103 protein-coding genes, 2 tRNA genes, 1 other RNA gene and 1 riboswitch (1 of these 107 running past the window's edge) are annotated in these 115,343 nt (G+C 40.7%); of the genes, 97 read left to right on the forward strand and 9 right to left on the reverse strand.

Going from position 1 to position 115,343, the window contains the following annotated elements:
• Positions 1-49 precede the first annotated feature (49 nt).
• Entirely contained in the window at positions 50-961 is a 912-nt protein-coding gene (locus tag LI164_RS01130) for a LysR family transcriptional regulator (protein ID WP_029730788.1), read from the reverse strand.
• A gap of 182 nt (positions 962-1,143) precedes the next feature.
• Between LI164_RS01130 and LI164_RS01135 the strand changes: the two genes are divergently transcribed.
• The 7 genes from LI164_RS01135 to LI164_RS01165 all read left to right on the forward strand — a co-directional run bounded on the left by LI164_RS01135 (position 1,144) and on the right by LI164_RS01165 (position 11,091).
• Positions 1,144-2,916 (forward strand): ABC transporter ATP-binding protein, encoded by a 1,773-nt coding sequence (locus tag LI164_RS01135; RefSeq protein WP_227086617.1) that lies wholly within the window; start codon positions 1,144-1,146, stop codon positions 2,914-2,916.
• A 3-nt stretch (positions 2,917-2,919) separates the two neighbouring features.
• Positions 2,920-4,629 carry an ABC transporter ATP-binding protein gene (locus LI164_RS01140; protein ID WP_227086618.1) on the forward strand — a complete coding sequence of 570 codons (1,710 nt, stop codon included), beginning with the start codon at positions 2,920-2,922 and terminating at the stop codon, positions 4,627-4,629.
• A 236-nt stretch (positions 4,630-4,865) separates the two neighbouring features.
• Positions 4,866-6,797 (forward strand): DUF5107 domain-containing protein, encoded by a 1,932-nt coding sequence (locus tag LI164_RS01145; protein WP_227086619.1) that lies wholly within the window; start codon positions 4,866-4,868, stop codon positions 6,795-6,797.
• A 31-nt stretch (positions 6,798-6,828) separates the two neighbouring features.
• Positions 6,829-7,554, forward strand: coding sequence for a glucosamine-6-phosphate deaminase (gene nagB, locus LI164_RS01150; RefSeq protein ID WP_005336862.1), 726 nt, complete (start codon positions 6,829-6,831; stop codon positions 7,552-7,554).
• Positions 7,555-7,837: 283 nt separating this feature from the next.
• Positions 7,838-9,130 (forward strand): ABC transporter substrate-binding protein, encoded by a 1,293-nt coding sequence (locus tag LI164_RS01155; protein ID WP_117658667.1) that lies wholly within the window; start codon positions 7,838-7,840, stop codon positions 9,128-9,130.
• Between the two features lie 153 nt (positions 9,131-9,283).
• Positions 9,284-10,189, forward strand: a complete 906-nt coding sequence (locus tag LI164_RS01160; protein WP_022279409.1) for a carbohydrate ABC transporter permease — start codon at positions 9,284-9,286, stop codon at positions 10,187-10,189.
• 17 nt (positions 10,190-10,206) lie between these two features.
• Positions 10,207-11,091 (forward strand): carbohydrate ABC transporter permease, encoded by an 885-nt coding sequence (locus tag LI164_RS01165; protein ID WP_227086620.1) that lies wholly within the window; start codon positions 10,207-10,209, stop codon positions 11,089-11,091.
• Positions 11,092-11,212: 121 nt separating this feature from the next.
• Here the strand turns inward: LI164_RS01165 and LI164_RS01170 are convergent, their stop codons facing one another.
• Positions 11,213-12,142: an AraC family transcriptional regulator gene (locus tag LI164_RS01170; RefSeq protein WP_227086621.1), complete on the reverse strand. Its 930-nt coding sequence runs from the start codon at positions 12,140-12,142 to the stop codon at positions 11,213-11,215.
• A gap of 215 nt (positions 12,143-12,357) precedes the next feature.
• Between LI164_RS01170 and LI164_RS01175 the strand changes: the two genes are divergently transcribed.
• The 4 genes from LI164_RS01175 (at position 12,358) to LI164_RS01190 (ending at position 15,177) form a co-directional block, all read left to right on the forward strand.
• Positions 12,358-13,470, forward strand: coding sequence for a phosphotransferase enzyme family protein (locus LI164_RS01175; protein ID WP_227086622.1), 1,113 nt, complete (start codon positions 12,358-12,360; stop codon positions 13,468-13,470).
• 157 nt (positions 13,471-13,627) lie between these two features.
• Entirely contained in the window at positions 13,628-13,795 is a 168-nt protein-coding gene (locus LI164_RS01180) for a hypothetical protein (RefSeq protein ID WP_227086623.1), read from the forward strand.
• A gap of 124 nt (positions 13,796-13,919) precedes the next feature.
• Entirely contained in the window at positions 13,920-14,501 is a 582-nt protein-coding gene (locus LI164_RS01185; protein ID WP_227086624.1) for a xanthine phosphoribosyltransferase, read from the forward strand.
• A gap of 406 nt (positions 14,502-14,907) precedes the next feature.
• Entirely contained in the window at positions 14,908-15,177 is a 270-nt protein-coding gene (locus LI164_RS01190; RefSeq protein WP_005336875.1) for a type II toxin-antitoxin system RelB/DinJ family antitoxin, read from the forward strand.
• A 137-nt stretch (positions 15,178-15,314) separates the two neighbouring features.
• Here the strand turns inward: LI164_RS01190 and LI164_RS01195 are convergent.
• Together LI164_RS01195 and LI164_RS01200 are read right to left on the reverse strand one after the other, a co-directional pair.
• Positions 15,315-15,400 (reverse strand) — tRNA-Ser (locus LI164_RS01195).
• Between the two features lie 127 nt (positions 15,401-15,527).
• Complete coding sequence (locus tag LI164_RS01200) at positions 15,528-16,427, reverse strand: bifunctional hydroxymethylpyrimidine kinase/phosphomethylpyrimidine kinase (protein ID WP_022279404.1); 900 nt, start codon at positions 16,425-16,427, stop codon at positions 15,528-15,530.
• Positions 16,428-16,613: 186 nt separating this feature from the next.
• On the opposite strand from LI164_RS01200, the gene LI164_RS01205 reads away from it, so the two are divergent.
• From LI164_RS01205 to LI164_RS01215, 3 genes are all read left to right on the forward strand, one after another.
• Positions 16,614-18,203 (forward strand): PTS sugar transporter, encoded by a 1,590-nt coding sequence (locus tag LI164_RS01205; protein WP_117606792.1) that lies wholly within the window; start codon positions 16,614-16,616, stop codon positions 18,201-18,203.
• Positions 18,204-18,293: 90 nt separating this feature from the next.
• A tRNA-Arg gene (locus LI164_RS01210) sits at positions 18,294-18,367 on the forward strand.
• 205 nt (positions 18,368-18,572) lie between these two features.
• Entirely contained in the window at positions 18,573-19,763 is a 1,191-nt protein-coding gene (locus LI164_RS01215; protein WP_005334607.1) for a dicarboxylate/amino acid:cation symporter, read from the forward strand.
• Between the two features lie 114 nt (positions 19,764-19,877).
• On the opposite strand, the gene LI164_RS01220 is transcribed toward LI164_RS01215, so the two are convergent.
• Positions 19,878-20,396 (reverse strand): nitroreductase, encoded by a 519-nt coding sequence (locus LI164_RS01220; protein WP_022279402.1) that lies wholly within the window; start codon positions 20,394-20,396, stop codon positions 19,878-19,880.
• A gap of 273 nt (positions 20,397-20,669) precedes the next feature.
• Here LI164_RS01220 and LI164_RS01225 point away from each other — a divergent pair, with 273 nt between their 5' ends.
• The 18 genes from LI164_RS01225 to htpG all read left to right on the forward strand — a co-directional run bounded on the left by LI164_RS01225 (position 20,670) and on the right by htpG (position 39,631).
• Complete coding sequence (locus tag LI164_RS01225) at positions 20,670-20,837, forward strand: hypothetical protein (RefSeq protein WP_005336888.1); 168 nt, start codon at positions 20,670-20,672, stop codon at positions 20,835-20,837.
• A 1-nt stretch (position 20,838) separates the two neighbouring features.
• The gene (locus tag LI164_RS01230) at positions 20,839-21,537 is read left to right on the forward strand and encodes a PolC-type DNA polymerase III (protein WP_005336890.1); all 699 of its coding nucleotides are present in this window, start codon (positions 20,839-20,841) and stop codon (positions 21,535-21,537) included.
• Positions 21,538-21,638: 101 nt separating this feature from the next.
• Positions 21,639-21,852, forward strand: a riboswitch (cobalamin riboswitch).
• 206 nt (positions 21,853-22,058) lie between these two features.
• Positions 22,059-23,264 (forward strand): sirohydrochlorin cobaltochelatase, encoded by a 1,206-nt coding sequence (locus LI164_RS01235; RefSeq protein WP_227086625.1) that lies wholly within the window; start codon positions 22,059-22,061, stop codon positions 23,262-23,264.
• A gap of 63 nt (positions 23,265-23,327) precedes the next feature.
• Positions 23,328-23,873, forward strand: a complete 546-nt coding sequence (locus tag LI164_RS01240; protein ID WP_215684011.1) for a hypothetical protein — start codon at positions 23,328-23,330, stop codon at positions 23,871-23,873.
• Between the two features lie 340 nt (positions 23,874-24,213).
• On the forward strand, positions 24,214-24,924 hold the full coding sequence (locus tag LI164_RS01245; protein WP_005336906.1) for a TVP38/TMEM64 family protein: 711 nt from the start codon (positions 24,214-24,216) through the stop codon (positions 24,922-24,924).
• Position 24,925: 1 nt separating this feature from the next.
• Positions 24,926-25,258 (forward strand): arsenosugar biosynthesis-associated peroxidase-like protein, encoded by a 333-nt coding sequence (locus LI164_RS01250; RefSeq protein ID WP_005334581.1) that lies wholly within the window; start codon positions 24,926-24,928, stop codon positions 25,256-25,258.
• A 34-nt stretch (positions 25,259-25,292) separates the two neighbouring features.
• Entirely contained in the window at positions 25,293-26,159 is an 867-nt protein-coding gene (locus tag LI164_RS01255) for a rhodanese-like domain-containing protein (protein ID WP_005334579.1), read from the forward strand.
• 127 nt (positions 26,160-26,286) lie between these two features.
• Complete coding sequence (locus LI164_RS01260; protein ID WP_227086626.1) at positions 26,287-27,393, forward strand: sulfurtransferase; 1,107 nt, start codon at positions 26,287-26,289, stop codon at positions 27,391-27,393.
• A gap of 107 nt (positions 27,394-27,500) precedes the next feature.
• Positions 27,501-27,926, forward strand: coding sequence for a hypothetical protein (locus LI164_RS01265; RefSeq protein ID WP_227086627.1), 426 nt, complete (start codon positions 27,501-27,503; stop codon positions 27,924-27,926).
• Positions 27,916-28,596 carry a TVP38/TMEM64 family protein gene (locus LI164_RS01270; protein ID WP_005334578.1) on the forward strand — a complete coding sequence of 227 codons (681 nt, stop codon included), beginning with the start codon at positions 27,916-27,918 and terminating at the stop codon, positions 28,594-28,596. The genes LI164_RS01265 and LI164_RS01270 overlap by 11 nt, the downstream gene beginning before the upstream one ends.
• The gene (locus LI164_RS01275) at positions 28,568-29,551 is read left to right on the forward strand and encodes a (Fe-S)-binding protein (RefSeq protein ID WP_227086628.1); all 984 of its coding nucleotides are present in this window, start codon (positions 28,568-28,570) and stop codon (positions 29,549-29,551) included. The genes LI164_RS01270 and LI164_RS01275 overlap by 29 nt, the downstream gene beginning before the upstream one ends.
• Before the next feature lie 144 nt (positions 29,552-29,695).
• Positions 29,696-31,027, forward strand: coding sequence for a TIGR04283 family arsenosugar biosynthesis glycosyltransferase (locus LI164_RS01280; RefSeq protein ID WP_227086629.1), 1,332 nt, complete (start codon positions 29,696-29,698; stop codon positions 31,025-31,027).
• Positions 31,028-31,080: 53 nt separating this feature from the next.
• Positions 31,081-32,094 carry a phosphotransferase family protein gene (locus LI164_RS01285; RefSeq protein ID WP_173793589.1) on the forward strand — a complete coding sequence of 338 codons (1,014 nt, stop codon included), beginning with the start codon at positions 31,081-31,083 and terminating at the stop codon, positions 32,092-32,094.
• Positions 32,095-32,128: 34 nt separating this feature from the next.
• Positions 32,129-32,557 (forward strand): C-GCAxxG-C-C family protein, encoded by a 429-nt coding sequence (locus tag LI164_RS01290; RefSeq protein ID WP_227086630.1) that lies wholly within the window; start codon positions 32,129-32,131, stop codon positions 32,555-32,557.
• Between the two features lie 21 nt (positions 32,558-32,578).
• The gene (gene arsS, locus LI164_RS01295) at positions 32,579-33,541 is read left to right on the forward strand and encodes an arsenosugar biosynthesis radical SAM (seleno)protein ArsS (protein WP_117613017.1); all 963 of its coding nucleotides are present in this window, start codon (positions 32,579-32,581) and stop codon (positions 33,539-33,541) included.
• Between the two features lie 225 nt (positions 33,542-33,766).
• The gene (locus tag LI164_RS01300; RefSeq protein ID WP_227086631.1) at positions 33,767-35,278 is read left to right on the forward strand and encodes a hypothetical protein; all 1,512 of its coding nucleotides are present in this window, start codon (positions 33,767-33,769) and stop codon (positions 35,276-35,278) included.
• Entirely contained in the window at positions 35,263-37,149 is a 1,887-nt protein-coding gene (locus LI164_RS01305) for a hypothetical protein (protein WP_227086632.1), read from the forward strand. The genes LI164_RS01300 and LI164_RS01305 overlap by 16 nt, the downstream gene beginning before the upstream one ends.
• A 427-nt stretch (positions 37,150-37,576) precedes the next feature.
• Positions 37,577-39,631, forward strand: a complete 2,055-nt coding sequence (htpG, locus tag LI164_RS01310; protein ID WP_173793594.1) for a molecular chaperone HtpG — start codon at positions 37,577-37,579, stop codon at positions 39,629-39,631.
• A gap of 92 nt (positions 39,632-39,723) precedes the next feature.
• On the opposite strand, the gene LI164_RS01315 is transcribed toward htpG, so the two are convergent.
• Complete coding sequence (locus LI164_RS01315; protein WP_227086633.1) at positions 39,724-40,812, reverse strand: hypothetical protein; 1,089 nt, start codon at positions 40,810-40,812, stop codon at positions 39,724-39,726.
• 219 nt (positions 40,813-41,031) lie between these two features.
• Between LI164_RS01315 and LI164_RS01320 the strand changes: the two genes are divergently transcribed.
• From LI164_RS01320 to LI164_RS01505, 38 genes are all read left to right on the forward strand, one after another.
• On the forward strand, positions 41,032-41,745 hold the full coding sequence (locus LI164_RS01320) for an IMP cyclohydrolase (protein WP_005334561.1): 714 nt from the start codon (positions 41,032-41,034) through the stop codon (positions 41,743-41,745).
• Between the two features lie 10 nt (positions 41,746-41,755).
• Positions 41,756-42,934 carry a phosphoribosylaminoimidazolecarboxamide formyltransferase gene (locus tag LI164_RS01325; RefSeq protein ID WP_005334560.1) on the forward strand — a complete coding sequence of 393 codons (1,179 nt, stop codon included), beginning with the start codon at positions 41,756-41,758 and terminating at the stop codon, positions 42,932-42,934.
• A gap of 333 nt (positions 42,935-43,267) precedes the next feature.
• Complete coding sequence (locus LI164_RS01330) at positions 43,268-43,861, forward strand: manganese efflux pump (protein WP_005336938.1); 594 nt, start codon at positions 43,268-43,270, stop codon at positions 43,859-43,861.
• A 63-nt stretch (positions 43,862-43,924) separates the two neighbouring features.
• A complete protein-coding gene (locus LI164_RS01335; protein ID WP_227086634.1) occupies positions 43,925-45,322 on the forward strand; it encodes a radical SAM protein in 1,398 nt (465 codons plus the stop codon).
• A gap of 131 nt (positions 45,323-45,453) precedes the next feature.
• Positions 45,454-46,038: a TetR/AcrR family transcriptional regulator C-terminal domain-containing protein gene (locus LI164_RS01340; RefSeq protein WP_005334553.1), complete on the forward strand. Its 585-nt coding sequence runs from the start codon at positions 45,454-45,456 to the stop codon at positions 46,036-46,038.
• 65 nt (positions 46,039-46,103) lie between these two features.
• On the forward strand, positions 46,104-47,543 hold the full coding sequence (locus LI164_RS01345; protein WP_117495123.1) for an NAD(P)/FAD-dependent oxidoreductase: 1,440 nt from the start codon (positions 46,104-46,106) through the stop codon (positions 47,541-47,543).
• A gap of 186 nt (positions 47,544-47,729) precedes the next feature.
• A complete protein-coding gene (gene glmM, locus LI164_RS01350; RefSeq protein WP_029730756.1) occupies positions 47,730-49,076 on the forward strand; it encodes a phosphoglucosamine mutase in 1,347 nt (448 codons plus the stop codon).
• A 144-nt stretch (positions 49,077-49,220) separates the two neighbouring features.
• Positions 49,221-50,894 (forward strand): AAA family ATPase, encoded by a 1,674-nt coding sequence (locus LI164_RS01355; RefSeq protein WP_005334543.1) that lies wholly within the window; start codon positions 49,221-49,223, stop codon positions 50,892-50,894.
• A 91-nt stretch (positions 50,895-50,985) separates the two neighbouring features.
• A complete protein-coding gene (eno, locus tag LI164_RS01360; protein WP_005334541.1) occupies positions 50,986-52,284 on the forward strand; it encodes a phosphopyruvate hydratase in 1,299 nt (432 codons plus the stop codon).
• 65 nt (positions 52,285-52,349) lie between these two features.
• Positions 52,350-52,592, forward strand: a complete 243-nt coding sequence (gene secG / locus LI164_RS01365; protein ID WP_005336987.1) for a preprotein translocase subunit SecG — start codon at positions 52,350-52,352, stop codon at positions 52,590-52,592.
• A 55-nt stretch (positions 52,593-52,647) separates the two neighbouring features.
• Positions 52,648-54,816, forward strand: a complete 2,169-nt coding sequence (gene rnr / locus LI164_RS01370) for a ribonuclease R (protein WP_227086635.1) — start codon at positions 52,648-52,650, stop codon at positions 54,814-54,816.
• The gene (gene smpB, locus LI164_RS01375; RefSeq protein ID WP_005334535.1) at positions 54,797-55,264 is read left to right on the forward strand and encodes an SsrA-binding protein SmpB; all 468 of its coding nucleotides are present in this window, start codon (positions 54,797-54,799) and stop codon (positions 55,262-55,264) included. Before rnr ends, smpB begins: the two co-directional genes overlap by 20 nt.
• Before the next feature lie 66 nt (positions 55,265-55,330).
• Positions 55,331-55,579, forward strand: coding sequence for a hypothetical protein (locus tag LI164_RS01380; RefSeq protein ID WP_005334533.1), 249 nt, complete (start codon positions 55,331-55,333; stop codon positions 55,577-55,579).
• A 220-nt stretch (positions 55,580-55,799) separates the two neighbouring features.
• Positions 55,800-56,149, forward strand: a transfer-messenger RNA (tmRNA) gene (gene ssrA, locus LI164_RS01385).
• A gap of 176 nt (positions 56,150-56,325) precedes the next feature.
• Entirely contained in the window at positions 56,326-57,213 is an 888-nt protein-coding gene (locus tag LI164_RS01390) for a radical SAM protein (protein WP_173793598.1), read from the forward strand.
• A gap of 131 nt (positions 57,214-57,344) precedes the next feature.
• Positions 57,345-58,022, forward strand: a complete 678-nt coding sequence (locus LI164_RS01395; RefSeq protein WP_005337005.1) for a response regulator transcription factor — start codon at positions 57,345-57,347, stop codon at positions 58,020-58,022.
• A gap of 1 nt (position 58,023) precedes the next feature.
• Entirely contained in the window at positions 58,024-59,517 is a 1,494-nt protein-coding gene (locus LI164_RS01400) for a cell wall metabolism sensor histidine kinase WalK (protein ID WP_117657697.1), read from the forward strand.
• A gap of 72 nt (positions 59,518-59,589) precedes the next feature.
• On the forward strand, positions 59,590-60,195 hold the full coding sequence (gene hisH / locus LI164_RS01405; protein WP_227086679.1) for an imidazole glycerol phosphate synthase subunit HisH: 606 nt from the start codon (positions 59,590-59,592) through the stop codon (positions 60,193-60,195).
• Between the two features lie 16 nt (positions 60,196-60,211).
• Positions 60,212-60,973, forward strand: a complete 762-nt coding sequence (hisF, locus tag LI164_RS01410; RefSeq protein ID WP_173793600.1) for an imidazole glycerol phosphate synthase subunit HisF — start codon at positions 60,212-60,214, stop codon at positions 60,971-60,973.
• A gap of 81 nt (positions 60,974-61,054) precedes the next feature.
• Positions 61,055-61,723 carry a uracil-DNA glycosylase gene (locus LI164_RS01415; RefSeq protein WP_005334523.1) on the forward strand — a complete coding sequence of 223 codons (669 nt, stop codon included), beginning with the start codon at positions 61,055-61,057 and terminating at the stop codon, positions 61,721-61,723.
• Positions 61,724-61,842: 119 nt separating this feature from the next.
• Positions 61,843-64,278 carry a heavy metal translocating P-type ATPase gene (locus LI164_RS01420; RefSeq protein ID WP_227086636.1) on the forward strand — a complete coding sequence of 812 codons (2,436 nt, stop codon included), beginning with the start codon at positions 61,843-61,845 and terminating at the stop codon, positions 64,276-64,278.
• Positions 64,279-64,473: 195 nt separating this feature from the next.
• Entirely contained in the window at positions 64,474-64,833 is a 360-nt protein-coding gene (locus LI164_RS01425) for a metalloregulator ArsR/SmtB family transcription factor (RefSeq protein ID WP_005337017.1), read from the forward strand.
• A 98-nt stretch (positions 64,834-64,931) separates the two neighbouring features.
• The gene (locus LI164_RS01430) at positions 64,932-66,794 is read left to right on the forward strand and encodes a heavy metal translocating P-type ATPase (RefSeq protein WP_117980907.1); all 1,863 of its coding nucleotides are present in this window, start codon (positions 64,932-64,934) and stop codon (positions 66,792-66,794) included.
• 24 nt (positions 66,795-66,818) lie between these two features.
• Entirely contained in the window at positions 66,819-67,343 is a 525-nt protein-coding gene (locus LI164_RS01435; protein WP_227086637.1) for a tetratricopeptide repeat protein, read from the forward strand.
• An 11-nt stretch (positions 67,344-67,354) separates the two neighbouring features.
• Complete coding sequence (hflX, locus tag LI164_RS01440) at positions 67,355-68,602, forward strand: GTPase HflX (RefSeq protein WP_117657694.1); 1,248 nt, start codon at positions 67,355-67,357, stop codon at positions 68,600-68,602.
• A gap of 140 nt (positions 68,603-68,742) precedes the next feature.
• Positions 68,743-69,600: a diaminopimelate epimerase gene (dapF, locus tag LI164_RS01445; RefSeq protein ID WP_005334513.1), complete on the forward strand. Its 858-nt coding sequence runs from the start codon at positions 68,743-68,745 to the stop codon at positions 69,598-69,600.
• Between the two features lie 11 nt (positions 69,601-69,611).
• On the forward strand, positions 69,612-73,016 hold the full coding sequence (addB, locus tag LI164_RS01450) for a helicase-exonuclease AddAB subunit AddB (protein ID WP_227086638.1): 3,405 nt from the start codon (positions 69,612-69,614) through the stop codon (positions 73,014-73,016).
• On the forward strand, positions 73,007-76,588 hold the full coding sequence (gene addA, locus LI164_RS01455) for a helicase-exonuclease AddAB subunit AddA (RefSeq protein ID WP_227086639.1): 3,582 nt from the start codon (positions 73,007-73,009) through the stop codon (positions 76,586-76,588). The genes addB and addA overlap by 10 nt, the downstream gene beginning before the upstream one ends.
• Before the next feature lie 561 nt (positions 76,589-77,149).
• The gene (locus LI164_RS01460; protein ID WP_117495082.1) at positions 77,150-77,470 is read left to right on the forward strand and encodes a PadR family transcriptional regulator; all 321 of its coding nucleotides are present in this window, start codon (positions 77,150-77,152) and stop codon (positions 77,468-77,470) included.
• Positions 77,470-78,171 carry a DUF1700 domain-containing protein gene (locus tag LI164_RS01465; RefSeq protein WP_227086640.1) on the forward strand — a complete coding sequence of 234 codons (702 nt, stop codon included), beginning with the start codon at positions 77,470-77,472 and terminating at the stop codon, positions 78,169-78,171. Before LI164_RS01460 ends, LI164_RS01465 begins: the two co-directional genes overlap by 1 nt.
• 2 nt (positions 78,172-78,173) lie before the next feature.
• A complete protein-coding gene (locus LI164_RS01470) occupies positions 78,174-78,983 on the forward strand; it encodes a DUF4097 family beta strand repeat-containing protein (RefSeq protein ID WP_022279129.1) in 810 nt (269 codons plus the stop codon).
• Between the two features lie 115 nt (positions 78,984-79,098).
• Complete coding sequence (locus LI164_RS01475; RefSeq protein WP_005337026.1) at positions 79,099-79,293, forward strand: small, acid-soluble spore protein, alpha/beta type; 195 nt, start codon at positions 79,099-79,101, stop codon at positions 79,291-79,293.
• A 126-nt stretch (positions 79,294-79,419) separates the two neighbouring features.
• Positions 79,420-80,097 carry a WecB/TagA/CpsF family glycosyltransferase gene (locus tag LI164_RS01480; RefSeq protein ID WP_005337028.1) on the forward strand — a complete coding sequence of 226 codons (678 nt, stop codon included), beginning with the start codon at positions 79,420-79,422 and terminating at the stop codon, positions 80,095-80,097.
• Between the two features lie 134 nt (positions 80,098-80,231).
• Positions 80,232-81,320 (forward strand): CdaR family transcriptional regulator, encoded by a 1,089-nt coding sequence (locus LI164_RS01485; protein ID WP_227086641.1) that lies wholly within the window; start codon positions 80,232-80,234, stop codon positions 81,318-81,320.
• A gap of 17 nt (positions 81,321-81,337) precedes the next feature.
• Positions 81,338-82,024 carry a cell division ATP-binding protein FtsE gene (ftsE, locus tag LI164_RS01490; RefSeq protein ID WP_005334486.1) on the forward strand — a complete coding sequence of 229 codons (687 nt, stop codon included), beginning with the start codon at positions 81,338-81,340 and terminating at the stop codon, positions 82,022-82,024.
• Positions 82,014-82,922: a permease-like cell division protein FtsX gene (gene ftsX, locus LI164_RS01495; RefSeq protein WP_005334484.1), complete on the forward strand. Its 909-nt coding sequence runs from the start codon at positions 82,014-82,016 to the stop codon at positions 82,920-82,922. Before ftsE ends, ftsX begins: the two co-directional genes overlap by 11 nt.
• Positions 82,923-82,955: 33 nt before the next feature.
• Positions 82,956-84,089, forward strand: a complete 1,134-nt coding sequence (locus tag LI164_RS01500; RefSeq protein ID WP_022279131.1) for a murein hydrolase activator EnvC — start codon at positions 82,956-82,958, stop codon at positions 84,087-84,089.
• A gap of 74 nt (positions 84,090-84,163) precedes the next feature.
• Entirely contained in the window at positions 84,164-85,360 is a 1,197-nt protein-coding gene (locus tag LI164_RS01505) for a S41 family peptidase (RefSeq protein WP_227086642.1), read from the forward strand.
• A 244-nt stretch (positions 85,361-85,604) separates the two neighbouring features.
• On the opposite strand, the gene LI164_RS01510 is transcribed toward LI164_RS01505, so the two are convergent.
• The 3 genes from LI164_RS01510 to LI164_RS01520 form a co-directional block, all read right to left on the reverse strand.
• Entirely contained in the window at positions 85,605-86,105 is a 501-nt protein-coding gene (locus tag LI164_RS01510) for a hypothetical protein (protein ID WP_005334477.1), read from the reverse strand.
• Entirely contained in the window at positions 86,098-87,024 is a 927-nt protein-coding gene (locus LI164_RS01515; RefSeq protein WP_227086643.1) for a CdaR family transcriptional regulator, read from the reverse strand. The genes LI164_RS01510 and LI164_RS01515 overlap by 8 nt, the downstream gene beginning before the upstream one ends.
• Positions 87,025-87,127: 103 nt before the next feature.
• On the reverse strand, positions 87,128-88,237 hold the full coding sequence (locus tag LI164_RS01520) for an ABC transporter ATP-binding protein (RefSeq protein WP_005337043.1): 1,110 nt from the start codon (positions 88,235-88,237) through the stop codon (positions 87,128-87,130).
• Positions 88,238-88,536: 299 nt separating this feature from the next.
• On the opposite strand from LI164_RS01520, the gene pyrF reads away from it, so the two are divergent.
• The 27 genes from pyrF to lepA form a co-directional block, all read left to right on the forward strand.
• Positions 88,537-89,463 carry an orotidine-5'-phosphate decarboxylase gene (gene pyrF / locus LI164_RS01525; RefSeq protein ID WP_005334472.1) on the forward strand — a complete coding sequence of 309 codons (927 nt, stop codon included), beginning with the start codon at positions 88,537-88,539 and terminating at the stop codon, positions 89,461-89,463.
• 1 nt (position 89,464) lies between these two features.
• Positions 89,465-90,250, forward strand: a complete 786-nt coding sequence (locus LI164_RS01530) for a dihydroorotate dehydrogenase electron transfer subunit (protein ID WP_117495089.1) — start codon at positions 89,465-89,467, stop codon at positions 90,248-90,250.
• Positions 90,250-91,152 (forward strand): dihydroorotate dehydrogenase, encoded by a 903-nt coding sequence (locus tag LI164_RS01535; RefSeq protein WP_227086644.1) that lies wholly within the window; start codon positions 90,250-90,252, stop codon positions 91,150-91,152. Before LI164_RS01530 ends, LI164_RS01535 begins: the two co-directional genes overlap by 1 nt.
• Positions 91,153-91,240: 88 nt before the next feature.
• Positions 91,241-91,600 (forward strand): fluoride efflux transporter CrcB, encoded by a 360-nt coding sequence (gene crcB / locus LI164_RS01540; RefSeq protein ID WP_227086645.1) that lies wholly within the window; start codon positions 91,241-91,243, stop codon positions 91,598-91,600.
• A gap of 124 nt (positions 91,601-91,724) precedes the next feature.
• On the forward strand, positions 91,725-92,405 hold the full coding sequence (gene pyrE / locus LI164_RS01545) for an orotate phosphoribosyltransferase (RefSeq protein WP_005337048.1): 681 nt from the start codon (positions 91,725-91,727) through the stop codon (positions 92,403-92,405).
• 76 nt (positions 92,406-92,481) lie between these two features.
• Complete coding sequence (locus LI164_RS01550) at positions 92,482-92,634, forward strand: hypothetical protein (protein ID WP_005334464.1); 153 nt, start codon at positions 92,482-92,484, stop codon at positions 92,632-92,634.
• A gap of 56 nt (positions 92,635-92,690) precedes the next feature.
• The gene (locus tag LI164_RS01555) at positions 92,691-93,155 is read left to right on the forward strand and encodes a VanZ family protein (protein ID WP_117495091.1); all 465 of its coding nucleotides are present in this window, start codon (positions 92,691-92,693) and stop codon (positions 93,153-93,155) included.
• Positions 93,139-93,486 carry a DUF6142 family protein gene (locus LI164_RS01560; RefSeq protein WP_005334460.1) on the forward strand — a complete coding sequence of 116 codons (348 nt, stop codon included), beginning with the start codon at positions 93,139-93,141 and terminating at the stop codon, positions 93,484-93,486. Before LI164_RS01555 ends, LI164_RS01560 begins: the two co-directional genes overlap by 17 nt.
• Entirely contained in the window at positions 93,487-95,535 is a 2,049-nt protein-coding gene (locus tag LI164_RS01565; protein WP_227086646.1) for an aminopeptidase, read from the forward strand.
• A 42-nt stretch (positions 95,536-95,577) separates the two neighbouring features.
• A complete protein-coding gene (gene purE / locus LI164_RS01570; protein WP_005334457.1) occupies positions 95,578-96,090 on the forward strand; it encodes a 5-(carboxyamino)imidazole ribonucleotide mutase in 513 nt (170 codons plus the stop codon).
• A gap of 48 nt (positions 96,091-96,138) precedes the next feature.
• Positions 96,139-97,164, forward strand: coding sequence for a phosphoribosylformylglycinamidine cyclo-ligase (gene purM, locus LI164_RS01575; protein WP_005334455.1), 1,026 nt, complete (start codon positions 96,139-96,141; stop codon positions 97,162-97,164).
• Positions 97,158-97,781 (forward strand): phosphoribosylglycinamide formyltransferase, encoded by a 624-nt coding sequence (gene purN / locus LI164_RS01580; RefSeq protein ID WP_022279138.1) that lies wholly within the window; start codon positions 97,158-97,160, stop codon positions 97,779-97,781. Before purM ends, purN begins: the two co-directional genes overlap by 7 nt.
• A gap of 82 nt (positions 97,782-97,863) precedes the next feature.
• A complete protein-coding gene (gene purD / locus LI164_RS01585; protein ID WP_227086647.1) occupies positions 97,864-99,138 on the forward strand; it encodes a phosphoribosylamine--glycine ligase in 1,275 nt (424 codons plus the stop codon).
• A gap of 156 nt (positions 99,139-99,294) precedes the next feature.
• A complete protein-coding gene (locus LI164_RS01590) occupies positions 99,295-100,542 on the forward strand; it encodes a glutamate-5-semialdehyde dehydrogenase (protein ID WP_227086648.1) in 1,248 nt (415 codons plus the stop codon).
• Positions 100,543-101,005: 463 nt separating this feature from the next.
• Positions 101,006-102,046, forward strand: coding sequence for an N-acetyl-gamma-glutamyl-phosphate reductase (argC, locus tag LI164_RS01595; protein WP_005334447.1), 1,041 nt, complete (start codon positions 101,006-101,008; stop codon positions 102,044-102,046).
• A 24-nt stretch (positions 102,047-102,070) separates the two neighbouring features.
• On the forward strand, positions 102,071-102,514 hold the full coding sequence (locus tag LI164_RS01600; protein WP_005337066.1) for a GNAT family N-acetyltransferase: 444 nt from the start codon (positions 102,071-102,073) through the stop codon (positions 102,512-102,514).
• A gap of 130 nt (positions 102,515-102,644) precedes the next feature.
• A complete protein-coding gene (gene argJ / locus LI164_RS01605; RefSeq protein ID WP_227086649.1) occupies positions 102,645-103,868 on the forward strand; it encodes a bifunctional glutamate N-acetyltransferase/amino-acid acetyltransferase ArgJ in 1,224 nt (407 codons plus the stop codon).
• Between the two features lie 56 nt (positions 103,869-103,924).
• Entirely contained in the window at positions 103,925-104,824 is a 900-nt protein-coding gene (argB, locus tag LI164_RS01610) for an acetylglutamate kinase (protein ID WP_022279143.1), read from the forward strand.
• The gene (locus tag LI164_RS01615) at positions 104,814-106,004 is read left to right on the forward strand and encodes an aspartate aminotransferase family protein (protein WP_105309057.1); all 1,191 of its coding nucleotides are present in this window, start codon (positions 104,814-104,816) and stop codon (positions 106,002-106,004) included. Before argB ends, LI164_RS01615 begins: the two co-directional genes overlap by 11 nt.
• A gap of 125 nt (positions 106,005-106,129) precedes the next feature.
• Positions 106,130-106,561 (forward strand): DMT family transporter, encoded by a 432-nt coding sequence (locus LI164_RS01620; RefSeq protein ID WP_005334438.1) that lies wholly within the window; start codon positions 106,130-106,132, stop codon positions 106,559-106,561.
• A 125-nt stretch (positions 106,562-106,686) separates the two neighbouring features.
• Positions 106,687-107,415, forward strand: a complete 729-nt coding sequence (locus LI164_RS01625; protein ID WP_227086650.1) for a helix-hairpin-helix domain-containing protein — start codon at positions 106,687-106,689, stop codon at positions 107,413-107,415.
• A gap of 15 nt (positions 107,416-107,430) precedes the next feature.
• The gene (locus tag LI164_RS01630; protein WP_005337074.1) at positions 107,431-108,120 is read left to right on the forward strand and encodes a response regulator transcription factor; all 690 of its coding nucleotides are present in this window, start codon (positions 107,431-107,433) and stop codon (positions 108,118-108,120) included.
• Complete coding sequence (locus LI164_RS01635; RefSeq protein WP_005334435.1) at positions 108,077-109,543, forward strand: cell wall metabolism sensor histidine kinase WalK; 1,467 nt, start codon at positions 108,077-108,079, stop codon at positions 109,541-109,543. Before LI164_RS01630 ends, LI164_RS01635 begins: the two co-directional genes overlap by 44 nt.
• A 14-nt stretch (positions 109,544-109,557) precedes the next feature.
• The gene (locus LI164_RS01640; protein ID WP_005334434.1) at positions 109,558-110,475 is read left to right on the forward strand and encodes a GerMN domain-containing protein; all 918 of its coding nucleotides are present in this window, start codon (positions 109,558-109,560) and stop codon (positions 110,473-110,475) included.
• Between the two features lie 4 nt (positions 110,476-110,479).
• Positions 110,480-112,885, forward strand: coding sequence for a DNA internalization-related competence protein ComEC/Rec2 (locus LI164_RS01645; RefSeq protein ID WP_227086651.1), 2,406 nt, complete (start codon positions 110,480-110,482; stop codon positions 112,883-112,885).
• On the forward strand, positions 112,869-113,855 hold the full coding sequence (gene holA, locus LI164_RS01650) for a DNA polymerase III subunit delta (protein WP_227086652.1): 987 nt from the start codon (positions 112,869-112,871) through the stop codon (positions 113,853-113,855). Before LI164_RS01645 ends, holA begins: the two co-directional genes overlap by 17 nt.
• 125 nt (positions 113,856-113,980) lie before the next feature.
• Positions 113,981-115,343, forward strand: the 5' portion of a protein-coding gene (lepA, locus tag LI164_RS01655; RefSeq protein WP_227086653.1) for a translation elongation factor 4. The gene runs 452 nt beyond the window's last position; the window shows 1,363 of its 1,815 coding nt (coding positions 1-1,363); its start codon is at positions 113,981-113,983; its stop codon lies beyond the right edge, outside the window.

The raw sequence follows: 115,343 nt of genomic DNA on the forward strand, positions 1-115,343 counted from the left end.
CAATTGCATGACGCGCACCTCGCAGCAAGAATGCCGAGGCATTCTTGAATTATTTTTTTTGGCATACATCTAAAAATTCTTGTACGATAGGAGAAAGTTTCTTTTCTTTTTTCCAGATTAATACAATTTGTGTTATAAGAGTAGGTTCATCAATTTCATAAATTCGAAGTCCTGTACACAATGACTGCATTGATTTGGGGAAAATGGCAGTTGCGAGTCCATCTTTAGCCCAGAGCAAAGCGCTTTTTGCGTCATCGCAGAGACAGAATATTTCAGGATCAAGATTTTTTGCATGAAATGTATCAAGAATTAATCGTTCATATCTGCGATAAAGAATCAATGGAAGTTTTGACAGGTCGTTTAGCTGTATTATTTTTGAAGAAAGCATTTTGCTATTTGAATTTGTAGCAGTATTATTTGTGACAGGGACAGCATTAGAAGATTGGTGATTTGCTGAAAAGTTTGACACAGCAATCATTGGCTCAGAACATAAAGTAAAAGAGTTTACTTTGTTTAACTGAAGCGGGGTACGTGCAACGGAGATATCGATAATTCCATCCATAAGATAACTATATAATGTATAGGTACTTCCGTCCCTTACTTCGAAGTTTACGTCAGGATATTTTTTTGCAAATGTAGAGATAAATGGCATCATTACAGCAGTTGTTGTTGAGGTCATTCCGATACGAAGAACTCGCTTTTTTCCGGCTTTTGTAACTTCAAGCTTTGCAGAATCTGCATAATCAAGCAAATTTCCGGCGCGCTCGTATAAGACTTCGCCGGCATTTGTCAGAATAACTCCTTTGCTTGTCCGCTCAAAAAGTTGTACGCCCAGTTCTTCTTCTAATTGGTGAATCTGATAGCTGAGAGGAGGCTGTGACATATTTAAATGTCTGGCTGCTTCATTAAAGCTATGTGTATCTGCAATTTGTCTAAAGTATTCTAATTGTCTAAGTTCCATAATCCATCTCCATTTCTTGAAAGCTTCCAAAACGTATGTAACACTATGTTATAATGAAGGTATTACAAATGCAATATAAAAAATATATTACAAAGCAATAAAAGGAATATTATGCATATTACTGAATGTGCGTTATAATAGGCATAAATTCGTGAAACAGGAAGAGAGAGGAAAATAGAGACATGAAAAGTTTGGCAGTTTATCTCAAAGAGTACAAAAAAGAAAGTATTCTGGCACCGCTTTTTAAGCTTCTGGAGGTTGTTTTTGACCTTTTAGTTCCGGTAGTTGTGGCACAGATTATTGATGTCGGTGTCGCACAGGATAACCGAAGTTATGTGGCTCAGATGTTTTTTGTATTGATCTTAATGGCGGGAGTCGGACTTGCCTGCAGTTTCACCGCACAGTTTTTTGCTGCGAAGGCAAGCTGTGGATTTGCGGCAAAATTAAGACAGGCAATGTTTGATCATATTCAGTCATTGTCATTTACAGAATTAGATACCATGGGAACTGATACCTTGATCACACGTTTGACAGATGATGTGAATCAGGTTCAGAATGGATTGAATCTGGGTCTGAGACTTCTGCTTCGAAGTCCATTTGTCGTACTTGGCTCCATGGTCATGGCATTTACAATCAATGTAAAATGTGCATGGATATTTGTGATTGCGATTCCGGTATTGTTCGTTGTTGTATTTTCCATTATGCTGGTCAGCATTCCATTATTTAAGAAAGTGCAAAATGGACTGGACCAGGTGACAGGACTGACAAGAGAAAATTTAACAGGTGTCCGTGTGATCCGTGCATTTTGCAGGGAAGAGCAATCTGTAGAAGAATTTGAAGACAGCAGCCGGGAACTGACGAGATTGAATCTTTTTGTCGGAAGGATTTCAGCATTTTTAAATCCAGTGACTTATGTGCTGATTAATATTGCAACAGTTATTTTGATTGACCGCGCTGGTATTCAGGTTAATATGGGAAATATGCAGCAAGGTGAAGTGGTTGCTCTTTACAACTATATGCTTCAGATAATTGTTGAATTGATCAAATTAGCATCACTGATCATTACATTGAACAAATCAATGGCGTGCGCAGACCGTGTGGCAGGAATTTTGGCAGTGAAGTCCAGTATGATATATGTAAACGATGAGATGCGTCAGAAAGAGAAAAAGCAGAATCATACACCTGCAGTTAAATTTGATCATGTCACATTTACTTATGCGGGCGCGGGAGCACCGAGTCTTAAGGATATCAGTTTCCAGGCGATGCCGGGAGAAACGATTGGTATTATCGGAGGAACCGGAAGTGGTAAATCAACACTGGTATCTTTGATCCCAAGATTCTACGATCCGCAGGACGGACAGGTCTATATGGACGGAGAAAATGTTACAGAATACACAAGAAAATCTATCGGTGAGAAAGTCGGAATTGTTCAGCAGAGAAGTGTACTGTTCCAGGGAAGTATCCGTGACAATCTGAAATGGAGTGACGAGAACGCCACAGATGAGGACATCTGGAAAGCAATTGAAATTGCCCAGGCAAAAGAAGTGGTTGAAGGAAAGCCTGGAAAGCTGGATTTCCAGTTGGAGCAGAATGGACGTAATCTGTCTGGTGGACAGAAACAGAGGCTTACCATTGCAAGAGCCTTAGTTAAGAAACCGGAGATATTAATTTTAGATGATAGTGCGAGCGCTCTTGATTTTGCAACAGATGCAGCGCTTCGAAAAGCAATCCATGGTCTGGAAGGCAAGATGACAACATTTCTTGTATCTCAGCGTGTAGCTGGAATTAAGCAGGCAGATAAAATACTTGTTCTTGGAAATGGAGAATTGGCTGGACAGGGAACGCATGAAGAATTGATGAAAAATTGTGAAGTTTACCAGGAAATTTATTATTCACAATTCCCGGAAGAAAAATTAAGAGAAAAAATAAATTATGACGGGAAAGGAGAGGCATAGAAGATGAAGAAGATTTTAAAATTCATTGGAAAATATAAAATATTTCTTGTGCTGAGCGTGTTGCTTGCAACCGTTTCAGTAATATTACAATTATATGTGCCGATCCTGTTCGGAGATGCCATTGATCAGATTGTTGCAGAGCATCAGGTTCAATTTGATGCCATGTGGATATTATTAAGAGAAATTCTTGTATTAGTTGCAATATCAGCGCTGGCAGCATGGATCATGAACATGATCAATAATCATATGACTTATCATATTGTACAGGATATCCGTTCCCAGGCAATCCGTCATATTCAGCGGTTACCCCTGTCTTATCTGGACCGTCACAGTTCTGGAGATATTGTAAGCCGGATCATCGCAGATACAGATATTTTGTCTGATGGAATCTTACTTGGATTTACCCAGTTGTTTTCCGGAATTGTAACGATTGTTGTAACTTTGATTTTTATGTTTTCCAAGAATTTCTGGATCACACTTCTGGTCATTGTGTTGACACCAATGAGTTTCTTAATTGCTAGATTTATTTCTTCCAGATCATTTGAAATGTTTCATAAGCAAAGTGAGACTCGAGGAAATCAGACGGCACTCATTGATGAAATGATTGGAAACCAAAAAGTAGTCAAAGCATTCGGATATGAAGAAAAAGCGTCAGAGCGATTTGCACAGATCAATGCAGATTTACAAAAATACAGTCAGAAAGCAGTTTTCTACAGCAGTCTGACAAACCCGTCTACGCGTTTCGTAAATAATGTTATCTATGCAGGTGTTGCTCTTGTAGGGGCATTTATGATACCAGGCGGAGCTCTGACAGTTGGAGGTCTGTCCGTGTTGTTATCTTATGCGAACCAGTATATGAAACCGTTCAATGACATTAGTTCTGTCATTACAGAGATGCAAAATGCGCTGGCGTGTGCGAACCGTATTTTTGACCTTCTGGAGGAAGAGGAAGAATCCCCAGACGTGGAAGGAACAATCAACGAAGTGAAAGGAAATGTGTCCATCAGCCATGTAGACTTCAGTTATGATAAGAATCACCGCCTGATTGAAGATTTTAATCTGGAAGTAGATCCCGGCATGCGGATTGCCATTGTAGGACCGACCGGCTGTGGGAAAACGACATTTATCAATCTGCTGATGCGCTTTTATGATGTGGATCAAGGAAACATTAAAATTGACGGCAAGTCAATTGACGGACTCAGCCGCCATGCACTTCGCAGTTCCTATGGAATGGTGCTACAGGAGACTTGGATCAAAGATGGAACAGTCCGGGAAAATATCGCATTTGGAAAACCAGATGCCACAGATGAAGACATTATCCGTGCGGCAAAAGAAGCACATAGCTGGGAATTTATCGAGCGTCTTCCAAAAGGATTGGATACAGTGCTTCATGAAGACAGTATCAGCCATGGGCAGAAGCAACTTCTATGTATTACAAGAGTTATGCTCTGCCTGCCGCCAATGCTGATACTTGATGAGGCCACATCAAGTATTGATACAAGAACAGAGCAGCAGATTCAGGAAGCATTTGACAAATTAATGAAGGGACGTACAAGCTTTATCGTAGCACACCGGCTTTCTACAATCCGGAATGCATCCCTTATTCTTGTTATGAAAGACGGAAAAATCATCGAGCAGGGAACACACGAAGAACTGCTGGCACAAGGAGGATTTTATAATAAGTTGTATAACAGTCAGTTCCAGGCTGTGTAATAAAATTTGTTGTTATAATATAGTGAATTATATTTGTGTATGTTGACGCAGATATGGCAAAAAAAGGTGTAGATTGTGTAAAGATTATACAATCGTTCTATGCCATGATGGAAGATATGATAGAGAAAATTTTATTATATCAATAGAAAAAAGTGAAAGAGATGCTAAAGACATCTTGAAAGTGCATGTTAGAAGGCCTGTTGAGGGATAAAATTATAAGAAGTGGGAGGTATATTATGACAAGGCTAGTATTTGAGACGAAGTGTATGAAAGTTGCAGAACTGGGAGAGGAGTCTTCGGTACCGGATCTTTTTGGGGAACTGACAACTCAGAATTCGCTTGTGTTTGATCTGGACGAGGATGATGAGATTTATGAAGGATATGGCAAAGTAAATAGTGCGTTTCCATATCGTCAGCTTAATGGATATACAAGAGAGCTGCATGAGAAAGATGTAAAGACGGCGGTTCTGGAAAACGAGTATTTGAAGGCAGTATTTCTTACGGAATATGGTGGAAGATTGTGGGAGCTGTGGGATAAGAAAACAGGAAAGAATCTTCTTTACACGAATGATGTGCTCAGATTTAGCAACCTTGCTATTAGAAATGCATGGTTTTCCGGAGGTGTCGAGTGGAATCTTGGAATTATCGGTCATAATCCATTGACAACGGAGCCGCTTTATGTAGCAAAGACGCAGACAGATGAAGGTGATCCGGTACTTCGTATGTATGAATATGAACGAATCCGGGGAGTTATCTGGCAGATGGATTTCTGGCTGGAGGAGGCTTGTCCGTATCTGAACTGCAGAATGAGAATTGTTAATGACAGCAATCAGGTTATTCCGATGTACTGGTGGAGTAACATGGCAGTACCGGAGTATGAAGGGGGACGCCTTGTCGTACCGGCAAAGGAAGCATTTACAGCGGTAGGGACGAATGGTTTTAAAGTAGAGATTCCGTTTGTTAATGGAATTGATGTAACAGATTATAAGAAGATTCCGACCAGTATAGATTATTTCTTCCATATTCCGAAAGAAGAACCCAAATATATTGCCAATATTGCGCCAGATGGATATGGACTTTTACAATTTTCAACACCACGATTACAGGGAAGGAAGCTATTTTCATGGGGAAATATTGATGCTTCCGACCGCTGGCAGGAATTTTTGACGGAAGATGCAGGACGTTATGTGGAGATCCAGGCAGGACTTGGAAAGACACAGTATGGCTGTATTCCGATGGCACCACACACTGCATGGGAATGGATGGAACGCTACGGAGCAGTGGATCTTGGTGCAGGTGCATGTGAACAGTCCCATGAATGGCGTTATGAGAAGGTGACAGAGGAACTGAAGGCAAATCAGGAGATTGAGAAACTTAAGAAACGTCTGGAAGAGACAAAAGGACTTGCAAAGAAGCAGGCAAAGCTAGTCCAGGCAGGAAGCGGATATGGAACATTTGCACCAAAAACAAAAAGAACTGGTCATCTGGAATTTGTGAATCAGTCAGAAACATTAAAGAAGTGGAAACATTTCTTTGAGACAGGCATTCTACACATGCCAAATCCAGAAGATGAGCCGGACGAGTTCTGGAATGGAGAGAAATTCCTGACATATCTGGAAGAGAAAACAGTCAGAAAAGATGCACCGAATGCCGCGAACTGGTATGCACATTATCAGCTTGGTATCAGCTATCTAATTGCAGGAAGAAATGAAGATGCAAGAGACGAATTTGCAAGATCTGTTGATCTTACATCCAATGCATGGGCATATCATGGACTGGCGTGTCTGTATCTGAAATCGGATCCTGAGAAGGCAAAACAGTTTATTATGGAAGGAATGGCGCTTCAAAGAGAGAGACTATCTTATCAGAAGGAAGGGTTTAAGATTCTGGAAAAATGTGGGGCTTACAAGGAAATTGATGAAGAATATAAAAAACAGACCGCAGAAAATCAGAAGAACGGACGAATTCAATATTATTATGTGGCAGCACTTGAAAAATTAGAAAGAAATGAAGAGGCGTATCATTTGCTGAATGACGGCGATGGAATGGATGTGTCAGATATCCGGGAAGGTGACAGCGATATCCAGTCAATCTGGGAGAGGCTTCACGAAAAAGTGTACGGGGAAAAAGGGCATTTGCCACACTACTATAATTTTAAAGTGAATTAAAAAAAGTGTCTATAAAAATGGAGGAAATGTTATGAGAGTGTACAGAGCAAAAGATTACAAGGATATGAGCAGAAAAGCAGCCAATATAATTTCTGCGCAGATCATTTTGAAACCAAACAGTGTACTTGGACTGGCAACTGGCTCTACGCCAATAGGAACTTACAGTCAGCTGGTAGACTGGTACAAAAAAGGAGACTTGGATTTTTCAGAGGTGACAAGTGTCAATCTGGACGAATATAAAGGACTGCCGGGAAGCAATGAACAGAGCTATTATTACTTTATGCATCAGCATCTGTTCGATCAGGTGAATATTCAGGAGAGACACACACATTTGCCCAATGGAATGGAACCAGACAGTAAAAAAGAATGTGAACGTTATGAGGAACTGATCAGAAGCCTTGGAGGCGTAGATCTTCAGCTTCTTGGAATGGGACATAATGGACATATTGGATTTAATGAGCCAGAACAGGCATTTGAGACGGGGACACATTGTGTGGACCTTCAGGAGAGTACTATTGAGGCAAATAAAAGATTTTTTGCTTCGGAGGCGGATGTTCCAAGACAGGCATATACCATGGGGATAAAGACAATTATGCAGGCAAAGAAGATTCTTGTTGTAGTAAGTGGGGAAGACAAAGCAGAGATTGTAAAGAAAGCATTTTTCGGACCAGTGATTCCAGGTGTGCCGGCATCAATCCTTCAGATGCATAATGATGTTATTTTGGTGGGAGATGAAGCAGCATTATCTCTGATATAAAGAATCAGGGATAAAATAATCAGATGAAAATCGATAATAGGTCTTAATGGTTTGTGTAATGTAGAATAAATAACAAGATTGTGAAAATATTAATTTATACAATGTGTACAAAAAACAGCCCGTTATTTTGCTGAAAACAGCATTTTAGAGCAGATTGTGCAAATTAATGAAACTTTAGGATAAAGATTATTGTGCAAAATTGTGACATAATGAATCCAACGAGAAAAGAGTAATTGCAAAATTACTAAAAACGATTTACCAAAATGGTATAGGAGGAAAAAGAATGAAAAAGAAAGTAATCAGTGCACTTTTATGTGCGGCAATGGTTGCGACCATGTTAGTTGGATGTGGCGGAAGTTCCAACGATTCCAAGTCATCTGGAGGAGATGGCAAGAAACTTGTATACTGGGCTATGTGGAGTAAAGATGAGCCACAGGCGAAAGTAATCCAGGATGCGATTGCAAAGTATACAGAAGATACAGGTGTAGAAGTAGACGTTCAGTTCAAGGGACGTTCCGGACAGCGTGAAGGTCTTCAGCCTGCACTCGATGCAAAGCAGACCATCGACCTGTTCGATGAAGATGTAAACCGTGTAAACGGATCTTGGGGAAAATATCTGTTAGATCTCGAGGATGTGGCAAAAGATTACGAGTCAGAGCACGGAAACGAGACATTATTCAAAATTGCACGTGCAGCATATGAGGATGGAACACTTCATTCAATCCCATATCAGCCATCAATCTTCGGATTCTTTTACAATAAGACATTATTTGATAAAGCTGGTATCAAAGAAGTTCCTACAACATGGGATGAGTTAGATGCAGTATGCGCTAAATTAAAAGACGCTGGTATTACACCAATCACAGCAGACGATGCTTATATGACATCATTTATCGGATATCATCTTGCAAGATATATTGGACAGGATGGAGTAAAATCTCTTGTAACCGGAGAAGAAGTAAATGGTCAGAACGTAACATGGGATGATGAGAGAGTTCTTGCAGCAGCTCAGAGCTTTGCAGATTTCGCTAAAAAAGGTTACTTCTCAAAGAACATTGCGACAAATGTATATCCGGCAGGACAGAATCAGGAATTTGCTCCTGGAGATGCAGCAATCGTTATCTGCGGATCATGGCTTCCAAATGAAGCAAAAGCTTCTGTAGCTGAGGATCTTGAGTGGGGATATTTCAACTATCCATCAGTTCCGAACGGAACAGATGACAATACAGCTAACAACATTGCTAATCAGGTATTTGCAATTAATAAAGATTCCAAGATGGCTGACGAAGCATTTGAGCTGATTACTTATATCACAACAGGTGATTATGACAAAGAGATGACAAAAGAAGCTCTTTGTATCCCAACTGACAAAGCAAATTCTGATGCATGGCCAACAGAGCTTGCAGAAGTAAAAGCTGGATTTGATGCAACAACAACATACTATGACTGGGCAGCAGGCGCAGAGAGCAACAATGACCTGACTGGTACATTAAAGACAAGCGCACTTGAGCTCGCAGCTGGTAAATTAGATGCAGCAGGATTCATTTCTGCAATGAAAAAAGCAGCAGGAAAATAAGTCATTTGAGATAATCAAATAAGATGCATATTATAATATGGTGGCGGGGCGGTTATGGCATCGCCGCCATATTTCTTTTAAGAAAACGGTCGCAGGACATCTGAAAAAAGAATGAGGCAGATGGCTGAGATTATGCGAGAAGGAGGAAATGAGATGAAAAATAATAAGAAAATGATCGTAGGCTTCCTGGCGCCGGCAGTTATCATCTTCCTCATTGTTTTTTTATACCCGATCGTCCGGACGATTATGATGAGTTTCTTCAAAATTGATTCCGTTACAGACACAACAGATTTGTGGACATTTGTAGGTATACAGAACTATGAGAAATTATTTGCAACTGCAATTTTTAGAAAGTCTATGCTGAACCTGTTTAAAATCTGGGCAATCGGTGGAGCAATTGTACTTTCTGTTTCTCTGCTGTTTGGAGTTATCCTGACAAGTGGAATCCGTGGTAAGAAATTCTTTCGTGCGGTAATCTATCTTCCGAACCTTGTAAGTGCGGTAGCTCTTGCAACTATGTGGTTACAGTATGTATATAGTTCTAAGTTCGGATTACTAAAATCTATTCTTGATGCGGTCGGTATGCATAAACTGGCAGAGACAGCATGGCTGGATACAGGTCACAAATTCGGAGCATTGTTATTTGCATATTGCTTTGGAATGATTGGATATCACATGCTGATCTGGATGAGTGGAATTGAGAGAATCAGTCCGGAGCTATATGAAGCGGCAACCATTGATGGTGCCAACAGGCCACAGCAATTCCAGCATATGACACTTCCTTTATTAAAAGGAGTATTTAAGACGAACATTACGATGTGGTCAGTAAGTACAGCGGCATTCTTTGTGTGGTCTCAGATGTTCTCAACCGTAACAGCAGATGAGGCAACTATTGTCCCGGTACAGTACATGTACATGCAGACATTTGGAGCCGGAAATGCAGTTACAGAAAGAAATGCAGGATATGGAGCAGCGATCGGTATTATCTTGTGCATCTGTATTGTAGTTATTTTTACAATCTGTAATAAACTGATTAAAGAGGATGACTTAGAATTTTAGAAAGGAGGAGACGCAAGATGGAAAAAGAGAAAAAAATAAAAGCGAAAAAGAAAATTGACTGGAAACATGAAATGGCGCTCGCTCCTGGATATATTATAGTAATTTTATGGGTGGCATTTACATTCATGTTACTTGGATGGATCATAGCAGCCAGTCTTTCTACTACAACAGATATCTTTGCAGGAAAAGCATTGAAATTCCCGTCGGGACTACACTTTGAAAATTATGTGCAGGCATGGGGAAGTGGCGGAGTTGCAACATTCTTTACAAACTCCCTCCTTTATGCAGTAGTATCTTGTGTATTGCTGATCCTGATCTGTGCGCCGGCAGCATATGTCCTTGCGAGATATACATTTATCGGGAATAAAATTATCCAGACAAGTTTAGTGTCTGCGATGGGTATTCCAATCACGATGATCGTTCTTCCATTGTTTGGAGTTGTAGCAAATCTTGGAATTCTGAATAATGTTGCAGCAAGTAAGGTAACTTTGATTTTCTTGTATGTTGGAATTAATATTCCATATACAACGATTTTCTTACTTACTTTCTTTGCAAATATTTCCAGTACATATGAAGAGGCAGCAGCTCTTGATGGATGTCCTCCGGCAAAAGCTTTCTGGAAGATTATGTTCCCGATGGCTCAGTCCGGACTGGTAACAGTGACAATATTCAATTTCATTAATATCTGGAATGAGTATTTCCTGTCACTGATTTTTGCAAACAACGATGCATTACGTCCGGTAGCCGTAGGACTTTATGGAATGTTGCAGTCCATGCAGTACACCGGAAACTGGGCTGGAATGTTCGCAGCAGTAATTATTGTATTTGCACCGACATTTATCCTGTATCTGTTCCTGTCAGAGAAATTGATCGGAGGAATTACCGGAGGAATTAAAGGTTAGAGACATAAAAAGAATATTATATAAGGCAAGGAATCTGTTTCCGAATCCAGCTATCAAAAATTAACTGATGATTCGCACACAGATTCCTTTGCTTTTTAGTAATGTTCTGTTTTATTTTCCACTAATTTTCCTCAAACTTCCCTTCTGACATTGCCTTGATTGAAGATGCATATTCAGACGGTGTCATTCCAGTTTCTTTTTTGAATTGTCTTGAGAAGTAATGAATGGAGGTATATCCAAGGTAATCGGAAATCTGTGTAAAATTCATATGTCTGGAGCGGATCAGTTCTTTTGCAGAGTTGATCTTCAGCTTCGAAAAATAGTCGATGATGCCAAGTCCACATTGATTTTTGAATATCTTCTGCAGTCGTGATCTGCCGACCAGGTTGTCCTTGCAGATTTGTTCAATAGTGACATGAGAACGAATATGTTCTTTCATGTATTCGGTGACCAGACTGTAGACTTCAATGTCATTTTTGGATTTTGTTGATTTGGTTGCAGGCATAGTGACTTTTGGACGGACAACGCTGGTGTAAGAGGCTGAGTAACGTCTTGCAAGGTGGATTAAAAACTGTTCTATTAGCAGACGGATCATTTGCTGTGAGCCGAAGATGTCAGGTGGCTGTTTAAGCGGCATATTCTGAAGATATGGATCATCCAGCCGGCATTGGAAGGTATGTCTGGCTTCAAAAATAATGCTTGCCAGAAGATTGCGTTCTACGTCATCCATCTTCAAAATTTTTTTGCGAAAATAATATATAGCATTATCATCACATTGAAAAGAGATAACAATCAGATTCGGTGCGATCGTTCCAGTAGCTGTAACATTATGAAATTCATTAGGTTCATGAAAAGCAATTTCACCTTTGTGAAGAATAAACTTCTTATCACCGCCGGTCACTTCAACTTCTCCTTTATCTACACAGATAAATTCCCAAAAATTGTGGCTTTCCCCTTCGAATGAAAAATCGCTCATGTATTCAAAATAATGAATACTGTATATTTTACCGATGTTGATTACATTCTCCGGTAAAAATCCATTGTATGCCATGTTAAAGTCTCCTTTGCGCAATTGTATTTTTTGTACAAATGTTATAAATAATTATAACGTATATATTAAAAATTGCAAGAAATAGAAGCAGATAATATAAATTATGAGTGAAATATGATAAAGATTTTTGTACAAATTTATACTACAATAATCAAGTGATAAAAGATGTCAATAATAAGTAGAAGGATTTTTGAATAAAACCGGGAGGAAGTATTATGACACAGGCAGTCAGAACGCAGAAAGCAGAAGCAATTGCACATTTTCAATATGAAGGAAGATTGATCCAGGATATACCATTTGGAAATGGACACATTAATGATACATATTTGCTGACATTTGAAGTAAAACGCATGGGGATTTTGAAGGTCATTCTTCAAAAAATGAATAAAAATGTATTCAAGAACCCTGTAGAGCTTATGGAGAATATTCTTGGAGTGACTTCCTATCTTCGCGAAAAAATTATAAAAAAAGGAGGGGATCCAGACAGAGAAACGTTGAATGTAATTCCGGCATTGGATGGAAAACCATATTATCAGGATTCGTTTGGAGATTACTGGAGATCCTATATTTTTATTACAGATGCGAGCAGTTATGATCAGGTAGAGAATCCGGATCAGTTCTATCAGGCAGCAATGGCATTTGGAAATTTCCAGAATCTTTTGGCAGACTATCCGGCCGATACATTGTTTGAGACAATTGAAGGATTTCACGACACGAAGGCAAGATTTGAGGTTTTTAAAAGAGCGGTAGAAACAAATATTAAGAGCCGTGCGGCTGGTGTTAAGAAAGAAATTCAGTTTGTGTTGGACCATGAAGATGTAGCATGCTGTTTTTCAAACCTTCAGGCAAAGGGAGAGATTCCGCTTCGTGTTACACACAATGATACAAAGCTTAACAATATTATGATTGACAATAAGACAGGCAAGGCAATCTGCGTGATAGATCTGGATACTGTTATGCCGGGACTTGCTGTGAATGATTTCGGTGACGCCATTCGTTTCGGGGCAAGTACAGGTGCAGAAGATGAAAAAGATCTGTCTAAGGTTGAATGCAGTATGGAGCTTTTTGATTTGTTTACAAAAGGATTCATTGAAGGCTGTAATGGCAAGCTGACAAAACGGGAGATGGAACTTTTGCCGATGGGAGCAAAGGTCATGACATTTGAATGTGGTATGCGTTTCCTGACAGATTATCTGCAGGGAGATACATACTTCAAGATCCATCGAGAGGAACATAATCTGGATCGGTGCAGAACACAGTTCAAGCTGGTCAGCGATATGGAGAAAAAGTGGGGCCAAATGCATGAAATCGTGAAAAAATATATGTAAACCCCTGAATATACAATAAGAGAGAGCCAGAACATAGATTTCCAAAGTGAAATATGCTAATATTTCTTTTAAGTTCAGATTTGACGTATGTGAAGTTACTACTTGTAGAAGTGGGGATTTTCATACAAATACGAAAACGAAAGAAAAGGAGAAGTATATGTACTCAGGATATGAATTAATCTGGCTCTTTTTTTGTACCAGTTTTTTTGGCTGGCTATTGGAGACTGTATCAGCAGCAACACATAGCTGGCAGAAAACTATGGATCAAAAGTTTGATGATGTCCGGCTTAAGAAAATATATCCGAATGCATTGAAAGTAGAATAAAATTCTAAAATATTTTTGAAATTCATAAAATAAGCGACAGAAACAAATTTTTGATGCATTTCATGAAGAAAAGGAGTATAATAATTTCCAAATGAACTGAAATGGAACAAAGGAGTAATCTGTGATGAACTTTTTAGAGGAAAGAATTGTAAAAGATGGAATCGTAAAAGAGGGAAATGTTTTAAAGGTGGACAGTTTCCTGAATCATCAGATGGATATAGAATTATTTGATCAGATGGGTGCTGAATTCAAAAAAAGATTTGCGGACAGACCAATCAATAAGATTCTTACAATTGAGGCATCTGGAATCGGAATCGCCTGTGTTGTAGCACAGCATTTCGGAGTTCCGGTCGTATTTGCAAAAAAATCAAAAAGTATCAACATCGAGGGAGAGATGTACACTGCAGAAGTTGAGTCATTTACCCACAAATGCAAGAACCAGGTAATCGTTGCGAAGAAGTTCTTAAGTGAGGAAGATCACGTACTGATCATTGACGATTTCCTTGCAAATGGCTGTGCACTTCAGGGACTGATCCAGATTGTAAAGTCTGCAGGTGGAACAGTAGAAGGAATCGGAATCGCAATTGAGAAAGGTTTCCAGAGTGGGGGAACAGTGATTCGTAATCTTGGATACCGTCTGGAGTCACTGGCAATTGTGGATGGCATGGATGCCTCCACAGGAGAGATTACATTCAGAGAGCAGTAAGAAACAGGAATAAAAAAGAACCAACACTTTTGAAAGTGCTGGTTCTTTTTTGAAAGGGTTTGAACATTTTATCTATGTAAATTTTAATTGTTGTTGGGCGAAGTCCGGTAATCATACCTGATTGTGAGCAGTAAGCCGACATTTTGGAGGGCATAGTGTACATTTGCCATGTCTGGCTTTTCTGCAAGTACGACTACCGTCTTCTTCAATTGATAAGTCCATTATAATGGAGAATTGTGAATGCCTTGTGTCAGAAAATGGAAATGTTTCTAAAATTTCTTAAGAAAATCTGATGAAAATATAGAAATAGCTTAATTCTTTTGCATATCTTTCAAAATAAGGAGATATAATACGGTGTATTGACAATGCGTTGCAATATACCATTATAGAAAGTTGGGTGAAACTTATGGCAAATGTATCAATCAGAATGGACGATGCTTTAAAAAAGCAGGCAGAAGAGTTATTTAATGATTTAGGAATGAATTTAACAACAGCATTTACAATATTTGTAAAACAGGCAATCAGAGAACAAGGAATACCATTTGAAATTACAAAAGAAACGCCGAACAGTGAAACGCTTTCAGCATTAAGAGAAGTAGAAGAAATGAAGAAGAATCCATCTCTTGGGAAGTCTTATACAGATGTGGATAAAATGATGGAGCATTTACTTTCATGAAATACACACTAAAGCCGACCAGTAAGTTTCAGAAAGATTTAAAACGTATTCAAAAAAGAGGAGCCTTCCGGTTGTTTTGCCGGAAGGATTTTTACGGATAAAAAGCAGAAAGCTAATATAATACTTTCTGCTAAAAACGCAGCGAGAGGGATTTGAACCCCCGGAACCTTGCGGTTCTTCTGCTTTCGAGGCAGATGCCATCAGCCAACTCGACCATCGCTGCATGACGCCATTATAACATAGAGAAAAACAATTTGCAAAATTTTTTATACATTTGAGAAAATAAAAGTATGCATATCCATCTTTGATTAACGGCGACACTTGCCTAATTTTTTCAGAGTGTCAGGACTCTATTTTTTTATCAACATATACAAATATTTTTCATAGTTTGTTCCGTCTGGATAAGGTACATTTTCTTCGGCGGAATCTTTGATTGCCTGTTCTAAAAATGTTCCGGATAACTGGATCAGTTCTGGAATACCATCGCCACGACACTTTCCGGCTGCAATGCAGGAAGCGAAGAGGTCTCCGGTTCCGGAATAACTGCCTCCGACATGTGGAAATGCAAATAATTTTCGAGTGTCTTTGGAAACGTACAGATTTCCCATCATTTTCTGCCCATGTTCATTCTTACAATGAATGCCGGTTACAATAATCTCTTTTTCTTTTTTGGAAGTCTGCCTGCTATCCAATGTATTTGAATTATCAGAATCCGGTGGCAGAAGTGTGGAGGCTAATTCACCAATCACATCGATGAGAATACGAGTATCTGCAATATCTATGATTGCATCGTAATCTGCATCAGTCAGAAGGCAGAGCTCTGTCAGATTAGGAGTGATAATATCCGCTTCCCCGACCAGCGCATTCATTTTTTCCAGTAACTTCGGTGTAAACATATCGTACTTTATACCATCATCTCCCATGACCGGATCCACGAGAAGAAATGTATCTGATGTATAAAATGTATCTATGAAATGGAATATCTGATCAATTTGTGCTTCGCTTGCGACGAATCCGGTGTAGATACCGTCGAAATGCTGTCCCATTTTCTGCCATTCCTGGCGGTAAATATCCATTTTATCTGTATAGTCATCGAGGTAATAGTGCGGATATCCGGTCTGCGCGGTTAAAATTGCGGTTGGAAGCGGACAGGCTTGAATTCCCATGGCTGAGATGACGGAAATTGCGGCTGTCAGTGAGCAACGGCCAAATCCGGATAAATCATTTATTACAGCAATCTTTTTAGTCATAGTGTTTCTTCCTTTTTCATGTTGCGTTAAAATAATAGTTTTAATAATCCAGATATTTATAGTAGCATAATATTTTCCTCTTTACAAATACATTCGAAAATGGTAAGCTTATTTCATTGCTTTAGCACGCTACCATGTTAGCGAGGTAGCATGATGATATGATTTAATCTGAAAGGACATAAAGGAATGGGAAAAAAGATTGCATTTATAGGAAGCAGTGGTGGAAATCTATATAAACAAGGTGGGAACAATCTGCCGGCAATGATGAAAGAAATATGCGGACAGACAAAGGCAGCAGACATGGAGATCACATTTGTACAGTATGTACTGGCATCTGGCAGTCTGGATAATGTGGGACCGGACAGTCCGGCAACTTTATATACATGGAATGGAACAGAAGTACAGGCAGTATTTCAGGGGACTTTAACAGAGGTTAATGTAGAAGCTGCGAAGGTGGACGCAAAACTTGCGAAGAAGATTGATGACGGTGAAATTGACGGTGTAATGTTTGTCAGTGCCAGTCCGGACGGGGCTAACAGACAGGCAATGGAAGCCTGCGCAAGAACGAAGATTCCGATGGCCGGAACGGGCGGAAGTGGTGTCGCGCTCACGCAGAACATGGGATGTAATGTTCTGTCAGCATCTGGAACAACAGGAACAACGAATCGTACAAGAGCCGTTGCATTTACGACAGCACTTGCAAAATACTGGAAAATTAAATATATGCCAGTCATTGGTAATACAGGGGAAAATGCAGCATCAAAAGCAGAAGGAAATATATGGAAGCGCATTAATTTCCGCGGAATTATGATGACAAGTCTTCCGGCATTTATTGCCATGGCACTTTGTCTGGCGTGCAGCAAGATTCCAGGATGTGGAAGTCTGTCAGATGTATTTGATACACTTGTAAATTCAATTCCAATCGTTATTTGTGCAATTGCAGCTAAGCAGGTTTCCGGTCTTGATGAAGTGGGAGTTGTTGCAGGTATTGTAGCCGGCATTCTGGCAGTGGATGGAGGAATCCTGGGAGGACTGATCATCGGAATCCTGGCAGGTGTGCTTGCTTACTATATCAGTGTGTTCTGTTTCCGTCACAATGTGCCGGGTACGACAGTTAATATTGCTTCGGGAGGTCTTGGTGGACTGGCAGCTGGATTGGTGGGAAAATTCCTTATTGCACCTGTAGCATTATGGATTGGAAATGGTATCTGTTCTCTGATCAACATGTGTATTGATTACAATGCCCTCCTTGCAGGGGCGGTAGCAGGACTTCTGATCTGGCCGGCAATTATTGGAGGTGTTTACCATGCGGCAATTCTTCCGATTGTACTATTGGAAATGGAAGAAATGGGATTTAGTTTCCTTGGAGCTATTGATATGACAGGACTTGTCATGGTATCTGCAGGAATCACACTTGCCAATATTATTCTGCCGAAGCAGAAAGGTGAGGCGGCTGTAGCACTTCCAGGCTGCATTATCAATATCTGTTTTGGAACATTTGTGGAGGCATCTTATCCATTCATGTTCTCAAACAAGATTGTCTTTGCCGGAGCGCTGGCAAGTGCAACTGTAGGTGGAGCAATCGTAGGACTGTTCAATGTAAAAGGAACCGCTTATGTGCCGGCAGTGCTTGCTCCGTTTATGGCAAATGAAGGAAAAGGCCCGGCATTTGCAGTGGCTATGATTGCTGCAATGGGATGTGCATTTGCAATCACGATGGCGGCAAATGTGCTGGAGAGAAAAAAGAGTGGAAAAATTCCAGTGAAAAAAGTTTGAAAAAGTTGAAAAAACTTGTTGACAACCAGGGGGACCTACGCTATAATAGATTTTGCTGTGAGGGACACAAGAGAAACGGAACACAGTAATGTGCGCGTAGCTCAGCTGGATAGAGCGTCTGGCTACGGACCAGAAGGTCGGGAGTTCGAATCTTCTCGCGCACGTTGAATTTAAGGCATATCCGAAAGGATGTGCCTTTTTTCTATTATAAGAAATTGCTTTTTCTAAGATAAAAGTAGACAAAACATATTTGACAACTGTATAATAAACATAATATTTTCAACTAATAAATTTCTTTATTGGGATAAAAGTAGAATGATTTATACATAGAAGAAATTTATTAAGCATGAAGAATGAGTGAGGTAGGGTATGAAAAAAATATTTAGCAGTCTTCCGGTGAAATTATTGATTGGTATTGTTATTGGAATTATCTTTGGACAGATTTTCCCGGAAAATGTAATGAGTGTTGTTGTCCCATTAAAGAATATTCTGGGACAGGTCATTAACTTTGTAGTACCGTTAATTGTCATCGGATTTATTGCACCGTCTATTACAAAGCTTGGAAATAATGCGTCACGTATGCTTGGAGTTGCACTTATGGTTGCATATACGTCGTCCGTACTGGCAGCACTTCTTTCTATGGGAGCTGGATATGCAATTATTCCGAATCTTCCGGTTGTGTCAGAGATTGAAGGCTTAAAAGAATTGCCGGAAGATGTTTTTGGTCTGACTATTCCGCAGATTATGAATGTCATGAGTGCTCTTGCATTTTCCATTTTAATCGGACTTGCGGCAATCTGGACAAAAGCAAAGACGATCATTACTATTTTAGATGAGTTCCAAAATATTGTACTTGCAATTGTGTCAAAGATTATTATTCCAATTCTTCCAGTGTTTATTGCATTTACATTCACTTGTTTATCATATGATGGAACTATTACAAAGCAGCTTCCGGTATTTGTCAGTGCGGTCGTAATCGTTATGATCGGACATTATATCTGGCTGACAGTGCTGTATGTTGTAGCAGGAGTCTATTCTGGAAAGAATCCAATTGAAGTCGTAAAGCATTATGGACCGGCTTATATTACAGCAGTTGGAACGATGTCTTCTGCCGCAACACTTGCAGTTGCGCTTCGGTGTGCGAGAAAATCTAAAGTTTTAAGAGAAGATATGGTGGATTTTGGTGTGCCGCTGTTTGCAAATATCCATCTGTGCGGATCCGTATTGACAGAAGTATTTTTCTGTATGATCGTGTCCAAGGTATTATATGGAACATTACCGGATATTCAGACATTGGTACTGTTCTGCGTCCTGCTTGCGATTTTCGCCATTGGAGCCCCTGGAGTTCCGGGAGGAACGGTAATGGCATCATTGGGACTCATTACAGGCGTTCTTGGATTTGGTGATGATGGTACAGCATTGATGCTTGCAATCTTCGCACTTCAGGATAGCTTCGGAACAGCCTGCAATGTAACGGGAGATGGAGCGTTGACATTATTCCTGACCGGTTATGCCGAAAAACATGGAATAGAAAAGCAGAACATATCTGTAGAATTATAGATTGTCGAGGCATTCTTGAATTTTAGAAAATGAAAACATATCATTGGTATGAGAATAAGAAAATGGAGAGTGGAACAAAACCACTCTCCATTTCTATATGCAAAGAAACTAAAACTAATTCAAATATGTAACAAGATCGTCCTGTCTCTTAGCAGCCTCGCGCTCTTCATCAGGATATCCCATTCCTACCATTCCGACAACCTGCATGTCTTTGTCAATTCCAAGACCTTCCAGGTAATCAGCAACTTCTGCTTTGTCTCCACAGTATTTTAACTGGTTGATCCAGCATGCACCAAGTCCAAGTGAGTGTGCTGCAAGAAGCATATTTTCAATCGCGCATGAGCAGTCGCTGACTCCGTTGACAGCTTCTTTCTCACATGCAACAAGTACAATTGTCTTTGCTCCGTATAATGTGTAAGCAGGGTTCTCCATTCCCTTTGCTACAACATCCTGAAGACTCTTAATAGAATCTGCATTCTGCATTACATAGAATCGGTATGTCTGTAAGTTCTTGCCGCTTGGAGCGTAAGTTCCTGCTTTGACAATCTCATCTACGAGATCCTTTGGAACGTCCTGCTCTTTGAATTTACGAATAGATCTTCGAGTATAAATGTTATTCAATACTTCGTTCATGATTACCTCTCCTTTTAAAATAATTAACCTTTTTATCTAAAGTACAGTATAATATTAAAAACAAGAAAAATCATTGTCTATTTTAGATAAAAATACGAAAAATAATTTGTAAATATAGACAAAATGGGTAGATATGTACATTGTTAAGAAATGAACAAAATGTTATACTAGTAATATTAAGGATTGAAGAAGTGCATAGCACAAAAAAATCCGTGGGTAGCGAAAAAAATGAATCATGCATCAGTCCGCAAAGGCGCGGGGGAGGAAGAGAAAATGTCAGATTTGAAATTTACTTGTACTGGTTGTCGCAATGGCTGTGTGATTACAGTCTGTTATAATGAGGAAGGTTATCCAGATGTGAAAGGCAATGGCTGTATGCGCGGCGTATTGTATGCAAATGACAAAGTAAGAGCAATGGATGAGAAAGAGACGGACAAGTAAGATGTTAAAATCATATGTTGCATTTGACATAGAGACGACTGGACTTAGCCCGGAGCACAATGAGATTATTGAGATTGGTGCATTGAAAGTACGGGAAGGAAAAGTTGTTGACCGTTTTATTCGTTTTATTGAACCGGAGGCCGGGATACCTCCGATGATTACGCAACTGACCGGAATTACAAATGATATGGTAGAAGGAGCAGGGAACTGCGGCGAAGTATTGCCGGAGTTCCTTGAATTCTGCGAACAGGATACGCTGATTGGACATAATGTGCAGTTCGACTTCAGCTTTGTGAAGACAAAAGCAAAAGAACTTGGTTACACCTATGATCATATGGGAATTGATACACTTAAGATTGCCAAAGTTGTTCATGCAGACCTCCCATCCAGAAAGCTTGGCGCACTCTGCGAATACTATCATATCGAAAATGCAGCGGCGCACCGTGCATATCATGATGCTCTGGCAACCGCAAAACTGTATCAGTCTATGGCGCATTTTTATGAGGAAAAGGAACCGAAGGTTTTTAAACCACAGCCCTTGGCATATAAAGTGAAGAAAAAAGAACCGATAACCGCAAAACAGATCGCATTTCTCACAAGGCTTATGCAACAGAAGAATATTTCTATGGAAATGGACATACATACACTGACAAAGAGTGAGGCTTCCAGAGAAATCGACCGGATTTTATCCCGACCGTAATGGAAGTGAGAAACCAATATGGAATACAGTCTGACAGGCTGATGTATTGACAGTAATTATCAGATGTGTTAGATTGTAAAAGTAATAGTTAAAGATACAAAAGAATAAAAAATGCGTGAGGTGTCAGTCAGAGAAAGATATTATAAAAAGTTATTTATCTGGCTGGTGAAAAGGGAAACAGGTGTGAATCCTGTACGAACTCGTCACCGTATTTTGCGAGCTTTGAATCCTACATGCCACTGGGAGACCGGGAAGGCTGATTTTATAGCGCCTGAGCAATAAGCCGGGATACCTGCCTTTCACAGTACAGGAACATATTTGTTCAGGCCACGAGGAACTGGCAGTACGAAATACATAGAAAGGCTATTTGACGGAAGGAAGATAATTTCGTCAATAGTTTGTTTTGCGTACTCTCTGTTCATTTTTTAATGGCAGGGATTTTTTATTATATGAATTTTTATGTAATAAAAAACCTCCGGAAAAATTATTTTGTATCTTAGAAAAAAATGGAGGATGGAAAGATGAAGAAAAAATTGGTAGTCGTATTACTTACTGCAGCTATGAGTATGTCTCTGCTTGCAGGATGTGGAGGAAATTCAGGAAGTTCTGACGCAAAGAGTGATGCAAAGACAGAGAATACGAAGGAGGACAGCGATCAGGTGGCAGCAGACAAGGTGGCAAAACTGATTGATGATATCTATGTTCAGGAGAGAACTGACAAGACAGATGAACAGTGCAAAGAAGCTAAGGAAGCCTGGGACGCATTAACAGATGCCCAAAAAGAATTAGTAGAAGGTGAAAACGCAGATCCTGATTACTTCGGAAGAGATACAGGTGACGCTTCGAAAGATGATCCGTTAAATCAGGACGAGATTGGTGAGAATGAACTTCTTGTTGTAAGTTTTGGTACATCATTCAATGACAGCCGTACAAAAGATATCGGTGGAATTGAGAAAGCACTTCAGGCTGCTAATCCAGACTGGTCAGTAAGAAGAGCATTTACAGCTCAGATCATCATCAATCACGTACAGGCCCGTGATGATGAGAAGATCGACAACATGGAGCAGGCGCTGGAGCGTGCAGTAGACAATGGAGTTAAAAACCTTGTTGTTCAGCCGACACATCTGATGCATGGCGCAGAGTATGATGAGTTATCAGAGACAGTGGAAAAATATAAAGATAAATTTGAATCTGTAAAGATTGCTGAGCCTCTTCTCGGCGAAGTTGGAGCAGATGCAACAGTTATCAATGCAGACAAAGAAGCAGTTGCAAAAGCAATCACAGACGAAGCAGTTAAGACAGCAAACTATGACAGCATTGATGCAGCAGCCGAAGATGGAACCGCATTTGTATTCATGGGACATGGAACTTCACACGTTGCAAATGTAAGTTATGATCAGATGCAGACACAGATTGAGCAGCTTGGATATAAGAATGTATTTATCGGAACTGTAGAAGGTGAGCCGGAAGATACAGAGTGTCAGGCAGTCATTGAGAAAATCAAAGAGGCCGGATATAAGAAAGTAATCCTTCGTCCACTGATGGTTGTTGCAGGAGATCATGCGAACAATGATATGGCAGGAGACGATGATGATTCATGGAAGAGCCAGTTTGAAGCGTCAAAAGCATTTGACAGTGTAGAATCACAGATTGCAGGTCTTGGAGAGATTGATGCAATTCAGCAGATTTATGTAGCACATACAAAAGCTGCAATTGAAGCTAAATAGTTGACAGGTCAGATTTTCAGAGTACAATTATAAAGAAAAATAATTAGAAAAGAGAGAATGGACATGTTAAAAAAGAAATTATTAGTTTTATTACTTTCCGCCAGTATGGCAATGACAATGCTTGCCGGATGCGGAAGTAATACGGATAAGAAAGATGACACAAAAACAGAAGCTTCCAAAGATGATGCGTCAGAAGCAAAGACTGACAGCAAAGATGCGAAGGAGCCTGAGCTGGAAGATGGAACTTATAAGGTAGATTTTAATACAGACAGCGGTATGTTCCACGAGAATCCGGACTATAATGACGGAAAAGCAACGCTGACTGTTAAAGATGGTAAGATGACAGTACATATTACATTGAATTCTAAAAATATCGTACAGTTATTCTTAGGCTCAGCAGAAGATGCACAGAAAGACGGGGCAGATCTTATTGATCCGTCAGAGACAACAGAGATTACTTATTCTGATGGTTCCGCGCCAAAGGAAGTATATTCCTTTGACGTACCGGTACCGACACTGGACGATGAATTTGATCTGGCATTGGTTGGAACAAAGGGTAAATGGTATGACCATAAAGTCAGTGTGTCCAATCCGGAATTGGTACAGTAATAAGCTTTATTTTGTAACAAAATGTGAAATGAATAGTATGTAATTGGAAACCTCTATCAATGCAATAAAAAGAAAGCGTGATAGAGGTTTCTGTATTTTTATCAGAACTTTATATGAAAAAATAATAAAACATACTTTTCCTATTATAGGAATATATAGATAGAATTAATAATTAATAGAAAATATTAATAAAAACAATTGGACGAGAATAGTACAAAAAGGTACTATTAACGTAACTGATTTATAACATAGAGTTGTTAAAGATTATAAATTTGACGTGTTAGAAAGTTGTTGATAAAATGAACAGACATTACATATTTCAGAGGGGAATTTTAAAGATATGAAAGAGAAAAAGAACTGGCTGGGGAAAGTTGTATTATTAATCGCAGTGATTGCAGCAGTCGCTGTGTATTTTTTAGTCCCAGGTGTCAATAAAATGATGAACAAGGTATTTGCCATGTTTGCAAGCGGAGACTTTACGGTTGTACGTGATTTTGTGGCATCTTATGGAGCATATGCGGCTGTAATCTCATTTTTACTGATGATCTTTCAGTCCATTGCAGCACCGCTTCCGGCATTTTTGCTCACATTCGCAAATGCGAATCTGTTTGGATGGTGGCAGGGAGCAATCCTTTCCTGGACAAGTGCTATGGCAGGAGCGGCTGTATGTTTCTACATTGCAAGAATTCTGGGACGTGATGTGGCAGAGAAACTTACAAGCAAGAGCGGACTGGCTCAGATTGATACATTTTTTGAACGATATGGAAAGAATACAATCCTGATCTGCCGTCTGCTTCCATTTATTTCGTTCGATATTGTAAGTTATGCGGCAGGACTGACATCTATGTCATTTATGTCATTCTTTATTGCAACAGGAATCGGACAGCTTCCGGCAACAATTGTGTACTCTTACGTTGGCGGCATGTTGACCGGCGGTGCAAAGTTATTTGTGACCGCGCTTATGATTTTGTTTGCCCTCTCGGCACTGATCTTTATGCTGAGAAAAATATATATGGACCGGCAGTCCAAAAAAGAAAAAGGGAGGATATGAAATGGATACTTACTACAATCCGGAAGATCTGGCGAAGTTTGGAACCATTGGGGAAAAAGCACCGGAGTTAGCAGAGAAGTTCTTCAGCTACTATAATGCAGTGTTTGAAGAAGGTGCACTGACAGCAAGAGAGAAATCTCTCATTGCACTTGCTGTGGCACACACGGTACAGTGCCCATACTGTATTGATGCTTATACCAATGACTGTCTGAATAAGGGAGTAACAGAAGAGCAGATGACAGAGGCTGTCCATGTGGCAGCAGCAATCCGTGGCGGTGCAAGTCTGGTTCACGGTGTACAGATGAAAAACATCGTAAAGAAATTAGAGTTCTAAAAATTAAAATAAAACATTTGAGGAGATTAAAAACATGAAAAAGAGAGTCGTAACATTATTATTAGTAGCAGCAATGACAGGATCTATGGTTGTAGGATGCGGATCAAACTCCAGTTCTGACACAAAATCTGAGACAAAGACAGAGTCTACAGATACAAAAACAGAGGAGAAAAAAGAGTTGGCAGACGATGAGTATCAGTATGTATCTGCTGAGGATACAGCGAAAGCTGACGGAGTTCACGTACTCGATGTAAGAGAGTGGGATAACTATGTGACTGGAAGAGTTAAGAATTCTGAGTGGTGCCCAATCTTCCCATTAGAGGATGATTCCTTAGTTGACGCTATGACAGATTACGCAAAAGAGAACCTGAACGATGGAAAAGATATCTACATCATCTGTAACAGTGGTAAGCGTGGAGCTGAAAAAGCAACAGGTGTATTAAGAGATGCAGGAATCGAGTCAACATCTATCTACACAGTAGAGGGTGGAGCAAAAGCACTTGCTGACGTAAGCGGAGCTCTTACAACAGACCGTACAGAAGAGAACATCGACTGGCAGTATGTATCTGGAAAAGATGCAGTTGCAGCAGTAGATGACAAAGATGTTCAGATTCTGGATGTTCGTGATGATGATACATACAAAGCAGGACACTTAAAAGGATCTTTCCAGTGCGGATTAAAAGAGATTGAAAGTGCAGATGCTCAGACAGCTATGTACAAACTGGCAACAGAGAAGATGGATTCTTCCAAGAAAGTATATCTTCTTTGCTACAGCGGAAACAAGTGTGCTAAGACAGGAATCTCTATCCTGAAAGACGCTGGCTTTGATTTAGATAACCTTTACATCATTGAGAATGGTGCAAAAGACGGGGACGTATCTGCTGCATTCGTGACAGAGTAAATTGTGATTGATAGAATACGCCAATAGTATGGCATGGAACGAAAAATGTTCCAATTTGGACATGCATAAAAGAATTGGAAGATGTTGTCATGACGGATTCCACAACAGCTATAAGGAGGAACGTACAATGAAAAAAAGAGTATTAGCGGTACTTTTAAGTGCAGCAATGGTTGCATCTCTTGCAGTTGGATGCGGATCAAGCTCAAAATCAGATGAAAAGTCTGAGACTAAGACAGAAACAGCAAAAGATACAAAAGAAGAGACAAAAGATGTTGAGGCTGTAGAGCAGAGAACTGTATATGTAACACCAGAGTGGTTAAAGAGTGCTATGGATGGTAACCAGAAAGGTTATGAGGATGTAGTAGTTGCAGAGGTAGCTTACAGTGATAATGCAAAGGATTGTGAGTCATATCAGAAAGGTCACATTCCAGGAGCAATTTATGTCGGTGATGTTGAAGTAGAGGATGCTACAGGATCTGAGGAAGGTGCATACAATCTTCTTTCAGCAGACGAGGTTGAGAAGAATCTTCTTTCTCACGGAATCACAAAAGATACAAAGGTTGTTCTTTACGGTGGAGATATTTCCGGAACAGCGCGTGTAGCCTATGCTTATATCTGGGCTGGTGTTGAGGATGTCAAGATTGTAAATGGTGGAATCGATGCATGGGAGAAAGCCGGATACGAGACAGAAACAAAGGCAAATGAAGGAGCAGAAGCAAAAGATTTCGGAACAACTGTACCAGCTCATCCAGAGTACTGGACATCTATCGAAGAAGCAAAAGATAAACTTGCCAATGATGACAACTTCAAATTAGTAAGTATCAGAAGTGAAGAAGAGTGGCTTGGAAAGACGAGTGGATATAACTATATGGACAAAGCCGGTGAGCCGGATGGAGCTGTATGGGGAAAAGGTGCCAAGACTGCAGCAGATGTTGCAGACTTCACGAACGATGACGGAACTGTAAAAGATCTGGACGGACTGAAAGAAGTTTGGAAAGACTGTGACTTTACATTAGATAATCACCTTGCATTCTATTGTGGAACAGGCTGGAGAGCAACGGTACCATTCCTTGTGCTTTATGAGAATGGATACGATAACACTTCTGTATACGATGGTGGATGGTATGAGTGGTTAATGCACGATGACTATCCGGTACAGGTTGGTGATCCTGCAAGTGCTGACTGCCAGCATACAACAGTTGGAGAGCTTCCGACAGGAAAAGCTGCAAAATAATCCGGTACTGAACTTGGAGTAAAGTATCAGATTAATGAAAAGTAATAAAAAAATGAGCGCTGTCACTGGGTTCCGGTGACAGCGTTTAGCAGTATTATGGAGGAAATATGAAAAAAATAAGTTACATTTTTTTTGATTTACTGACCATTGCTTTTTTGATTGGAGCTTATGCAATCCAGTACTTTACAAAGAAGAAGTTAGGCATGCTCCGCTGGGTGAATTATCACAATATGCAGTTTCAGAAAAATGCGGTTTATGGTATAGTAAAGTATATTACAGTAGTTGTGGCAATTGTGCTGATTGTGCTGATTATTGCCGGATATACAAAGAAAAAAGAGATGCTGGGAAAGATTGATCTGGTTATGATCATGGCGATGTCAGTACTGGGAATTGTCTATCTTGGGATAACAATATTTAAGTCCATCGAAACACTTGCGGCATATTACTTTTTAATGCCGCTTTTTGGGGCGGCTACATTGATGCAGATTGTGAGAAATGGTATTGCAGTGGGGATAACGAAGAATGAAAAATAAAAAAATGTGGATATTTATCGGAATTATTGTTGTGATTCTGGTACTCAATCACATTTTCGGGTGGTCTGCCTACCTGGGAAATACAGAGAATTTGAAATTTTTGGAAAATATGGTACAGGATAATCTTCTTCTGGCGGTGTTGATCTACACAGTGCTTACGATTGTAAGTTGTGTTGTTCTGGCACTTCCGGGAGTGACATTTGCAATTATTGCGGGGCTGGTATTTGGACCGGTACTTGGAACGATCTGTTGCTCAGTTGCGACAACGCTTGGAGCAATGGTCGCATTTGTTGTGGGACGATTTTTCCTTCAGGACAGTATCAAACCGATGGCAATGAAAAATAAATATCTGAAAAAATGGCTGTTTGATGAGACGGGAAGTAACGAGATTTTTATTCTTATGATTACAAGACTGGTCCCGTTGTTTCCATACAATCTTCAGAATTTTGCCTACGGGGTAACAGATATTAAATTCTCCACATATTCTATATGTTCTCTGATTTTTATGTTGCCAGGAACGGCTATGTATACGGTTGGAACAGCCGGACTTGCAGACAAAGAGAACCGGATCCTTTATATAGGGATTGCACTTGTACTGGCGGTAGTTGTTATGGGGCTTGGTGCATTTTTGAAGAAGCATTATGTGCAGGAGGAACAAATTGAAGAGTAAAAATGATGTGTCAGAGTGTATACACTGCCATGTCTGTCAGAAGCATTGTGAGTTTCTGAAAAAATATGGCATTGATATTGGGGACACTGAAAAGCTGAAGGAATTATCTTATCATTGCTTTTTGTGTGGAAAATGTACAGAAGTCTGCCCGATTGGGATTGACGGGAGGGATTATATTCTAAAGCTTCGCCGGGAAAATGTCCGGGAGGCAGAAGGGACATTTCGCGAAAAAGGGTATGGAATGCTCTTAAAAGAAAAGAAAGATTATATCTATAAAAATTATCGTAATGCAACTGGAAAATGCATCCTTTTCCCAGGGTGTAATTTTCCTTCTTTTTATCCAAAGACAATGAAGAAGCTTGTGAAGCTTCTGAAAGAACATGGAATCGGAGTTGCCTATGACTGTTGTGGAAAGCCGATTGCGGAGCTTGGACTGGAAGTTGATGAAAAGAGAATTATACAGCGTATTAATGATGAGTTTGAAAAAAGAGGCGTGGAAGAGGTTATCATGCTTTGCCCGAACTGTTATACATTTTTGAAACCCTATTTGAAGGTTAAAGTGACAGACATTTATGAAAAACTTGAAGAACTAGGGATCGGTGAGAAGAATCTGGAGTCCGGCAAAGTATTTTTGCCTTGTCCGGATCGTGAGAAAAGAGAGATTCTTGCATCAGCAGAGCGATTCGTGAAGGGAAGTCTGGAATCGGTAAAAGGAGTACAGTGCTGTGGTCTTGGAGGCTGTGCATCGGTGAAAGAACCGGAAATTGCAAAGCACATGGCATCTGCACTTGCAGGAGAGAAAAAAGTATATAGTTATTGTGCTTCCTGTTCCGGCAATCTGACTCGTGGAGGCTGTCAGAACGTGAGACATCTCCTGACAGAGATTTTAAAGACTTATGAAAAGCCGGATGTGAAGAAATCCATGATCAACCGTGCGAAGACGAAATTTACATAATTTGTAACTGTTCAGAGCCAAGCATAATTTCAAAAAACAGGTATAAAATGCGTAGCATTTTGGAAGTTGGCTCTGAACAGTTCCATTTGTTAAAAAAATGACTCCGTACCAGGTGACAATTCAACAAAAGAATGGGGATAAAAGATGAGAAGAGCAATCATTGTATTTACAAGAGTTCCGGTGGCGGGGCAGACAAAGACAAGGCTGATGCCATATTTTTCGCCGCAGGAATGTGCCGGGCTGCACACTTGCTTTTTGAAAGATATTGCCGGGCAATGTCAAAAAACACAGGCGGATCTTTATATCTGTTACACTCCGGACAATAAAGGAGCTGCATTAAAGAATATATTTGGGGATGACAAGATTTATTTTCCGCAGATGGGGGAATCTTTGGGAGAGAGAATGTACATGGCAATCCAGAGGGTTCTTGCCAAAGATTATGGATCCTGTGTGTTGATTGGAACGGATGTGCCGGAAATTAAGCAGGCAGATTTAGATTATGCATTTCGTCTGTTAGATGTGCATGACATTGTTCTGGGACCAACGCAGGACGGTGGATATTATCTTGTAGGTATGAAGAAGCCAGTGAGAGAGGTGTTTGAAAAACAGACTTACAGCCATGCAAGTGTTTTGAAAAATACAGCAAAAGCAGCTTTTGAGGCTGGTTATACAGTTGGTTTTGCAAGAACGCTTCATGATATAGATGAGAAAGAAGATATTGGTAAATTTCGAAACCGGATGCGTAAAACTCTGGAATTGCAGAAAAGTGAGACTGGACGTTATCTTCTGAAAAAACAGAAGATTTCTATTATTGTTCCGATTTATAATGAAGAATCCACGATAAAATCACTGCAAAAACAGTTGATTCCTCTTTTGGACAAATGTGAAATTCTCTTTGTAGATGGCGGAAGCAAAGACCGGACATTGTCAATGATTGATTCCAGGTTCCGTGTACTTCATTCAGAAAAAGGCCGGGCAAATCAAATGAATCTGGGAGCAAAAGAAAGTTCCGGGGATATTTTGTTTTTCCTGCATAGTGACAGCGAGCTACCGAAGCATCCGCTGGCGGAGATTCGTTATGTGATGAAAGACCATCTGGCAGGGTGTTTTGGAATTGCATTTCATTCAAAGCATTTCTTTATGTGGACGTGCCGTGTCATTTCCAATCACCGGATCAAAGACCGCAAGGTCATGTTTGGAGATCAGGGAATCTTCATAGACAGGGAGTTGTTCTTTGAGGCGGGAATGTTCCCGAACCTTCCAATCATGGAGGATTATCAGTTTTCACTGACTCTTAAGGAAATGGGCGTAAAACTTGGAATCGCAAAGCACAGGATTTATACATCTGACCGCAGATTTCCAAAGAAGACGATCCCGAAACTTAAGGTTATGTGGAAAATGAATCGGCTTCGCAAGATGTATCGGGACGGGGTACCAATTGACCGAATATCAAAGATGTACCGAGACGTAAGGTAAAATATAGCAGTGGATTTCAAGAAATAAAAATATCAAGGTAGAGGAAAAAATCTATGGAGCGGATCAGAGGTCTGGAAGAATATGTGAAAAATAAAGAGTACAGAGAAGCACTGGGATTGCCAAAAGAGAAGATGGAAAATTACGAATTGCTGGCACAGGGAGAGTATAATATTAATTATGCATTTACACACCCTGTGACAGGAAAGAAATTACTACTTCGTGTGAATTGTGGAAGCCAGATGCATCTGGAGCATCAGATTGAATATGAAGCACATGCGTTAAGATTAATGGAAGGCTCTGGCAGGACGCCAAAAGTGCTTTATGTAGATGGCAGCAAAAAAATATTGGAGCATGGCGTTCTGGTCATGGAATACCTTCCGGGTCATGCAATGGATTATCATACAGAATTGATGCTGGCAGCCCCATGTCTGGCAGACATTCACAGTGTCCCGATTCCAGAGAGTGAAGAAATCCTTATACACCCACAGAATCCATTGAAAGCGATTCTGGAGGAGTGCGAGGAGATGTTCAAGGTCTATCTGGAATCACCATTAGGAGATGGAGAGAAAAAAACATATATCCGTGAACTTTTGGATCTTGGCTGGAAACGGGAAGCAGAAATCCAGCTTGAAAGTGGTTATCAATGCTGCATTAATACAGAACTAAATTCTACGAATCTCCTGATCAACGGGAAAGGAAAGTCCAATTACCTGATTGACTGGGAGAAGCCGCTATTTGGTAATCCTGCCCAGGATCTGGGACATTTCCTGGCACCTACGACTACATTCTGGAAGACAGATGTCATTCTTACTTCAGAAGAGATGGAGAAGTTTATTGATGCATACATCAAAGCGGTGGGAAATCGGTTTAAGACAGATATGATCCGGGAGCATACTCATGCATTTATTCCAATCACATGTCTGCGCGGGATTACATGGTGTGCTATGGCATGGGTTCAATACCAGCAGCCGGATAAGTTGATTTTCAATGAATCCACATTCAAAAAGTTGAATGCATATCTGGATATGGACTTCTTAAAAAATATACGGGGCTATCTGGAGCCGTAAATATTCTTGAAAATGACACGAAAGGAGAAATATTATGGAGAAAAAAGAAATTGCAGAGTTATTTATGAAAGGAATTGATTGCTCACAAGTTGTAGTTGGAGCATTTGCAGAGGAGCTTGGAATTACAACAGAGGAAGCTTACAAGATGTCTGCAGCATTTGGCGGCGGTATGGGTCTTGGTGAGACTTGTGGTGCTGTTGTCGGAGCAATGATCGTTCTTGGATTAAAATATGGACATTGCGAAGTGGAGCATATGGAGCAGAAGGATATTATGAATGCAAAACGTGCAGAATTTTTACAGAAATTCCAGGAAAAATATGCTGTCTGTAATTGTAAAGGGCTGTTAAAGCATGATATTTCCAAGCCGGAAGAGATGCAGAAGATTCTGGATGAAGGATTGTTATTTGATTTCTGTCCGGAAGTCGTAAAAGATAGTATCACTATACTAAAAGAGATATTCTAGCAGATATATGAAGAGGTTTTTATGGATGAGATAATTAATGATTTTCATGATTTGGATCAGATACCTGTGTTTCAGACACAGATTGATCCAGAGATGATGAATACAGCAGACAGGTTGGATGTGCTTCAGATGAATATTGGCCGTGTCTGTAATCTGGCGTGCAAGCATTGTCATGTGTGTGCAGGACCGAACCGGACGGAAGTGATGTCCCGGGAAGTGATGGCAGATTGTATTCAATTTGCAAGAGAACAACAAGTGCAGACCATTGATATTACAGGTGGAGCGCCGGAGATGAATCCGGATTTTGAATGGCTTGTTACAGAGGCATGCAAAGTCTGTAGTCATGTAATCGTGCGAACCAATCTGACAGTTCTGTTGAATCCGGAATATGAACATTTGATTGAATTTTATGCCAGACAGAAAGTAGAAATTGTATGTTCCCTGCCTTATTATAGGGCAGATCAGATGGATCGAGTACGGGGAACCGGTACATTTGACGGGGCAATACAGGTATTACAGAAATTAAATACACTTGGTTATGGAAAGAATCCTGAGTTGGTGCTGAACATGGTGTACAATCCGGCGGGAGCCTTTTTTCCACCGGATCAGACCGCTATGGAACTAGAGTATAAAGAGCATTTGGAAGCAGATTTTGGAATTGTGTTCAATGCCCTGTATACACTTTACAACAATCCAATGGGACGATTTGGAGCATTTCTCCGAAGATCCGGGAATCTTTCAGGGTATATGAAGAAGTTGTATGATGCTTTCAACCCGGCAACGGTGGAAGCTTTGATGTGTCGTTTTCAGATTTCGGTAGATTATGACGGAAAGCTGTATGACTGTGATTTTAACCTGGCAGCAGGGCTTCCAATCTTTTCGAAGGAGACTATAGCTGATTGGATAGGAAAACCTTATACAGCCCGGAAAATCCGGATGGATAAACACTGTTATGCCTGTACAGCAGGAGCCGGTTCAAGCTGAGGCGGCGCAACAGACTAAGCAGGCTGCTTAAAAAAGAAAAATTATGAATAAAAAGAGGAAAATGCAACAAAATGTTTCTTGCATTTTTCTCTTTTTTCGCGTATGATAATAATCACTCTAATTTATCTGAGAAAACTTCTGCCAGGTCGAAGAGAATCAGAATTTGTCACAATATGAAATCACACCGATAATTCCAAAAAAGTAATACAGATGGGAGGAATGCGGATGGGCGAAAGGGAAGGTTACGAGGTGCTTCGCCTAATCGAACATAATCAAAAATGTTATATCAGCTCTGATTATGTAGAAGGAAAGTCACTTATTCAGTGGTTGAAATATCACCCGAACCTTACAAAAAAACAATTATTTTTATGGATCCGTGATCTTGCAGATCAACTGGAGTGCATACATAAGTGCCGGGGAAATCCTTGTTACCAGTATGTGAATCCGTACAGCGTGATCGTCACGGAGGATATGACACTACATTTTCTTGATATGAGTGTGGAATCCAATGAAAAAATGCTGGTTCAGATGAATCGAAGAAGTGTGAGGGAGAACTTTCTTCCACCTGAAGTCAATTATTATCAGGCTGCCAGCATTGAATTAGATATATACGGACTAGGCAGGACAATTCAGTACCTGTTGTCAGTAACAGACCCGATCCCGGAATTAACCAGACGGGAGACGGTAAAGTTTCAAAAAATAATATCCAGATGCCTGGATGGGCATTCAAAACGGGCATTTAAGCAGATGTCCGAAATTCAAAAAGAAATTCCAAATGTAACAGAGAAGAAAAGTAAAGATAGACGAATATGGACGAAAAAAAGAACGGTTATGGCAATGATAAGTATTTGTGTATTCGTAGCCGCAGTAAGTGTCCGGGTCATTCAGAAAAAAGGAGATGAGAAGAACACAGAACTTAAGATGGAAAGTTCTGACAGTTTAAATATGTCAGAAGTGTCAGAGCGCGAAGCATTCGTAGAAGCGCAGAGATCCATGGGATTGTTGTATTTTCTGGAGCTGGAAGATTACGAAAAAAGTATTCAGGCATTTGAAGATGCCGGGGAAGATCAGATGTCGGAAAATCTGGCTGCATTAGTGCGGTATGTGGCTGGGATAGAAGATAAAGAAAGCAGCAATGAGAAAAAGGAATATGCAAATGAAAAGAAAATAGAGAACATATTCAGGAAAATCGAGGAGTGGATGCCGGACGATTCAAGGCTGGATTATGAGCGCTGTCTGATTCGGGGCTATGCAGTGGAGGAATCGGAAGAACATGCAAAAGCAATCTTAAGAATTGGTAAGAAAATTCTGGATGAGAAGCCAGAGGAGAGACTGGTAAAAGAATGTACTTCTTATATGGCTTCTGCGGCTGAAACGGCAAGAGACTGGGATATGGCTTTGGAAATGTATACAGATATGCTTGAGTGGGAAGAGGAGTCGAAGAAAGAAGATATTTATCAGAAGCTTGTGAAAATACAGGGAGAAAAAGGCTTAAAGGATCAGGCACTTGAAATATGCAGGAAAGGAGTGGAAGAATTAAAAGACTCAAAGCAGCTTAGAATTCTTTATATGCGTATGCAGTGTTCAGATTCAGATATTTCCAGAGAAATCTGTGCACAGACAGTAAAAGAGTATTTGAATCAGATTCCGGAAATTAAGGAAGAAACAGAATTTCAAAAATTGGCACAGGAATACGGAATAGTCATGGAAGGAGAAAATGTATGGGTAGGAAGATAAGAACCGGAGCGTTATTGATATTAGTCCTGGCAATGATTTATACACAGCAGGCAGTTATTTATGCGCAGAATGAGGCAGAAAAAAACATGAAAAAGACAACAGAATCGGGAAATTCAGATGGAACTAATGGAGAAGACAAGGAACAAGAGAAGCCAGGAGGAGAAGAAGGGGATAAAGAACCGGAGAAGCCAGGAGGGGAAGATGAAGACAAAGACAAGGAACCGGAGCAGCCCGAGATTAAGAGATATGAGCTGGAAATCTCCAAGGCTGATGGAAAGAATGGATATTATCTATCAAAGCCGTCCGTTATGATCACACATAATGGCGCCTATGGAACAACTGTGTACGAATTAAAACATGGGGAAGATACTTTGTTACAGGGGAGAATAAAATACATAGTATCACAAGAAGCAGAAGAGCAGAAAACCAAGATTTCTCTTGAGGGTGAAGTATTTGAGGAAGGAAAAAATATTTTACATGTCTTTATGGAAGATGAAGAAGGCAATGTGATTCCGGAATATGATGAGACAATAGAAATACGGATAGATACACAAAGTCCGACAGTGACCTTGGAGGCGCCGGAAGGATTTTCTACCTGGTATCAGAAGGAAGCGTGGATTCGTGTGGTATCAGAAGATGGTGCATGGGGAAGTCAGGTTGATACGGTTACATGTTATGTTGGAAATAAAATTATTGGAAAATCAAAGGAGAATCAGTCAGAGTTTTTGATCACACAGACTTCAAAAAGTGGAGAAGGTGTGCCGGTAACAGTGACTGTCACAGATCAGGCAGGTAATAAAACGGAGAAAACGCAGAAGTTATTCATTGACAGTCTGGCACCGACAGTAAGTTTAACAGGGGCAGCCGATTATTTGATTACCAGTCAGCCCGTGACTTTGGAATACCAGGCAACTGATGAAAATAAATTAGAAAGCTGTCGGGCAGTGATTGATTATGAAAAACCGGAAGGAGAGAAAAAAACGGAGGTCATAGATTCGGAAGAAAAGTGGAGTTTAAAGAACGGATCCGCAAGTCTTGTAAAGACATTTCAGGAAGATGGAATCTATAAAACCAGTATACAGGCTGTGGATAAGGCAAAACAGAAGTCAGAACATTTCCTGCAATTTATGATTGATACTAAGAATCCAGTGATAAAGATGGTGGACGAACTGCAGGGGAAGTATCTGAAAAAGTTTTCATGGGATTATCCGGTGGATGTATTTATCAAGGACTTTACGACATTTGTCCATCAGATCCAGATGGACGGAAGGTTATATCCGATTGGGACAGAGATTGATACGGAGGGGCGTCATACATTACAGGTAAATGCCATAGATGCCGCAGGAAATGAAGCGGTGGCAAGAGCGGAATTCGTAATAGATCACACACCTCCGAAGATTCAGTTTTATCAGGTAGAGGAAGGGGCGCAGTATGAAGGAATCCTGAACTTTCAAGTAGATTCCAGAAAAAAAGAAGACTGGATAGAAGAAGTGTTGATTAATGGAAAAAGGCAGACATTAAAAAAAGAAGACGGGAAGTATACATTTCAGATTACAAATCCAGGCGAATATGCAGTAAGCGTGACAGCAGCGGATCTGGCAGGGAATGAAGCAGAAGAAAATATATCATTTGAAATCGTTCCAGAGAAGACGATATTGGAAAAGGCGGCAGCGCCAATTCAAAAAATATTATCTGGAAAGACAGAAAAGGAGCAGAAAAATCGGCAAGGAGAAAAAGAAAACCGTTATTTTGCCATGTTGAAATGGATTGTGATTGGAAGTATAATAACAATACTATTAATAATGGCCGGTGTGGTATTGTGTAGACGCAAAAAAGACAGTGCGAAAGAGGAACAGACAGACGAAGAATAATATATAAAGGTTCATAAAAGGGAGGATGCCGGGTAACCGCTAAGCGGCACCCGGCACGTATTATGAAAAAGTTTATTCAAAATGTATTACTGAACTTCTGTTGTTGATGATTTTATTATATGTAAGAGTTGTGGAGAAACAATGTTAAAGAGATGAAAGAATTTTAAAATAAACATGAACAAACTATGAACGTAAGGAAGTTTACTATTTCTTAATAAAATTCACAGAATTGTTAGCACTCGATTAAAAAGAGTGCTGATTTTCTATTGACTTTTAAAAAGCAAGGGATTATCATAGATTTAATCGGGGAGATTTCAAGATTTTGTATTTGCTTACTTATGAGTAAGTTCATGTAGATTTCGATTTTATCCCTGGCATCAAAACACAAATGATTAAATTTAAAATATCAGAAACAGGAGTGATTAGAATGGAAGCAAAAAAAGGTAGTCTTTCAATCAGCAGCGAAAACATTTTCCCAATTATTAAAAAATGGGTATATTCTGACCATGACATTTTTGTCAGAGAGATGATTTCCAATGGCTGTGATGCCATTACAAAATTGAAAAAACTGGATGTAATGGGTGAATATCAGTTACCGGATGATTATAAGGCATCAATTCATGTAGAAGTGAATCCGGAAGAGAAGACTTTGAAGTTCATTGATAATGGTCTTGGTATGACAGCAGAGGAAGTTGAAGAATATATTACTCAGATTGCATTTTCAGGAGCTACAGAGTTCCTTGAAAAATATAAAGACAAGACAACAGAAGACGATATGATCGGTCATTTCGGACTGGGATTCTATTCTGCATTCATGGTTGCAGATGAAGTTCATATTGACACATTATCTTACAAAGACGGAGCAACACCGGTACGCTGGGTAAGTAATGGTGGAACGGAATACGAGATGACAGAGGGAGACAAGCAGACTGTAGGATCTGAGATTACATTGTATCTGAACGATGATTGTCTGGAGTTTGCGAACGAGTATCGTGTAAGAGAAGTTATCCAGAAGTATTGTTCCTTTATGCCGGTAGAGATTTTCTTATCAAAGGCAAATGCAGAGCCAGAGTATGAGACAATTGACGAGGCAGACCTGAAAGAGGACGATGAGGTTGTTGAGCACATTCATGAAGATGCCAAGACCGAAGAAAAAGAGAATGAAAATGGTGAAAAAGAAGTTGTAGAAGTATCACCTGCAAAAGATAAAGTAAAGATTAAAAAGCGTCCGGAATCCTTAAGTGATATTCATCCGCTCTGGACAAAACATCCGAATGAGTGCAGTGATGAGGACTACAAAGAGTTTTACCGCAAAGTATTTCTGGATTATAAAGAGCCGTTGTTCTGGATCCATCTGAACATGGATTATCCGTTCAACTTAAAAGGTATCCTGTACTTCCCGAGAATTAATACAGAATATGATTCTATTGAAGGAACGATCAAGCTGTATAATAACCAGGTATTTATTGCAGATAATATTAAGGAAGTCATTCCGGAATTCCTGATGGTATTAAAGGGAGTTATTGATTGTCCGGATCTTCCACTGAATGTATCACGTAGCGCTCTTCAGAATGATGGATTTGTAGGCAAGATTGCTGAGTACATTTCCAAGAAAGTTGCAGACAAGCTTGCAGGTATGTGCAAGACAAAACGTGAAGATTATGAGAAATATTGGGACAGCATCAGTCCATTTATAAAATTTGGCTGTCTGAAAGATGAGAAGTTCTGTGACAAGATGAAAGATGCAGTTCTCTTTAAGGATATCGACGGAAAATATCTGACACTGAAAGACTGCGTAGAAGCAAATGGTGGAGAGCTGAAAGAACTCGATAAAAATGCGGCACCAGACAATGCCGAGGAAAATGCAGAAGAGAAGAAGACAACTATCTATTATGTAACAGATGAGATTCAGCAGAGTCAGTATATCAATATGTTCCGTGCACAGGGACAGGATGCAGTTGTGCTGAAACACAACATTGATTCTCCATTCATTACACAGCTTGAGCAGCGCTATCAGAATGTTCAGTTCCAGAGAATTGATGCAGATGTTACAGATAATGCAAAAGAGGAAGTTACTGAAGACGAAAAGGAAGCATTCCAGAAGACTGTAGACAGTCTGACTGCAACATTCCGCAAAGAGCTTGGTAATGACAAGCTGGATGTGAAAGTTGAGAAACTGAAAGACAGCAATGTAGCTTCTATTATGACATTATCAGAGCAGAGCCGCCGTATGCAGGAGATGATGAAGATGTATGGAATGGATTCCATGGGAATGGATATGGGTGGAGAGAATACCCTGATCCTGAACGCAAATCATCCACTGGTACAGTATGTACAGAAACATGAAGATGGAGAAAATACATCTTTGATCTGCAAGCAGTTGTATGATCTGGCTATGCTGGCACATAAGCCATTAAATCCAGAAGAGATGACAGCATTTGTTCAGAGAAGCAATGATATTATGATGCTTCTGACAAAATAGATTCAATATTGGATCCATAGTGATATAAGTATAAAAGAACCTGCCTCACAATTTTGGGGCAGGTTCTTTTATACAGTTTTATTCTGAATGCTCTATTCTACTGGAAGTATGGTATCAATTAATGAAGTGATCTCAGAATCTTCGGTACCGGCTGCTGCCAGTGTTTTGAAGTTCAGAGAAACGGTAACCGTTGTCTGTGCACCATAAGTTGGTGCAGCAGCGTATTTTTCCATCAATTCTACAAGAGCACGATCTACTTCTTCCTCAGAATAGTAAGTTCCGGTTTCGAGTTCGTTCATAGCACTTTGGAAACTTGTGTTTGGAGTTACAGTTACATCAATAATGTAATTAAATAATCCGTCCTGTTTCTTTGGTGTTCCAACAGAATACTGACAGTTATTACAGATTGCTTTCAGCGCAGCGCTATAACGATCTGTGTATGAGGCACTCAGCTCTTCCGGTGGAGCGTACATAGAACTTTCTAATTGAGACTGGACAGAAGACTCGTCCTCGCCAGTATGTTTTGCATATTCGGCTACATCATTTTTAAACAGTGCATTCAGACAGGATGTGAGATAATCCTGAGCGTCCAGTATCTCGCATACACTGTCATATGGTGCCATAATGTTATCCATAGTAGCAGAGAATAATTTCTGTAACTGCTCGTCATCAAGGCTGTAACCGTCTTTTGACTTCTTAACCTCCAGTGTAAGCTGAGTGGAGGCTTCGTAAGAAGGAGAGCTTTTTACAGCTTCCGTTGCTTTTTCGAGAAGCTTTGTCATCTCAGTATTCAAATCTGTAGAAGAGATGGCCGGACTATATTTTTCGCAAGTGTCTTTTGTAGTTGCTTCAATATCCAGTGGAGTAAAAGTAAGTTGCACAGAATAACGTTCATCGTCAATTTTTTTAGCACCATTTATCTCAAATTCTACGGCATTAAATGATGCCTGAAGGAACTTAAGATAAGAATCTTTTAGCTCGTCCGGAAACTGAAGTACATACGTTTCGTTCTCATCTGAAATTCCCTGTTCCAGAAAAGAAGATAAAGAAGACGGATCCTCTTTTTTGATAGAAGTGATCAGATCTCCTACATACTTGTCTGCGGTCTCACCGCTGGCACATCCGCCAAGTAACAACGCAAAGATAAGCGTTAACACAAGGCATAAATGCTTTTTTTTCATAGTTTCTTCCTCCGTATTCAGATAAATATAAAACCATGTATGAAAATGGTTAAATAGTTATTTATAATATACCACAAATAAGACTGGAAAAACATCATTATTTTTTATATAATAGTTGTAAGAGCGCATAGCGCGTAGTAATTGGTGATCATATGAGGATATAATCTGTTAATTATGTGATTTGATCAGTTACTAGAATACTTGTGGAGGAGAATATTCATGGAAATGTTGAATCTTGAAAAAGAATTACAGAGTAATTCCTACCCGGGACGTGGAATTATTATTGGTAGAAGTGCGGACGGTACGAAGGCTGTGACCGCATATTTTATTATGGGAAGAAGTGAGAACAGCAGAAACCGCGTGTTCGTAGAAGATGGAGAAGGAATCCGTACACAGGCATTTGATCCGTCAAAGCTTACAGATCCAAGTCTGATCATTTATGCACCGGTGCGTGTGCTTGGTAATAAGACCATTGTGACGAATGGTGACCAGACAGACACGGTTTATGAAGGCATGGACAAGCAGCTCACTTTTGAACAGTCACTGAGAAGTCGTACATTTGAGCCGGACGGACCGAATTATACTCCTCGTATTTCCGGAATCATGCATATTGAGAATGGAACATACAACTATGCAATGTCTATTTTAAAGAGCAACAATGGTAATCCGGAGAGTTCACACCGCTATACCTTTGCATATGAGAATCCAGCAGCAGGAGAGGGACATTTTATCCATACATACAAGTGTGATGGTAATCCACTTCCAAGTTTTGAAGGGGAGCCAAAGCTTGTCAGCATTCCGGATGATATGGAAGCATTTACAGATCTTGTATGGAACAGTCTGAATGCAGACAATAAAGTTTCACTTTTTGTGCGTTATATTGATATTGCAACCGGAACTTATGAGACAAAGATCATAAATAAGAATCAGTAGGAGGAATATCATGAAAGAACTGGAACTAAAATATGGATGTAACCCGAATCAGAAACCATCCAAGATTTATATGAAGAATGGAAAGGATCTTCCGATTCAGGTATTGAACGGCAGACCGGGATATATCAATTTCCTGGATGCATTTAACGGATGGCAGTTGGTCAGCGAGCTTAAGAAAGCTACAGGACTTCCGGCTGCAACATCATTTAAGCATGTATCACCTGCAGGAGCTGCAGTGGGACTTCCGCTTGATGAGACATTGGCTAAGATTTACTGGGTAGATGATCTTGGTGAACTGTCACCGCTTGCAAGCGCCTACGCAAGAGCAAGAGGTGCAGACCGTATGTCATCTTTTGGTGATTTTATTTCACTTTCTGATGTCTGTGACGTCGATACAGCAAAACTTATCAAGAGAGAAGTATCTGACGGCGTGATCGCTCCTGGATATGAGCCGGAAGCGCTTGAGATTCTGAAGGAGAAGAAAAAAGGTAATTACAATGTTATTCAGATCGATCCGGATTATGTACCAGATCCGATTGAACATAAAGAAGTATTTGGAATTACATTTGAGCAGGGAAGAAATGAATTAAAGATTGACAATGATTTCTTCTCCAACATTGTTACAGAGAATAAAGAACTGACAGATCAGGCTAAAATTGATCTTGCAATTTCCATGATTACTTTGAAATATACACAGTCCAATTCTGTATGCTTCGTAAAAGATGGACAGGCAATCGGAATTGGTGCCGGACAGCAGTCTAGGATTCATTGTACAAGACTTGCCGGACAGAAAGCTGATAACTGGTGGTTAAGACAATCTCCACAGGTTATGAATCTTCCATTTGTAGATCATATCCGTCGTGCTGACAGAGACAATGCAATTGATCTTTATATCGGTGAGGATTATATGGATGTGCTTTCAGATGACGCATGGCCAAATATTTTCAAAGAAAAGCCGGAAGTATTTACAAGAGAGGCCAAGAGAGAATGGCTGGACAAACTGACAGGTGTCGCTCTTGGATCTGACGCCTTCTTCCCATTTGGAGACAACATTGAAAGAGCACACAAGAGTGGTGTTACATATATTGCACAGCCTGGTGGTTCTGTAAGAGATGACAATGTTATCGATACATGTAACAAATATAACATGGTGATGTCATTCACAGGTATTCGTCTGTTCCATCACTAAGAAAAAAGAACATAGAATAATTAAGAAGAACACTTTCTGAAAAATGCAGATTTTTTGGAAGGTGTTCTTTTCTATATTGTAATCTTATGGCAGATGAAATAATCTTTCGGAGAAAAAACATTTTCTATCAGAGAGTGAGAATGTATGCGACATATTTTTATAAATGTAGCATTTGGATAACGTTTCCCACCTTTTGTACATTCCTTTCTTTTTCATGTTTTAATACAATGATGTCAAGGGACGGAACAAAACTTTTTTACTTATTTGTGAGCAAATGCATGAGAAGTGAAAGGTTTTGTTCATCACATCATAATTAAGAGTACAAGGCAGGTGATGGTTATGTCTGTTCTTGAGATTGTAATAATCTCAGCAGGATTGTCTTTAGATGTATTTGTAGCGATGGCTTATATGGGGGCTGGATTTTCAAAGATTAATAAGAAAAATCTATTTGGTTTATGCCTGCTTTTCGGAGGTGTTCAATGGGGGTGTCTGATTGTAGGAAATCTGCTTACTCTGTTGCCGATATTCCGGGATTCTTCAAATTCAAGTTCACGAATTGCAGATCACTGGGAGGCAGTGACAGTTCTGATATTTATAGGATTAGGCATATATATGATCTGGAAGGGACTTAAGAAGCGAAACATTCTTGAACAGCGCAATGATGAAATTGACTGGAAGAAAACGACATTTTTGGCACTTATTACAAGTGTAGATGCATTTCTTGCGGGAATTGGAATGGGGTTTCTGGAAGCGCAAATGATCCACCAGTCACTGACGATTTTCCCAATTACAGTACTGAGTGTAATTGGTGGTGTTTATGTAGGATATAGGCTTGGTACAGTGCATAATAGTCAAGCATATCTTGCAGGTGGCGCATTGTTCCTGATTGCAGGAGTAGATGTAGTGATTCAATATTGCATGTATTGATGTGCAATGTTGATAATCAGCTCAAATATTGAAAAAATAAGATATACGAGGAGGAAATGTGATATGGGTACATTGACACATAAGGCTGCCAGAGCAGCGTATGGAACTGCGATTGATGCAGTGTTAAAACATGTGAAGAAAGATCGTGAAAAAGGTCTTTTGGAACTAGTAGATCTGACAGAAAAATATATGGGAGACAATTTCCAAAAAGAAAATTATGAGGCTGCACGTAAGATGATTCAAGATCCAGATAATAAATGGGTAAAATATGTCAACCACATGATTGATGAATTGGATCCATATGTCATTCGTCAGACTGCATTGAATCTGGGATATGAGGCGGCATTTTACGGAACAAAGACAATCCGTGAAATGCGTAAGAAATATGACTGTAATATCCCGTGGCTGATTCTTATGGATCCGACCAGTGCCTGTAATCTGCACTGTACCGGCTGCTGGGCGGCAGAATATGGAAATCGGCTGAATCTTACATACAATGACCTGGACAGTGTTATTACACAGGGAAAAGAGCTTGGAATTTACTTCTATATGTATACTGGCGGAGAACCGCTTGTCAGAAAAGATGACATTATAAAGTTGTGTAAGAAACATAATGATTGCGCATTCCATGCATTTACGAATGGAACACTGGTTGATGAAGCATTTTGTGAGCAGATGAAAGAAGTCGGCAATCTGTCTCTTTCTATCAGTCTGGAAGGATTTGAGGAAGTTAATGATCTCAGAAGAGGCGCGGGTGTGTATGAAAAAGTATTGCATGCTATGGATCTGCTGAAGGCTTCCGGTCAGATTTTTGGAACATCTATCTGTTATACAAGTAAGAACATTGAGACAGTTACGTCCGATGAGTTCCTGGATATGATCATTGAAAAAGGATGTAGATTTACATGGTATTTCCATTATATGCCGGTAGGAAATGATGCGGCAGTGGGACTTTTACCGACAAAAGAGCAGAGAGAATATATGTATCACAGAGTTCGTAAGATTCGTTCCACGAACGGTGGAAAACCTATTTTTGCTATGGACTTCCAGAATGATGGTGAATTTGTAGGCGGTTGTATTGCAGGGGGAAGAAATTATTGCCACATTAATCCGAACGGAGATGTGGAACCGTGTGTATTTATCCATTATTCTGGAGCCAATATAAAAGAAGTATCTTTATTAGATGCGCTCAGACAGCCGCTTTTTATGGCATATCGGGATCATCAGCCATTTAACTGTAATCATTTAAAACCATGTCCGATGCTGGAAAATCCGGAATTGCTGCAACAGATGGTACATGAGACAGGTGCCAAATCCACAGATCTTCAGTCACCGGAAACAGTGGAGCATCTGTGTGGCAAATGTCATACTTACGCGAAGTGTTGGTCAGAGTGTGCGGATAAACTTTGGAGCGAGCATCCGCGTGAGGCGAAAGGCTATCAGAATTATAAACAGAAATAAACAATGGACTTGGTATTTCATGGAGGGGTGAAATACTGAATCTGATATTTTAGGCACAGGTTCCGTCTTGTTTAGAACACGGAATCTGTGTTATAATAATTCACAGATTATGTTGTGAGGAAGAGATAATCATGGAACGCAAGGGCGAGATGACAAAAGCGCTTCTAGGGCAGAAATTCAAAGAATTGGTCGTGAAGAAATCTTTTGATAAGATTACGATTAAGATGATCACGGATGAAGCAGGGGTAATACGCCCGACATTCTACAATTACTTCCGGGATAAATATGAAGTAATGGAATGGCTTTTGTGGGAAGATGTATTTAGCAGTGCGACGGAACTTGTGAAGATGAATATGGCAAGGTCTGCATTGGAGATGATATTTAAAAAGATTGCTGCGGATAAAGAATATTATGCACGGGTCTTTGAAGTGAAGGGGCAGAATTCCTTTGAAGATATGCTATATCACAACATCTGTAATCTGGTGCATGTAGTCGTGGAGCGTAATCCGATACATATTAAAGAAGGAGAAATTATAAGCAAAGAGACATTTTTGCAGTATGAGGCTATGACCCTGGTCAATGGGATCAAGTATTGGATCTCAAAGCACAGGAATGAGATATCGGCAGAAGAAGCGGTAAAGTTTTATGAATTTTTAGTCAGTCATTCACTGATCGATATTATTGGACAGGACACTATAGACAAGGTAATTAATTAACGGAGAAAAAATGAGCCGGAAGGCTTGTATGGCTTCGGGACTTACCTTGTCTTTTTTATATGGAAATGTTATACTTTTTATTCACAGAAAGGTGGATAAGATATATGAATAAATATGACGTAATTATTATAGGTGCAGGGCCTTCCGGTATTTTCTGTGCTTATGAATTAATGAGACAGAAACCGGATATGAAAGTATTAATGATTGAGAAGGGACGCTCTATCGAGAAGCGTCAGTGCCCGAAGCGCACGACAAAGGTCTGTGTAGGTTGTAAGCCATGCTCTATCACAACAGGATTTGCGGGAGCAGGCGCATTTTCCGATGGAAAGCTATCTCTGTCACCAGATGTAGGGGGAACTTTGCCGGAGATCCTTGGCTATGAGAAGGCGGAAGAACTGATCAAAGAAGCAGACAATATTTATCTGAAATTCGGGGCAGATGAGAAGGTCTATGGAATTGACGATTACGAAGCTATCGAGAGGATCCGGGCGAAAGCAATTCGTGCCAATCTCAAACTGATCGAATGTCCGATTCGCCATCTTGGAACTGAGGAAGGATATAAGATTTACACAAGACTGCAGGAACATTTGCTGGCTTCAGGTGTAGAGATCAAGTTCATGACTATGGTACAGGATATCATAATTGAGGATGGTGTGGCAAAGGGGGTCGTCACAGACAAAGAGGAAACTTACTATGCGGATGAGATCGTATCAGGTATCGGACGAGAAGGCTCAAGCTGGTTTGAAGGAATCTGTAAAAATCATGGTATTAAAACACAGAATGGTACTGTTGATGTAGGTGTCCGGGTAGAAGTCCGCGATGAGATCATGAAGGAACTCAATGAGAAGCTTTACGAGGCAAAACTTGTATACTATACACCAACATTTGATGATAAGGTACGCGTATTCTGCACGAACCCTTCCGGAGAAGTGGCAACAGAGTACTATGATAACGGACTTGCAGTTGTCAATGGTCATGCTTATAAGTCAAAAGACATGAAGACAAAGAATACGAATTTTGCACTCCTTGTATCTAAGAATTTTACGGAGCCTTTTAAGTCACCAATCGAATATGGTAAGCATATAGCCCAGCTTGGAAATATGTTAAGCGACGGCAAAATTTTGCTTCAGCGTTATGGTGATTTCAGAAGAGGACGAAGAACAACTGCAGAAAGATTACAGAGAAACAATATTACACCGACATTGAAAGATGCTGTGCCTGGAGATTTATCACTGGTATTCCCGCATCGTATCATGGTCGCGATAGATGAGATGATTAAGGCACTCGATAAAGTAACACCCGGAATTGCATCGGATGAGACTTTGCTTTACGGCGTGGAAGTAAAATTTTATTCGAATAAAGTCGTAGTGAACGATAAATTTGAGACAAATATCAAGAATCTGCGCGTCATGGGAGACGGAGCATCTATCACAAGAGGACTTCAGCAGGCATCTGCAAATGGTATCTGCGTGGCAAGGGAAATCTGCAAAAAGATGAACGTATAAGGTAAAGCAGGAAAATATACCAAAAGGTTGTCGAATAAAGAATAAAACAGTATAATAAGAAAAGATACTGTATTTGTCTGAACCAAAGAAGTTCAAAAAATCTGTTCATTTATGAGAAAATATATACAGATTATGAATTTCCAATTTAGACAGATAAGATTAAAAAGTAATTGGGAGATAAGAAAAATGGGTAAATATTTTGGAACAGACGGTTTTCGTGGAGAGGCAAATGTAGTTTTAACAGTAGAGCACGCATTTAAAGTGGGACGTTTTCTTGGCTGGTATTACGGACAGGATCACAAAGCAAAGGTTGTAATCGGAAAAGATACAAGACGTAGCAGCTATATGTTTGAGTACGCGCTCGTTGCCGGACTGACTGCATCAGGAGCGAATGCATATCTTCTTCACGTAACAACAACACCGAGTGTTTCTTATGTGACAAGAACAGAAAACTTTGACTGTGGAATTATGATTTCTGCAAGCCATAATCCATTCTATGATAACGGAATTAAAGTGATCAATGGAAAAGGACACAAGCTGGAGGCAGAGGTAGAAGCTAAGATTGAAGCATATATCGATGGAGAGATTGACGAACTGCCGTTGGCAAAAAAAGAAGATATTGGTCGTACCGTTGATTACGCAGCAGGAAGAAACCGTTACATCGGATATCTGATTTCACTTGCAACAAGATCATTTGAGGATATGAAAATCGGACTTGACTGTTCTAACGGTAGTGCGTTTATGATTGCCAAGAGTGTCTATGATGCACTTGGAGCAAAGACTTATGTAATCAACTGTGAGCCGGACGGAACGAACATCAATACCAATTGTGGATCTACTCACATTGAAGTCCTGCAGCAGTATGTAAAAGAGAATCATCTGGATGTAGGATTCGCTTATGACGGAGATGCTGACAGATGCATTGCTGTCGATGAGAAAGGAAATGTGATCGACGGAGATTTGATCCTTTATGTTTGCGGAAAATATCTCATGGAGAATGGACGCCTGAATGGTGACACCATCGTTACAACTGTAATGTCAAACCTGGGACTTTATAAAGCATGTGACAAGATTGGCATGAAGTATGAAAAGACAGCAGTCGGAGATAAATATGTCTATGAAAATATGTGCAAGAATAACTTTTCTCTTGGAGGAGAGCAGTCCGGACATATTATTTTCAGCAAACATGCAACAACAGGTGATGGAATCCTGACTTCACTTATGATCATGGAAGTAATTCTGGAGAAGAAAATGAGCCTTTCCAGATTGGCAGAGCCTGTAAAGATCTATCCACAGCTTCTTCAGAATGTCCGTGTGGCAGATAAGAAGACAGCACGCGAGAATCCGGAGGTTATAAAGGCAGTTGACAATGTAGCAGCAGAACTTGGCGATGAGGGACGTATCCTTGTCCGCGAGAGTGGAACAGAACCTGTAATCCGTGTCATGGTAGAAGCTGCGACAGATGAACTGTGTGCAAAATATGTGGCACAGGTAGTCGATGTTATGAAAGCAGAAGGATTGGCAGTAGAGTAAAACATATTTTTCGGCAGGGCATACATGATTTGCAGGACAATGGATTTATGCCAACAAAATGAAGTGTGAGCGATTTAAAGAAATAAATTTGCAGTAAGACTCAGGAGGAAAAATAAATCAGGTCATAAAGAGAGGGGGAGCGGTATGAAAAAAATAGATTTCCCGGTCGGAATATCAGATTTTTCGAAGATACGAGAAAATGAATACTATTATATCGATAAAACGGGACTGATCTGTGAAGTATTGAAGAACCCTGGAACAGAAGTGACACTGATTACACGTCCGAGACGTTTTGGAAAGACACTTGGAATGAGTATGCTGGCTGAATTTTTTGATATAGAAAAAGACAGCAGAAAAATATTTCAAGGGTTGGAAATTTCCAATCATGAGAAATTGTGTCATGCATGGCAGAACCAGCGGCCGACTGTATTTCTCACATTTAAAAATGTAGATGGTTTAAGTTTTGACAGTGCTTATGGACAATTGAAATATGAAATTGGACGATTATATGAAGAATATGCATATCTTTTAGATGGCGAACATATAAGCGACAATGAGCGGCAGATATATGAGAGAATAAGAAAACAGGCAGCAGGAGAAGTGGAAGTGACAAGGTCATTACAGCTGCTCCTTCAGCTCATGAACAAATATTATGGGAAACAGGCAATTCTTTTATTAGATGAGTATGATGTTCCTTTGGCAAAAGCAAGCAGTCATGGGTATTATGAACAGATGCTGGAAGTTATCAAAGCGATGATGACGACCGCACTAAAAGATAATGCAGCACTTTGTTTTTCAATTGTGACTGGCTGCCTTCGAATCTCCAAAGAAAGCATTTTTACAGGAACAAATAACTTTGTTCTGGATACAATTACAGATGCAAGATTGGATGAATATTTCGGATTTACGCAGAAAGACGTTGATAAAATCTTAAGCGATGCAGGAGTTACAGAATATGCCGGACAGGTGAAAGAATGGTATGACGGTTATCATTTTGGCGAATGTGATGTATATTGTCCATGGGATGTAATGAATTATTTTCAGGAGCTTCAACATAATCCGGATGCAAAACCGGCAAGTTACTGGAAGAATACAAGTGATAATGCAGTAATCCGATCATTTATTGATCATGCAGGAAGCAATATCACAGAAAAGTTTGAAACACTTCTTGGCGGTGGAAGTATTGTTCAGAAGGTGGATGAAGGAATCACATATGATTATTTGAACTCATCAGAGGAGAATCTTTGGAGTCTTTTATATCTGACTGGATATCTGACAAAAGCAAAAGATGATGAATACAGCGGTACATTGCCAGAAGAAACATACGCACTCAAGATTCCAAATGTAGAAATCAGGGAGATATTTGAGACGACCATAAAAAGATGGTTTGAGGACAGTGCAAAAATCTGGGATAGAAAACATCTGTTTGATGCAGTGTGGGAAGGAGATAGTGAAGAAATCACTCTGGAAATGAGCAAACTTCTCCGAAAGACAATCAGTTATCATGATTACAGAGAAGATTTTTATCATGCATTTCTCGCAGGCATATTTGCCGGAGCCGGTTATATGGTGGAATCGAATAAAGAGCACGGCGAAGGACGCAGTGATGTTGTGGTCTATGATTCAATGAATGCCAGAGTTGCAATATTTGAAGCAAAGTATTCAAAAAGTCGTGAAGAAATGGAGCGGGATTGCAACCGGGCAATCGAGCAGATTAATAAAAAAATGTATGCGTCAGAATATGAAGATGATTATGATGAAATCTTGTGCTATGGAATTTCATTTTTCAAGAAAAGATGCTTTGTAAAAAGAAAATAAAGATAATTCAAGTCCCGGTGTTGTGCCGGGGCTTTTAGTATGATTTGGCAGATTTGGCGCATACTATCTCTACGAAAAGGAGGGCATCAGTATGTATAAATATCTGCCAATTACAGATGTATACGCAAGAGAAATATTAGATTCCCGCGGGAATCCGACGATAGAAGTGGAAGTGCTGGCAGGAGATGAATTTTGCGGACGGGCAAGTGTACCGTCGGGCGCTTCCACAGGTCAGTTTGAAGCATTGGAATTACGTGACGGGGAAAAAAGATACGCCGGGCTTGGTGTGGAACGGGCGGTAGATCATGTGAATGCAAAGATTGCACCTGGTATTATCGGAATGAACGTATTTGACCAGGCAGCTTTAGATACATTTCTTATAGGTTTAGATGGTACAGGGGATAAATCAAACTTGGGAGCCAATGCTATGTTAGGCGTTTCTATGGCAACAGCAAGGGCGGCGGCGACTGCGATAGGACTTCCACTCTATTCCTATCTTGGCGGGGCAAATGCAAAGCGTATGCCGGTTCCGATGATGAATATTATGAACGGTGGCAGACATGCCGACAACACCATTGATATTCAGGAATTTATGATTATGCCGGTAGGAGCGAAAAACTTTAAAGAAGGACTTCGTATGTGTGCAGAAATCTATCATTCTCTGAAAAAATTGTTGAAAAAAGAAGAATTATCCACCGCTGTTGGGGATGAAGGTGGATTTGCCCCGAACCTTCCGGATGCCCAGGCAGCACTTGCCTATATCGTGCGTGCAACGGAAGAAGCCGGATATAAGGCAGGTACGGAAGTGTCATTAGCACTTGATGTGGCGGCAACAGAACTTTATGATAGAAGCTTTAAGAAATATGTGTTCGAAGGGGAAAGTAAGACAAAAGATTACAAAGTCATTCGGTCATCAGAAGAACTGATCGATTATTATGAAGGGTTAATTGAACAGTTTCCAATTGTATCGATTGAAGATCCACTGGACGAAGAAGACTGGGATGGATGGGAGCTTCTGACAACAAGATTGGGATTGCACACACAGCTTGTTGGAGATGATCTGTTTGTGACAAACACAAAGAGATTAAAAAAAGGAATCGAAAAAGAAGTTGCCAATGCAATTCTCATAAAAGTGAATCAGATTGGAACACTGACAGAGGCACTGGATACGGTAGAGATGGCGCAGAAAGCCGGTTACAGAACGATTGTATCACACCGTTCCGGGGAAACAGCAGATACCTTGATAGCAGATCTTGCAGTAGCAGTAGGGGCAGGTCAGATTAAGACCGGAGCGCCATGTAGAAGCGAACGGGTAGAGAAATACAACCAGCTTCTACGGATAGAAGAACGGCTCGGAGATGTGGCAGAATATCAGAATCCATTCAAATAAAGTGCTTGCGAAATCAACCTTACTGTGCTAAACTAAATATGGTTTATCTACAGGAGGTGTGTGTAATGGATATTTTAAAAATTGTTCTTATGATTTTATTTGCAATAGATTGTATCGCATTGACAGCCATTGTACTGATGCAGGAAGGTAAGTCTGCAGGACTTGGAGCTATCAGCGGAATTGCTGATACTTATTGGGGTCAGAACAAAGGTCGTTCAATGGAAGGAGCACTTGTAAAGTCTACAAAGTTCCTTGCGATTCTGTTTGTTGTACTGGCAGCAGTGTTGAATTTGAAAGTATTTGCTTAAGAGAAGAGGAAAAGCACTCCTGTATAGGAGTGCTTTTTTTGACAGTGGAGGAGCGATGAGCGATAAGACATTTGAGAAAAGAAAGAAAATTATATATGATTTTATCTGTGATGATATGTATGTGCCAATGAAGTTCAAAGAGATGGCTATGGTCCTGCAGGTGAATAAGGAGCAGCGGGATGAGCTTCGTCAGGTGCTGGAATCATTGGAAGAGGAAGGTAAGATCTGTCTCAGTAAGCGTGGGAAGTACTGTAAAGGTGAGGCGAAGCGTCTTCAGGGAACTTACCGTGCGAATCAGAGAGGGTTTGGTTTTGTTATCATTCCTGAGGAGGATCAGGATATTTTTATCGGGGAGGATGATGCCGGCGGAGCGCTGGATGGTGATACGGTAGAAGTGATTATTACAAAAGCTTCTGACCGTGGTGGAAAGCGCCGGGAAGGTAAGATTGTAAAGATTGTGGAGCGTGGTCTTACAACAGTTGTCGGTCTTTATCAGAAGAAGGGCAACAAGAGTTATGGCTTTGTCATTCCGGATAACCAGAGAATTCTTCAGGACATTTTTATTCCAGAGGGTAAGTCAAAAGAGGCTGTAGACGGGCATAAAGTTGTAGTTGAACTGACTTCTTACGGTGAGAAAGGCAGAAGTCCGGAAGGAAGGATTGTAGAGATTATCGGTCATGTCAATGATCCGGGAACAGATATTATGTCTATTATAAAAGGATATGATCTTCCGGTAGAATTCCCAGAGAAGGTGCTGAATCAGGCAGAGCGTGTATCAAAGCCGGTCAGTGAGGCAGACATGCAGGGAAGAAAAGACATCCGTGACTGGCAGATGGTCACCATTGATGGCGAGGATGCGAAGGATCTTGATGATGCCGTGTCTGTTGTGAAAGATGGTGAAAATTATATTCTTGGTGTGCATATTGCGGATGTTACGAACTATGTACAAGAGAATAGTGCGCTGGATCGGGAAGCGCTGAAGCGTGGAACAAGTGTATATCTGGCAGACCGTGTTATTCCGATGCTGCCACATACATTGTCTAACGGAATCTGTTCGTTAAATGCCGGAGAAGACCGTCTGGCGCTTAGCTGTATTATGACAGTAGACCCGAAAGGAATGGTCATTGACCATGAGATTGCAGAGACGGTTATCCATGTGGACCGCCGTATGAGTTATACAAGTGTGGCGAAGATTCTGGAAGACGAGGATCTGGCAGAAATGCAGGAATACGAGGAACTGGTGCCGATGTTCCAGCGTATGCTGGAACTGTCAAAGATTCTGAGAGCCCGAAGAAAACAGAGAGGTTCCATTGATTTCGATTTTCCGGAAACGAAAATGATTCTTGATGAGAATGGTCATCCAATCGATATCAAACCTTATGACCGAAATGTTGCGACAAAGATTATCGAGGACTTTATGCTTCTGGCAAATGAGACTGTTGCAGAAGATTATTATTGGCAGGAGATGCCTTTTGTATACAGAGTACATGAGGCTCCAGATGATGAAAAAATCCGGGCGCTGGCAACATTTATTAATAATTTTGGATTCTCTATGCATATCGGGGCCAATGAAGTGCGTCCGAAAGAGATTCAGAAATTACTTGGAAAAGTAGAAGGAACACCGCAGGAAGCATTAATCAGCCGACTTGCACTGCGTTCTATGAAACAAGCCAGATATACGCCGGAGAACTCCGGACATTTTGGATTGGCAGCGAATTATTATACACATTTTACATCACCGATTCGTCGTTACCCGGATCTTCAGATTCATCGGATCATCAAAGATAACCTGCGGGGACGTATGAATGGTGAACGCATGGAACATTATCGCAAGATATTGGAAGAAGTGACGAAGCATGCCAGTGAGACAGAGCGGCGCGCTGACGAGGCGGAACGCGAGACTGTGAAGCTTAAGAAAGTAGAATATATGTCAGACCGTATTGGAAATGTTTACACAGGCGTAATCTCCAGTGTGACGAAATGGGGCATGTATGTGGAACTTCCGAATACGATCGAGGGTCTGATTCATGTTGCCAATATGCGTGATGATCATTATAATTACGATGAAAGCCGTTATGAGATGGTGGGCGAACGCACCGGAAAAGTCTACAAGCTTGGACAGGAAGTTCGTGTGAGAGTTGCTGATACAGACCGGTTGATGCGTACCATTGATTTTGTAATTGCGAAGGAGAGGGACGAAGAAAATGGCGAAGACGAATGGTAAGATGATTGCTAATAACAAAAAGGCATATCATGATTATTTTATACTGGATACTTACGAGGCCGGGATTGTGCTTCATGGAACCGAAGTGAAGTCACTTCGTATGGGAAAATGCAGCATCAAGGAGTCTTTTATCCGCATTGAAAATGGGGAAGTATTTATCTATGGTATGCATATCAGTCCATATGAAAAAGGAAATATCTTTAATAAAGATCCTCTTCGTGTGAAGAAACTGATGCTGCACAAAACGGAGATCAATAAACTGATCGGCAAGACAAAAGAAAAAGGAATGGCAATCGTACCATTAAAGGTATATTTTAAGGGAAGCCTTGTAAAAGTGGAGATTGGTCTGGCAAAAGGTAAGAAACTGTATGACAAGAGACAGGATATTGCCAAAAAAGACCAGCAGAGAGAAGCAAGCCGTGACTTTAAAATCCGCAATTTGGGCTAAGATGAAAGAAAATGTGCAATAAATGTAGATAAGAATTGTAAAAGATGTAGAAAAGGTGGATAATATATGGTACCTGTAAAAAAAGAAGACTTGAGAAAATTAGTGACAGATACAACGGTTGAGATTTATGAGGAGCTGACACCTCAACTGGTGAAGCTGATTCAGGATACGAAGAAGAATACAGAACTGACAGAGGGGCAGAAGCAGGATGAGATTTCTCTTCATATGATGGGATATGTAAAATCCTGTACAAATGAGATCATCATACAGGTTCTGTCAGAGATTCTGGGACTTGAAGACGAGGATGAAGAGTAAAATTGTCCTGACCAGGTATAAATACGATTTGTCAGAAAAAGAGAAAATATTGATTCGAAAAACAGAATTGTTGTTAGATAATACTGAAATGATAAAAAATATGAAAAAATATAATAGATAGGACTTGATATTTTGAAGTATTAGTGTTAGTGTATGTATACAAACGTCTGCCGGCCAGCAAACTGGATTGATGACAATCGTCATTTTTAGAAGTAATTCAGGGCTTGTACTGGTTTCGACGGGGGTCTGGAAGTTGGAGAAGCCATCCGTAGCGGGACACTACGATAAAAGTTCCACTTTAAAATTAAACGCAGACGAAAATTTAGCGTACGCTGCCTAATTGCGGCAGCAGTCGGCCTTAGGTCATCCGTTGCTTAAGTAACCGGCTTCAAACAGACGGAGCACTTCGTTCTCAAAGCTTTGAGGGAATGGAAGATTTTATGAAGCTACTAAGATCAGTAACCCGTCATTAGGTGACTGATGGAGGGAATGTCAAAGTAATGACTGTGATGGGAGAAGCTCTGGTGGATGGGCTTTCGGACGCGGGTTCAACTCCCGCCAGGTCCACTAAAAAAACAAGTCGAACTTTTTGTATGAAGGAATCATATAAGAAGTCCGGCTTGTTTTTGGTAATGAAGAAAATTATAATAGAACTGAATTTAAAGGAAAAAAGTATATGACGTTTTGCGGACGTTATTGTAGGAAATGTCTCAGTGCCATAAATGAGAATAAGGAGTGTGAAAACTATGCACCAGACAGGACAGATATACAGACCGCCATCAGAAGCCAGTGTACAGAGACTGGAGGTTACAATAGGCTGTTCTCATAATAAATGTTCTTTTTGTACCATGTACCGGAAGACACCGTTTCGTGTTGCGCCGCTTGAAGATGTGGAGATGGATTTAAAAGAACTTTATGACAGAGGCGAGAAGATTACGAGAATCTATCTGACGAACGGAGATCCCTTTGTACTTGGGACCGACAGACTTGTAAAAATTGCAGAGTTGGTTCATCAGTATCTGCCGGAAGTAGAGGTACTTACCTGCTATGCTTCTATTCAGAATCTGAAAGCAAAATCACTGGAAGATTTGAAGCTTCTGAAAAGTGTCGGATATGATGAGCTGTATGTAGGACTTGAGACGGCATATGCCCCGGCGGTAAAACTGATCAATAAGGGCTTTACGGTCGAAGAAGCTTATGAAAATATCGGAAAGCTGAAAGAGGCAGGAATGAAGTATTCAGCGCTTTTAATGCTTGGAATTGGTGGAAAAGGGCATAGCAAAGAAAGTGTAGAAGCCACGGCGGCTCTTCTGAACAAGTATCCGCCATACCGTGTATCTCCTCTTTCAACAGCGGTTTTACGCGGAAGTGAGCTGGAAGAGCTTTGCGATAAAGGAGAGTATGTACAGCTTACAGAGCGTGAACTGGTAGAGGAAGAAAAAATGCTGCTTCGTGCATTAAAGATAAATGACTGCATTTTCTTCGGAAGTCACCCATATAATCTGATTACGATCAGCGGAGTCCTGCCACAGGACAGAGAGGAGATTATTAAGCATCTGGATTCTGAGATGGCGGCGTGGGATAGAGATCAGCCGGGATTTCTGGATACAGTTTGGAAGAGGACAGATATGTAGAAAAAAATTTTCACACATAGCACATATTTTCCTGTTATACTATAAAATATGACGGGAAATATGTGCTATTCGCGTCTAAGCGTAAGAAATAAAAAATCAGAATGTACAGTTCGTACAGGGAGGTTTATGATATGGAAAAGATCAAGATATTAGTTGTAGATGATGAGAGCAGAATGCGTAAGCTTGTGAAGGATTTTCTTGGAAGAGAAGGATATCAGGTGCTGGAGGCAGGAGACGGTCTTGAGGCTATGGAGGCGTTTTACGCAGAGAAAGATATTGCGCTGATCATATTAGATGTCATGATGCCGAAGATGGACGGCTGGCAGACTTGCCGTGAGATCCGTCAGTCTTCTAAAGTACCGATTATTATGCTGACGGCACGCGGCGATGAGCGGGATGAACTTCAGGGATTTAATCTTGGCGTGGACGAATACATTTCTAAGCCATTTAGTCCGAAGATTCTTGTTGCGAGAGTGAATGCACTTCTGAGACGTTCGAATGTGTTGGATGCAGATGAGCATGTGGAAGCAGGCGGTATTGTTGTAGATAAGGCAGCTCATCAGGTGCAGGTAGACGGAAAAGATGTGGAACTTAGTTATAAAGAATTTGAATTATTGTCTTATTTCCTTGAGAATCAGGGAATTGCACTTTCCAGGGAGAAGATATTGAATAATGTATGGAATTATGATTATTTTGGAGATGCAAGAACTATCGACACTCATGTTAAGAAGCTTCGCAGCAAGCTTGGAGAAAAGGGTGAATACATTAAGACAATCTGGGGAATGGGCTACAAATTCGAGGTAAATTAAGATGAAGCATTTTAAACAAAAAGAAAAAAGAAAGCATTCTATTAAGAGGCAGATGATCGCAGTTTTTGCAGGCATGGTCATCTGTCTGCTTGCTATTTTGCTTGTTGTTAATGTAAAGTTCTTAGAGCCGTATTATATCAGAGACAAGGAAATGCAGTTCATTCATGTATATGAAGAACTACAGAATGCTGTGAAAAAGGGGACGATCAGTAATGATGAAGTACAAGATGAATTACATGTCCTTTGTGAGAAGAGCAACATTTCCTATATTGTATTGGATATGGATAATGAAAAACTGATTACAAATGTGCACGATACGAATATGCTCAAGCAGCAGTTAGCGGGATATCTTCTGAACCAGGCACAAAAAGGTGGGAAGGTGCTGGATAGCACAGACAATTACCAGTTGATGAGAAGTCAGGATCCATGGAATCAGAGCGAATATATTGAGATGTGGGGACAACTTGACGATAATGTGAATTTCCTCATTCGAAGTCCTGTAGAAAGTATCCGTGAAAGTGTTGCATTATCCAATCGTTTCCTAATATATGTAGGCATGGGAACACTGATCATCTGCATGGGACTTGTATGGTATTTCTCCAGAAGGATTACAAAGCCGATCCAGGAACTGGCAGAGCTGTCTGACCGTATGGCAAATCTGGATTTTGAGGCGAAGTATACAAGCGGTGGTAAAAATGAGATTGGTGAACTGGGTGATAACTTTAATCGTATGTCGCAGAAGCTGGAAAAGGCAATTTCTGAATTGAAGCAGGCAAATAACAGTCTGCAGCAGGATATTGAGCAGAAAGAGAAGATGGAGCAGATGCGTACGGAGTTTATGGGAAATGTATCTCACGAGTTGAAAACTCCGATTGCTCTGATCCAGGGATATGCAGAAGGACTGAAAGAAGGAGTTAATGATGACCCGGAGAGCCGTGACTTCTATTGTGATGTTATTATGGACGAAGCAGGTAAGATGAATCGGATGGTCAAGAATCTGATGACACTGAATCAGTTGGAGTTCGGGAATGATAAAGTAGAATTTGAGCGTTTTAATCTGACAGAGCTGATTGGCGGAGTACTTCAGAGTATGGACATTCTGTCACAACAAAAGGATGTTAAACTTATTTTCAGGGAAGAAAATCCAGTTTACGTCTGGGGGGATGAGTTTAAGATTGAACAGGTCGTGCGCAATTATGTAAGTAATGCCTATAATCATGTCAATGAAGAAAAGATTATTGAAGTGAAGATTTTGCGGGAAGACGGACTTGCAAAAGTGACTGTATTTAATACCGGAAAGCCAATACCGGAGGAAGATGTTCCGCGTATCTGGGATAAATTTTTCAAAGTGGACAAGGCTCATACACGCGAGTATGGAGGCAATGGAATCGGACTTTCTATCGTAAAAGCTATTATGGAATCCATGCATCAGCAATATGGTGTGAAAAATTACGATAATGGTGTTGAATTCTGGTTCACACTTGATGTACGATAGAAGAAACCATAACAAAAGAGAAAGATGTGCGTTAACAGGCATAAAGGAATGAGAAGAAAGGGACACGAGCACATGATAGCAATTATTGATTACGATGCAGGGAATATAAAGAGCGTGGAAAAGGCCATGCACCTTTTAGGACAGGAAGTTGTTGTAACAAGAGACAGAGAGTCGATTTTAAAGGCAGACAAAGTAATCCTTCCGGGAGTCGGAGCATTTGGAGATGCTATGAGCAAGATCAGACAATATAATCTGGAAGAAGTGATTCATGAAGTCGTGGAAAAAGGGACTCCATTTCTTGGAATTTGTCTGGGACTTCAGCTTTTATTTGAACGAAGTGACGAGACACCGGGAGTAGAAGGACTTGGTATTTTAAAAGGAGAGATTCTTCGGATTCCGGATCAGCCGGGACTTAAGATTCCTCATATGGGCTGGAATTCTCTGAAGTATCCGAATGAAGGCAGATTATTCCGTGGAATACCGGAAGATTCTTATGTATATTTTGTACATTCTTATTATCTGAAGTCAGAAGATGAGAGTATTGTAACAGCCACAACAGAATACAGCACATTGATCCATGCATCTGTAGAAAGTGGAAATGTATTTGCATGCCAGTTCCATCCGGAAAAGAGCAGTGATGTTGGAATACAGATTTTGAAGAATTTTGTTGAGTTATAGACAGGAGGAACGGTATATGCATACAAAGAGAATCATCCCATGCCTGGATGTAAATAACGGACGAGTTGTAAAAGGTGTGAACTTTGTAGATTTGAAGGATGCTGGAGATCCAGTGGAAATTGCTAAGGCTTATGATAAAGCAGGAGCGGATGAACTTGTTTTTTTGGATATTACAGCTTCATCCGATCGAAGAAACACAGTTGTAGATATGGTCAGAAAAGTAGCTGAGACAGTATTTATTCCATTTACTGTTGGTGGAGGAATCCGTACGGTAGACGATTTTCGGGCACTGTTGCGAGAAGGAGCAGACAAGATCTCGATTAATTCATCAGCCATTGATACTCCGAATCTGATTTCGGATGCGGCAGACAAGTTTGGAAGCCAATGTGTGGTTGTAGCAATCGATGCAAAGAAACGTGCAGATGGCAGTGGTTGGAACATTTACAAACATGGTGGAAGAATTGATGTAGGAATTGATGCACTGGAGTGGGCTCATAAGGTGGAAAAACTGGGAGCAGGAGAGATACTCTTGACAAGTATGGATTGTGACGGAACAAAGGCAGGGTATGATCTGGAACTGACTCGTGCAGTTGCAGAAGCAGTTAATATTCCGGTCATAGCCTCCGGCGGTGCAGGCAATCTGGAACATTTTTACGATGTGCTGACAGACGGAAAGGCAGATGCAGCATTGGCAGCATCTCTGTTCCATTATAAAGAATTAGAGATTAAGGAAGTAAAAGAATATCTTCGTGGCAGAGGTGTTTCTGTGCGATTATAACAGATAAAAGGTATGGGTAATTGTAACTTAAAGTTGCAATTACCTATATCTCTATCTAGAAAGTAAAAAGGAGAAAAGAAAATGGCAGCAATTAATAATGACTGGCTTGAGGCTTTGCAGGGGGAATTTAAAAAGCCGTATTATAAAAAACTATTTGAGACAGTAAATGAAGAATATCGAACAAGACAGATATTTCCACCGGCGGATGACATTTTCAATGCCTTTCATTTGACACCATTACATAAAGTAAAGGTTGTGATTCTTGGACAGGATCCATATCATAATGTAGGACAGGCTCATGGACTCTGTTTTTCTGTAAAGAAAGGTGTGGATATTCCACCATCACTGGTAAATATCTATAAAGAACTTCACGATGATCTGGGCTGTACCATCCCGAATCATGGCTGCCTGACAAAATGGGCAGAGCAAGGTGTTCTGATGCTCAACACAGTATTGACTGTACGGGCACATCAGGCGAATTCACACAGAGGCATTGGCTGGGAGGAGTTCACGGATGCAGCAATTATGGCACTTAATAGCCAGAATCGTCCGATTGTATTTATTCTTTGGGGAGCTCCGGCACAGAGAAAAGCCAGCATGTTGAATAATCCGAACCATCTGATTCTGAAAGCACCACATCCAAGTCCGCTTTCCGCTTACCGTGGTTTCTTTGGAAGTAAACCATTTAGCAAGACGAATAAATTCCTGGAAGCAGGCGGTGTGGAACCAATCGACTGGCAGATTGATTAGTAATAATTAAGAGAAAATAAAGGAAGACTATTGACAAACAGACATATCAGGAATATATTTAAAACAAACATATGAACAAATGCTCAATTGTTAATGCAACGTGCAGGAGGATAAAATATATGAAAGATATGGAGAAAGAATTACACGAGCACCATCACCATGAGGAAGAGTGTGAATGTGGTTGCGGCTGTGAACATCACCATCATGAACATGAAGCTCATGAGCATCATCATCACCATGAGGAAGAATGTGGTTGTGGACATCATCACCACCATGACGAAGAGCATGAACACCATCATGACCATAAGCAGGAGCAGGAGCACCATCACCATCACCATGATGAGGAGTGTGAATGCGGCTGTGGCTGTGGACATCATCACCACCATGATGAAGATCATGAACATCATCATGAAGCAGTGGAGCATGAGCCTTGTGTTATGCCGGCAGGTGTAGCGCAGAAGACATACATTTTGGAAAATCTTGGATGTGCGAACTGTGCAGCTAAGATGGAGAGAAAGATTCAGGCGTTACCGGAAGTTGAAGGTGCAACATTGACTTATGCAACAAAAAAACTAGTTGTCGCATCAGATCATCAGGAGCATCTCCTTTCCAAGATTCAGGAAATCTGTTCCTCTATCGAGTCAGAAGTACAGGTTGTTGCAATGCCGGATGATCAGCCGATCAAAAGAGAGAAGAAGAACCCGTTTGAAGAGAATAAAAAGGATATAGTACTTGTCGGAGCTGGAGCGATTCTTTTTGCCGCAGGTATTATTGCAGAAAAAACACTTCCGAATCCGATGATCAGTGCATGTATTTTCATTATTGCGTACTTACTTCTTGGACTTGAGATTGTAATGAAAGCGCTGAAGAATATGGCGGGAGGACATTTGTTTGATGAAAACTTTCTGATGGCAGTTGCGACAATTGCCGCGTTTGTGATTGGTGATTTTGCAGAGGCAGTCGGAGTTATGCTGTTCTACCGTATCGGAGAGTTGTTCGAAGATATTGCCGTGGAAAAGAGCCGTGGACAGATTATGGATGCCGTAGATATGCGCCCGGAAGTTGTTAATCTTGTCGTTGGTTCCGAAGTAAAAGAAATTCCATCACAGGATGCAAGGGTAAAAGATATTATTATGATCCGTCCTGGTGACAGAATTCCACTGGATGCAAAGGTTATCGAGGGTGAGAGCCGGGTAGACACTTCACCGGTCACAGGAGAGCCGGTACCGGTAAGAGTTGTTCCGGGAGACGAACTGATTTCTGGTTGTATCAATGAACAAGGTGTATTAAAGGCTGAGGTTACAAAACCACTGAGCGAATCCATGGTCACAAAGATTCTTGATTCGGTGGAAAATGCAGCGGCAAGTAAGCCGAAGATCGATCGTTTTATCACAAGATTTGCGAGAGTTTATACGCCAGTTGTTGTGGTGGCAGCAGTTCTTACTGCAATTATCCCTTCCATTGTAACGGGAGACTGGAACCACTGGATTTACACAGCGATTACATTTCTTGTAATCAGTTGTCCGTGTGCACTTGTATTGAGTGTACCATTGGCTTTTTTCTCGGGAATTGGAGCAGGATCTAAGAGAGGAATCCTCTTTAAAGGCGGTTTGGCTATGGAGGCATTGAAAGATGTTAAAGCAGTCATTATGGATAAGACAGGAACCATCACAAAGGGGAATTTTGCTGTACAGAAAGTCACGGCAACAAGAAAACTGACAGAAAAACAGGTGCTGACTATGGCGGCGGACTGTGAGCTTGGTTCAACACACCCAATTGCGGTCAGCATTGTTCAGGAAGCAAGAAGACAGAATCTGACGCTTACAAGACCGAAAGAAGTGGAAGAGATTTCCGGTAAAGGTATCCGTGCAACATTCCCGGAAGGAATCGTTCTCCTTGGAAATTATACACTGATGGAAATGTTTCAGGTAGATACGACAGGATACGAAAAAGGCGGTTATGGCTCAGAAGTCTTACTGGCAGTCGATGGTGTGTTAGAAGGATTTGTAATTGTAGCAGATGAAATTAAGACTGATGCGGCTGCTTCTGTAAGTAAGATGAAAGCTCTTGGAATTGCAACAGTTATGTTAACTGGTGATGAGAAGAACAGCGCGCAGGCAGTTGCAAAAGAGACAGGAATTGATGAAGTTTATGCACAACTTCTTCCACAGGAAAAACTGGAGCATCTAAAGAACGTTCGTAAGAATCACGGTGCTGTCATGTTCGTTGGAGACGGAATTAATGATGCACCGGTACTGGCTGGTGCAGATGTGGGAGCAGCAATGGGAAGCGGAGCAGATGCCGCAATAGAGGCGGCCGATGTGGTATTTATGAATTCTTCAGTAGAAGCAATCCCACAGTCTATCGCGATTGCGAAGAAGACAGGAAGTATTGCAATTCAGAATGTAGTATTTGCGCTGGTGATCAAAGCAATTGTTATGATTCTTGGTTTTCTTGGATTTGCGAATATGTGGCTTGCAGTGTTTGCCGATACAGGTGTAGCAATGCTATGTGTATTGAATTCCATCCGCGCAATGCATGTGAAAACAAAATAACGATAACATAACATTACAAAAGTGTTAAATTATGCCAAATGGTTGAAATAGTTTTCTCCATTTGGCATAATTAATATAAACAGGCATTTGTACAGGCATAGTCTGGCTTTGAAAATTGTAATTTTTAAGATTTAAGCCTTACAAAAAACATGACAGTCGGGTCATGATAGTCTGTAGTTTGAAAGGATGAAATATATGGGAAAGACAGAAGTTGAATGCTGCGATGTGACATGTATTCATAATGAGAACGTAAAACTGGCTTTGGAGCAGATGCCGGATGAAGAACTGCTTAATAGTCTGGCTGATTTTTATAAAGCATTTGCAGATGGAACAAGGGTGAAAATTCTGTATGTATTGCAAAAATCAGAGATGTGTGTGTGTGATCTGGCGGAGATACTGGGAGTTACACAGTCAGCAGTCTCCCATCAGCTTCGTATGTTAAAGCAGATGAAACTTGTGAAGAACCGAAGAGACGGGAAGACTGTTTATTATTCGCTTGCAGATGGACATATCCAGTCTATTATCAGTCAGGGCATGGAGCATATTACGGAATAAAAAGATATGTTAAGATGACTGACCAAAGCGTTTTCCTGCATCTGGGCGAAGCAAAGATGCAAGTCTCAAAATAAGAAAGAGAATGTGGGAATAGAGTTATGAAAAAGCAGTTAAAGAGAAAATGTATAGTCTATGGATTGGGAATAATCGTATATGCAGGTGCTGTCTGGGGGGCAGCCCGATTTATGCTGTCCGATCAAGAAAAATTCGCAATATTTCTGGGAACCTATTTACTGATAGGATATGGGGCATTTCAGAAACTGAGTGAAGAGATTATGGAAAAGAGATTCCCGGTAGAATATATATTAGTTATCTTTGCAACAATCGGAGCATTTGGCATAGGGAAATATATGGAAGCTGTGATAGTTATGCTTATGTTTGAACTTGGAATGCTTGCGGAACAGATTGCAACAGACCGGACAAAGAGATCTATTGCAAAGATGATCGATCTGAGACCGACATATGCTATTCGTAAAGTAAAAGGGCAGGAAGTACAGGTAGATCCTTCGGAATTAAAGATGAGTCATATTATTGTGATCAAACCAGGAGAACGAATTCCAGTCGATGCGGTTGTTCTGTCTGGAAGCTCAACTATAGATACAAAGGCAATTACAGGAGAGGCAATGCCGGTGGAAGTGTATAAAGGGGATAAGATTTACAGTGGCTGCATTAATCAAAGCGGTGTGCTGGAAGCGCGAGTGACAAGAATTTACAAGGATTCAATCGTCTCAAGAATTATGGAAACTGTGGAGGAGGCGCAGAACCGTAAATCCCAAAAAGAAGCATTTGTGACGAGATTTTCCAAAGTATATGCACCGATCATGGTATTGCTGTCTGTGTTGATCATGGTTATTCCGCCGTCTACATTTTCTTATGGAAACTGGGAGACATGGATATATAAAGGACTTATTTTTATAATCGTGGCATGTCCATGTGCGCTTGCAGTGGCAGCACCACTTGCATTTTTAGGTGGAATTGCTTCAGCAGCCAGACAGGGAATCGTGGTCAAAGGTGGTAATTTTCTGGAAAGTCTGGTGAAAGCAGATACATTTATCTTTGATAAAACAGGAACTTTGACACAAGGAGAGTTCCGGGTGGCAAGAATAAAAGCAGTGGGTATGACAGAAGAAGAACTTTTAAAGCTGGTCGCTCATGTGGAGAGTTATTCCAATCACCCGCTGGCAAAATCACTGGCAGATGCATATGGAAAAGAGCTGGATACTGACAGTGTCAGAAGTGTAAAAGAAAAGCCTGGATTTGGAATCAGTGCGACCTATGAAGGTCAGAGAGTGCATGTTGGAAGCCGTCGTATGATGGATGCAAAAAAGCTGCTGGTAGATGAAATTAATGAACCGGGAACAGTCGTCTACGTATGTGTGGGCAGAGAGTATGCAGGATATGTACTCGTTCAGGATCAGGTGAAAGAAGAGGCGAAAGCGACGTTTACATGGCTGAAGGAAAAGTATCGGGCAATTTTGGTGATGCTGACGGGAGACACAGAAAAGACGGGACAGGCGGTTGGACGCGAACTTCATATGGACTATGTTTATACGGACTTACTTCCGCAGGATAAACTGGAACAGTTAGAAGATTTCATGTCTATTCAGGGAGAGGCAGAGAAGCTGGTCTGTGTCGGTGATGGAATTAACGATGCTCCGATGCTGGCGAGAGCAGATATAGGAATTGCCATGGGAAATCTCGGGTCAGAAGCGGCAATTGAGGCAGCAGATGTGATTCTTGTAAAGGATGACCTTCATGGAATAGTAGCTTTGATGAAAATTGCAAAAGAGACACTGCGCAGTGTTTCACAGAATATTACATTTGCAGTATTTATAAAGATACTTGTGTTGTTTATGGCAGTTATTGGATACTTTGGTATGTGGGAAGCAATTTTAGTAGAGATGGTCGTGGTGATACTGGCAGTGATTAATTCAGCAGGAGTTGCAGGATATACTGCTTAGACAGGAGGAAAAAAGACAACAATTATGAAATGCTATAAAAGAATTATACCACTGATACTGGTGTGCATGATGCTTGCAGGCTGTGGTCAGAATGTATATAAAAAGGGTGTGGAAAGTCTGGAAAATAAAGATTATGCAGCAGCACAGGAGAATTTCCAGAAAGCAGTAGAGGATAAGAAAAATGTGGCCGATTCCTATCGTGGACTGGGAATTGCATATTATGAACAGGAAAAATACAAAGATGCGCTTGCTGCATTTGAAAATGCAGTTTCAGCCGGAACGAAGGAGACAGGAACAATCTGTAATATGATGGCAGTGTGTAAGATGCAGACAGAAAACTATGAAGATGCTATTTCTTATTATGAAAAAGCATTGGATCATTCAGATTGTTCTGACGATATGAAGCAGGAAATTCAGTTTAATGTAATAGTCTGCTATGAAAAACTGGAAGACTGGGACAATGCAAAGGCAAAACTGGAAGATTATGTGACTGCATATCCAGATGACGAGAAAGCTGCTAAAGAAGCAGAATTTTTAAAAACCAGATAAGGGAAGTTTAAATGATAGAATTAAAGAAAGAGACAGAACGTGTTATATTGGTAGGGGTATGTCTTCCGGGGCAGGAGGATATTGATGCTTCACTGGAAGAACTAAGTGAGCTTGCGAAGACAGCCGGTGCTGTTACAGTAGGAAAAGTTGTGCAGAGCCGGGATCAGGTACACCCGGGAACTTATGTCGGAAAGGGAAAGATTGATGAGATCAAAAGCCTTTTGTGGGAGTTGGATGCAACAGGAATTATCTGTGATGATGAATTGTCGCCGGCACAGATGAAGAATCTCCAGGATGAACTAGATGCAAAGGTTATGGATCGGACTCTGGTTATTTTGGATATATTTGCTGCAAGAGCATCTACCAGTGAAGGAAAGATTCAGGTTGAGCTGGCGCAGCTTAAGTACCGACAGACGAGACTTGCCGGATTTGGAACTGCCATGTCAAGGCTTGGCGGTGGTATCGGTACGAGAGGTCCGGGAGAAAAGAAGCTGGAGATGGACAGACGTCTTATTAAAAATCGGATCGCACTTCTGAATCGGGAGCTAAAGAGTGTAAAGCAACACCGTGAAGTGACAAGAGAAAAAAGAGCAAAGAGCCGGATTCCGGTCGCAGCAATCGTGGGATATACGAATGCCGGAAAGTCAACACTTCTCAACGCTTTGACTGGTGCAGATATTCTGGCGGAAGATAAGTTGTTTGCAACACTGGACCCGACGACAAGAAGTCTGAAGCTTCCAAGCGGTCAGGAGATACTTCTGACAGATACCGTAGGTTTTATCCGGAAGCTGCCACATCATCTGATCGATGCATTCAAAAGTACACTGGAGGAAGCAAAGTATGCAGATATGATTCTGCATGTGGTTGATGTCTCGAATCCTCAGGCGGATGAGCAGATGTTTACTGTTTATGAGACACTTCAGGGATTAAAAGTCCAAGATAAACCGATTATTACCGTATTTAATAAACAGGACCGACTGGAAGGAATACCAGTTATTCGAGATTTTAAGGCAGACTATACGGTTTCAATATCTGCAAAGACTAAAGCAGGACTCGGGGATCTGCTGGAGACGATTGAAGCGCTTCTTCGCCAGCAGAAGGTTTATATAGAGGAAGTATATCCGTACAGTGAAGCCGGGAAGATCCAGCTTATTCGAAAATATGGAGAATTACTGGAAGAGAATTATACAGAAGAAGGTATCCAGGTTACGGCATATGTACCTGCTGATATTTATCCGCAAATTGTTGTCAACAGGTAATTTTTATTATGTTTTATAGTATATTATTTTTTCATACATTTAAACGACAGAAAAATCATTATATACATTGAAAAAGAAATTGATGCCTGTTATGATAAGAATAGTGAAAATTGTCTGAAGATTTAAAACGGAGGTATGTTATGAAAGTGGTATTAGAGCGTTATCATGGATTAAGCAACGATTATGTAGTATTTGATCCAAATAAAAATGAACTGGAACTGACACCGGGAAATGTTAAGATGATTTGTGACCGTAATGCAGGACTTGGAGCAGATGGAGTCCTGGAGGGTCCGGTTATAAAAGAAGACGGCATGCATGTCAAAGTATGGAATCCGGATGGAAGTGAATCTGAAACAAGTGGAAATGGTGTCCGTATTTTTGCAAAATATTTAAAAGATGCAGGCTATATCCAAAAGAAGAATTTCAAATTATATACCAGATATGGGGAGGCAGCAGTTACATTTTTAAATGAAGACGGAAGCAGACTCCGCGTTTCTATGGGAAAGATTTCTTTCTGGAGTGATGAAATTCCGGTGACAGGAGAGAAGAGAGAAGTTATCAATGAAGATATGGTATTCGGAAGGACATTGTATCCGGTTACTTGTGTAAGTGTCGGTAATCCGCACTGCGTGATTCCGATGAGAGAAATCTCTAAGAATATTGTATGCAAGATTGGTGATTACTCCGAGTGTGCGAAGTATTTTCCGCACAGAATCAATACACAGATTATGAAAGTCATCGACAAAGAGAATATCGCTATTGAGATTTATGAACGTGGTGCAGGCTATACTCTGGCATCTGGAACAGGTGCATGTGCAGCCGCGGCCGTGGCACATAAGCTTGGTATGACGAATAACAAAGTAATCGTACATATGCCGGGAGGAGATCTTCAGGTGGAAGTAGAAGATGACGGAACGGTCTTTATGACAGGAGATGTATTCTACGTGGCAAAGATTACGCTCAGCAGTGAATTTACGGAGAATTTAAGGAGCCTGTAAGAAGGAGAGATATGTCTTTAAAATTCGTATTTGGGCCGTCTGGCTCAGGAAAATCTTATCAATTATATGATTATGTGATCCGGGAATCTGTAAAGTTCCCGGATCGTCAGTATATTGTCCTTGTACCGGAGCAGTTTACGATGCAGACGCAGAAGGATCTTGTCATGCAACATCCGAATCATGGAATTATGAATATCGACGTACTTAGTTTTGTGAGGCTTGCTTACCGCATCTTTGAGGAGACCGGTGGGCAGGCCCTTCCGGTGTTGGATGATGAGGGAAAGAATCTGATTCTGCGAAAGATTGCCGGTGATTATGAAAAGGATTTAAAAGTCTTAAAGGGAAATATGAAAAAGCTTGGCTATATCAGCGAAGTCAAATCAGTGCTTTCAGAATTTGATCAGTACGATATTGGGGAAGAGGAACTGAGGCAGATGAAAACAGCAGCAGGGGAGAATTCAAGGCTTTATTATAAACTTCAGGATCTGGAAGTTCTGTATATTGGTTTTAAGAAATATCTGGAAGATAGATTTATTACGAAAGAAGAACTCCTGGATGCACTTTGCCGTGTAGTGAAAGGTTCGGATATTTTAAAAGAAAGTACGATTGTTCTGGACGGATTCACAGGATTTACACCAGTACAGAACCGGCTGCTTGGAGAACTTCTTGAAGTATGCCGGGAAGTGATCGTAACTGTAACGATGGATGATCGGGAAAATCCGTACGTTTATAAGCACCCATATCAGTTATTTGCACTCGGCAAGCATACCGTGGCATCGTTAATACAGATTGCGGCAGAGAGAAAAGTGAGTGTGGAAGACCCATTGTGTCTGTACGAACGTCCACTCTATCGATTCTGTGACAATTCGGCTATGGAGTTTCTGGAGAGAAATATATTCCGCTATAGCAAAGAATGTTATAAGGAAAAACAGGGAGCAGTCCGGATACATGTGGCCAGAAATCCAAGAGAAGAAGCGATGAAAGCTGCAGGAAGAGTTCGGAACTTGGTTCGGACAAAAGGATATCGTTACCGGGATATCGGAGTTATTGTAAGCAATATGGAGGTGTATGGTGATGACCTGGGACAGGCATTTGACCTCTACGAAATTCCGGTGTTTATGGATCATAAGCGGAGTATTCTTTTGAATTCTTTTGTAGAATATATCCGGAGTCTTCTGAATATGGTGAAGGATAATTTCAGTTATGAGAGTGTATTTCGTTTCTTAAGAACAAATCTTAGTGGTTTTACTTATGGTGAAGTCGATGAACTGGAAAATTACGTAATTGCGCTTGGAATCCGTGGATATAAGAAATGGCAGGAGAGCTGGATCCGCCGCCCGAAATATCTGGAAGAAGAAAATCTGGAAATTCTGAATCATAACCGGGTTCGTCTTGTGGAAAAGGTGGACACGCTTGTGTATGTATTAAGACAAAGGAGCAAGACAGTCAAAGATGTGACGATGGCGCTTTATGAGTTTATGGTGAGAGAAGAACTTCAGTTAAAATTGCAGCGTCAGTCTGAAGCATTTCAAGAGGCAGGAGAACTTGCGCTTGCCAAGGAATACAGTCAGGTTTATCGTATTTTGATTGAACTATTTGATAAATTCGTAGAACTTCTTGGTGATGAGAATGTGACCATGGATGAATATCTGAAGCTTTTAGACGCGGGTCTTGAAGAAGCAAGAGTCGGAGTGATTCCACCTGGAATTGATCAGGTCGTTGTTGGAGACATGCAACGTACAAGATTAAAAGATATTAAAGCACTTATTTTTGTCGGGGCAAATGATACATTTCTTCCGGGAGCATTAATAAGGAGTGGTCTTCTTACAGAGCGCGACAGGGATAAGTTTGCAACAGGAAAGATCCATCTGTCACCGGGAGGTAAAGAGAAAGCGTACGAGCAGAAATTTTATCTTTACATGAATCTGACAAAACCTTCTGAGACATTGGATATTTATTACAGCAAGGTTTCCGCGGACGGAAAAAGTATCCGCCCATCATATCTGATCCAGGAGATGCAGAGATTATTTTCGGGTCTGGAAATAGAAGACGAAGAAAAACAGGCATTTTCTGCCCAGGAGTGGACCCCAAAGCTTGGTATGCAAAAAGTTATCAGAGGATTTCAGGACGGGAATGCTATGGATCAGGAATGGCAGGAATTATATTCCTGGTACAAGAGACAGCCACAGTGGCAGTATCGTGTAGAAGAACTTATGAAATCAGGATTTTATACCCGGCCGGCAGATGGACTGACAAAAGAGGTGGCTAAGCAGCTTTATGGAGAACATTTTCAGGACAGTATCACGAGAATTGAACGGTTTTCAGCCTGTGCATTTGCTCATTTTCTTACTTATGGACTGCGCCTTCGGGAGCGTCAGACATACGAATTCCAACCGCTGGATCTGGGAAATGTGTGCCACAGTGCCCTGGAGTATTATTCCAGAAAGCTAAAAGAAGAGCATTTGTCCTGGACAGAGATCGAGGAAGAAAAAAGACAGGAATACATTGACGATAGTGTGGAACATGCCATTTCCGACTATGGAAATTCGGTGCTTTACAGTTCGGCGCGCAATGAGTATATGATTGAGCGCATGAAGCGTCTTCTGACGAGAACTATATGGGCGCTTACAAAGCAGCTGGAAGCAGGAGATTTTGTGCCGGTGGCTTATGAAATGCGTTTTGAGAATGGTAAGATTGACCGTGTGGATCTGTGCAAAGACAAAGACAAGGTCTATGTCAAGGTTCTGGATTATAAGACCGGGAGCAAGGCCTTTGATGTGGTGGCTTTATATCACGGGCTCCAGCTTCAGCTTATGGTCTATATGGACGCAGCAGTAAAAATGACTCAAAAACATTACCCGGACAGTGAGGTAATTCCGGCAGGTGTCTTTTATTACCGTTTAAATGATCCTCTTGTGGAGAAGAAAGTGGTTGGAGAGGAAGAAGAAATCTGGCAGAAAGTACTAAAAGAGCTGAAAGTGGATGGCGTGATGAATTTGAAAGATGAGACACTGGAGCATCTGGATCATTGTCAGGTCGGAGAATCTGCTGTCATTCCTGTGAAATATAATAAAAATGGTAGTCTGTCAAAAAATTCAAAAGTTGCATCGGAGCAGGAATTTGAAGTGATGATGCGCCATGCCCTGGGGAAAGTATTAAAGGTACATCGAAAAATATTAAGTGGAGAAGTTGCAGCATTTCCATACCGGAGAAAACAGGAGAGTGGCTGTGATTATTGTGCATACCGGCATATCTGTGGTTTTGACCAGAAAATACCGGGATACAAATATCGGGATATTTTTGAGATGACACAGTCAGAGGTGATAGCAGCCATGGAAGCAGATGCAGTCAAAGAGAACATGAATCGGGACAATCATGAAAAGGAGCAGGAGAAAGGAACGGGCTCATGGGAGTAAAATGGACAAAACAGCAGCAACAGGTCATTGATCTTCGGGACCGCAATATTCTTGTGTCTGCAGCAGCAGGTTCGGGAAAGACAGCAGTGTTGGTAGAGCGTATTATTACAATGCTGACTGATGAGGAACACCCGGTCAATGTGGACGAACTTCTGATTGTAACATTTACAGAAGCAGCGGCAGGTGAGATGAAAGAACGAATCCGGGGTGCCATTGAAAAGGCATTAGAAGAGAATCCGGAAAATGAACATCTGAAAAGACAGGCGACTTTGATCCACAATGCGCAGATTACAACAATTCACAGTTTCTGTCTTTCTGTGATCCGTGATCATTTTCATGTAATTGACATTGATCCAGGTTTCCGTACTGCAGAAGAAGGAGAACTGAAACTTTTGCGGCATGATGTATTAGATGAACTGCTGGAAGAAAAGTACGCGCAAAAAGAAGAGCGGTTCTTGCGGTTTTCTAATGCCTATGGTGGAAGAAGAAATGATAAAAAGCTAGAAGAAATGATTGAGAAGGCTTACGATTACAGTCGGAGCTATCCAGACGGAGAGGGCTGGCTTGATTCTTGTGTTGATGCATATAGAGTCGACTGTGCAGAAGATCTGGAAAAAAGTGATTATGGAAACAAAATTGTAACCTGGGCGAAAGCCTACCTGGAAGAAGCAAAACTATTGAATGAACAGGCAACGCAAATTAGTCTGGAAATAGATGGCCCGGCTGTGTATGAAGAGGCTTTGAAGCTGGATGCTCAGACAATAAGAGAGCTCTTAAGTGCAAAAAATTATAATGAGCTGTCTGGGCGCATCCAGAATGTAGAGTGGAGTAGGTTTGCATCATGCAGAGATAAGACTGTATCGAAAGAAAAAATAGAAGCAGTTAAGGATCTTCGTGAGCAGGTGAAGGGAATTGTCAGTGGTCTGAAGAAAGATTATTTTTATCAGAAACCGGAAGAAATGGCAGCAGATATGCAGATATGTCTTCCTTATATGGAAGAATTGGTGAGCCTGGTAAAATGTTTTTCGCAAAGATTTGACGCAAAGAAGCGCCAGGAAAATGTTATTGATTTTTCAGATATGGAGCAGTTTGCACTTCAGATCCTGGCAAAAAAAACAGAAGAAGAGTTTGAACCTTCTGAGGTTGCAAAGGAATATCAGGATCAGTTCCGGGAGATTATGATTGACGAATATCAAGATAGTAATCTGATCCAGGAGACAATTCTGACCAGTATTTCCGGTGTTTCGAAAGGAAAATATAATATTTTTATGGTGGGAGATGTCAAGCAGAGTATTTATAGCTTCCGGCTGTCCAGACCAGAGCTTTTTATGGAAAAATTTGACACGTATGATTTGGAAAAAGGACCAAAACAAAGGATTGATCTTCATAAAAACTTCCGGAGTCGAAAAGAAGTACTGGACAGTGTGAATTACATTTTTCGGCAGATTATGATGCGAAATCTTGGAGAAATTGATTACGATGACAAGGCGGCATTGTATGTAGGTGCAGAATATCCTGAAAATCCGGGGTGTGAAACAGAAGTACTTGTATTAAATACAGAATTGAAAAAATATGACCGTTCCATAAAAGCCTCCAAACAGGAGATGGAAGCTCGGATGATCGCAAGCCGGATCCGCAGGCTAATTGCAGAGCAGAAGGTTCTGGATAAGAAGACAGGAAAACTGCGTCCGGCAAGATATTCCGATATTGTCATTCTTACCAGAAGTGTGAAAGGGATTGCTGACATATTCGTACAGGAACTGAATCGGGAAGGAATTCCGGCATTTTCAGGTACAAAAGAAGGCTATTTTGCGACGCAGGAAATCGGAGTGCTTTTGGATTATCTAAGAGTGCTGGATAATCGGAAACAGGATATTCCACTGGCGGCGGTTCTTATGTCGGCATTTTGTGGACTGAACGAACAAGAAATGGCAGTGATCCGAAGTTCTGAAGCTTTTGAAATTCCATTTTACCAGGCGGTAGAAAATTATCTGGAAAACGGAGAAAATACGGTAATATGTGAGAAACTCAAACATTGCTATGGAAAAATGAATGATTTCCGCGAAATTGTTCCGTATACACCAATCCATGAACTTCTACGGAGTATTCTGACACAAACCGGGTATGGTCAGTTTATTTCAGCAATGCCGGGAGGCGCGCAGCGTGCGGCAAATGTAGAAATGCTGATTACAAAAGCGCAGGCATTTCAGTCTTCCAGCTATAAAGGACTTTTTCATTTTGTGCGTTATATTGAGCAACTTCAGAAATTTGAAGTGGATTATGGTGAGGCAAGTCTGGAGGATGAGCAGTCAGACACAGTCCGTGTCATGACAATCCATAAAAGTAAAGGACTGGAGTTTCCAATCGTGTTTGTAGCAGGAACTGGTAAAAAATTCAATGTGACGGATCTTGCCGGACAGGTGATCATTCATGCCAGACTGGGAGTCGGTATGGACGTGGTAGATTTAGATAGAAGAACGAAAATTCCAAGTCTGGTAAAAAAAGTGATTCAAAAAGAAGCGAAGCTTGATAATTTAGGAGAAGAGCTTCGTGTGCTTTATGTTGCACTGACAAGAGCAAAGGAAAAGCTGATTATTACAGGAACCTGTGATAATCTAGAGACAAAAATGGCAAAGACGCTGACCTTTGCACAGAGAAGTAGTGCTATTCAATATCTGGACTGGATCATACCGGCACTTGCATATATACCAGAAGAGATACCGGTCACTTTCGAAGAAGTGTTGCTAGAAGAGATTGTCCGTGATGAGGTGGAGACGGAAGTATCCGGAAAAATACAGGAAGAAATATTACGAAGATGGGACACTTCAGCAGAATATGATGCAAATGTAAGACAGACATTAGAAGAACAGTTCGCATATCAGTATCCTTATCCAAAAAGTCATGCCAGAAAGATGAAATTTACAGTATCTGAGCTAAAAAAAATGGCTTATCAGGCAGAACTTGACGATGAGGAAAATGCTTTGGGAGAAGTAGTTTTTGAAGAACCGGAAGTTGTACCGCTTCTTCCTAAATTTATGACAGAAGAAGAAACGCTGACCGGAGCTCCGCGAGGAACTGCTTATCACCGCGTCATGGAACTTCTTGATTTTGAAAAAATGTATGATAGGCAGACGCTGGAGACAGAGATAAACACATTTGTAGAACAAGGGCGAATGACGCGAGAAATGGCAGATTCCGTCCGGACAGCCGATGTGTTGGGATTTCTTGATAGCTCTGTGGGAAAACGAATGAGAATAAGTGCAGATTGTGGAAAACTGTGGAAAGAACAGCCGTTTGTACTTGGGATACCAGAGCAGGAATTATATAAAGATGAGCCAGAAGGAGACTTTGTTCTTGTACAGGGAATCATAGATGTGTACTTTGAGGAAGAAGACGGACTGGTCGTACTGGATTACAAGACAGACAAAGTATATAAGATAGAAGAACTGGTGGAAAAATACCATGCCCAGCTAGATTACTATGGCAGGGCACTGGAACAGATCACTGGGAAGAAAGTGAAAGAAAAGGTGCTGTACTCTTTTACACTGGGCGAAGCCTGCAGTTTGTCTTAACAAATATTAATTACTAAAAAGGATGCATCAAGTGCATATTCTAAGTTCCCCACACAGGGAATTACGATGAACCTCTAAAAACAAACATCATATTCAGCAGAGGCCTCTATGATGTTAAGAGTTTCATCTCCATTGTGTGGAAGTCGCGTAGAATATGCACTTGATGCTGTTTTTATCTCAGTCGAGAAGACAGACTCCCACCTTCAGGTGGTGAGTAATAGCAAATTTGTCTCAGTGGGAGTCCAATCTCCGACTGAGATAAACGCTCCACGAGGATGCGCAGTGATTCTGATAGGAATATGTCAGCTTCTCTGACCAGAATCACGCGCCAAGTCTCACGGACGTTCGACTTGAATGAAAATATCTGTTAAGACAAAATGCAGGTTGTTCCATTTTTGCAACTGTTTTCTCTTGACTTATAATATTATATGCCATATAATATACAAAAGCATATATTATACAGCATATAATATATGAAACAAAATAATATAGCGAATCTGTAAAGATAATTGCATAACAATTTTGGGTTAAATCCAGATTTTGCAGAAAGGGTGTGGTGAAATGGTCTTTAATACAGGTGCAGCTCTTTTAGATGCGATTGTTCTGGCAGTTGTGTCACGGACAGAGGAAGGCACTTATGGTTATAAGATTACACAGGATGTGCGGGAGACAATAGAAGTGTCTGAATCAACCCTCTATCCAGTTCTTCGAAGACTCCAAAAAGATGGGTGTCTTGAAGTGTACGACAGACAATATGATGGGCGCAATCGAAGATATTATAAGGTGACTTTGGCAGGAAGGGAAAAGCTTGATATGTATCGGACAGAATGGACACAATATATGAACAAGATCAATCAGTTATTTGCAGGGGGTGAGAAGTAATGAACCGAATCGAATATATGACAAAACTGGCATCGCTTTTACAGGACATCCCGGAAGTAGAGAGAAAAGATGCTATGAAATATTATAATGATTACTTCGATGAGGCCGGCGAAGAGAATGAAGAACAGGTTATTCGGGAATTTGGCGCTCCGGAGGAAGTGGCAGAGAATATAAAAGCAGATTTAAAAGGCAAGACAGAAAATACAACGCATGGTCAGCAGGAAGAATATCAGTCAGCAGGACAGCAATATCAGATGAATCATCAGGAGAATAAGCAGTCATCGGAATATCAGTATGGGACATCAGATAATCAGAAAAAGAAAAATGCCCGTATTGGAAAAATTGTTTTAATTGTGGCTCTTGCGATAATTATAGGACCGGTCTTGATTCCAATTATCGGAGGTATTCTGGCTACAGGACTGGCAATGGTGTTAACTATCATTGTTGGAGTATTTGCATTGGTTATTGCCGGGGCTGCCATTGCAATTGTTGGAATTTCGCTGGTAATATCCGGTTCCGTTATACTTCTGCCACAGACGGCCGCAGGATTGGCATTGATTGGCAGCGGTCTGATCATAATGGTTCTTGGTGTGGTTGCAACAGTAGGATTTGGAAAACTCTGTGAAGTAGTACTCCGTGGACTGGCAAAGGGAATGAAGTACCTCTGGGAAAAGATTTCTCATAGAAAGGTGGTAGCGTGAAGATGAAAAAAGGGTGGAAAATATTCTGGCTGACCTGTGGTATTACGTTGGTAGTCGGTATTGCACTTTTAGGCATTGGACTGGGAATGGGCGCAACGATGGAAATAGTGAAAGAACGTGCTCCAATAAAAGAGACTTATAGTCCGAATATTCAGGAAAGCTATCAGGGCATCCGAGAATTGGATCTTGACATAGCAACAGGCGAGATAAAAATATTAAAAGCACCAAAAGAACAGCAGGAGATTACTGTAGAAACACAAAAAATATCCAAAAGTCTTAAGTTTAAGTGTTATGAAGAAGAGGGAGTATTAAATATTACAACAAATAAAAAAGTCTGGAACTGGATTTACGCGCGAAATCATGCACAAGATGCAAAAATATATATTTATATTCCAGAAGGATATAAGCTGGAAGAAGTAGAGATGAATCTGAGTGCAGGCAGCATTTATATAGAAGATATCCATACAGAAGATTTAGATATAGATGTAGATGCCGGTGAGGTTCAAGTGGATTCTTTCCTGACAAATGATCTGACAATGAATTGTGATATGGGGCTGATCGAAGCGCTCGGAAAGACACTGGGAGATGCAGATCTTGAAAGTGGCGTCGGAGAGATTAACTTTACTGCCATCGGTAATGAGACAGATTATAATTATGATCTGAATTGCGACATAGGAAGTATTGTGTGTGGTGAAAGAGAATTTACGGAGATTGGAAGTGAATATCAGATTGAAAATCAGTCCGATAAGACAATGTCAATTGAATGTGGAGTTGGGGAGGTAAATGTTCAATTTCAGGCAGAACAATCATAGGAAATGTGAAAAAATAAGCCGAAGGTAAATGTTTTGGCGAATAAGAAATACAGATGTGTTAACAATACTGGTGTAGAAAAATATGTTTCGGCCATATGAAGGAAAGGAGTTTGCCATGGCAAAAAAGAAGGATACACCAGTTCGTCTGGATCAGCTTACAGAAGAAGAGAAGATGAAATATGAGATAGCCGATGAGTTAGGACTTTTAGATAGGGTTATGAAAGATGGTTGGAAATCGTTGTCATCAAAAGAAACCGGGAGAATTGGTGGAATACTTGCCAGAAAAAGGAAAAATCGAAGTAAGAAGTAACAAAAATATTACAAAAAATATTACGAATATTAACAAATGTGAACATTTTACAAGAAACCTTGAAAAACATAGAATCGTTTGCTATAATCGAACAGCTACAAGATGTTGACAAATATGAGTGAGATTATGAGCAAAAAGATAAGTGTTTTAGATATATCCATTGATAATTTTACAGCAAAAGAAGCTATGCAGGAAGCGCTTGCTTATATGGAATCGGATCTGGTGAGTGTAATCGAACTTGTGACGATAGAAAGTCTTATGGAACTGGGAACAGAGGCTGAGTTAAAAGAAGAGATCGAGAATTTCGACCTTATACTGGCTGGTAACAAGACAATTCTGGAAGCAGCTGAGATTACAGATCACAAGTGTCTGCGAGAGACGCAAGATAAGACATTTTTAAAGATGTTTTTAAGATATCTGGCAAGAAAGCATAAGCGGGTATATCTTTTGGTGGAATCGGAAGAAGAAGGACAGAAGATGTTCGGACATTTTGAAGAGTATTACAGAGGAACCCAGATTGTAGGTATGGCGAAAGTATCTGCAAAGAATCGGGCAGATGATATGCTGATCAATGCGATTAATGGCGAGGAAGTAGATTGTGTCTTGTCGGCACTTTCTTCACCGCTGCAGGAAGAACTGATTTCCAAGAATCGTAATGTGATGAATGCAAGAGTATGGCTTGGACTTGGAAAAGATGGAATTCCAGTGGCAGCGAAAGGCATTGGTGGGGGTAGAATCGGTCAGTTTTTTATGAAACAGATTTTTAAGAAGGAAATTGAAAAGAGTAAAAAAAGAGGAAACTAACAAAAAAACTGTAGTTTTCTCTTTATTTTTTTGTCAAAATATATTAATATAGAATTTGAGAATATGCTCTTTTACTAAAAAACAGGGCACTTTGTTGTGAAAAATGCATATTGATATGAGTGGAGGAGATGGATATGATATCTAATCAGATACTTCAAAACACAATTGAAGGATTGAAAGGAATTACAAGAATTGACTTCTGTGTGATGGATACAGATGGGAAACCGCTTGCAAGTACGATGACAGAACAGGAGAATTATGAAGAAGAAGTGCTGGCCTTTGTGGATTCTCCGGCAGATAGCCAGGTTGTGCGTGGATATCAGTTTTTTAAGATCTTTGAAGAACATCAGTTGGAATATGTGCTGTTGGCGAATGGTGGCAGTGATGATGTGTACATGGTTGGAAAGATTGCAGCATTTCAGATCCAGAATCTGTTAGTTGCATATAAGGAGCGTTTTGACAAGGATAATTTCATTAAGAATCTGCTTTTGGATAACCTGCTTCTTGTAGATATTTACAATCGTGCCAAAAAATTACATATTGACACAGAAGTGCGTCGTGTTGTATTTATAATTGAGACGGATCATGAGAAGGACAGCAATGCTCTTGATAATGTACGTAATCTTCTGGGAAACAAATCAAAAGATTTTGTGACAGCAGTAGATGAGAAGAATATTATCATTGTGAAGGAACTTGAGCTTGAAGACGGGCACAAGGAACTTGAAAAGATGGCGAACGGTTATCTGACACTGTTGAAAGATAATGAGGAAGAAGACGCCCTGATCGCATATGGTACCGTCGTACATGATATCAAAGAGGTATCTAAGTCTTATAAAGAGGCGAAACTGGCGCTTGATGTAGGTAAGATATTCTTCAGTGAGAGAAATGTTATTGCTTACAGTGCGCTTGGAATCGGAAGATTGATTTATCAGTTGCCGATTCCACTCTGTAAGATGTTCATCCGTGAGATTTTTGAGGGGAAATCGCCAGATGACTTCGACGAAGAGACATTAGCAACTATTAATAAGTTCTTTGAGAACAACCTGAATGTATCAGAAACATCCAGACAACTGTATATTCATCGTAATACGCTTGTATACAGACTGGATAAACTTCAGAAGAGCACAGGACTTGATCTTCGTGTGTTTGAGGATGCCATTACTTTTAAAATCGCTCTTATGGTAGTGAAATATATGAAGTATATGGAATCGATGGAATATTAAATAATTAGGAGGAAACTATGATCGAATTAAAGGACGTAACCAAAGAGTACTCGAAGGGAATCTCTGCGCTAAATGGTATCAACCTTAAGATCGAGCAGGGCGAATTCGTATTTATCGTAGGTGACAGTGGATCAGGCAAGTCAACACTTATCAAATTGATCATGAAGGAGCTGGAGCCTACATCAGGTACTATTGTTGTGAACGGACATAATCTGGGCCGCATGCGCCATAGAAAAGTTCCGATGTACCGAAGAAATATTGGAGTAGTGTTCCAGGATTTCAGACTTTTAAAGGATCGTAATATCTATGAGAATATTGCTTTTGCACAAAGAGTTACAGAGACCTCTGCAAGAGTGATCAAGAAAAAAGTACCGGCAGCATTGTCACTGGTGGGACTTGCACAGAAGTACAAAGCATTTCCAAAGGAGTTATCCGGTGGAGAGCAGCAAAGAGTAGCGATTGCAAGAGCAATCGTGAATGAACCGGCGATTCTTCTCGCTGACGAGCCTACAGGAAATCTGGATCCGACAAATTCATGGGAGATCATGAAGCTTTTGGAGGAGGCGAATGACAGAGGAACTACCGTTTTGGTCGTAACTCATAATCAGGAAATTGTAAACGAGATGAAGAAGCGAGTTGTTACGATGAAAAAGGGAGTCATTGTAAGCGACGAGAAAAAAGGTGGGTATAATAATGAAAATTAGTACTTTTGGATATTCTATGAAGCAGGGTGTCAAGAACATAGGGAGAAATAAGATGTTTTCCATTGCATCTATTGCGACTATGTCAGCTTGTATTTTCCTGTTTGGCCTGTTTTATTCTATTGTTATGAATTTTAATTATATCGTACAGAAGGCAGAAGAGGGAGTTGCCATTACGGTATTTTTTGATCAAGAAGCAACACAGGAACAAAAAGATAACATTGGAGCTCAGCTTAAGAATGAAGACGGAGTATTAAGCGTCACTTATGTGAGTGGTGATGAAGCATGGGCAAAGTTCCAGAAACAATATTTCCAGGGATCAGAAGAAGCAGCAGAAGGATTTAAAGATGATAATCCGCTTGCAAATTCTGATAACTATGAAGTATATATGTCTGATGTTTCCAAACAGAAAGATGTAGTAAGTTTTGCAGAAAGCCTGGATGGAGTCCGTAAAGTCAATAAATCAGATGTCGTTGCGAAGACGCTGACCAGTGTAAATAAACTGGTAGGTTATGTATCAGTTGCCATTATTGGAATTCTGTTAGCGGTATCTATTTTCCTGATCAGTAATACAGTTACCATGGGTATTACTGTCAGAAGAGAAGAGATAGCTATTATGAAATATATCGGAGCGAAGGATGGATTTGTCCGAGCACCGTTCGTGTTTGAAGGATTGCTCATCGGAGCGATCGGAGCTGTGATTCCACTTGGAATTCTGTACTTTGTATATGAGAAGGCAATTCACTATATTCTTGAGAAGTTCCATCTTCTTCAGAATATCATTAATTTCCTTCCGGTCACACAAGTATATAGAACACTTTTGCCAGTAGGAATTCTTTTGGGAGTGGGAATCGGTTTTGTAGGAAGTTTCTTTACAATCAGAAAACATCTGAAAGTATAATAACATACGTACTGAATTGATAAGGGGGTACATATGATAAAGGGGAAGAAAATTATCAGTGCTTTACTGATCGGTACATTATGCCTGGGAATGTCGACACAAGTAAGAGCAGCAGAGATTGATGACACGAAGCAAAAGGCTGAAGAACTTCAAAAACAGAAGGAAGCGGCAGAATCGGAACAGAAGTCACTGGAAACGCAGCTTATGGCAATTGTTTCGGAGATGGAAGATACGAAAAATCAGATTTCTCAGAAGGAAGAAGAGCTGGGGCAGAAAGAAGAGGAGCTTTTTGAGGCTCAGGCTCAGGAAAATGATCAATATGAGAGTATGAAAAAGCGTATCAAATATATGTATGAGAATGGAAATACTAAATTTGTTGATATTTTATGTCAGTCAAAAGATATTAGCGAATTTTTAAATAATGCAGAATATATTTCCACTATATCATCATATGACAGAGAACAATTGGTGGCATATCAGCAGATTCGCAAGAAAGTTCAGGAACAGCAGGCTGCACTGGAAGAGGAGTATGCAAAACTAGAAGACCTGCAGAATGATCTGATTGCAAAGCAAACGAATGTCGAGAGCTTGAAAGCAAGCAAGGAAAGCGAGATTTCAAGTATCAGCGGAGAACTGGAGCAGACGAATCAAAAGCTTGCAGAACTTCAGGCGGCCGCAGAAGAGGCGGCAAGAAAACAGAAAGAAAAAGAAGCCGCAGCTGCAGCAGCAAAGAAGAACAATAATAGTGGAAGTGCGGGAGGAGCTGTAGTCAGTGGAAATGGAATGTTTACGCATCCTTGTCCGGGATATAGTCGTATTTCCAGCACATTTGGATATCGTAATGCGCCACTTGCCGGAGCCAGTACAAATCACAAAGGAGTTGATTTTGCAGCATCAACTGGAACACCGATTTATGCAGCAGCAGCCGGAACTGTAACTTCAGCAGGTTACAGTGGTAAGGCTGGAAATTTGATTATTATTAACCATGGAAATGGACTTCTGACTTATTATATGCACTGCAATACAATTTTTGTGTCAGCAGGACAGAAGGTCAGTAAAGGACAGAATATCGGGCAAGTAGGAACAACAGGAAACTCTACGGGACCGCATCTGCATTTTCAGGTGATGAACAATGGAACACCGGTAAATCCGATGAATTACTTGTAGAAAAATAAGCCTCTGGCAGGATTGCAGAGGCGTTCTTGAATCAAATTGAATTTAAGACAGACGGGACTAAAAATATGAAAAATAAAAAAGGATTTTTACAGGGGGCGCTTTGTGGCGCCCTTGCCATGTTATTGGCAGCAGGACTGGTATCATGTGGATTAAAAGCAAAAAACAGCAACAGTGGAGAGAAATATACAACAGAAGCAATCAGTTCAGAGACCGATAAAAAGCTGGAAAAACTGGAATCTTTGATTAACCAGTATTATCTGAAAGATGTAGATCAAGATGAACTTCAGCAGGGAATTTACGAAGGATACATTGCCGGATTGAATGATCCGTATTCTGTATATTATGATGAAGAAGCTACGAAGAGTTTTCAGGAATCTACAGATGGAGAATATGACGGTATTGGTGCGGTGATGTCGCAGAATAAGGAGACTGGAATCATTACCATCAGTCAGGTATATGAAGGTTCACCTGCAGAACAGGCTGGAATGAAGGATAATGATATTCTCTATAAAGTAGAAGATGAGGAAGTGACAGGAAAAGATCTGACAGAAGTCGTCAGTAAGATAAAAGGAGAAAAGGGAACGGATGTTAATTTGACAGTTCTTAGAGGTGACGACAGAGAAGAGGTTGCAGTAACAGCAACCCGCGATACGATTGAGTATCCTACAGTAAGCTCTAAGATGCTGGATAATGGAATTGGGTATCTTAGAATTACAGAATTTGATTCCGTGACATATGACCAATATAAGAATGCCTATAATGACCTGAAAAACCAGGGAATGAAAGGAATGGTCGTAGATGTGAGAAGTAATCCAGGCGGAAGTCTGAGTATTGTGTGTAAAATATTAGATGAGATTCTTCCAGAAGGAAAGATTGTATATACTCAAGACAAAAACGGAAAAGAAGAAGACTTCACATCAGATGAAGAGCATCAAATCGATATTCCAATGACTGTTCTTGTAAATCAATATAGCGCCAGTGCTTCTGAGATTTTTGCAGGTGCGATCCAGGATTATGATCTGGGTGCAATTGTGGGAACGCAAACTTATGGAAAAGGTGTTGTACAGCAGATCTTTGATTTGAAAGACGGAACTTGTGTGAAACTTACAATTGCCAAATACTTTACGGCAAAAGGTCAGGATATTGATGGAAAAGGAATTACACCGGATGTAGCAATTGATTATCAGGCAGATGAAAACAATCCGGAAGCAGATAATCAGTTGAATAAAGCAATTGAAACCCTACAGGGAGAGATGCAGTAAGCAGCTCAATTGGGGACACCGTTAATCGCAGATGGGGACGTAGCAAACTTTTAAAATGCTACGTCCCCAATTAAGTTGCCAAGCATACGACAAAAAGGTCCGGTGGACCTTTTTTAGTATAATAGGAAATTGCATTTCCTATTATACTAAAAGCCTCCGGCAGGATGCGCACTCGCGCGAATAAGAATTATGTCGCAAGCGACCGCGCTCGGCGTGAGAATGTGCCAAGGCACATTCGTTGTTCTTAAAACTGTGAAAATTTTGATCCCATCCACGGCCGGATTCCGGCAATCATTTTTTCGTCAGGCTCAATCAGAATATTATACATCTGCTGATTTAGAAAAATAATGATGGAATAAATTGCCGCATTTCCCTCTCCGGAAGTATAATCGCAGGTTTTTACTGGCTTAAAAGAAGCAAGCTTACTGGATCCTTTTGGGGCAATCATCTCAGCTTCTTTGATATCAAAAGAGCAGAGCTCTTTTCTTTTTGACTTGCTGTAAATTGCGGTGATATCCAGTTCATGGTTGACCAGTGAATACTCATACTCAACACTAAGATTTGGAAAAATGTAAAAATAAGCAGTAACACCAAGTACTACAGCGATGATAATAGACAGAAATCCTAGAAACAGAGCACCGATCGTTAAAAATAAAATTATGAAAACTACAACGATGATGCGAATAACTAACGGATTTCCTTTTTGTTTTTTTGTTATAAGTTGTTCATGAAAATTATCATTCATGTGAAACATTCCTTTCTGATTGTAAGTAATTCAGTATCATGATCGCAATTTTAAAGGTCATAGCGTCCTCGAACTGACGAAGGTCAAGACCTGTTCTTTTTTCGACTTGTTCCAGTCGGTAAATAAGTGTATTGCGATGCATATGAAGCTGTCGTGCAGTTTCTGCAATGTTCAGGTTGTTCTGGAAGAATTTGTCGATGGCAGCTAAAGTGTCCTTATCTAAATGTTCGGAAGTTATATCACCGAATATCTCAAAAAGAAAATCTTCGCAAAGTTTTTCGGGCAACTCGTGAAGCAATCGTCCAATCCCTAACTTGTTAAAAGGAAATACAGATTGTTCTGAATAAAAAAGTTTACCAACTCTCAATGCAAGCGCAGTCTGTTTATAAGCAGAAGGCAGGGCGTGCAGATCGGGAATAAGATCGCTGTAGGCAATCTGTACATGAGTCAGCGCTTCCATACTCAGAGTATCGATCATGGTATGTGCCAGATCGTGAATATCTTCGGATGTGCAGCCATCTTTTGCCGGATAAAGCATTGCAAGTTGAAATTCATTTACAGGAACGATATATATTTTTTCTTGAAATGGAAACAACTGTTTCAATACCTCTGTAACTGTTTCGTCCATTTTTTTTGAGGATTCGAGCAAAAAAAGATAACGAGGTTTTACAGCACGAATATGTAATCTGGCGGCACGTTCACTAATCTCGCAATCCTGTGCAGTACCTGTCATGAGATTTAACAAAAAATAATTCTTGTTATACTTCTCTTTATAAGCAGCACAAAGAGAACGAATCTGCCGGATTGACTCATCTATCTTCTCTTTGGAATCTTCCGGTTGTATGTGAATATCCAAAGCGATGCCGGTTGCCCGTGTAAGCTCTTCTAATGCTTTGGAAAGTTCCTGAGATTGCTCCATAAAAATAACCCTCTTTTGCATAAATTAGAAAGAGCTGCACCTTCGTACAGCTCTTTCATTGTATCTTCCATAACAGTAGAACCGTTATTGTTATTTTATACGATTAGTTTGAAATCGTCAACTCTGTCTCTTTGTCGAAGATATGGATCTTGCTCATGTCAAATGTGAAGGAAGCTTTATCTCCGCTTCTGAGCTCTGTTCCGGAACCAACTCTTGCAGTTACCTGAGTTCCTGCAACATCGAAGTATAAGAATACTTCAGCTCCAAGAAGCTCATATACGTTAATTGTAGAGTGAACAGTACCTGCATTCTCACCTGTAAATGTAGCTGCAACATGTACATCCTCCGGACGGATTCCGAGGATAACTGTCTTTCCGGCATATCCTTTATCGATGAGAGCCTGTTTTTTATCAGCTGGCACTGGAAGCTCATGTCCACCAACAGAAAGTGTAACATCAGATCCATTAACCTTAACTTCAGCATCTAAGAAGTTCATCTGAGGTGATCCGATGAATCCAGCTACGAACAGGTTGCATGGTTTTGTATAGAGGTTCTGAGGTGTATCTACCTGCTGAACAACTCCATCTTTCATAACAACAATTCTTGTACCAAGAGTCATAGCCTCTGTCTGGTCATGTGTTACATAGATGATTGTAGCACCTAAATTCTCATGCAGTTTTGCAATCTCAATACGCATCTGAACACGAAGTTTTGCATCCAGGTTTGAAAGAGGCTCGTCCATAAGGAATACCTTTGGTTTACGAACGATTGCACGTCCCATAGCAACACGCTGTCTCTGTCCACCGGAAAGAGCTTTTGGCTTACGGTCAAGAAGTTTCTCAAGGTCGAGGATTCTTGCTGCCTCGCGAACTTTTTTGTCGATTTCGTCTTTTGGTACTTTACGAAGTTTCAGTCCGAATGCCATGTTGTCATATACTGTCATATGTGGATAAAGAGCGTAGTTCTGGAATACCATAGCGATATCTCTGTCTTTTGGCTCTACATTATTCATTACTTTTCCGTCAATCTTCAGTGTACCGCCGGAAATATCCTCAAGACCTGCGATCATACGAAGTGTTGTTGATTTTCCACATCCGGAAGGTCCAACGAAGATGATGAACTCTTTGTCAGCGATTTCAAGATTGAAGTCTTTAACTGCCTGGAATCCATTAGAATATACTTTCTGGATTCCCTCTAATGATAAACTTGCCATTTTGTGTAATCCTCCTTAAAGAAAATAAATAGTTCTCTTGTAATCTGATATCAGTATAGAACAAATGGGAGGGAGGTACAATGTAAGCAGTGACTAAAAAATTGGTGAAATGATGTACATTTTGACTAGTTGAATCTGATATTTTGTTTTATAAAGATTATTTGATAAAATATTAGATTAACTGTTTAAAATGCAAAGAGGGATTGATTTCTTGTCAAGTGAGCTACTAGTGTGGTAAAATAAATTAAATATGTAATTTCTAACAAAAGTAATAAAGATAGAAGCAGGAGGATGAGATTGTGATTAATCAGTTAATTGCGAATATTAAGAAGACGGGCGCACCGATCGTGGTTGGTCTGGATCCAATGTTAAAATATATTCCGGAGCATATCCAGAAGAAGGCGTTTGCTGAGTTTGGTGAGACACTTGAGGGAGCTGCAGAGGCTATATGGCAGTTCAATAAGGAAATTGTGGACAAGACTTATGATCTGATTCCAGCTGTGAAACCTCAGATCGCTATGTATGAGCAGTTCGGTATTCCGGGACTTGTTGCATTTAAGAAAACAGTAGATTACTGTAAATCAAAAGGATTGGTTGTAATCGGAGATATCAAACGTGGAGATATCGGATCAACATCTTCTGCTTATGCGGTTGGACATATTGGTAAAGTGCAGGTAGGAAGCAAGACTTACGCACCATTTGATGAGGACTTTGTGACAGTCAATCCATATCTTGGATCTGACGGTGTGAATCCGTTTATAGATGTATGCAAAGAGGAAAAGAAAGGTCTTTTTATCCTTGTTAAGACTTCTAACCCGTCAAGTGGAGAGTTCCAGGATCAGATGATTGACGGACGTCCACTCTATGAGCTGGTCGGTGAAAAAGTTGCACAGTGGGGAGAAGACTGCATGGGTGACGAGTACAGCTACATTGGAGCAGTTGTCGGAGCTACTTATCCGGAGATGGGAAAAGTACTTCGTAAAGTGATGCCGAAATCTTACATCCTTGTGCCGGGATATGGTGCGCAGGGAGGAAAAGGAAAAGACCTGGTACATTTCTTTAATGAAGATGGACTTGGAGCAATCGTAAACTCTTCTCGTGGAATCATTGCGGCATACAAGCAGGAAAAATACGCAAACTATGGTGAAGAAGCATTTGCAGATGCATCCAGAGCAGCAGTAGAGGACATGGTTGCTGATATTAGAGGCGCATTGGAGGCAAGATAAGATGGCGGATAAGAAAAAAGAACAGGCAATGGTTGTTTCTCAGGAGCAGATCGCTGATGGGATTTTCAGTATGTGGATTCATACAGAGGCAGCGCAGAGCGCCAGACCTGGACAGTTTATTTCTATGTATACAAAGGATGCAACAAAGTTATTGCCTCGTCCGATCAGTATCTGTGAGATTAACAAAGAAGACAGTCGCCTTCGTGTTGTATACAGAGTGACTGGAGAGAATACAGGAACAGAAGAATTTTCAAAGTTAAAAACAGGAGATGCAATCCCGATCATCGGACCTCTTGGAAATGGATTTCCGTTTGAAGCGGCTGAAGGAAAGAAAGTATTTCTTATGGGTGGAGGAATTGGTGTACCACCGATTCTGGAACTTGCAAAACAGATGAAATGTGACAAAAAACAGATTGTCGTAGGCTATCGTGATGCACAGACATTTTTAAAGGAAGAGTTCGAGCAGAACGGTGAGTTATACATTTCCACAGAGAATGGAAGTGTCGGAACAACGGGAAATGTTATGGACGCAATCCGTGAAAATGGACTGGAAGCGGATATGATCTATGCCTGTGGACCGACTCCTATGCTTCGTGCGATCAAGCAGTATGCCGAGGAACATAAGATTGTATGCTATATATCTCTGGAAGAGCGTATGGCATGTGGAATTGGTGCCTGTCTTGGCTGTGTGTGCAAGACAAAAGAGAAAGATGCCCACAGCAATGTGTGCAACAAGCGAATCTGTAAAGATGGTCCGGTATTCCTTGCTACGGAGGTGGAAATCTAATGAATATGAATGTAAACATCGCCGGAGTAGAATGGAAGAACCCGGTTACAGTAGCATCTGGAACATTTGGTTCCGGAGAAGAATTTTCTGAATTTGTGGATCTGAATAAACTGGGAGCTATCACGACAAAAGGTGTAGCTGATGTGCCATGGACTGGTAATCCGACCCCGCGTGTGGCAGAAGTTTACGGCGGTATGATGAATGCAATCGGACTTCAGAATCCTGGAATTGATCTGTTCTGCGAAAGAGATATTCCTTATCTTCAGAAGTATGACACGAAGATTATTGTAAATGTATGCGGTCATGCACCGGAAGAATATTTCAGAGTTGTAGAACGTCTGGCAGATGAGCCGATTGACATGATGGAAATCAATATTTCATGTCCAAATGTTAACGCTGGATTTCTGGCATTTGGGCAGGATGCAAAGAATGTAGAGAAGCTTACCGCAGATATTAAGAAAATCGCAAAACAGCCGATTATTATGAAGCTGACACCGAACGTAACAGATATTACTGAGATAGCAAAAGCTGCAGAAGCGGGTGGAGCAGATGCAATTTCTTTAATTAATACATTGACAGGTATGAAGATTGACATCAACCGCAAGACATTTGCGCTGGCAAATAAGACAGGAGGAGTGTCAGGTCCAATCGTGAAACCGGTAGCTGTGCGCATGGTATACCAGGCAGCACATGCAGTCAATATTCCAATCATCGGAATGGGCGGAATCGCAAGTGCAGAAGATGCAATTGAGTTTATTTTAGCAGGAGCGAGCGCAGTATCTGTCGGAACAGCAAACTTCCATAATCCTGCAGTGACTATGGATGTCATTGACGGAATCGAAGCTTATATGAAGAAAAACGGCTTTGAGAACGTGGCTGACATGGTTGGCATTGTGGAGTAGTATAAAAACGGTATAAAAATAGTGTTAAAATGCCACTGAGATTGCAGAATGTAATTTTCAGTGGCATTTTGTATGAAAGGCAAAAGAAATGTTAAATGTATTTTTAGTTGGTATTGGTGGTATGGTTGGGTCTATGCTCCGTTATGGAGTGAGCATGCTTCCGATGGAGTGTGGTGATGGATTCCCGATAAAAACATTGCTTACTAATATTGTGGGCTGTTTCTTGATTGGAATTATTGTGATGCTAAGTGGAAAATACAGTAAACTTTCTCTGGAGATGACATTGATGTTAAAAACTGGTGTGTGTGGAGGCTTTACTACATTTTCTACATTTGCATTAGAGTCCGTGACGTTGATTCAAAAAGGTGATATTCTTAGTGGACTACTGTATATTGTGTTTAGTGTGGCAGGAGGCATGTTGGCAGTAGTGCTTACGCAGTTTTTGTAGAGAAGAATCGATAAGTTTTTGGAACAGTTACAGTTTGAAAATGTCTACAGTGTATGGTAAGATAGAAAGAAATAAAAGAACGTATCAGGTATATGCACCTGTAGAATATGGAGGAAGAATAACAATGGAAGCTTACAAACAGGAATTTATTGACTTTATGGTAGAGAGCGATGTGCTCAAATTTGGAGAATTCACATTAAAGAGTGGAAGAAAGTCCCCATTCTTCATGAATGCGGGAGCATATGTGACTGGTTCACAGCTTAAGAAGCTCGGAGAGTATTATGCAAAAGCAATTCATGAGACATATGGAGATGACTTTGATGTACTGTTCGGACCTGCATACAAGGGAATCCCGCTTGGAGTTGTAACAGCAATCGCTTACAGTGAATTATATGGAAAAGAGGTTCGTTATTGTTCTGATCGTAAGGAAGAGAAAGATCACGGTGCAGATAAGGGAAGCTTTCTTGGAAGCAAGTTAAAAGATGGTGACCGTGTGATTATGATCGAGGACGTAACAACTTCCGGAAAATCTATGGAAGAGACTGTTCCGAAGGTAAAGGGAGCTGCTGATGTTACAATTGTAGGACTTATGGTATCTTTGAACCGTATGGAAGTTGGAAAAGGCGGAGAAAAATGTGCCCTTGATGAGATCAAAGACCTGTATGGATTTGAAACAGCAGCAATTGTAAGTATGGCAGATGTAGTAGAGCATCTGTATAACAAAGAGTGTCAGGGAAAAGTTGTCATCGACGATACATTGAAGGCAGCAATCGACGCATACTATGAGCAGTACGGTGCAAAATAAATGAAGCACGTAGCAATCCGTAGGCATCACAAAGCCCTGACAGGGTTTGAATGATAAGAAATAGAAAGAGGATAATATGAACGAGAAGGCATATAAGACAATGAGCCTTGCAGGTGCGGCCGGAATCACAGTCGGGATCATTGTGATGGTCACAGGCGTGGCTGCAGGAATTATCTCCATTGTCAGCGGAGCAAAGTTATTAAAAGACAAAAAAGGACTTACGTTTTAAAATCTGATAAGATCAGAGGATAAGACATTTGACTGGACGGAAAGGAAGCAATATTTTTGAATTCCAGAAAAAGAAAGGCACTCAGAGGACTTGGGAAAGTATTATTTGTCCTTTACATCGGGTTCCTGATATATTTTCTTATATTTTCCGACTGGTATGGCAGAACGGGCGAGATGCAAGAATACCATTATAATCTCGTCCTGTTCAAAGAAATCAAGAGATTTTGGCAGTACCGGCATCAGTTGGGATTTTTTGCTATGTTCACGAACCTGTTTGGAAATGTAATTATATTTATACCATTCGGGTTCTTTTTACCTATGGCAAGCAAATATCGTAGCTGTTTTGCTACACTGTTCTGGAGCTTTGGATTAAGCTTGTGTGTAGAAACATTTCAGCTTCTTACGAAAGTCGGAAGCTTCGACGTAGATGATATTCTACTTAACACGATCGGAGGAGTTGCAGGTCATATTATATTTGTGATCTGTGTAGCAATAAGGAGGAGACATGTTCGGAAAAGATAAGAAAAAACGAAGCAGACGTGTAAATACAAAATATGGCCAGAAGACTTTGAAACATGCGAGAAAGGGAATCCAATCCTGCATGATGGCTGTGCTTTGTGCAGTGATTTTAATTGTGATGATTCTTGTGTCATTTCTGATGAAGGGAAATGTAAATATAATCGTAGGATTTCTTTGTTTTGCACTGCTTGCACTGGCAGTTTATGGATTCAGACTCGGACTTCGGGGTCTGAATGAACGAGATAAGAAATACATAACCTGCAAAGTCGGAATCGGGGTAAATGGATTGGTTCTTGCAGGAGTTGCAGCAATATTTATCAGGGGGCTTGTGTAGATGACAGAGATGAGATATGAATTAGCAATCGAGAGAATTGAGAATATAAAGGGTGAAAATACAGTCAGTGAAAAATACCGGGATTATTTTCGGACACTGGCTGATTTTGCACTTTTAGTTGATAAATTAAAAGAAAAAATTGAAAATGGTGAGTATTATAAGTTTTCAATTGAAGAATTAGAGTGTTGGAATACACATTTGTATGATGACGTGCTTGGAGAGCATTATAAGACAAGTTATGCCAATCCGGCATTTGCAACAGAAAAATTCGGCATAGAATACGGCCGGCTTTTGAGTTTTCTATATACAGAACTTCGTGGTGTGATTCCATATGCATTTGAAAAGAAAACAGAATATCTAGATATTTTGTTTGAATTATTCATTGAAGTTTATAATCAGTTTGAGGAAGAAAACGAGCCGGAATATGAGCATGTGAGACAGACGATTTATTGGTATGCCAGCGATTATTGTGACGTATTTTTGGCAGACCGCATCAAAGAACAGATTGACCCGGAAGATAATTTTGCTGCGGATCTGATTATGAACAGTGATTTTAATGATGTGCGTTATCTCTATTATTACGGAGAGTATGTCAGTGAAAACGAGAAGCGCACTGCCATGCACCTGAATGAGCTGCCACTTGAGACAATACAGAAAATGGCAGATGTGTATACAGAAGGTTACCGGATTGGATTTGTAAATACAGGCAAGAATCTGTCAAAGAAAGCAACAGTCAATATTCGCTATACGCTTGGGTTCGAGCGGGTGATTCGGATTGCTATTGAGAATTTTCGGAAAATGGGACTAAAGCCGACGATTTACCGTGCCGGTGTCAGTGTCCTTACAAAGAGGCAGCATTTGAAAATCGGATATTACGGAGGTATTGCAAATAAGCAGTACGAGTATGACCACAAGGACGATCAGGCACTGATCTTAGATCGCCAGTTCATGGAACGGAAGCTGGAAGTCATGCGGACAACTTACGAACAGTATAAAGACCTGGCAAGACGTCATGCAGGTCCGGCATGCATGGAGACATTTGGCGAGGAGCCATTTACACCAGTGTCAAAATCAGAGGCGGTAAAGCTTAATGATAAGCAGAAGGAAATCTCGCTTGAATATGACAGTAAATCCAGTCAGATTGTAAATAGCTATATTCCGGGAGACGAGAGAAGTTTCACAATCGTAGCGTATCCTGTTCCGGAGATTGGAGATCAGTACGAAGAGATTTTTGATGAGATTATCAAGATCAATACATTAGATGCAAAAGTTTATGAGAGGGTTCAACAGACCATTATTGATGCATTAGATCAGGGAACAAGTGTGCACATTCTTGGAAACAACGGTAACCATACAGATCTTCGGGTGCAGCTTTATAAATTGAAAGATCCAAAGAAGGAGACGATTTTTGAAAACTGCGTGGCAGATGTTAACATCCCAGTGGGAGAAGTTTTTGCATCACCGGTTCTGGAAGGAACGAACGGGGTTCTTCATGTAAGTCAGGTTTACCTGAATGAACTATTATACAAAGATCTGGAAGTAACGTTTTCAAATGGAATGGTGGCAGATTACAGCTGCAAGAACTTTGAACATGAACTGGAGAATAAAGAATACTTTTTAGATAATGTTCTTTATCGTCACCCGACATTGCCGCTTGGCGAATTTGCAATCGGTACGAACACGACTGCGTATGTAGCAGCGAAGAAATACAATATTGCCGATAAGATGCCAATTCTGATCGCCGAGAAAATGGGACCGCATTTTGCAGTTGGCGACACATGCTATAGCTGGGCAGAGGACATTAAAGTATACAATCCAAATGGCAAAGAAATTGTGGCAAGAGATAATTCGGTATCCATTCAGAGAAAAGAAGACGTCTCAGCAGCATATTTCCATTGTCATACAGATATTACGATTCCTTATGAAGAATTGAAGAGTATTACCGTAGAATGCGCGGATGGAAACGAGATAGAAATTATCCGTGACGGAATATTTGTGCTTCCGGGCACAGAGATTTTAAATGAACCATTGAAAAATTCTAATAAATAGGGTATGATTTATTTGTTGAACTTATAAGAAAGGGTGAATGCTATGCCAAGAGTAGGAATTATAATGGGAAGTGACTCAGACCTTAAGGTCATGAGCAAAGCAGCAGTCATGCTGGAAGAATTAGGAATTGATTATGAGATGACAATCATCTCCGCACACCGTGAGCCGGATGAACTGATCGAGTGGACACGCAGTGCAGAAGGACGCGGAATGAAAGTTATGATTGCGGGAGCTGGAATGGCAGCAGCCCTTCCGGGAATGTGTGCAGCATTGTTTGCCCTTCCGGTTATCGGGGTTCCGCTTTCGGGAAAGAATCTGGACGGAATGGACGCAGTCTTTTCTATTATGCAGATGCCACCGGGAGTTCCGGTAGCAACAGTAGCAATTGACGGAGCAAAGAATGCAGCGATTCTTGCGGCAAAGATCCTTGCAGCTTCCGATGACGCATTACTTCAGAAGTTAAAAGATTATACAACCGGACAGAAAGAGGCAGTGAAAGCAAAAGCAGCAAAATTAGATGAAGTTGGATATGAGGCATATCTGGCATCTAAGTAAAAAGATCAGTAAATAAAAATACAATAAACGTACATAAGGAGACGAGTTATGGATTATAAGAATGCAGGTGTGGATATCGAGGCTGGTTACAAATCAGTAGAACTTATGAAAGAGCATGTAAAGAAAACTATGCGCGAAGAAGTACTTGGCGGTCTTGGTGGATTTTCCGGTGCATTTTCTCTTGCAAAGATTAAAGAAATGGAAGAGCCGGTTCTTCTTTCAGGAACAGACGGATGTGGAACAAAAGTAAAACTGGCTATGATCATGGACAAGCATGATACTATCGGAATTGATGCAGTTGCAATGTGTGTAAATGATATCGCTTGTGCAGGTGGAGAACCATTATTCTTCCTGGATTATATTGCATGTGGAAAGAATTATCCAGAGAAAATTGCTTCTATCGTAAGTGGTGTGGCAGAAGGATGTATCCAGTCAGAAGCAGCACTGATCGGTGGCGAGACTGCGGAACATCCGGGACTGATGCCGGAGGATGAGTATGATCTTGCAGGATTTGCAGTTGGTGTATGTGATAAGAAGGATATGATCACAGGTGAGAATTTAAAAGACGGAGATGTTCTGATCGGTATGGCATCTACAGGAGTGCACAGCAATGGATTTTCTCTTGTAAGAAAAGTATTTGACATGACAAAAGAGTCTCTGGACACATATTATGATGATCTTGGAACAACACTTGGCGAGGCACTTCTTGCTCCGACCAGAATTTATGTGAAAGCATTAAAGAGCATTAAAAATGCAGGTGTGACTGTAAAAGCATGCAGCCATATTACAGGTGGCGGTTTCTATGAAAATGTGCCAAGAATGCTGATTGATGGAGTGAAAGCGGTTGTTAAAAAAGACAGCTATCCAATCCCGCCAATTTTCACAAAACTTGCAAAAGATGGAAATGTTGATGAGCATGCGATGTATAATACATACAACATGGGTATCGGAATGATTGTTGCAGTTGATCCGGCTGATGTAGATAAGACTATGGAAGCAATTAAAGCAACAGGAGACAAACCGTATGTGATTGGTCATATTGAGGCTGGAGAAAAGGGAGTTACATTATGTTAAATGTAGTAGTTCTTGTATCTGGTGGCGGAACGAATCTTCAGGCTATTATTGATGCGGTGGAAAATGGGACAATTACGAATACGAAGATTGCAGGCGTGATCAGCAATAATAAAAATGCATATGCACTTGAGCGGGCTAAAAAACATGGAATTGCAAATTGCTGCATTTCCCCAAAAGATTATGCCAACAGAGCAACATTCAATCAGAAATTTCTGGAGAAGATGGATGAACTGAATCCAGATCTGATTGTGCTGGCAGGATTCCTTGTAGTGATTCCGCCAGAAATGATTGCAAAATACCGCAATCGCATCATTAATATCCATCCGTCTCTCATTCCGTCATTTTGCGGAACAGGCTATTATGGATTGAAAGTTCATGAGGCAGCACTCGCAAGAGGAGTCAAAGTTGTGGGCGCGACGGTTCATTTTGTAGATGAAGGAACAGACACCGGTCCGATTATTTTACAGAAGGCAGTGGAAGTTGAAGAAGGAGATACACCGGAAGTATTGCAGAGACGTGTCATGGAGCAGGCAGAGTGGAAGATACTTCCGAAAGCAATTGACTTGATCGCAAATGGAAAAGTAAAAGTAGAGGATGGAAGAACTCATATTATATAGTAAGAATACGAACTGTAGGGAAACTTGCAGTTCGTTTTGATGCATGAAAACCTATATCGTAAAAGCAGCAGGAGGGAATAAAATGAAAGTATTAATCGTAGGTGGCGGCGGAAGAGAGCATGCAATTGCACAAAGTGTTGCAAAGAGTGAGAAGGTCGATAAGATTTACTGTACACCGGGAAATGCCGGAATTGCAGCACTGGCAGAATGTGCACCTATCGGAGCGATGGAGTTCGATAAGATTGTAGCCTTTGCTAAGGAAAAAGAAGTAGATCTTGTAATTGTAGGAATGGACGATCCGCTTGTAGGCGGCCTTGTAGATGAACTGGAAAAAGCAGGGATTCGTGCATTCGGTCCAAAGAAAAATGCAGCAATTCTGGAAGGCTCCAAAGCATTTTCAAAAGATTTAATGAAAAAATACAATATCCCAACTGCAGCATATGAGAATTTTACAGATCCGGATGCGGCAATTAAGTATCTGGAGACAGAGGCAAAATTTCCAATTGTATTAAAAGCAGATGGACTGGCTCTTGGGAAAGGAGTTTTGATCTGCAATACACTGGAGGAAGCAAAAGATGGTGTCAAAGAGATTATGATGGATAAGAAATTCGGTTCTGCAGGAAATGAGATGGTCATTGAAGAATTTATGACAGGTCGTGAAGTTTCCGTACTTTCTTTTGTAGATGGCAACACAATTAAGACCATGACAAGTGCTCAGGATCACAAGCGTGCCGGAGATGGAGATACTGGACTCAACACTGGAGGAATGGGAACATTTTCACCAAGTCCATTTTATACAAAGGAAGTTGAAGATTTCTGCAACAAATATGTATATCAGGCAACAGTCGATGCTATGAAAGCAGAAGGCCGCCCATTCAAAGGAATTATTTTCTTCGGACTCATGCTGACACCAGACGGACCGAAAGTACTGGAGTATAATGCCAGATTTGGAGATCCGGAGGCTCAGGTCGTACTTCCAAGAATGAAGAATGATATTATTGAAGTCATGGAAGCCTGCATTGATGGAACATTGGATCAGATCGACCTTCAGTTTGAAGACAATGCAGCAGTGTGTGTCGTGCTTGCAAGTGACGGATATCCGGTAAAATATGACAAAGGTCTGCCAATCATAGGATTGGAGGAATTTGATAAACACGATGGTTACTATTGCTTCCATGCCGGAACAAAATTTGACGGAGACCAGATCGTTACAAACGGAGGTCGTGTCCTTGGTGTGACAGCAAAAGGAAAGAACTTGAAAGAAGCGAGAGCTAATGCTTATGCAGCAACAGAATGGGTAAAATTTGACAATAAGTATATGAGACATGATATTGGAAAAGCTATTGATGAAGCTTAGTTTACTATTATCGGAAGTTTGACTGGAAGTAAAAACTTGACAAATCATTTCAAAAGGATAAGATAAAATAGACAAGATGTAAGTCTTGTCTATTTTCGTATAGGAAAAGGCATTTTGTTAAAAAGAACAAGTACAATAGAAGCAGGAGGGCGTCATATGGATTACATACACGAGATTGGGAAGCGTGCAAAATCAGTTTCTGCACAGGTTCAGCATCTTTCCCAAAATCAGAAAAATGAAGGACTTCGAAGAGTAGCGGAAGAACTGGAAAATCAGAAAAGCTATCTTATGGCAGAAAATGAAAAGGATATTGAAAAAGCTGAGAAAGACGGTATGAAAGCATCTCTGATTGACCGTCTTCGCCTGACGGAAGAAAGAATTGCCGGAATGGCTGAAGGTCTCAGACAGATTGCTGATCTGGAAGACCCAATTGGTGCAACATTGTGGGAAAAGGTCAGACCGAATGGCCTTCGTATTGGAAAAAGAGTGGTTCCACTTGGGGTAGTCGGAATCATTTATGAATCGCGCCCGAACGTAACGGCAGATGCTTTTGGACTTTGCTTTAAGACAGGAAATGTTGTAATCCTACGTGGAGGTTCTGATGCAATCCATTCCAATCTTGCCGTGACAAAGGCGATTCGGGAAGGTTTGAAAAAATGTAATCTTCCAGAGGATGCGATTCTTCTTGTTGAAAATACAGATCGTGCAGTTGTCAATCAAATGATGAAGCTAAATAAATATATTGATGTATTGATACCAAGAGGAGGAGCAGGACTCATTGCAAATGTAGTGCAGAACAGTACGGTCCCGGTTATTGAGACAGGAACCGGAAACTGTCACATTTTTGTGGACGAGACTGCAGACCTTGACATGGCAGTCCCGATTGTTGTCAATGCAAAGACACAGCGTCTCGGCGTATGCAATGCATGTGAATCACTTGTGGTTCATGAAAAAATCGCAGAACAGGCCATTCCGGTTATTTATAAAGCGCTTTGTGAAAAAGGCGTAGAAGTCCGGGGGGATGAGTGTACTCGCGAGATTGTACCGGAGATTGTGACGGCAACAGAAGAAGATTGGGGCACAGAGTACCTGGATGCGATCATTTCCATGAAGATTGTTTCTTCCATAGAAGAGGCAATTGCACATATTAACAAATACAATACCGGACATTCCGAGTCCATTATTACAAAAGATTATACAAATGCACTAAAATTCCAGGACGAGATTGACGCGGCAGCAGTTTATGTCAACGCATCGACCAGATTTACGGACGGATTTGAATTCGGATTCGGAGCAGAGATAGGAATCAGCACACAGAAATTGCATGCAAGAGGACCAATGGGATTAGAAGCACTCACTACGACAAAGTATGTGATTTTTGGAGATGGACAGATTCGCCCGTAAGAAACAGAAAAAACTATGAATTTGCTTACGAAAGTATTTGAGCCGTCACTCCGTTGCACAAAGCATTCCGACAAGCCTGACAGAACAAAAATCATGTCAGTAAAGACTACCATGATTTTTACAGTCTTGTCTCCATAATGCAAAGTCGGACGGTCATAATACTTTCGATAGCAAATATGGAGTTCTACGAATTTTGCAAGTTTCTTAGAGAGAATTAAGAGGTAGACTTGGGGACGAAAGTTTATCATATGTCGCACTTTTACAGGCAGAAGGATAAAGAGTAAAGATTAAAATATGCTGTGAAATTGTGCAAAAGTATTCATGAGATTGGATAATATGCATAATATTAAAAAGTTATGCATAAACACTTGAATATTATACATATAAGTTGTATAATCATGCACATGGATTGAAGTGTATACAATGATAGTTTTAGATTTTATAATATAAGGAAGGTACAAAAATGATAAAAGTAGGAATCATCGGAGCCACAGGCTATGCAGGTGGAGAACTCGTTCGTATTTTAATGGGACATAAGGAGGCAGAAATTGTGTGGTATGGCTCAAGAAGCTATATTGATCAGAAGTATGCAGATGTATATCGCAATATGTTTCAGATTGTAGATGCAAAATGCATGGATGACAATATCGAAGCATTGGCAGATCAGGTAGATGTGATTTTTACAGCGACTCCTCAGGGATTTCTGGCTTCTGTCATTAACGAGAATATTTTAGGCAAGACAAAAATTGTAGATTTAAGTGCAGATTTCCGTATCAAAGATGTTAAGGTATATGAAAAATGGTATGGTATCGAGCACAAGAGTCCGCAATTTATTGAAGAAGCTGTTTATGGACTTTGCGAAGTGAACCGTGATAAAGTAAAAGGCGCAAGACTGATCGCTAATCCGGGCTGCTATACAACTTGCTCTATTCTGACAGCATATCCGCTGGCAAAAGAAGGGATCATTGATATGAGGACACTCATTGTAGATGCGAAATCCGGTACTTCCGGAGCAGGAAGAGGAGCAAAGGTTCCAAATCTTTTCTGTGAAGTCAATGAGAACATGAAAGCTTACGGTGTAGCATCTCACAGACATACACCGGAGATTGAAGAACAGCTTGGATATGCGTCAGGTGAAAATGTGACCATCAGTTTCACACCACATCTTGTTCCGATGAATCGTGGAATACTGGCAACAGAGTATGCTACATTGAAAAAAGATGTAACAGGTGAAGAAGTAAAAGCAATTTATGATAAATATTATGCAGACGAGAAGTTTGTGCGTGTGCTTGGTGAAGGCGTATGTCCGGAGACAAAATGGGTAGAAGGCAGCAATTATGTAGATATCGGATTCAAATTGGATCCAAGAACGAACCGTATTGTTATGATGGGAGCCATCGATAACCTTGTAAAAGGTGCAGCTGGACAAGCGGTTCAGAATATGAACCTTCTTTTCGGACTTCCGGAAAGCGAAGGACTGGAACTTGTTCCGATGTTCCCATAGAACAAATCTGAGGGGAGAAATAAAATGATACGAACAATGACAATTGAAGATTATGAACAGGTGCATGATCTTTGGATGAAAATACATGGTTTTGGAATTCGAAGTGTGGATGATTCAAAAGAAGGTGTGGAGCGCTTCTTAAAGAGAAATCCAACAACGAGTGTGGTGGCAGTTGAAGATGATAAGATTGTTGGTGCTATTTTATGTGGACATGATGGAAGAAGAGGGTGTCTCTATCATGTCTGTGTGGATGAAGCATACCGCATGCGCGGAATCGGAAAAGCAATGGTTGTATTTGCAATGGAAGCACTAAAAACAGAAGGAATCAACAACGTTTCTTTAATTGCATTTACAAAGAATGATATAGGAAATGCATTCTGGAAAGAGATTGGCTGGAAGAAGCGGGAAGATTTGAATTATTACGACTTTATATTAAATGAGGCGAATATCACTGCATTTATTCAGTAACTGAGAATGAGGCAAGTGCGAAGTGCAGAGCAATCTGCAGGCATCATAAGAATGCCGAGGCATTCTTGAATATGAAGAAAAAGCTTTGTAAAATAAGTGAATAAATAGAAGGAAACTTCAGGAGGAATATATGAAACAGATAAAAGGCGGCGTAACAGCTGCGAAGGGATATGAGGCTGCAAGTACAGCCGCAGGGATTAAATATCAGGGACGTACCGACATGGCATTGATCTATAGCCAGGTGCCTTGTGTATCTGCAGGAACCTTTACAACAAATGTTGTAAAGGCAGCCCCGGTTAAATGGGATCGCCAGATAGTAGACAGTGGCGCAGGCGTGCAGGCAGTTGTTGTAAACTCAGGAATTGCCAATGCATGTACCGGTGAAGAAGGCATGGGATATTGCAAAGAGACAGCCGAGACAGCAGCGAAAGCGCTTAATATTGACGCAGCAGGTGTCCTGGTTGGTTCCACAGGAGTCATCGGAATGCAGCTTCCGATGCAAAAGCTGGTGGACGGAATCCAGGTGCTGGCAGGAAAGAAAGCAGAAGGTCTACAGAGCGGACACGATGCAGCTCTTGCAATCATGACGACTGATACAGTAGAAAAAGAGATGGCAGTTGAGATAGAGATTGGCGGCAAGACAGTCACAATCGGAGGGATGTCCAAAGGTTCCGGTATGATCCACCCAAATATGTGCACGATGCTTGCATTTATCACAACAGATGCCGCAATTACAAAAGAGGCACTGCAGAAGGCGCTGAGTGAAGACGTAGAAGATACTTATAACATGATTTCTGTAGATGGAGATACATCTACCAATGATACAGCAATTCTTCTTGCAAATGGTCTGGCAGGCAATCAGGAGATCACTTACGCAAGTCCGGAGTATGAGACATTTAAAGAGGCACTTCACATGGTCAACGAGACACTTGCCAAGAAAATGGCAGGAGATGGAGAAGGAGCGACTGCTTTATTTGAGGTGAAAGTCGTAGGAGCAGAGAGTATAAAGCAGGCAAAGACACTTGCAAAATCAGTTGTATGTTCCAATCTTACAAAGGCTGCAATTGCCGGACATGATGCAAACTGGGGAAGAATTCTCTGTGCAATGGGATATTCCGGTGTACAGTTTGATCCGGAAAAGGTGGATCTGTTCTTTGAAAGTAAGGCTGGAAAGCTTCAGATTATTGAAAATGGTGTGGCAACAGATTATAGTGAAGAAGCAGCCACAAAGATTTTATCTGAGCCTGAGATCACAGCAACGGCAGATATCAAAATGGGCGATTACAGTGCGACCGCATGGGGCTGTGATCTGACACATGAATATATCAATATTAACGCAGATTACAGAAGTTAAAGTACAGATAATTGCTAGAAACTAGTAGTTGGACGACAGAAGGGAAGTTTTTGGACATGAATAAAGATATGCAGCAATATTTGGATAAAGCAGAAGTACTGATTGAGGCGCTTCCATATATCCAGCGTTTTAACCGTAAGATTATCGTAGTAAAATATGGTGGAAGTGCCATGGTTGACGAGGAACTCAAAGCAAGAGTCATTCAGGACGTCACACTTTTGAAACTGGTAGGCTTCAAACCGATCATTGTTCATGGCGGCGGTAAGGAAATCAGCCGCTGGGTTGGAAAAGTTGGTATGAAACCGGAATTTAAGAATGGACTTCGTGTGACCGATGAGGCAACTATGGAGCTGGCTGAGATGGTTCTGGGCAAGGTAAATAAAAGTCTTGTTCAGCTTGTAGAGAGCCTGGGAGTCCGCGCGATCGGAATCAGTGGAAAAGACGGAAGACTTCTCTCTGTAAAGAAAAAATATGCAAATGGTGAAGATATCGGATTTGTCGGTGATGTGACAAATGTAAATGCAGATATTCTTTACGATCTTCTGGAAAAAGATTTCCTTCCAATCATTTGCCCGGTAGGACTGGACGATGACAACAATACATACAATATTAATGCAGATGATGCAGCATGTGCGATTGCAAAAGCCATGAAAGCAGAGAAGCTTGCATTCCTGACAGATATTGAAGGAGTCTATAAGGATCCACAGGATTCATCCACACTGATTTCTGAACTGACAGTATCAGAGGCTCATAAGCTGGTGGGAGATGGATATATCGGTGGCGGAATGCTTCCGAAGATCAACAACTGTATCGAGGCTATTGAGAGTGGGGTATCCAGGGTTCATATTCTGGATGGAAGAATTCCACACTGCCTGCTGCTTGAAATCTTTACAAACAAAGGAATTGGTACAGCTATTTTAAATGACAGTGAGAGAAGGTATTATGATGGAGAATAATCAGACAAATACATATATGGAAGAGACAAACTCAGAACTGGTCCATACATATAACCGTTTTCCGGTTGTCTTAGATCATGGTGAGGGTGTTTATCTTTATGATACAGAAGGAAAGAAGTATCTGGATTTTGCGGCAGGAATTGCGGTATGTGGACTTGGATACAGTAATGAAGAGTATAAGACGGCATTAAAAAATCAGATCGATCTTCTGACACATACTTCGAATTTATACTATAATACAACGTGCGGAAAAGCAGCAAAAGCACTTTTGAAAGCATGTGAGATGGATAAAGTATTTTTTACTAACAGTGGTACGGAGGCAATTGAAGGTGCATTAAAAGCTGCCAGAAAATATGCTTACAAAAAAGGTACCGGACGTTATGAGTTCATTGCTATGGAGGATTCTTTCCATGGAAGAAGCATGGGAGCATTGTCTGTTACCGGAACAGAGCATTACAGAACGCCATTTGAGCCACTGATACCGGGCGTGAAATTTGCAAAATACAATGACCTTGACAGTGTAAAAGCACTGGTAAGTGATAAGACATGCGCAATTATTCTGGAAGCTCTTCAGGGGGAAGGCGGAATCACTCCGGCTACTGATGAATTTATGAAAGGACTCCGCCAGATTTGTGATGAAGAAGGAATTCTTCTGATTTGTGACGAGATTCAGTGTGGTATGGGACGTACAGGTTCTATGTTTGCATGGCAGGGATATGGTGTAAAACCGGACATCATGACGATGGCAAAAGCAATTGGAAATGGAGTTCCGGTAGGAGCATTTGCCATGACAAAAGAAGTGTCAGAATATTCTCTTGAGCCGGGAGATCACGGAACAACTTACGGTGGAAATCCGCTGGCGTGCGCAGCAGTTGCCAAGACGCTGGAGTTATTTGAAAAATACGATCTCACAGCTCATGTGCGTGAGATTGGCGCATATCTGACAGAAAAGCTGGATGAACTTGTTGCAGCAAATGACGCAGTTCTGGAGAGACGAGGAATTGGACTTATCCAGGGGATTAAGGTTAAGAAGCCGGTAGGAGAGATTAGCTCGGAGGCACTGAAAGAAGGACTTCTTATTATCAGTGCAAAGGGGAATGTACTTCGCCTGGTTCCGCCACTTGTGATTGAAAAAGAGCATGTAGATGAGATGCTGGAGATTTTGAAAAAGGTTCTGTAATAATAGCAGAGTGAAAAAATGTGGAGCAATCCGCAGGCATCATGAAATGTATCTGGCATTTATAAAAAGGAATATAAAAACCGACGCACGGATATACTAATTACGACAGGTAAGGAGGTATCACAATGGTCGGTTTTTTTATTGCTCTTTTATCAGGGGCATTGATGAGTATACAAGGTGTTTTTAATACAGAAGTTACCAAGACGACAGGTATGTGGGTTGGCAATGCATGGGTGCAGCTTACTGCATTTGCCGTCTGTCTGATTGCCTGGCTGATTGCAGGTAGAGATAATCCGATGGTACTTATGAAAGTAGAGCCCAGATATCTGCTTTTGGGAGGAGTGATCGGGGCTGGAATTACACTTACAGTAATTCGGGCAATGAACCAGCTTGGCCCGGCAAAAGCAGCATTACTGATCGTTATCGCACAGTTGATCGTAGCTTATGGGATTGAACTTCTCGGATTGTTTGGGGTTGATAAAGAACCTCTGGAATGGAGAAAAGTAATCGGCATGGGGATAGCACTGATTGGAATTGCAATTTTTCAGTGGAAATAATAGAAGTGATTTTACGTCTCTTTGGCGGATCGCAGTTGCAATTTTGGAATGGAGATAGTACAATAAAACTGTCTTACATTTTGAGGGTACAAGCCACTTTGTATGAGAATTACAAAGGAGGACATATGAGTAGGACAAGGTGGAATTACAGGTATTTTATCAGAAGCGTAGTTGTAATTATGTGCGTGGTATTTTGTGTGGGCTGCCAGAAAAAGTCACAGGAGACAGATCTTAAGACAGTGTCTGTCAGGGAAGAAGAACCGGAAAGTACACCGGAAGACTCAAGAGAAGATACCACAGAAGATGTCGGAAAAGTGAAGGAAGAAGACACTGCTAAGAAGAAAGATGATGCGGTGCCTGACACAGAAGATAGACCAGAGAAGCTGTATGTACATGTGTGCGGCAATGTAAATCAGCCAGGAGTCTATGAATTACAACAGGATAGCAGAGTTTTTGAAGCGATAGAGGCAGCAGGAGGTATGACTACAACTGCCGCTTTTTCTTATCTGAATCAGGCTGAGCTTCTAAAGGACGGGCAGCAGATTTATGTTCCGTCACAGGAAGAGGTAGATTCCGGAAAAGTTACGTCAACCAGAAATGCATCTGAGAGTGATGAGACATTCAGTGTGCAGGCTGTGGAAAATGTATCCGGGCAGGATGACGGAAAAGTTAATTTGAATACAGCTTCAAAAGAAGAATTGCTGACATTAAATGGAATTGGTGATGTGCGTGCACAGGCAATTTTAAAATACCGGGAAGAACATGGCGAATTCCGCTCGGTAGAAGAGCTTATGGAAGTAGAAGGAATCAAAAAGGGGACCTTTCAGAAATTAAAAGATCAGATTAAGATTTGACAGGGGAGACTGGCAATGAGCAGAAAAGTATTAGTAGTAGACGATGAAAAACTGATTGTGAAGGGAATAAGGTTCAGTCTGGAACAAGATGGTATGGATGTGGACTGTGCCTATGACGGTGAGGAAGCATTGAAACTGATCCGTGAGAATAAGTATAACATTATACTTTTGGATGTGATGCTGCCTAAACTGGATGGATTTCAGGTGTGTCAGCAGGTACGTGAATTTTCTGATGTGCCAATTGTGATGCTGACAGCAAAAGGCGAGGATATGGACAAGATCCTCGGACTGGAATATGGTGCAGATGATTATATCACGAAGCCATTTAACATTCTGGAAGTGAAGGCAAGAATCAAGGCAATCATGAGAAGAACCGAAAGACAGACAGAGGAACGGCCGGAAGGAAGACAGATCGTCAAAGGCGATATGAAGATTGACTGCGAAGGAAGAAGAGTTGTGATCGGAGAACGGGAAGTGAATCTGACAGCAAAGGAATTTGATCTTCTGGAGCTTCTTGCAATGAATCAGGATAAAGTCTACAGCAGAGAGAATCTTCTGAATATCGTATGGGGATATGAGTATCCCGGTGACGCAAGAACTGTCGATGTACATATCCGGAGACTTCGGGAGAAGATAGAAAAGAATCCGAGTGATCCGAAGTATGTACATACGAAGTGGGGAGTTGGTTATTATTTTAGGGGTTAAGAAGTATTTGAAAAGAAGCAGACTAGGGAGTCTCAGGTTTCAGATTGGATTCCTGATCATTCTGGCAGGGATCATTCCGGTGCTGATCATTGAGGGGGTACTCCTTAGTACTTATGAAAAAAGGGCAGTGAATGTACGCACTGCCGAGATTCAGAGTCAATGTACAATTCTATGCAATCAATTGGGTGACAGCAGTGACCTGAAGGGAAAAAATTCAGAATTTATAAAGACAGAACTCGACCAGTTGACAAATATTTACAATGGCCGGGTGATGTTGATCGATGATAATTTTCAGATTATGGAAGATACATATGGAATGGACGATGGAAAGACCATTGTTTCAGGTGATGTGATTCAGTGTTTAAAAGGGCAGGGAACCAGCCATTATGATTCAGGGAACCGCTATATTGAAGTGACTTCACCGATTGCTGATTCACAGACCAATGAAGTAAAGGGCGTTATGTTAGTCAGTGTGTCCACAGATACGATCGTAGATACACTTCATGAACTTCGGTCAAGTGTCAGAACAGTAGGAGGCGTAATCCTGATCATCTGGGTGCTTATAGCACTGGTATTCAGTAAGCTTATGGTCCGGCCATTCATCAGAATTACCAGATCACTGGAAAATGCAACGGCAGGCTATGATGAAAGTATGCTCCATGAAAATGCATATACAGAGACGAGACAGATGACAGAAGCATTTAATAAAATGCTGGGAAGACTCCGGGTGTTGGATGATTCAAGGACAGAATTTGTGTCAAATGTGTCTCATGAATTGAAAACACCACTTACGTCTATGAAGGTATTATCAGATTCATTGCTGACACAGGAAGATGTTCCGGTGGAGTTGTACAAGGAGTTTATGGGGGATCTGTCAGAAGAAATAGAGCGTGAGAACAAGATTATTAATGATCTTCTATCTCTCGTTAAAATGGACAAAACAGCGGATACGATGAATATTTCTTCCGTGAACATTAATACTCTTGTGGAAAGAATATTAAAACAGCTTCGTCCAATTGCGGCAAAAAATAATATAGAGGTGGTGTTTGAAAGTTTCCGACCGGTGACTGCGGAGGTAGATGAAGTGAAATTATCGCTTGCAATCACAAACCTGGTGGAAAATGCGATTAAATATAATCAGGAAAATGGCTGGGTGCATGTGGCGTTAAATGCAGATCACAAGTTGTTTTATATTGAAGTGGCTGATTCCGGCATTGGAATCGCACCGGAGGAGACAGATCATATTTTTGAGAGATTCTACCGGGTAGATAAGTCTCACTCCAGAGAAATCGGAGGAACCGGACTTGGACTTGCGATTGCAAGAAGTGCAATTGTTATGCACAGAGGTGCGATTAAGGTTTACAGTCAGCCGGGAAAAGGAACAACATTTACAGTGAAAATTCCATTGACTTACGTGTCATAGAAAGGAGAGGCAGTATGAAAAAACGAAGGAAATTTACAGCTTTGTTAGGGATTCTTATATGCGTGGCTCTCCTTATGTCCTGTAAGAAAAATGATACGGGTGAGGAAACTTATGAACTGTATTATGTAAATGTACAGACCCAGGCACTGGAACAGGAAAAAGTTCAAATAGAAGGGGATACTACGGAAGAGAAGATTGAATCTATGCTAAAAGAACTGAAGAAAAATCCAGAAGATGTAGAAGTAAAGAGTACATTTCCCAAAAAGATAAAAGTGGAAAAATGGGAACTTACAAATGGACGACTGGGGATATCTTTTAATCAGGAATATAAAAATGTGAAAAAAGTGCCGGAACTTCTTTTTCGTGCGTCACTGGTTCAGTCACTGATACAGATTGATGGGGTTGATTCTGTAAAATTATATATTGGTGGGGATCCATTGTGTGATGCGAATGGTAACGAAATCGGAGCTATGAATGACGAATATTTTGTTCAGAATATAGGTTCCACACTTCATACATATCAAAGTGTAGATCTTGAATTGTATTTTGCAAACAGTGAGGGAGATAAGCTCGTGACTGAGACAGAACATGTCCGGTACAACAGCAATACATTGAAAGAGAAGTTGATTGTAGAAGAACTGATGAAAGGACCTTTTGCAGAAACTTATAAAAAGGTCATTCCTATGGATACGGTACTTTTGGGTGTGTCTGTGAAAGATGATGTATGTTATGTGAATTTTGATAATGGATTTTTGAATATGACAGATATACAGCCGGAAGTTACTATTTATTCTATCGTAAATTCTATAATTCGAGGAGGAAGTGCATCAAAAGTACAGATTCTGGTTAATGGAGATTCAAATCTTAAGTATCAGGATCAGGTGGATCTTAGCCAGCCGCTTACAGAGCGGGAAGATATTGTGGAGGATTAATCATTTGAAAAACAGACCACTATGCAGTTTATGCCTGGTGATCGCAATTTTAATCGGAATCCTGACAGCCGGGGCGGGTGCGAAGTTCGTGTCAGAGCTTCGCCCTTCTCCTGTTGAACAATATGGAGAAAAAGATGATTGGCTGATTGTCAGGGGCCAGGTATATAAAAAAGAAGAAAAAGAAAAGTATCAGATATTATATCTGAAAAAATGTTCTGTCTATTTTCAGAAAGATCAACAGAGTCAACAAAATCAACAAAGTCAGCAATCGTTAATAAAAGAATCCAGAATGCTCATTTATGATGAGAAGAAAAATAAGATACAGATAGGAAATGAGGTGGAGGCGGAAGGGAAGCTTAGTTTTTTTGAAACTGCGCGTAATCCGGGGAATTTTGATCAGAAAGCCTATTATCAAAGGCAGAATATTCACGGAAAAGTATGGAGTGAAACTTTAAGAATAACAGACCACACAGTAAATCGGATACAAAATGTATTGGAGAATATACGAGTACATTGTAGAAATACATTACTGAGTGAAGCGGGAGAGAAAAACGGCAGTATTTTAAGCACCATACTTCTTGGAGAAAAATCCCAGATGGATCCAGAGATAAAAAAACTATATCAGGTGAACGGAATCGGACATATATTGGCAATTTCCGGTTTGCACCTGTCGGTAATCGGGATCGGAATTTATCAGTTACTTAGAAAACTGACAGGAAGTTATACGATAGGAGGAATCGGAGGTATCTTCTTTTTCTTTCTTTATGTATTGATGATTGGGGTTACAGTATCTGTGATCCGTGCCGGTATTATGTATTTGTTCCGGGTAGGTGCAGAAATCGCGGGGAGACATTATGACAGTGTGACGGCACTTTCTGTGGCAGCGGCAGTAGTACTCATCTGGCGGCCGCTCAGTATTTACGACGGGGCGTTCTGGCTGTCATTTTTTGCAGTATTTGCAGTGGTGGTTATAATGCCAGCCGGACAGATGGAGAAAGCAAAAACAAGAACAGAGATAGACATTCAGAAAAACAGAGAAAATAAGGCTTGGATAATACAAATAAAAAGTATGATAATAAGCAACATAGAAATGCAATTATTTCTTTTACCTGTTGTTCTGTATTTTTTTTATGAATTTCCATTCTATGCAACATTTTTAAATCTGCTTGTAATTCCGCTCATGACAATTTTGCTGAGCCTGGGAATTACTGGAAGTTTTATATGTATGTTGTGCTCTGGTATGTTCAAGATTCCAGGAAAGTGTATGCTGGGAATCTGTGGGTTTATTCTGACGATTTATGAAAGATGCTGTGAGTTTTTTTTGGAACTTCCTGGGGCAAGAGTTGTTATTGGAAGAATTAAGATCTGGCAGATATTGTTCTACTACGGCTGCGTAGTGGTCATATATGTTATATACTACTATGAGAAGAAACATACTCAGAAAAAAGAGTATGCGAAAGGGCAGGAACGCAATGAAGCACAGGAATGTGAAAAACAAAGAAAACGTGGAAATATATTGACAGGAATGTTATGTGCTTTGGGATTATTTGTTCTGCTTCACCGTTTTGATAGTTTGTCGCAGATGCAAGTGACGGTGTTGGATGTGGGTCAAGGTGATGGAATATTTTTAAAGAGTCCCGGAGGTATGACCTGTATGATTGACGGAGGGAGCAGTGATGTGAAGAATGTCGGGCAGTACAGGATCGAGCCATATCTGTTATCGAAAGGAGTCGGGACACTGGATTATGTGTTCATTTCCCATGGTGACAGTGATCACACGAACGGGATTGAAGAAATGATATCGAGGCAGAAAATCGGTGTGAAGATTAAAACGCTTGTATTTCCAAAAGAAAGTGTCTGGGACGAAAACCTGAAGAAATTAGCAATATATGCAATAGAAAATGGAGTGCAGGTAGCGGTTATGGAGCAAGGACAGGAGATTGAAAAACAGGGAATGAAAATCCTCTGTCTTTGTCCGGGGAGTGATTATTCCGGAGAAACTGGTAATGGAGCTTCCATGGTTTTATCTGTCAGTTACCGGGAATTTGATTTTTTATTTACCGGGGATGTGGAAGGTATGGGGGAAGAAAAACTTTGTGAATCTATAGAAAAATATTGTCCTGAAAAAGCATTTGAGGTATTGAAGGCGGCACATCATGGTTCCAGAAATTCCTCTTCTGAAATATTTCTTCAGAAAGTCAGACCAAAGTACACAATCATATCGGCTGGGATAGAGAATTCATATGGGCATCCGCACAGAGAAACTATTGAAAGATTAGAAAAAAACGGCAGCCGGATCTTAGCTACGGCAAATTGTGGAGGAATTGAAATCACGGTTGAATTCGGTGGGAAAATTCAGTATACTCTTAAGGAAGGGAGCGAAACGACAGCTTATGAAGAATCTGAATGAAGATTTGAAAACAGGGAATATCAAGCAGGCATATCTTTTGTATGGAGAAGAGGCTTATCTGAAAAAGCAGTACCGTGACAGATTGACAAAAGCTGTGCTTCCGGAAGGTGATACAGTGAACTATGCGCATTATGAAGGCAAGGGGATCAATGTACCGGAGATTATAGATCTGGCAGAGACAATGCCATTTTTTGCAGAAAAGCGTCTCATTGTGATTGAAGATTCTGGCTTATTTAAGAATGCAGATGCAAAGTTTGCAGATTATATTAAGAGCATGCCAGAAACGGTCTGCTTTGTATTTGTGGAGAGTGAAGTTGACAAGCGGAGTAAGATGTATAAGGCCGTAAAGGATACCGGAAGAGTGGTCGAGCTTGGAAGACAGGATGAGAAGACATTGCTTTTGTGGCTTGCTGGTAATATAAAGCGTGAAGGCAGGCAGATTAAGCAGTCCACTGCAGAATACATGTTGTCCCGAACTGGAACCGACATGGAAAATCTGGAGCGGGAGATGGAAAAGCTGTTTTCTTATACGCTTGGAAGAAATGAGATTACGGTGGCGGATATTGATGCAATCTGTACGACGCAGATCACGAATAAGATTTTTGATATGATTGAAGCAGTTGCAACAAGGCAGCAAAGGGAAGCTTTGGATTATTATTATGATTTGTTGGCGTTAAAAGAACCTCCGATGAGGATTTTATATTTGCTGGCGAGACAATTCCGTCTGCTTTTGCAGGTGAAAGATCTGATGAACCAGGGAGCAGACAAAAGCACCATCGCAAAAAAAGCGGGACTTCATCCATTTGTGGCAGGAAAATACATGCAACAGAGCAGAAGCTTTACAATGAGAGAACTAAAAGGTATCATGGAAGAAGCGGCAGATACAGAAGAAGCTGTAAAGACCGGACGGCTCAGTGATACAATGAGTGTAGAGTTATTCATTGTGAAGTATAGTGCACCAAAGAAGTAGCGCATTAGCATTGTGGGAGTGCATCGCATGAAACAATCTGTATGTATCATAGTTGGGGCTTTTGACTCTAACATCATTATAATAGAAAAAAGTTTAAGATAAAGAGATAAAGAGGTAGAAGATAAGTGGCAGGAATAGATCAAAGTAAAATTCGCAATTTTTGTATTGTGGCTCATATTGACCATGGTAAATCAACATTGGCAGACCGTATCATTGAACAGACAGGGCTTCTGACGAGCCGCGAGATGCAGGCACAGGTGCTTGACAATATGGATCTGGAGCGCGAGCGCGGAATCACGATCAAGGCTCAGGCAGTCCGTACAGTATATAAGGCAAAAGACGGAGAAGAGTATATCTTTAACCTGATCGACACACCGGGACATGTAGATTTTAACTATGAAGTATCAAGAAGTCTGGCAGCGTGTGACGGCGCGATTCTGGTCGTAGACGCAGCTCAGGGAGTAGAGGCTCAGACACTGGCCAATGTATATCTGGCGTTGGATCATGATCTGGATGTAATGCCTGTTATTAATAAGATTGATCTTCCAAGTGCAGAGCCGGACCGTGTCATTGAAGAGATTGAAGATATCATTGGAATCGAGGCACATGATGCGCCACTTATTTCTGCAAAGACAGGGCTGAATGTAGATCAGGTTCTGGAGCAGATTGTGGAAAAGATCCCGGCACCGGGCGGAGATCCGAAAGCACCATTGAAGGCATTGATTTTTGATTCACTATATGATTCTTATAAAGGGGTTATCGTATTTTGCAGACTCCGTGAAGGTACCGTGAGAAAAGGTACGAAGATCCGTATGATGGCGACAGGAGCAGAGGCAGATGTCGTTGAAGTCGGATATTTTGGAGCCGGACAATTCATTCCATGTGATGAGCTGGAAGCAGGTATGGTAGGCTATATTACTGCCAGCTTGAAGAATGTCGGAGATACCCGTGTAGGAGATACGATCACAGATGCAGCGAATCCTTGCGAGGAGCCGTTGCCGGGATATAAGAAAGTGAATCCGATGGTTTACTGTGGACTGTATCCTGCGGATGGGGCAAAGTATCCGGATCTTCGGGATGCTCTTGAGAAGCTTCAATTAAATGATGCGTCCCTGCAGTTTGAGCCGGAGACTTCCATTGCTCTTGGATTTGGATTTCGCTGTGGCTTTTTGGGACTTCTCCATCTGGAGATTATTCAGGAGCGTCTGGAGAGAGAGTATAATCTTGATCTTGTTACAACAGCACCGGGAGTTATTTATAAAGTATACAAGACGAACGGAGATGTCATAGAACTGACAAACCCGTCTAATCTTCCGGATCCTTCTGAGATTGAATATATGGAAGAGCCGATGGTAAAGGCTGAGATTATGGTAACATCCGAATTTATCGGTACGATTATGGATCTATGTCAGGAGAGACGAGGAGAGTATCTTGGCATGGAATATATTGAAGAGACCCGTGTAGTTCTGCATTACAGACTGCCGCTCA

Source organism: Dorea sp. 210702-DFI.3.125 (genome assembly GCF_020560945.1).
Classification (GTDB): Bacteria; Bacillota; Clostridia; order Lachnospirales; family Lachnospiraceae; genus Dorea; species Dorea formicigenerans.

Coding starts and splice junctions, on each gene's coding strand:
- LI164_RS01615 (WP_105309057.1), top strand. CDS start 104,814: ATGGAGAATAATCAGACAAATACATATATGGAAGAGACAAACTCAGAA.
- LI164_RS01280 (WP_227086629.1), top strand. CDS start 29,696: ATGAGAAGAGCAATCATTGTATTTACAAGAGTTCCGGTGGCGGGGCAG.
- arsS (WP_117613017.1), top strand. CDS start 32,579: ATGGATGAGATAATTAATGATTTTCATGATTTGGATCAGATACCTGTG.
- crcB (WP_227086645.1), top strand. CDS start 91,241: ATGTTAAATGTATTTTTAGTTGGTATTGGTGGTATGGTTGGGTCTATG.
- LI164_RS01425 (WP_005337017.1), top strand. CDS start 64,474: ATGGGAAAGACAGAAGTTGAATGCTGCGATGTGACATGTATTCATAAT.
- hflX (WP_117657694.1), top strand. CDS start 67,355: ATGATAGAATTAAAGAAAGAGACAGAACGTGTTATATTGGTAGGGGTA.
- dapF (WP_005334513.1), top strand. CDS start 68,743: ATGAAAGTGGTATTAGAGCGTTATCATGGATTAAGCAACGATTATGTA.
- LI164_RS01130 (WP_029730788.1), bottom strand. CDS start 961: ATGGAACTTAGACAATTAGAATACTTTAGACAAATTGCAGATACACAT.
- LI164_RS01565 (WP_227086646.1), top strand. CDS start 93,487: ATGACAGAGATGAGATATGAATTAGCAATCGAGAGAATTGAGAATATA.
- LI164_RS01190 (WP_005336875.1), top strand. CDS start 14,908: ATGGCAAATGTATCAATCAGAATGGACGATGCTTTAAAAAAGCAGGCA.
- LI164_RS01250 (WP_005334581.1), top strand. CDS start 24,926: ATGGATACTTACTACAATCCGGAAGATCTGGCGAAGTTTGGAACCATT.
- hisH (WP_227086679.1), top strand. CDS start 59,590: ATGATAGCAATTATTGATTACGATGCAGGGAATATAAAGAGCGTGGAA.
- LI164_RS01255 (WP_005334579.1), top strand. CDS start 25,293: ATGAAAAAGAGAGTCGTAACATTATTATTAGTAGCAGCAATGACAGGA.
- LI164_RS01620 (WP_005334438.1), top strand. CDS start 106,130: ATGGTCGGTTTTTTTATTGCTCTTTTATCAGGGGCATTGATGAGTATA.
- eno (WP_005334541.1), top strand. CDS start 50,986: ATGTATAAATATCTGCCAATTACAGATGTATACGCAAGAGAAATATTA.
- LI164_RS01475 (WP_005337026.1), top strand. CDS start 79,099: ATGGCAAAAAAGAAGGATACACCAGTTCGTCTGGATCAGCTTACAGAA.
- purE (WP_005334457.1), top strand. CDS start 95,578: ATGCCAAGAGTAGGAATTATAATGGGAAGTGACTCAGACCTTAAGGTC.
- LI164_RS01520 (WP_005337043.1), bottom strand. CDS start 88,237: ATGGCAAGTTTATCATTAGAGGGAATCCAGAAAGTATATTCTAATGGA.
- LI164_RS01160 (WP_022279409.1), top strand. CDS start 9,284: ATGAAAAATAATAAGAAAATGATCGTAGGCTTCCTGGCGCCGGCAGTT.
- LI164_RS01305 (WP_227086632.1), top strand. CDS start 35,263: ATGGGTAGGAAGATAAGAACCGGAGCGTTATTGATATTAGTCCTGGCA.
- LI164_RS01380 (WP_005334533.1), top strand. CDS start 55,331: ATGGTACCTGTAAAAAAAGAAGACTTGAGAAAATTAGTGACAGATACA.
- LI164_RS01245 (WP_005336906.1), top strand. CDS start 24,214: ATGAAAGAGAAAAAGAACTGGCTGGGGAAAGTTGTATTATTAATCGCA.
- LI164_RS01480 (WP_005337028.1), top strand. CDS start 79,420: ATGAGCAAAAAGATAAGTGTTTTAGATATATCCATTGATAATTTTACA.
- purD (WP_227086647.1), top strand. CDS start 97,864: ATGAAAGTATTAATCGTAGGTGGCGGCGGAAGAGAGCATGCAATTGCA.
- rnr (WP_227086635.1), top strand. CDS start 52,648: ATGAGCGATAAGACATTTGAGAAAAGAAAGAAAATTATATATGATTTT.
- LI164_RS01415 (WP_005334523.1), top strand. CDS start 61,055: ATGGCAGCAATTAATAATGACTGGCTTGAGGCTTTGCAGGGGGAATTT.
- nagB (WP_005336862.1), top strand. CDS start 6,829: ATGAGAGTGTACAGAGCAAAAGATTACAAGGATATGAGCAGAAAAGCA.
- LI164_RS01560 (WP_005334460.1), top strand. CDS start 93,139: ATGTTCGGAAAAGATAAGAAAAAACGAAGCAGACGTGTAAATACAAAA.
- LI164_RS01220 (WP_022279402.1), bottom strand. CDS start 20,396: ATGAACGAAGTATTGAATAACATTTATACTCGAAGATCTATTCGTAAA.
- LI164_RS01285 (WP_173793589.1), top strand. CDS start 31,081: ATGGAGCGGATCAGAGGTCTGGAAGAATATGTGAAAAATAAAGAGTAC.
- htpG (WP_173793594.1), top strand. CDS start 37,577: ATGGAAGCAAAAAAAGGTAGTCTTTCAATCAGCAGCGAAAACATTTTC.
- LI164_RS01395 (WP_005337005.1), top strand. CDS start 57,345: ATGGAAAAGATCAAGATATTAGTTGTAGATGATGAGAGCAGAATGCGT.
- LI164_RS01300 (WP_227086631.1), top strand. CDS start 33,767: ATGGGCGAAAGGGAAGGTTACGAGGTGCTTCGCCTAATCGAACATAAT.
- LI164_RS01635 (WP_005334435.1), top strand. CDS start 108,077: ATGTACATACGAAGTGGGGAGTTGGTTATTATTTTAGGGGTTAAGAAG.
- LI164_RS01460 (WP_117495082.1), top strand. CDS start 77,150: ATGGTCTTTAATACAGGTGCAGCTCTTTTAGATGCGATTGTTCTGGCA.
- purM (WP_005334455.1), top strand. CDS start 96,139: ATGGATTATAAGAATGCAGGTGTGGATATCGAGGCTGGTTACAAATCA.
- LI164_RS01515 (WP_227086643.1), bottom strand. CDS start 87,024: ATGGAGCAATCTCAGGAACTTTCCAAAGCATTAGAAGAGCTTACACGG.
- LI164_RS01270 (WP_005334578.1), top strand. CDS start 27,916: ATGAAAAATAAAAAAATGTGGATATTTATCGGAATTATTGTTGTGATT.
- LI164_RS01345 (WP_117495123.1), top strand. CDS start 46,104: ATGTTATACTTTTTATTCACAGAAAGGTGGATAAGATATATGAATAAA.
- LI164_RS01240 (WP_215684011.1), top strand. CDS start 23,328: ATGTTAAAAAAGAAATTATTAGTTTTATTACTTTCCGCCAGTATGGCA.
- LI164_RS01390 (WP_173793598.1), top strand. CDS start 56,326: ATGCACCAGACAGGACAGATATACAGACCGCCATCAGAAGCCAGTGTA.
- LI164_RS01630 (WP_005337074.1), top strand. CDS start 107,431: ATGAGCAGAAAAGTATTAGTAGTAGACGATGAAAAACTGATTGTGAAG.
- LI164_RS01335 (WP_227086634.1), top strand. CDS start 43,925: ATGGGTACATTGACACATAAGGCTGCCAGAGCAGCGTATGGAACTGCG.
- LI164_RS01215 (WP_005334607.1), top strand. CDS start 18,573: ATGAAAAAAATATTTAGCAGTCTTCCGGTGAAATTATTGATTGGTATT.
- LI164_RS01500 (WP_022279131.1), top strand. CDS start 82,956: ATGATAAAGGGGAAGAAAATTATCAGTGCTTTACTGATCGGTACATTA.
- addA (WP_227086639.1), top strand. CDS start 73,007: ATGGGAGTAAAATGGACAAAACAGCAGCAACAGGTCATTGATCTTCGG.
- LI164_RS01155 (WP_117658667.1), top strand. CDS start 7,838: ATGAAAAAGAAAGTAATCAGTGCACTTTTATGTGCGGCAATGGTTGCG.
- LI164_RS01590 (WP_227086648.1), top strand. CDS start 99,295: ATGGATTACATACACGAGATTGGGAAGCGTGCAAAATCAGTTTCTGCA.
- ftsE (WP_005334486.1), top strand. CDS start 81,338: ATGATCGAATTAAAGGACGTAACCAAAGAGTACTCGAAGGGAATCTCT.
- argC (WP_005334447.1), top strand. CDS start 101,006: ATGATAAAAGTAGGAATCATCGGAGCCACAGGCTATGCAGGTGGAGAA.
- LI164_RS01330 (WP_005336938.1), top strand. CDS start 43,268: ATGGTTATGTCTGTTCTTGAGATTGTAATAATCTCAGCAGGATTGTCT.
- LI164_RS01340 (WP_005334553.1), top strand. CDS start 45,454: ATGGAACGCAAGGGCGAGATGACAAAAGCGCTTCTAGGGCAGAAATTC.
- LI164_RS01205 (WP_117606792.1), top strand. CDS start 16,614: ATGGGAAAAAAGATTGCATTTATAGGAAGCAGTGGTGGAAATCTATAT.
- purN (WP_022279138.1), top strand. CDS start 97,158: ATGTTAAATGTAGTAGTTCTTGTATCTGGTGGCGGAACGAATCTTCAG.
- secG (WP_005336987.1), top strand. CDS start 52,350: ATGGATATTTTAAAAATTGTTCTTATGATTTTATTTGCAATAGATTGT.
- LI164_RS01420 (WP_227086636.1), top strand. CDS start 61,843: ATGAAAGATATGGAGAAAGAATTACACGAGCACCATCACCATGAGGAA.
- argJ (WP_227086649.1), top strand. CDS start 102,645: ATGAAACAGATAAAAGGCGGCGTAACAGCTGCGAAGGGATATGAGGCT.
- LI164_RS01265 (WP_227086627.1), top strand. CDS start 27,501: ATGAAAAAAATAAGTTACATTTTTTTTGATTTACTGACCATTGCTTTT.
- LI164_RS01550 (WP_005334464.1), top strand. CDS start 92,482: ATGAACGAGAAGGCATATAAGACAATGAGCCTTGCAGGTGCGGCCGGA.
- hisF (WP_173793600.1), top strand. CDS start 60,212: ATGCATACAAAGAGAATCATCCCATGCCTGGATGTAAATAACGGACGA.
- LI164_RS01400 (WP_117657697.1), top strand. CDS start 58,024: ATGAAGCATTTTAAACAAAAAGAAAAAAGAAAGCATTCTATTAAGAGG.
- smpB (WP_005334535.1), top strand. CDS start 54,797: ATGGCGAAGACGAATGGTAAGATGATTGCTAATAACAAAAAGGCATAT.
- LI164_RS01290 (WP_227086630.1), top strand. CDS start 32,129: ATGGAGAAAAAAGAAATTGCAGAGTTATTTATGAAAGGAATTGATTGC.
- LI164_RS01485 (WP_227086641.1), top strand. CDS start 80,232: ATGATATCTAATCAGATACTTCAAAACACAATTGAAGGATTGAAAGGA.
- LI164_RS01275 (WP_227086628.1), top strand. CDS start 28,568: ATGTGCAGGAGGAACAAATTGAAGAGTAAAAATGATGTGTCAGAGTGT.
- LI164_RS01625 (WP_227086650.1), top strand. CDS start 106,687: ATGAGTAGGACAAGGTGGAATTACAGGTATTTTATCAGAAGCGTAGTT.
- addB (WP_227086638.1), top strand. CDS start 69,612: ATGTCTTTAAAATTCGTATTTGGGCCGTCTGGCTCAGGAAAATCTTAT.
- LI164_RS01510 (WP_005334477.1), bottom strand. CDS start 86,105: ATGAATGATAATTTTCATGAACAACTTATAACAAAAAAACAAAAAGGA.
- LI164_RS01140 (WP_227086618.1), top strand. CDS start 2,920: ATGAAGAAGATTTTAAAATTCATTGGAAAATATAAAATATTTCTTGTG.
- LI164_RS01470 (WP_022279129.1), top strand. CDS start 78,174: ATGAAAAAAGGGTGGAAAATATTCTGGCTGACCTGTGGTATTACGTTG.
- LI164_RS01260 (WP_227086626.1), top strand. CDS start 26,287: ATGAAAAAAAGAGTATTAGCGGTACTTTTAAGTGCAGCAATGGTTGCA.
- LI164_RS01180 (WP_227086623.1), top strand. CDS start 13,628: ATGTACTCAGGATATGAATTAATCTGGCTCTTTTTTTGTACCAGTTTT.
- LI164_RS01535 (WP_227086644.1), top strand. CDS start 90,250: ATGAATATGAATGTAAACATCGCCGGAGTAGAATGGAAGAACCCGGTT.
- LI164_RS01230 (WP_005336890.1), top strand. CDS start 20,839: ATGTTAAAATCATATGTTGCATTTGACATAGAGACGACTGGACTTAGC.
- LI164_RS01235 (WP_227086625.1), top strand. CDS start 22,059: ATGAAGAAAAAATTGGTAGTCGTATTACTTACTGCAGCTATGAGTATG.
- LI164_RS01430 (WP_117980907.1), top strand. CDS start 64,932: ATGAAAAAGCAGTTAAAGAGAAAATGTATAGTCTATGGATTGGGAATA.
- LI164_RS01175 (WP_227086622.1), top strand. CDS start 12,358: ATGACACAGGCAGTCAGAACGCAGAAAGCAGAAGCAATTGCACATTTT.
- LI164_RS01135 (WP_227086617.1), top strand. CDS start 1,144: ATGAAAAGTTTGGCAGTTTATCTCAAAGAGTACAAAAAAGAAAGTATT.
- LI164_RS01530 (WP_117495089.1), top strand. CDS start 89,465: ATGGCGGATAAGAAAAAAGAACAGGCAATGGTTGTTTCTCAGGAGCAG.
- LI164_RS01600 (WP_005337066.1), top strand. CDS start 102,071: ATGATACGAACAATGACAATTGAAGATTATGAACAGGTGCATGATCTT.
- LI164_RS01320 (WP_005334561.1), top strand. CDS start 41,032: ATGGAAATGTTGAATCTTGAAAAAGAATTACAGAGTAATTCCTACCCG.
- LI164_RS01185 (WP_227086624.1), top strand. CDS start 13,920: ATGAACTTTTTAGAGGAAAGAATTGTAAAAGATGGAATCGTAAAAGAG.
- LI164_RS01640 (WP_005334434.1), top strand. CDS start 109,558: ATGAAAAAACGAAGGAAATTTACAGCTTTGTTAGGGATTCTTATATGC.
- ftsX (WP_005334484.1), top strand. CDS start 82,014: ATGAAAATTAGTACTTTTGGATATTCTATGAAGCAGGGTGTCAAGAAC.
- glmM (WP_029730756.1), top strand. CDS start 47,730: ATGGGTAAATATTTTGGAACAGACGGTTTTCGTGGAGAGGCAAATGTA.
- LI164_RS01225 (WP_005336888.1), top strand. CDS start 20,670: ATGTCAGATTTGAAATTTACTTGTACTGGTTGTCGCAATGGCTGTGTG.
- holA (WP_227086652.1), top strand. CDS start 112,869: ATGAAGAATCTGAATGAAGATTTGAAAACAGGGAATATCAAGCAGGCA.
- LI164_RS01465 (WP_227086640.1), top strand. CDS start 77,470: ATGAACCGAATCGAATATATGACAAAACTGGCATCGCTTTTACAGGAC.
- LI164_RS01315 (WP_227086633.1), bottom strand. CDS start 40,812: ATGAAAAAAAAGCATTTATGCCTTGTGTTAACGCTTATCTTTGCGTTG.
- LI164_RS01165 (WP_227086620.1), top strand. CDS start 10,207: ATGGAAAAAGAGAAAAAAATAAAAGCGAAAAAGAAAATTGACTGGAAA.
- LI164_RS01505 (WP_227086642.1), top strand. CDS start 84,164: ATGAAAAATAAAAAAGGATTTTTACAGGGGGCGCTTTGTGGCGCCCTT.
- LI164_RS01200 (WP_022279404.1), bottom strand. CDS start 16,427: ATGACTAAAAAGATTGCTGTAATAAATGATTTATCCGGATTTGGCCGT.
- LI164_RS01435 (WP_227086637.1), top strand. CDS start 66,819: ATGAAATGCTATAAAAGAATTATACCACTGATACTGGTGTGCATGATG.
- pyrE (WP_005337048.1), top strand. CDS start 91,725: ATGGAAGCTTACAAACAGGAATTTATTGACTTTATGGTAGAGAGCGAT.
- LI164_RS01145 (WP_227086619.1), top strand. CDS start 4,866: ATGACAAGGCTAGTATTTGAGACGAAGTGTATGAAAGTTGCAGAACTG.
- LI164_RS01355 (WP_005334543.1), top strand. CDS start 49,221: ATGAAAAAAATAGATTTCCCGGTCGGAATATCAGATTTTTCGAAGATA.
- LI164_RS01325 (WP_005334560.1), top strand. CDS start 41,756: ATGAAAGAACTGGAACTAAAATATGGATGTAACCCGAATCAGAAACCA.
- argB (WP_022279143.1), top strand. CDS start 103,925: ATGAATAAAGATATGCAGCAATATTTGGATAAAGCAGAAGTACTGATT.
- LI164_RS01170 (WP_227086621.1), bottom strand. CDS start 12,142: ATGGCATACAATGGATTTTTACCGGAGAATGTAATCAACATCGGTAAA.